Here is a 115,343-nt window from a genome sequence, read left to right as displayed (position 1 = left end):
CCAAACCGAGAAATCAAAAGCGTATGAATGGAACATCGTCCAAACATCGTTTCCGTCAAACTGGAACCAATGATCAGTTGCTCCTAAAAGTCTTACTACATTTTGATGAGGTATCATAACGCCTTTCGGTCTACCCGTTGAGCCTGACGTATAAATAACGTAAGCAATATGTGATGGAGATAATGGCTTAATTCGTTCCACTTCATCAATATTTTCTTCACTATATTTCTCAACTTCTGCTAGTACTTTCACATCATCAACTAAAACTTTTAGTGCCTCATCACATTCAATTTCCACTTCTGAATTCGTTAAAACACGTGATGGTTTCGCATCGTGTAGCATAAATGAAATACGGTCTGCTGGGTAATCTGGATCTAACGGAAGGTATCCAGCACCAGCTTTAAGAACAGCTAATAAGCTTACAACCATGTTTAATGATCTTGGCATCGCTAAAGCAACGAGTTGATCAGGACCAATCCCTTTTGCTATTAGGAATCGAGCTATTTTATTTGCTTTTCTATTTAACTCTTCATAAGTTAATTTCTTATCTTCAAAGACAACAGCAATAGAATTTGGATTTATATGAACCTGCTTTTCAAACAATTGTGGCAATGTCATTTCTGGTGCAATTTGAAAACCACCATTCCACTTTTCTAACACTGTATTTTTCTCTGCTACAGCTAATATTTCTAATGTGCCAATTGATCGATCCGGATTTGTAGCTGCATCATCTAATAACAAAATGAATCGTTCTATTAGTTTTTGAACCGTTTCACGTTTATATAAATCGGTACTAAACTCTAGTAATCCATGTAAACCGTTCGGAGTACCATCAACTCCGTTATTCTCACTAATTTCAAATGTTAAATCAAATTTTGCAGAACCGACGCTTTGAATTTCAAGGCTCGCTTCTAAATCTGGTACATGAAACGTTGCTTCTGGTGTATTTTGAAAAGCTAACATAACTTGAAACAACGGGTGGCTGTTTCGAGTACGTACTGGATTTAATACTTCAACAAGCCTTTCAAATGGAACATCTTGATTTTCATAAGCTGCAAGGTTTACCTGCTTCACTCTATTTAATAATTCTTTAAAACTTGGATCTCCTGAAGTATTTGTACGTAACACTAATGTATTTACAAATAAACCAACAATATCTGAAAGTACATCATCATTTCTTCCAGCAATCGGACTTCCAATGGGTATATCAGTGCCTGCACCTAATCTTGTAAATAGTGCACTAAGCCCTGCTTGCAATACCATAAACAAACTAACTCCATTCTCACGTGCAAGCTCTACTAACCTACTATGCATACCTTCATCTATATGAAAATGAATTGTTTCCCCGCGGTAACTCGTCTCAATTGGACGCTGGAAATCTGTAGGTAACTCCATTTGGTCTGGTAAACCTTTAAGTTCTTCTTTCCAAAAATCTAATTGTGTTGAAATAAGACTCTCTGGTGTCGTTTCATCACCTAGCAATTGCTGTTGCCAAAGTGCATAATCTGCGTATTGAACTGGAAGTGACTCCAGCTGAATTCTGTCCCCTTGACATCGCGCTTTATACGCCGCTGTAAAATCTCTCGTTAACGGCTGTAATGACCAGCCATCACCTACAATATGATGTAATAGAATTAATAATACATGTTCGTTTTCACTCACTGTAAAAAGTTGTAAACGAACTGCCGGCTCAAAATCGAGGTTAAAGCTATATCTTACCGCCTCTGAAAGTACACTTTCTAATTCATCTTTACATGTATTAGTTATAACCATTTCTAGATTTAAGTTTTCCATATCTAAAATTTTCTGATAGGAACTACCTAATACGTTAGGGAAAATTGTTCTAAGTGTTTCATGTTTCTCAACTACATCATAAAAAGCACCTTGTAATGCTTCCCGATTCAATATTCCATTCATACGAATGACTAGCGGAATATTATAAGTAGGACTTGGACCTTCTAAACAATTTAAGAACCATAACCTGCGCTGTGCAAATGAAAGTGGAACTTCATTTGGCCTACTTGCTTTCTGAATAGCTGGTCTTGCGCTTTTTGCATGGTTTAATTGTTTCGCCAGTTCGGCAACAGTTGGTGATTCAAATAGTTTCCCAATTCCTAATTCCACACTTAACGTTTCACGAATTCTAGCCATTAAACGAGATGCGAGAAGTGAATGTCCACCCATTTCAAAGAAATTATCATCAATGCTAATTCGAGAGACACCAAGTACTTCTGCAAATAAATCACATAATATTTCTTCTTTCGGATTTCTAGCAACTCTCTCATTGTTCATTCCATTAAAATCAGGAGCAGGTAATTTCTTTCTATCCACCTTACCATTTGGCGTTAATGGTAATTCTTCTAGCACAACAAATGCTGATGGTATCATGTAATTCGCTAAACTTTCTGAAACATAAGAACGAATTTCTGAAAGATTAATCGGTTCCTTTTCTTCTGCAACGATATACGCAATGATGCGTTTATCATTTGCATGATCTTCTCGTACCATTACTACCGCTTGTTGAATATTTTTATGTCGTTGTAATACCGTTTCAATTTCAGCTAATTCAATTCGGAATCCACGAATTTTAATTTGATGATCTGCGCGACTAATGTACTCTAACGCACCATCACTACGCCATTTCACAAGATCTCCTGTACGGTACATGCGCTTCCCTGATTCTCCATAAGGATTTGCAACAAACCGTTCAGCTGTTAACTCAGGTTTTCCTAAATATCCGCTTGCAAGTCCTTCCCCTGCAATATATAATTCACCAATAGCTCCAGGTGGAACTGGTTGTAACCCTGCATCCAATACATACACTTCTGTATTGCAAATTGGTTTTCCAATAGGAGGTATACCCTTTTCACCTTCATCAATGTTCATGAAAGTAGACCAAATCGTCGTTTCAGTTGGTCCATATAAATTAGTTATTGAGCAACCTAATTCTCGTAATTTATTTGCTAAATGCGCTGGAAGAGCTTCACCACCAACAAGTATGCTTAGCCCTTGTAGCTTCTCTGGATAATCAGTTACTAACGCCTGCCAAAGCGTCGGTGTAGCCTGCATAATGGTCACTCTTTCTTCATGTAAAAGTGTCGTTAATGCAGAAGGCTCTTGTATGTCTTCTTTTTGCGCAATTGTTAAACTTGCACCACTAATAAGAGGTAAATAAATTTCTAGTGCAGAAATATCAAATGCAAACGTTGTAACTGCTAATAAATGATCATTTTCATTTAATGAAAACTTTTGTTGCATAGCCATTAAAAAGTTACTTAAACCTCTCATAGGAACAATTACACCTTTTGGGTTTCCTGTTGAGCCTGAAGTATATATTGTATAGGCTGGGTTTAACAGTGATACATCATTCTTACATGCTATATTCATACGAGAATATGTATGTAACGCTAGTTTCGTTTCTTCGTCATCTAATACAATTTTTTTCATATCCTTTTCTATAACTAACTTAGATGAAACAGATGAATGTGTTATGATACAAACTGGTTTTGCATCATTTACTATATAAGTAACTCTATCTGCTGGGTATTCTGGATCTATTGGTAAATACGCTGCACCAGCCTTTAAGACTGCTAGCATACTAACTACCATTTCTATTGATCTAGGGAATACTAAAGCTACAAACTGGTTTGGTCGTATTCCTTCTTCTACTAAATAATGTGCTAGTTCATTCGCTCGTTCATTTAGCTCTTTATACGTAAGGTTTACACCGTCACAAGTAATCGCTAGTTTATTGGGATTTTTTTGCACTTGTTTTTCAAATGATATAGGCAGACTGATTAACTCATCGTCTTCCTTCGTTTCATTCCATTCCAATAAAACTTTATGATTTTCTTCAGGCAGAGTAATGTTTATTTTTCCAATCGACTCGTTTTTCTCATAATTATTTACTACTAATTCAAATAGATTCATAAATCTTTCTTTATGCAATGCTAGCTCCGCGCCATTATATACTTCGGGATTCGCATCAAAATGAATCATTAGCTCATTTTGATCAAAACGTTTATATACATTTATTGATAAATCATCGACAGGTCCTGCTGATAAGTTATGCGTAATACCACGATTTCCAGCAAAGTTAAGCCCGTAATCAAAAGGCATAACATTCACTAACGGTCCAAACAACCTTTGATTTTCACCTAGTAACTTTAAGTCTCTTCTTAATTCCTCATGACGGTATTTATAATGGCGACGTACATCTCGGATTTCTTTAGAAACTTGTTGCAATAATTCTGCAAGAGTTATATTTGGAGTTACTGTAATACGAAGTGGAACTAAATTCATTACCATACTTGGTGTATGAATAGATACAGAACCTAGACGTCCCATCATCGGTAAACCTAAAACAATATCATTTTCACCTGTTAATTTATGCATATAAATACTTGTTATAGCGACAATGAATTCCGGCCAACTTGTTAACGAAATATTGATATCTTCTAGTAAAGTTTTCGTGCTAGAACTAGATAAATAAGCTGTTTCTCGTGAAAATCCATTTGATGTTCTCGGTGCTCGTTCTGCCAAACTTACAACTTCTGGTTCATCTGCATACTTTTCTAACCAAAAAATACGATCTTCCTGAAATTGTTTAGACTCACGATACTCAATATCTTCTTGCACGACTTTTGCAAGAGAACCAAATGGTTTTTCATTCTTGTTTGTTTCTTCTATAAGTGATGTATACTCATTCGCTACCTTTTGGCTAAGAAGTGAAAATCCATAGCCATCCATCACAATGTGATGGATGCGCTGATACCAAAAGAAACGATTATTTTCAACTTGAATAAGTGCTTCAGTAAATAATGTATCTTTTTTCAAATTGACTGGTATAGATAAATCATTTTTCATCCATACTTTAGCAGCTTCTTCAGGATTTTCTTCTTTACGAACGTCAATAAAATGCATATGAAACTGTGATTCTTCAATAACTTGCCATGGGCCAATTTCATCCTCTTCGAAGCGAACATGAAGTGCTTCTGTTTCCATTACAACTTTACGTACAGCTAATTCAAAAATGTCTTGATGAATATTTCCGTTTATTTCTACATATTCCCCAGTATTATAAATTGGATTAAGCGGATCTAATTGTTGCGCAAACCACATACCAGACTGCGCAGATGATAACGAATGACGAATCTTTTGACTGTTAGGCATTCTTTACTACCCCTTTATTATGTAGTCTATTTGTTACAGCACCTGTGCTGTTTGTGAAGATAGTAAACTGTACCAACCTGCAACAGTTGGATGTTCTGCTAAATCTGCAAAAGTGATTTCTTTCCCTTCACGACGCCACTTCTCTACTAAACTCATAATTCTGACCGAATCAAGCCCTCTATTTAATAAGTCCTCATCAATATCAATACTCTCTACTGGCTCACGAAGTAGTTGTGCAACTAGTTCATGCACTTCCTGTATAGTGATTCCTTCACTCTCATCATCTTTTACACTTTGTAAATCGTTTAACAGTAGGTTTGTTGATGTCGTTACTGCACATCTATTAGATGCATACTCCAATGCTTGTTTATGATGCTCTAGTGAAAAATCAGCAACTGCATCTGCTACAAAGAACGGCTCTATACCATCCATAAATGCTTCACAAGCTGTTAAAAGACAGCCAATATGCGCATAAATACCGCAAATAATGAGTTGATCTCTTCCTTGTTCATTTAAAATTTCTAATAGATTTGTCTTTTTAAATGCACTATATCTCCATTTTGTTATGAATATATCATCCTCATCAGGAGTAAGTTCATCAACAATTTTCTTTTTATCTGGTCCAGCAGGTATACCGTCACCCCAAAAGTCTTGTAATAAACCTCGTTGTTCTAACGTTTGCCCACCAGGTTGTGCTGTATAAACAACTGGTATACCAAGTTCCTTACATTTTTCTCTTATCATTTTAATATTTGAAATAAGTTCTACTTTTGGTGATTCTTTATCGCTATATGCATCAAGAAAGTATTCTTGCATGTCATGAATTAAAAGTACTGCACGTTTCGGATCTGGTGTCCAATTCACTTTATTTTTTGGTAGTTCTGATTCAATTGGCATTTTATATACTGAAATAGATGGGATAGCCATCTAATCACTTCCTTCCGATTTTTATTATTGTTTTACTGTAATAAGCTTTTCAGCAATGACTTTACGTAGTTCTTTTTTGCTGACTTTTCCGACTCCTGTTTGCGGGAATGCTTCAATAAATTCAATTCGATCTGGAATTTTATAAGCCGCTATACCACGTTCTCTTAAAAACATTTTTAATTCACTTACTGCCGGAACTTGTCCGCGAACTATAACAAAAGCACAGGTGCGTTCACCTAAATAATCGTCAGGCATAGATACGATTGCTACGTCATGGATCGCATCGTGTGCTAATAGATGATTTTCAACTTCTTCCGCAGCAACTTTCTCACCACCACGGTTAATTTGATCTTTATCTCTTCCTTCTACAATGATGTATCCTTGTTCATTTACTTTTACAAGATCACCTGTGCGATAAAACCCATCCTTTGTAAATGATCGTGCATTATGCTCTTCGGCTTTATAGTAACCACGAATTGTATATGGACCTCGTGTTAATAAACTACCTACTTCGCCCGGTTGTACATCGTTGTCATTTTCATCAACAACTCGTACTTCATCGAGTGCAGACATTGGTCTACCTTGTGTATGAATAATAATTTCTTCCGGATCGTCTAATCTTGTATAGTTCACTAATCCTTCCGCCATACCGAATACTTGCTGTAACGTACATCCAAATGTAGGGCGTATACGTCTTGCAACCTCAGCGCTAAACTTAGCACCACCTACTTGAATAACCTCTAAGCTCGATAAATCGGCATTACGAGAAGATGCAGCATCAAGCCAAATCATTGCTAATGGCGGAACGAGCGCTGTAATTGTAACTTTTTCTTTTTCAATAAGAGCAAAGGCCTCATCTGGACTACCACCAGTTGCCAATACCACTTTTCCACCCGCATAGAAAGTTCCAAATGTCCCTGGAGAACTCATCGGGTAATTGTGTGCTACTGGAAGAACTGCCATATAGACGCTTTCTGCATTCAAATTACAAATTTCAGCGCTAACACGTAAACTATAAATATAGTCATCATGTGTTCTAGGAATTAATTTAGAAAGACCTGTTGTGCCTCCTGATAATTGGAGAAACGCAACATCACTTGGCTGAACTTCTGGTAATGAGACGGGATCCATATACAGATCATTTATGTTCACAAACTCTTCTTCTTCTCCCACTACAATTACATGTTGTAAAGTTGGCACTTTCTCTTTCACTTCTCTTGCTAGTTTTCGATAATCAAAACCGAGAGCCTTATCTGAAATAACGTAAGCGCTCGCCTCGCCAAAATCACAAAAATAACTAATTTCACTGCTTCGATGTGACGGCAGTGCAAAGACAGGAAGCGCTCCAATTCGAAATAGTGCAAAACATATTTCGAAAAACTCGATAATGTTAGGTAACTGGATTACAACTCTGTCCTCTTTCTTTATTCCTAAATTTAGTAAACCTGCTGCTAAACGATCTACCTTTTTATTAAGTTCACTATATGTTATATGCTTCTTACCACTTACAACCGCGATTTGATCTCCATATTTCTCAGCCCGCTCTCTTAACACTCCTCCAAATGTTTCACCAAGCCAACATCCTTCTTCTCGGTAACGATCGGCAAATTCTTTTGGCCATTCTGTATAACCTACTAGCATTCTTTCTTCCCCCTATTTTTCATTAAGTGAACTATCTCTTAGCCCTAAAGCTTTTAGCATTGTTTGGAACTTAGCTGATGTTTCTGCTAACTCATCTTCTGGTTTTGACTCAGCAACAACTCCAGCTCCTGCATATAAACGCAGTGTATTTTCTTGTACTTCAGCACAACGAATTGTAACAATCCATTCTCCATCTCCATTTAAATCGCTCCATCCTAGCATTCCTGTAAAGAACTCGCGGTCAAATGGCTCAATATGCTGTATAGCCTCTCTTGCTTTTTCCATCGGAGTTCCGCAAACTGCTGGCGTAGGATGAAGGGCAATTGCTAATTGTAAAGAAGAAGTATTTGGATCCTTCAGTTCACCTTTCACTTCTGTAGACAAATGCCACATCGCTTCACTATGAATAACTGATGGCTTTTCTGGAACATGTAATGTATGACAATACGGACGAAGTGCAGCGGCAACCGCTTCAACTACTACCGCATGTTCATGTAAATCTTTTGGAGAAGAAAGTAATTCCTCTGCTCTTCTTTTATCTTCTACTGGGTCCTCACTACGTGGCCTTGAACCAGCTAACGGATTAGAAATAACTTGCATACCATTACGTGAAACAAGTAATTCAGGACTTGCTCCAATTAGCGTCTTACTGTTCTCTTTTTTATCTTTCGGTAAATTCACAGCAAATGTATAACCATGCTTATTATGTTCTGCTAATTCTCGCAGAAGTTTTTGCTTATCAATCTTTTCGGAAGATTTAACATCTAACGATCTGGATAGAACGATTTTCTTTAAATCACCGTCCTGTATTTTTTTAATTCCTTGCTTCACACCATTCATATAAACTTCAGGGTCTGGCATTGGCGTCATTTCAAATGTTACGTTCTCATTTATTTCAAGCTGATTTGTTGTATCCAATTGTAAACGCTCAGAAATTCTACTATATTCTGGTACGATAAGTTGGACTTCTTTTCTACGATCAAATGGCAAAGCACCCACAACGATAGGATTTGGATTTCCAGCTTGTTTCGCATTACTTAATGTCGCTTGCACAAGCTCTGGGAAATTTTCAATTTCACGATGCTTTACTGTAGTAAACTCTCCTTCTGCTAATATCGTTCGAGTTGGTGAAGCGAAAAAGAATGAAGATTCAGTCTTATAATCTTCTAAAAGTTTTTCTGACAATTCCTTTACAGCTATATGTTCATTCATAATATAATAACCTCCTGAATTTTTATTAAACTCCTAACGTAGCACCGCCATCGACACATAAATTGTGCATTGTAATATGACTTGCTCTATCTGAGGCTAAAAATAACACGGCTTCAGCAACTTCTGAAGGTTGTGCAATTTTTTGTAATGGAATTCCGAGTCTATATGTATTTTGAGAACCAGCAATTATATTTTTAGCTCCATTCTCATCAGCCCATAGTAATCTTTGCATCTCAGTTTCAGTAGAACCTGGAGAAACTAAGTTGCAGCGTATATTGTATGCCGCAAGCTCTAGTCCTAAACATTTCATAAACATCGTCGTTGCAGCCTTTGACGCAGCATACGCAGCCATCTCCATTCTTGGCGTATTTGCCGCATTTGAACCGACTGTAACAATTGCCCCCGATTTTCTTAACATCATATTTTTACTTACCGCTCGGGACATATTGAAAACCCCTGTAGTATTTACAGAGAATGTTTTATTCCAATCTTCATCACTTAACGAATGAATTGGTCCCATACGTAAAACCCCTGCAACGTTTATTAAAATATCTATTGGCGCTATTTCATTTGCAATATGATTTACCATGTCTTCAACAGCGGCGCTATGACTCACATCTAAACGAAACGTTTTCATACGTGTATTATTTAATTCATTTTGATTTAAGAGTACATTTAATCCCTCTTCATTTTGATCAACCGCAATAACTGTGGCTCCTCTTTCTAAAAACATTTTGGCCACGACACTGCCTATGCCTTGTGCTGCACCTGTTACTAAAACTGTTTTCCCATCAAATTCCCCTAAGTTCATTTTCTCTATCCTTTCACATAAACATTAATTTCATTAAGTGACACAAATGATATTGATTTTCATTATCAGTTGTGTTGTAAAAAATAATACACTTACTAAACTAATTGGTCAAGTGCGCATTACTTTAAAATCCATTTTATTGATAATGTTTTTCATTTACTATCTTACACCGAAATGATAATGTTTCTCAATAAACTTGTCAATCTTTTTTTATTTTTCAGATAAAGTATTTTAATGCTTCTTAATAAAATCATATGTAAACACATTAAAAGTACTTATATTATAAATAAAATTCAAAGTCCTCTTTTTAAAATTGAAGAAGCTAAACTAGAGATACGTTCATTTACAATGCTTTATGAAAAACTCAAGTATATATTTTCTCAATATTTTTCTGAAAATATATCTTACAAATACTAATGAATGTCTTTTTTGTCATTTAAGATTTAATATATATTTCGAATACGATGTATCGATTTATTATATTTCAATATAATCCAAATCGGCATTTCACTCACTTTTACATCTATGAAAATCACAAAAGTAATTTAATCTTGTTAAAATAACTCATAAAAAAGCATCCTAATTAATAGAATAGGATGCTTTTTCGTAATCATATTGTTATAGAAGATTTATATACTTATGCTACGCTGCGATACTCTTCTTCTTTTTCTTTTTTCTGTTTAGGTGCTTGAATTAAAATTGCGATAATGAATGACACGACACATAATACACCGATCACCATGAACGTTGGTTTGAATCCACCTAGAAGTGCACCGATAAAGGAACCTGCAAGCGCCCCAAATCCAAATCCTTGATACACAATTCCGTAGTTCTTACTATGGTTTTTCATACCGAAGAAATCACCAACAATAGCTGGGAAAATAGTGATATTTCCACCAAAGCAAAACGCTACACTTGCTACACATACGAAGTAAATACCATAATTTAAATCTACAAAACTTAGAACTAAGACTGAACTCGCCATAACAACAAAAGTACCAGTAACGATTTTTAAACGCCCAATTTTATCCGATAATGGTCCTAAAATGATACGGCCTAATGTATTGAAGATTGCAACCATAGCCACCGCATTAGCTGCTGTTGCTGCGCTAAGTCCTACAAGTTGAACACCAATGTCTTTTACCATACCAATTAAGTATAAGCCACTCATACATGATGTAAATAACATGATAAATAATAAGTATACTTGTTTTGTGCCTAACATTTCTTTCGTTGTGTATTCCTTAGTTTTTGTTTCATGAACTGCTCCTTGATCTGCAGCTTGATGGATTAAACAAGCACCAATTACAATCATAGCTGTAACAATTAAACCCCAGTATATAAATGCTTGCGATACACCAACTGATTCAATCAACTGTGCGTTAACGTATTTAAAGATTAAGCTACCTGAACCATATGCAGAGACAGAAATACCAGCAATTAAACCTTTACGCTCTGGAAACCACTTTATTAAATTTGATAGTGAAGTGATATATGCTGTACCATCTGCATAACCTACAACAACTCCCGCTAGTACATAAAGTAATATTAATGAGGAGGCTTGTGAACTAAGTATTAATCCTAGTCCTAATGCTAATCCAGCTATCATAATAAGTTTACGAAGTCCCCATTTTTCTTGCAATTTACTCGCAAATAAAGTTGAAAATGCTAAAGAAAGACTAGTAATTGAGAAAGTTATCGCAACAGCGTTAAGACTCCAACCGTATTTACTAACTAAAGGCTGATTGAATAAACTCCATGTATATATCGTCCCAAGCCCCATTTGTACTATAACTGTGCCAAGGACAACAAGCCATGGATTAACAGTTGATTTTTTCATACCTTTCCGCCTCCTCTTTCTATTTCAATGCTATTCGCTAAATTTACTTTTTTTATGTTCATTTTGGTCACCTCTTTTGATTTGACACCTTCATTGTATAAGATGTTTTCGCTTATGTAAGCACTTACAAGATAGAGCGTCAAAAACGTAGAATCAGTTACAAAAAACGAAGGATGAAATACAAAAACTACTTATTAAATACGTAACAGTTATTTAATAAGTAGTTTTTGTATAAGCTCGATTTACATTTATTTTTGAACTCTTTTTTAAAAAGTGAAACAATAAAACCGTCTCTTTACTATTTATTAAAGAGACGGTTTTATTGGGTCAATTCATAAGCCTGACTTTCTTTATACGTTTATAATTGTTTCTTCAAATGTAACAATTGGCTCTACAAATTCCATCATAATAAAAGCATTTTTAATACGTCTTGTTAAAACTTCTTTTAATTCTGCACACATTTGTTCTGTAAGTGATTTTACAAATACAAAGTTGTGATAATAAATCACACTCTTCTCTTTACTTAATGGGTTTAAAAACATCCCCTCTTTTGTAACGAGAGCATTAGAATGTCCCGATAAAGTTGAAAGAAACGTCTCTAAAATTTTTATTTCTCTTTTTGAAAACGATTCTTCACAAACTACTTTAATATTCATTTCTGTTATCATTTATATATTCCCCCAACCATTTTTTCACAAGGGGATACTATAATACTATTAAATTTTCACAAGACTCCCCTTGTCGTTCATAAAATTCACCAGAAAACTAAGTTGACTAACTTGTTTTTTCCCTTTAGACATATAAATCTTTCCTTTCGTATATATTACTTCTACATTTGTAATTGATTACCTTTTTATATTAAAGTTTTCCTATGTTTTTAATTGGAATTTTACCAATTAGAGATCTTATTAATAAACGTATATTTTTCTTATACTCCTGAAAAAAACTTTACTTATCTACTTTACGTTTTGTGCTACATAGTGTCTGTCTTTTGAATAATTTGTTTCTCTGCAGTATTTAGTTTCGCTAATGCTGAAAACAATTTACTTTGCTTATAATACAGTGAAACTTTAATCAGCCCTCGCCTAACTTCTTTGCTTCCACTGAATTTTGAGGCGGGGGTCTTACTGCCCAGCAAATAGCGGGATAAACTTAAATAAAATATAACTTTTAACACAGGAGTACTTTATACTCTTCAATTAGAGAACAAATTTTTTTCCAATAAATAAAACTAAATATTCACTAATATATCTATCCGTGGTTTAATATATATAATAAAAAAATATTTCTGTCTTTAATGAGGAGGTACTATGAAAGCAAACGTAGGGGATACTATACTTTTTCAACGAAATAATTTAAAGATTACAGGATCTGTATTAAAACTTTATACTGAATCGGTCTTAGTTGAAATTACAAATGTAAGCGGTGGTACTTTTGAATTTGATCGAACAATTGTAAATCATAAAAACTATAAAGTTTTAAATACAAATACATAAAACAACACAAAATAGCCCCTGCTCAACAGCAGGGGCTATTTTATATAAAAATATTTCACTAGTTTATATACCCTAAAACATTAACAATCTTACTCGCTTTTAAATTGTTAATATGATAATAAATTTCTAAACCTCTTCTCTCTGCTCGTAACACTTTACCCTTCATTTTTGATAGATGTTGTGAAACAGTAGATTGCGGAATATTCAGTAACTCTGTTAATTGTGTTACATTACAAGTTTTTCTCGTACTTAATTCATTTACAATTTGCAGTCGGATTGGATGCGCCATAATTTTTAAAATATCTACATCTTCTTCTGAAACTAAAGTTTTTCTCATTTCACTCGTATATGTTGTCATAAGACATTCCCCTTTTATATGAATTCCATATTCATAAGATCTATTTCCAAATTTTTTAAAACCCTTGATTAAAACTTTCATATAGAAATAAAAGGATTTTAAATTTTTGAAAACAGAACTTACATTTACTTTATTTATTTATTTGGTACATATACATAATACAATGTTAATATGTGCTCTATGTGAAGTTCACATAAATTTGTGATGAAGATTTACTTAGCCACTCGCATCCTACTCATCTAATTACCCACTGCATAAAATCATCAGTTATTTTAACACATTTTAGGCGTTTGTATATACTATTTATAAAACAACTTTTATAAAGGGAGGATTCATATGCCTACAGCGTTACAAGAAGAAGTCGAAGAAGCACGGGAAACATATGTCAGTCGTATCATCTTAGTTGGAGGATCGACTTTATTTTTAGTAGGCGGGGTTATCTCAGCAATTTCAGCTTTTAAAGCTTATAATCGTTTGGAGAATACGCCGCCTTCTACAGATAATTCATAGATATTTTATAAAATAAAACGTCGCCTCCAATATGAAGAGACGACGTTTTATTATTCATACATATGACACTAAAAGTATCGGTAGATTCCCTACTCCATTTTTTAAGCTTACTTCACCACAAACCGCGTCTGACTACACCCATCCTTCTGCTTCGTTACTTCTAATACAGCTGGCATTGCGTTTTTCAGCTCTTGAACGTGTGAAATGACACCGATAAATCGTCCTGATTTTTGTAAGTCAATTAAAGCATCTACTGCTTTCGTTAATGATTCTTCATCTAATGAACCGAACCCTTCATCGATGAACATCGTTTCGATGGAAATACCACCTTCATATGCTTGAATGACATCTGCCATTCCTAGAGCTAAGCAAAGTGATGCGTTAAATTTCTCTCCGCCGGATAGTGTTTTTACATCGCGTGTTTGACCAGTGTATGCATCGTACACATCTAAACCTAATCCACTTTGACGGTTTCTTTTTTCAACTCGCTCACTTCGTTTTAAATAAAATTGTCCATTTGATAATTTACGTAGTCGTTCGTTTGCGATTTGAACGATTTGTTCTAAATACTCAATTAAGATGTAACGTTCAAATGATATACGACTTTCGTTATCACCTTTCATTACTTCATATAAATCAACAAGTTCTTGGAAGGCTTTTTCTTCCTCGTGAATTTGTTCGTCAATACGTCTAATGTTTTCATGTAAATCAGAAATATATGTTACCGCATTTTGCGCACGTTGACGTTTTTCTTTAATGATATCAAGATTAATTTCTAGATTTTTTATGTGTTCACCTAAAGATGTAATATCCATATACTCTTTATCTTTTAATTCTGAGTTTAACTCTTCAATTTGTTTTGCAAGTACTTCAAGCGATGAATAATAACCTTGAATTTCTTTTTGTAACATCTCCATCTCAGCATCGCTTAATTTGGCTTCTTTATACGTGAATTGATCTGTAAACCCACTTTCTTCTAGCTCTTTCATAAAGCGTGCGAAAGTCTCTTCTTTCTTTAATTTTGCATTTTCAAATTGATTAGAAGCACCTTTTTGTTCAGCTTGAATACGTATATTTTCATTTTGCCAATGCTGATACGCTTCCTGCACTTTCTTCCATTCGTCCTCCATTAACCTAAGTTCCTGCATAGCTTGGTCAAACTGTGCTTTCCAAGCTTGTACTGTTTGTAAGTTTTCTGGAATATTTCGTTTATCATGTTCATATGACGTACGAAGTTGCATACACTCCATTTCTGTACGGTGCTGCATTGTTTCCACTTCTCGTTTTTGTTTCTGAAGTTCTTCTATTTTTTCTTCTACGCTTTTCATGTTCGCAGCAATCTGCTTACGTGTTTCTTCACTTGCTTTTAACGTATTCACGTCTGCAGCTAATTGTTTTCCTTTTTGAACAAGTGCACTATATGTTTCAGCTAATTTTTCCGAATTGTAGCCGCGCTTCACAACTTCTTCTATCACTTGTTCATATTGTAGTCGATAGAAATTCCATTTCTCCTCTACTTGCACATGTAATTTTTCAGCAATGTTCTTCTTATCTCTTAAATCGTTTAACTCTCTTTCATCGATCGCATTACTTTGCTCTGTAGCTTTTTGTGGATGATTCGTACTACCACATACCGGACAAGATTCACCGTCATGTAAATGAAGAGCTAATATACCAGCTTGTTCACTTAACCAGCGGCGCTCCATGTTTTCATATGCACGAACTGCCACTTGCATTTTATTAGTTGCCGCTTCTTTTTCTTGCTCGAATTTTTGTTTTTCTTGCCAAACATCATATGCTTGCTTTAAAACTTTTGCATCTTCTCGCATATTCGTTAGTTCTTCTACTTTAGCTACATATTGCTCAAGTGCTTGTTCTAATTGCTGCAATTCATCAGACATTCTCTGTTTTTGGTTTGTATGCTCTTCTAGTTGTTGATCTAACTTTTGCATACTTTCTTTTAATTTCCCTATTTGAATTTCGGCATTTTGTAAATTCAGCTTTCTCTCAGCTAATGATTCAATGATTGCTTGTAACTCTTCTAATCTTTGAACAAGTTTTTTAGCCTCTTCTCGTTCAGCTTCTTTATTCTTTACTACTTCATACTTCTCCTTAGCAAGTTCAAAGCTGTTCATTATCTGTTCTTGTTTGACAATTATCTGTTTTAACAAACTTTCAACTTTCTGCTCATTTTCCATCGCTTCTTCATACCATTGTTCAAATGGTAATAAGCGCTTTGCTTGTTCCGCACGTTTAAAGGATTTTTCTTTCCTTTCAATTGCTGCACGGTTCTCTTGTAAAGTGTTATATTTCTCATTCTTTTGTTGTAAATCTATAAATTTCTCATTTATAGATTTTGCTGCATGAAAACGTGTTTCTGCATCCTTTAATTGCTTCGTTTGAACATCTTGTTCTACTTGTAATTGCTCAACCTCTGCTTTATACACGGTTGTTTCTTGTTCTAACGCTTCTACTACTTGATGCGTATTTACATGTTCTTGTGCCACTAATGTCTCTAATAATGCTCCATCACGGATTGGTAATTTAAAAACATTACGGAAATAGAGCTCTCTCTCTTTTTGTTTTTCTTGCAAGACATCTTTCCATTGTTTTCTCTTTTGATCAAGTAACTCACGCATTAATTTATAACGATCCGTTTTAAAAATACGACGTAAAATCTCTTCTTTGTTTTCCGTCTCAGATGTTAATAGTTTTCGGAATTCCCCTTGGGGTAACATAACAATTTGGCTAAATTGATGTTTACTTAACCCAATTAAATCTTCCACTTTTTTGTTTACGTCTGTTACATGAAAACGATCGACGGCTGGAACGTTTTCTCCATCAATAACTTCATATAATTCTACTGCATGTCCTGTAATGGTCTTATTCCCTTGTTTTTTATGTCCAAGTTGTCGTTTTATTTCATAGCGTTTCCCTTTTAACTGAAAGGTTAATTCAACACTTGTATAAACATTATCATCAGCAAATTGACTTCGAAGCATGCTCGTATCACTACGTTCTTCTCCACTAGCCTCACCATATAACACATAACAAATCGCATCAAAAATCGTTGTTTTTCCAGCTCCCGTATTCCCAGAAATAGCGAAAATACGATGTTCTCCAAGATCTTCAAAATCGATTACTTCTTTCTGTTTATATGGCCCGAATGCTGTCATAATAAGCTGAATCGGTCTCATCCTCGTTCACCTTCCCGTTCTTGCACTGTTTGTAATACATCTATAAATAGGCGTTCTTTCTCTTCTGATAAATCTAACCCTTTCATTTCTTTATAGAAAGCCTTTAAAAGAGATAAATCATCCGTTTTATGTCTTGAAACCGTTACTTCATTTGTATCTGTGAGTTCTCGCCTTTGCATCGCTCTTTCAACGTGCATTGCATTTGGATATACAGATCGTATTTTCTCCATTGGCTGTAAGACAGGGTTTTCGTCTAATAATTTTACAAATACGTAATCTTCACTTACTGGGTGCTGTAATAATTCATCTATTTTCGCTTCTACTGTTCGCATTTTACGACGTGGTGAAAGTAACCTTTTTTCAATTGCTACTTCACCAGTTTCATTCAGTTCTACAATGTAATAACCTTTTTTATGTTTCTCTTCAGAAATTGAATAGGCAAGTGGTGAACCTGAATATCTAATGGTCTCATTACGTACGAAATGCGCTTGATGTAAATGTCCAAGCGCTGTGTAATGAAACTTATCAAAATAATGACTATTTACATATTCAGCACCACCAATTGAAAGTGGTCGTTCTGCATCACTTGTATTCTCCTCCGCTTCTCCTGAAGAAGTTACAAATGCATGTCCAACAAATACATGTCTAGCTTCTTTATCCATCGTTTCAGAGAGCTCATTCATAAAAATGCGCATCGCATCATCATGAGAACGTACGTCTTCATTTTTCAGCACGTGCCTCACTATGCTTGGGTCTGCATACGGTATTAGATGGAAGTGAACCTCTCCATATTCATCATTTAGTACAACAGGTTCGTACGGGAATTGAAATTGACCTGCAATATGTAATCCTTGTTTTTTCATTAAACTACTTCCAAAATGGATACGATCCGGACTATCATGATTACCAGCTACTGCAATAACTGGTGTTTGTAAATCAATAACTATTTTTTGCAGCACATCATTTAATAAGTCTACTGCTTCTGTAGGTGGAATTGCTCGGTCATATAAATCCCCTGCAATAATTACAGCATCTGGTTTTTCTTCTTCAACAGCCTGTACAAACTGATCTAATACAATCTTTTGGTCTTCAGTCATATACACGCCATGAACAAGCTTTCCTAAATGCCAATCCGCTGTATGAAATAACTTCATATTTTTCTACTCCTTTTAATTTACTGATTTTAGTGAAACGAGTTGATAGTTTATTGTAGTTTTTCCGTTCTCCCACTCTAGCTTCAATATCGTTGCACTTCCAATTCTTTCTTCATTTGATTTATATAAAGGCAATATTTCTTGAACTGTAAATAAGTGATAACCATCCAATATTAATTGAAATATATTTTCTTCAATATGTAATCTTACTTCTTTTTCATTTGAAATAATTTTTGTGTGCATCTCAAATTTCATGATAGATACAACCCCTTTTTATAATCTCTACATTTTAATAGTATAGTGGCTATGCAAGATTGACAAGTACATACACAGCAAAGTACACACTTTTCTATTGTTATATGCTTTATGTATTTTATATAAAATACGGTATGTGAAATTTTATATTTTCCCCAAAATAAAAATGCCTATTGTGACATCTTTATTTTTGTATAAAGTCTTTCATTACATAATATAAAACGGTAATTAAGACGATTGCGACGAAAAATGAGAACACTGCGACAATGTAGCCATCTTTATTTAATAAAATACAGAATGAAATAGATATTATAAAAATCGGAAATACGAGACGTACTTTATCCTTCACTTCTTCTGTCGTATCTGTATGATGAAAATACTGCGTTATTCCTATCATTAAAAAAGACAAAATAATAACCGACAATAGTAAAGGTCCTGGCATTCCGATTTCTCCTTTCTCTATTTCTAATTCAGTGTAAAATTTTTTATTACAATTGTACGATTTATTTTTTCTTCAAACACACTTTTAAAATTGATAATGAACATTTCACACCTATATAATAGCGCTTTTATCATTATAACTTCAAATAATTACACTTACAGTAATGTTGTAATATTCCCCCTCAGTCTCTGAAATCCTGCAAAGATAACTCGTCAAAATATGCAGTGACCAAATTAATATTTACCGTCAACTTTTGACAAAATTTATAAAGGACATTTCAGTACATATCAAGAATTAAGAATAAGAAGATATGTAAGGGAGGATGCATTATGACTGAACAAGTTTTATTTTCTGTTAGTGAAAACGGCGTTGCGACAATTACTTTAAACCGTCCAAAAGCACTTAATTCTTTATCTTATGACATGTTACAACCTATCGGACAAAAACTTAAAGAGTGGGAACACGATGAGCGTATTGCACTTATCGTGTTAAAAGGAGCTGGCACAAAAGGTTTTTGTGCAGGCGGCGACATTAAAACTCTTTATGAAGCGCGTTCCAATGAAGTGGCATTGCAACATGCAGAACGTTTTTTTGAAGAAGAGTATGAAATTGATACATATATTTATCAATATACAAAACCGATTATTGCTTGTTTAGATGGAATTGTAATGGGCGGTGGTGTCGGTCTTACAAATGGTGCGAAGTATCGCATTGTAACTGAGCGTACGAAATGGGCAATGCCAGAGATGAATATCGGCTTCTTCCCAGACGTCGGAGCTGCATATTTCTTAAATAAAGCGCCTGGATATACAGGACGATTCGTTGCTTTAACAGCATCTATTTTAAAAGCTTCTGACGTATTATTTATTAATGCTGCTGATTACTTTATGACATCTGATTCATTACCAGAGTTTCTTACTGAACTTGAAAGTGTAAATTGGCATAAAGAAGATGATGTACATACTAATTTAAAAGAAGTTATTCGTACATTTGCAACTGCTCCAAACTTAGAAAGCGAGCTTGCTCCTTCATTAGAAGTAATCAATTCACATTTTGCTTTCGATACAATTGAAGAAATCATCCATTCATTGGAGAAAGATGAAAGTTCCTTTGCTCTAAAAACGAAAGAAACACTGTTATCAAAATCCCCTATTTCACTAAAAGTAACATTAAAACAGTTTATTGATGGAAAAGATAAATCCGTTGAAGAATGTTTCGCTACGGACCTTATACTTGCTAAAAATTTCATGAGACATGAAGATTTCTTCGAGGGAGTACGCTCCGTTGTCGTTGATAAAGATCAAAATCCGAATTATAAATATAAACAGTTAAGTGACGTTTCAGAAGAAGATGTGAATCGTTTCTTTAACTTACTTAATGCATAAAATGAAATTGTCATGAGGGGAGGTTTTGTTCATCCCCCACCTAACTTCTTTTCTTCAGCTAAATCTTGTGCGGTGAAAATCTTACTACCCGCAAATAGCGGTATAAAATCGAGGCTATATAGTAGTGTAATTAGAGCTACTATATAGTCTTTTCTATTTAATTATTTTTAATAAAATTTAATTTTATTAAATCCATTTTTGTGCTACACTGATTTTAATCAAATATTCTAAAAATAAAAAGGAGGGACGGCTATGATAGAAAATTATCTTCTTTTCATCATTATGTCTATTTGCCTCATCATTTTACCTGGTCCAGATACAGCAATGGCTACGAAAAATACATTGGTTGCTGGTAAAGTCGGTGGAGTGAAAACAGTGTTTGGTACATGTATTGCACTATTAATTCATACTTTAGCTGCTGTAATTGGTCTTTCTGCACTTATTGTAAAGTCAGCTCTTTTATTTTCTATTTTCAAGTACGTTGGGGCTCTCTATTTAATATATATCGGTATTAAAGCCCTTTTAGCAGTAAGAAACAAAGAAAACTTAGATACAAATGATCTATCTTTGAATAATGAAAACGAACATACTTCTTGCTTTCGCCAAGGATTTCTTACAAATTTATTAAATCCTAAAGTAGCAGTCTTCTTTTTAACTTTTTTACCACAATTTTTAAATCCAAATCATAATACATTTATCCAACTTCTTGTAATGGGCCTTACTTACCTCGTTTTAACAGTCATTTGGTTTGCATTTTATATATTTTTAATTGATAAAATTAGTGCTTTTATGAAAAAACCGAAGACGCAACGTTATATTCAAGGGCTAACAGGAGTCGTCCTAATTGGATTTGGTATTAAACTAGCTTTTGAAAAAAATAATTAACAAGACGAAAACCACCACTATTAATAGTGGTGGTTTTCATCTAATAACTGATTTGGTTGTTTACTCTATATTAAAACCAGCGCTCAGTTACAACTTTTTTACGTGTATAGAATTGAACGCCATCTGTACCATTTGTACCTAAATCACCAAAGAATGAAGCTTTATTTCCTGCAAATGCGAAGAATGCCATTGGTGCTGGAACGTTTACGTTTACACCAATCATACCAGCATCGATGTTATCACGGAATGTTTGTGCATGTTTACCATTTGACGTATAAATAACCGCACCATTTGCAAATTTAGATTGATTTGTTAGTTTAATACCTTCTTCTAAATCTTTAACACGTACAATACTTAATACTGGAGCAAAAATTTCATCTTGCCAAATTTTCATTTCTTGATTCACGCCATCAAAGATTGTCGCACCTACAAAGTAACCTTCTCCAACTTCTTCATTAATTTTACGGCCATCTACTAATAAAGTTGCCCCATCTGCTACACCGCTATTAATATAGCCTAAAACGCGCTCTTTATGAGATTCACGGATTAATGGTCCAACATAGTTATCTTCGTTAAAGCCATCGCCTACTTTTAATTTTTTCGTTTCTGCTACTAATACATCAATAAATTCATCAGCAATTTCATCCACTACTGCTACTACTGAGCATGCCATGCAGCGCTCTCCACTACTTGCAAATGCAGATCCAATTACACCTTGTACTGTTTTCTCAAGATTGCAATCTGGCATTACAATCGCATGGTTTTTCGCACCTGCTAACGCTTGTACACGTTTTCCGTGTTTCGTACCTGTTTCATATACGTAACGAGCTACCGGCTCAGAGCCAACGAACGAAACAGCCTGAATATCTTTATTTTCTAAAATGCTATTTACAACATCTTTTCCGCCTTGCACTAAATTTAATACGCCTTTTGGGAAACCTGCTTCATAGAATAATTCTACAAGTCGCTCCGCTAAAAGTGGCGTTCTTTCAGATGTTTTTAATACGAATGTATTACCGCAAGCAATTGCAAGTGGGAACATCCATAACGGAATCATCATCGGGAAGTTAAACGGTGTAATGCCAGCAACAACTCCGATTGGGTAGCGCCAAATCGATCCATCAATTCCGCTAGCGATATTCGGAAGTGCTTGACCCATCATTAAATTTGGCGTAGATGTTGCAAGTTCTACCGCTTCAATACCACGCTGTACTTCACCTGTTGCATCCGTTAGCGTCTTACCATTTTCTAGCGTAATGATTTTTGCAAGCTCATCTTTGTTTTCTTGTAATAGCTGTAAATATTTATATAAATTTCTTGAACGATTTGGAACTGGTACTTTAGACCATGTTTCGAATGCTGCTTTTGCCGCTTCAACAGCTTTTTCAACATCTTCTTTTGGAGATAATGGAACGTAAGCGATAATTTTTCCAGTCGCTGGATTTGGAACTGCTTCTACTTCCGTACCTGTCGATTCAACCCACTCACCGTTAATGTGATTTTTTACTCGTTTAATTTCAGTTGTAATCATTGTATTCTCTCCTTTGTATAATTTATTTTTGATTAGAAATTAATTGCTCGCTAACTTTCTTATATAAAGCAGCCATATCATTTTCACCATATCCAGCTTGACTCGCTTCGTCATATACGTTTAATAACATTTCGCTTACCGGTAAATGGAGTTCGCTTTCCTTAGCTAAGTCAACTGCAAATCCTAAATCTTTCTTCAATAAGTTCACAGTAAATCCTGGCTCGTAGTTTTCAGGTGCTATAAAACTTTTATAATTACGTTCATAAATTCTACTTTGACCGTAACTTACATTTAAAATATCAAACATTTTATCTAAATCCATATTGTTCTTTTTCGCTAATGTTAAAGCTTCACTCACACCAGCTGTATAAAAACCAATTAATAAGTTATTAATTAACTTAACAGTTGTACCACTATCAATCTGCTCACTAACGTGGAAAATGTTCGCGCCTAGTACGCCCATGATAGATTCCGTTTTCTCATATACGTCTTTTGATCCACCAACCATAAACGTTAATGTACGGTTTTCGGCTCCGATTACACCACCGCTCACAGGTGCTGCTAAAAAGTCTACTTTCTTTTCCTTTGCAGCTTCCTCTAACTGTTTATTTAACTGCGGCGATACCGTACTTGTATCAATGAAAACTACATTCGAGTGACCATTTTCAAATAATCCTTCTGCTCCAAAATATACCGCTTCAACAGCGCGAGGTGAAGGTAAACTTGTAAAAACTACATCACATGTTTCTGCTAGTTTTGAGATTGATAGACCGATAATTCCGCCTTCTTTTTCAAAGGACGCTTCCGCCTCTTTATTTAAGTCCACGCCATATACTGTGTAACCTGATTTAACTAGATTTTTTGACATTGGAAGGCCCATGTTACCTAAACCGATAAAACCAATCTTTTTCATATCGCTTTCCTCCTATTTACACAATATATTTCCCGCGATTTATAATAGCTTTCGCAATTTCTCTCTTCTTCGTAAATACGTTCGTGTATAAAGGCACTAATAATTGACGGATTTCAGCTAAAATCACATGTCTATCTTGTTCTTCTGTGACAGCTGCTGAAAGTACAGAAATCGTCGCTTCTTCTACTTTACGGTATCCTTCTTCACAAATAACATCCGTTATTAATTGCTTCGTACGTTCTTTTTCCTCACCATTTTTACGTACCGCTTTTCTCGTACGTAAAAATGCTGATTCCATGACGTACACGTCCGTCAACATATTTGAAATTACACGTGAATATTCTTGTTCTTGGTCAATTTTTAGGCCTGGAGTTTTAGAGAGCGTTTTCAAAGATTGTTTCAACAATTTTTTCGCTAATAAAATGTAACGATGGTTTCTTTCTACATTTGCTACATCACTTTCTACTTCAGTATCTTCTAATTGTTCGATTTGCTTCATTAGCATTTTAGCAACTGTTAATCTATTAATTTCGTTCGTTCCTTCAAAAATACGACTAATTCTAGCATCACGATATAATCGTTCTACCTCATACTCTTGCATATAACCGTAACCACCATGAATTTGTACAGCTTCATCTACGATATAAGCAAGTGTTTCAGAAGCATTTACTTTATTTAGTGCACATTCAATTGCAAATTGGGACATTTTCTTCATAAGATCTTCATCGCTCTCATGAATTGCTTCATCGATTACACCTGCCGTACGATAAGCTGCACTTTCGGCTCCATATGTAGCAATGATCATATTTGCAATTTTCTCTTGAATCATCGTAAAGTCTACTAATTCCGTTTGGAACTGTTTTCGCTCTTTTCCATATTGAACCGACAAACCAATTGCTTGTTTTGCTGTTCCAATATTTCCAAAAGCAAGTTTAAGTCTAGCAAAGTTAAGAATATTAAGGGCTACGTGATGCCCTTTCCCAACTTCCCCTAAAACATTTTCAGCAGGGATGACAACATCTTCTAAAATAAGAGTCGCTGTTGAAGAACCTTTAATCCCCATTTTCTTTTCTTCTAATCCAATAGATACACCTTCACATGTTCTTTCGACAATAAACGCTGTCATTCCTTTATTTGTCTTCGCAAAAACAACGTATACATCTGCCATATGAGCATTTGTAATCCATTGCTTCTCACCATTTAACTTCCAAGCTGTTCCCTCTTCATTCAATACGGCGCTTGTTTTTGCACTTAATGCATCCGAACCAGCATTTGGCTCTGTTAAAGCATAAGCCCCAATCCATTCTCCCGATGCGATTTTCGGTAAATATTTTTCTTTTTGCTCTTTCGTTCCATAATATATGTAAGGCAATGTACCGACACCAGCGTGTATATTAAAAGAAACGCTAAACGCACCAGCGTAACCCATTTTCTCTGCTACAAGACCTGAGACAGCCTTTCCTAACTCGAACCCGCCATAATCTTCTGGTACCTCAATGCCTAATAATCCAAGTTCCCCAGCTTTCTCAAATAATTGACGAGAAACTTTATAGTTATGTTGTTCAATATTCTCCATTTGTGGAACAATTTCTTGTTTAACGAATTGTTCTGTCGTTTTTGCGATTAAATCTTCATCACCTGAAAAATCTTCTGGTGTAAAGTAAGTATGATTTATATCTTTATTAAGTGAAAAAAATTCATCCCATGGTAACTTCGTTTTCTCCATATGTATCCCCCTATCATTCGGCTTTCATAGCTTTTTGCTTATGCTCGTCTACGATGAGTGGAATATCTTTTTTGAAAATAGAAGGCGATGATTTTTCACATCAAGCATTTTATTTTGCCAAAGATGTATTTTCATCGCCTTCGCTGCTTTATCTATTGATCTTCTGATAATACTGTTTTTGCAATACCAGTATCTAACTCTTCAAAGTCATGATATGAAATTGTTTCGTATAATTCACTTCTCGTTTGCATATTAGAAAGTGCATCTTTTTGAGAACCTGTTTCTTTAATTAAAGCAAACACATTTTCATACGCTTTCGCTGCAACGCGAAGTGAAGTTACAGGATAAATAACCATTTGGAAACCCATATTCGCAAATTCCTCTGCACTATAATATGGAGTTTTTCCGAATTCAGTCATATTCGCAAGCAAAGGTGCATTTACCTTACTATTGAATAGACGGAATTCTTCCTCTGATTGAAGCGCTTCAGGGAAAATTGCGTCTGCACCTGCTTTTACATATGCATTTGCTCTTTCAATTGCTTCATCTAATCCTTCAACGCCACGAGCATCAGTACGTGCTACAATGTATAAGCTCGGTGCAACTTCTTTAATCGCTTTAATTTTTTGAACCAATTCTTCTGTAGTAACAAGTTTCTTACCATTTAAATGTCCACATTTTTTGGGTAATTGCTGATCTTCAATTTGGACAGCTGCTACTTTCGATTCCACCATTTCTACAGCTGTTCTCGCCACATTTAGTACACCACCAAATCCTGTATCAATGTCAACAAGAACAGGTAAGTCTGTAGCTCTTACTAAATCTCTTGCTCTCTCAGCCACTTCAGTAGACGTCACGATACCTAAATCTGGTAAGCCTTTACTTGCAGTATAAGCAGCTCCTGATAAATAAAGAGCTGAAAAACCTGTATTTTTCGCAACAAGAGCTGCCATTGCATCATGAGCACCTGGAATTTGCAAAATTTCATTTGCTTCTACTAAAGCTCGGAATCGATTCGCAAGCTCCTCTTGTGTTGACTGCTTTTTCACAACCCAAGCCATTCTAAATTCCCCCCTATTATTAAATTAAGAATAGATCTACAAATTCGTTTACATTCATATTTTCTAGTTTTTCTTCATTTAAACAAACTTCATGAATTTGTTCTTGTTGCTTACTAGAATAATGACCTGCCATATTTGCAGTGAATTTTTGAACAACTTTTGGAATTGCTTCGTCTCTACGGAAGCGGTGACCAAGCGGATATTCACATTCCACATTTTCTGTTACTGTGCCATCTTTAAAGTGAACTTGAACAGCGTTGGCGATTGAGCGCTTGTTCGGGTCAAGGTAATCTAAACTGTACTGTTTGTTTTCAACAACAACCATCTTATTACGTAATTCATCTACACGTGGATCGTTTGCTACTGCATCTTCATAATCGTCTGCAACGATATCTCCTTTTAATAAACCAATTGCCGTAATGTATTGTAAGCAATGATCACGATCAGCTGGGTTATTTAATGGACCTTCTTTATCAATAATACGAATTGCTGATTCATGAGTTGTAATTGTAATACGGTCAATTTCATCTAATCTCTCTTTAATTTCCGGATGCAACTTCACTGCACATTCTGCAGCCGTTTGTGCATGGAATTCTGCTGGATATGACACTTTAAATAATACATTTTCCATTACATATGACTCTAGTGGTCTTGCTAATTTTAATTCTTGTTTATTGAATAATACATCTTGGAATCCCCATCCTGGCGCAGATAATGCTGTTGGATAACCCATTTCACCTTTTAGAGCAGTCATTGCAAGATGAACACCGCGGCTCGTTGCGTCACCTGCAGCCCATGATTTACGTGAGCCCGTATTTGGAGCATGACGATATGTACGAAGACTAGAATTATCAATCCACGCATGTGATAATGCATTAAAGATTTCTTCACGTGTTCCGCCAAGCATTTTCGCAACTACTGCAGTTGTTGCTACTTTTACATATAATACATGGTCAAGACCAACTCTGTTTAAGCTGTTTTCTAAAGCAAGCACGCCTTGAATTTCATGTGCTTTAATCATCATTTCTAATACTTCACGTACTTTTAAAGCTTCTTTTCCTTCTGAAATACGAACACGGCTAATATAATCTGCAACTGCTAAAATTCCGCCTAGGTTATCAGATGGATGTCCCCACTCTGCTGCAAGCCAAGTATCGTTATAGTCTAACCAACGGATCATACATCCGATATTAAATGCACCTTTTACTGGATCTAGTACATAAGACGTACCTGGTACACGTGTACCATTTGGCACGATTGTTCCTGGCACAACTGGTCCTAGTAATTTCGTACATTCTGGATATTGCAGTGCTAAAATTCCACATCCAAGTGTATCAAGTAATACGTAACGAGCTGTACTGAATGCTTCTGCACTAGTAACCTCTTTATTTAATACATAATCGGTAATCTCTTCTAATAATGCATCTTTTTGCTTAATTTCATTTGTTTTAATCATGCTATTCTTCCCTTTCTGTCGAAAATTCGTTATTATTAATGATGGGTGTCGGTCAAACACCCATCTGGCGGGCGGCGCTAACAACTCCCCAGTTGTTCTTATTTACTAAGTACATGTCGCTCGCCAATATAATTTACACGAGGACGGAACAAACGATTATTTGCATGTTGCTCAATAACGTGCGCACATAACCCCACTGTTCTAGAGCTAAAGAAGATTGGTGTGTAAAGTTGAATTGGAATACCTAGCATCCAATATACTGGAGCTGCATAATAATCAAGATTTGGATAAATTCCTTTTTCTTTTTCCATAATCTTTTCTCCAGCTTCACACATTTCATATAGTGTATAATCACCTTTTACATCACATAACTGTTTTAAAGCTTCCTTCATCATAAGTGCTCTTGGATCCATCTTCTTCATATAAACACGGTGTCCAAAGCCCATAATTTTTTCTTTGTTATATAGTTTCTTCTGTAATAACTCTTCAAATTTCTCAACATTACCAGCTTCTAAAAGCATGTACATAACCGCTTCATTTGCACCGCCATGTAAACTTCCTTTTAAAGATGCAACTGCACCTGTTAAAGCACCGTATAAATCTGATTGTGTTGATGCAATAACGCGAGCTGTAAATGTAGAGTTTGGCATTTCATGCTCACTATATAAAACAAGGGAACGATCAAAGATCTTTTCCTCAAGTTCAGTTGGTTTTTTACCAGTTAACATATAGAAGAAATTCGCACTATAAGATAATTCTTTAAGAGGTTCAATTGGCTCCTCATTATTTAAAATATGATAGCTATTCGCTACAATGTTTGGCACTTTACTTAACAGCTTGTACCCTCGGCTTTTATTCACTTCTAACGAGCGGTTTTCGATATCATTATCGTAACCAGCTAACGCTGACACACCTGTACGTAATCCATCCATGGGATGCGTCTCTTTAGGCAATGCCTTTAGTACGTTGAATACACCTTCTGGTACTGCATATTCTTCTTTTAATTTCTTTTCAAGTGTTACTTTTTCATCTTCATTCGGTAGGTGTTCCTCCAATAAAAGGTGCACAATGTCTAAATACTCTTTTGTTTTTGAGAGTTCGATTAAGTCATACCCTTGAATTACAATTTCACCTTTTACTGTGTCAAGAAACGAGATTTTCGTCTCCGCTGCCACTATACCATCTAATCCCGGGGAAAATTTCTCTTCAGCTTTCATCATTATTTCCTCCAATCCTAATAGATCTTCGTGCACATAACTGTAAGCCTTTACAATACTGTGAAACTACATTTCTATTTCAATGTATCAGAGTTTTTAGAAGATTTCAATTTATTTTATAATGATAAGTTTCCTACACTTTTCTTACTGTAACAATACAATTTTTTGAAAATAATTCTTATATTTTATAAAGAAAGGATAGACTTCTTTGCGTATTTTCAAAAACAAGATATAAAGATTTTTCATATAACACCGCCAAATATACAATTATTCTAATTTTATTTGAGAAATAGAAAAAACGAGCTGTACATAAATACAGCTCGTTACTATATGATATTTATTTCACTATCTCTTAAATATAATTTTTATATAAAACTTATTCATTTTTAATAAAGTTATTATTTTACATAATTAAATTGAATTTCTTCCATTTCCTCATGATAACTTACAAATAAATCATAGTTTTGAAAATACCAAAGATCATCAGAATCTACAAAAAATATAATACCTTCCTTCTCAACTGACACTATTTCGCCATCGGGTTTCTCAGCAACAACCCCTAAAGAATATCCGGGCTGAATTGAACTATCCCCTCCGTACCTTACAGTAAAACGTACAGATTCACCGTGCTTTATACGTAATTCTTCCTGGAACCATTGCAGAGCTTTACGATCAATTGAAATTCTCATCTTTATTCCTCCAGTTTACGCAAACTCTTTTTTTCCTAATCGTTGTTTTACAAAGAAGACGAAAATAATTAAGGCTATCAATGCTGAAATTGCACTCCCTGAAAATAAAATACGATAACCAAACATTTGTGAAACAACTCCAAGTAAAATAGCACCTAACCCGATTCCTAAATCAAACGCTGTAAAAAATGAAGCATTTGCAACTCCTCTTTTACTCGGATCGACAATTGTAAGCATTGCCGCTTGCAAAGCTGGCTGCGCTGAACCAAATCCAATACCGTATAATGTTGCTGCGATAATTACACCTATCAAACCATTTGAGATAGTTAAAACAACTATAGCTAAAATAGTAATACATAATGCTGGAAGTATGATGAATACTTCTCCATACTTATCTAATAGTTTCCCTGAAATTGGTCTTACAATTGTTAATGCAATTGCATATACAAGAAAGAAAGTTCCCGGGTTTACATGAATTGATGATGCAAATAACGGTAAAAAGGTTGTTATTCCTCCATATGCAAACGATAAAAAGAATACTACAATCGTGATTGTTAATACGGATTTCTCAAATAGCTGAATTTTCCCTTTTTCTTTTTGTGGCGTAAATGGGATCTTCGTTATTAATGATAATACAACTGCCATAAAAGATAACAACGTCGCTAATAAAAATAGACCATCAAATGAATAATTTTGCACAACCCATAATCCAATCATAGGTCCAATCGCCATTGCAATTGTCATCGCCATCCCATACCAACCCATACCTTCACCGCGGCGTGAATCTGGAATAATATCCGTTATTGCTGTTCCAACAGCTGTTGTAGAAACAGCCCATGTTACTCCGTGAATAACACGTAAAACAGCTAAAAGGACAATAGTCGATGCTATATTATAGGAGTACATCGTTAAGCCAAAAAAGATGAGTCCGAAAATAATAAAGGATCTTCTACCATATTGATCTAACATTCCTCCAATAATCGGTCGTATTACAACAGCAGCTATTGTAAACATCCCCATCATAAGTCCAACTTGCGATTCATTGCCACCTATCTCTTTAATAAAGAGCGGGAGCGTTGGAACAAGTAAATAAAATCCTGTAAATAAAAATAACATTGCGAAAGTCATTTGAATAAATGATTTCGTCCATAATCGTTCCATAAAAATACCTCCATACACTCGTAAAATATTACGATTAACACCCTCATTGTACATTTTATTGATCTCTTTTCCCTCCGCAAATAGACGTATCTTTTCATATTAAATAGTCCACCATCAGCTTACATTAGTCTTAAGACTTTGTACGCATATTTTAAACGAAAGTCCTATATATGTACCTTTATACGTGTGAAAAGAATATACTAATTTATTATCACAACTTAGGAGTGATTATTTTATGTGGGTATTATCATCAAGAGTAACTGTCGCGGTTCCTTCGATACCCGAAATACATGCCCCCGCCGTTCATACAGCAAGTTCCGATGTCGGCATTGAACTTCCAGCAATTTGGCAACAATACCAATCACCAGGTCAAGCTACCCCTTCATTTTGGCATCATGGTGCCCATCCAAGTAGCACTACCTTTTATCATCCTAGCCACGCTCCACTACCTCAGGCTCAAGTCTTTTATCATTTCCCATCAATTTATTTTCAAAATTTTTATGGTACGTTTAACATTTAAAACACATCATTTCATAGCTACTACATTTAAACGAAAAAAGCACTTAAGATTGTAATTTTCACAAATCTTAAGTGCTTTTTAATATTTTTTATAAATTTTTCTTATTGCCCATTATTAGCAGGGGGCTCTCCTGCATTACCGCCAGTCTCTGGTTGTGTGGTCGCTGGTGGAGTTGTATTTCCTTGACCTCCTCCATTATTTGCCGGAGGTGTCGTATTTCCTTGACCTCCTCCGTTATTTGCTGGAGGTGTCGTATTTCCTTGACCTCCTCCATTATTTGCTGGAGGTGTCGTATTTCCTTGACCTCCTCCATTATTTGCTGGAGGTGTCGTATTTCCTTGACCTCCTCCGTTATTTGCTGGAGGTGTCGTTCCTTGGCCATTTCCATTATTTTGTTCTTCTTGTTTCTTTTGCTCTTCTAGTTTCTTTTGTTCTTCTTGCTTCTTAAGTTCCTCTTGTTTCTTTTGTTCTTCTTGTTTTTTCAGTTCTTCTTGTTTCTTTAATTCTTCTTGCTTTTTCTCTTCTTCAGTTTTTTGCTGTTGATCTTGTTTTGGTTGCTCCGTTGTATCCGGTACGCTAGTATTTGGCGATGAATCACGTTTTTCACCTTTTATACGTAGCTCACTACCTTCTTGAATAACACTACTTGGCATTTTAAAGCGTGATTTATCTGTAGCCATTTCGCTCATCATTTCTTTAAAGATCAACTGTGCAATTTTCGTATTCTTACTACTAATATACTCGTCTTTACCATCTTTCATATACCCAGTCCATACTGCCATCGTATATTGCGGTGTATATCCAGCGAACCAACTATCACGAGTTGCACTTTCTGGAATTTTATATTGAGCTAATTGCTTTGATGAATAGTTTGTCGTACCCGTTTTACCAGCTACATCTAAGGAGCCTACATTTGCCGATGTACCAGTACCAGATGTAACTACAGAACGAAGCATATCAGTAATCATGTATGCGGTAGAATCTGTCATAACTTGTTTTGGTTTTTGTCCAAAACTTTGTGACTTACCGTCTGGATAAACGACTTTCTTAACAAAATGCGGTTTCGTATATTTACCTTCATTACCAAATGCCGCATAAGCACCCGCTATTTCAGTTGGCGATACTTCATTTGTACCAATCGCTGTCGATTCTGTCGGTGCTGTATTAAATGTAATACCTAGTTTCTCAGAGAATTCTTTCGATTTACTAATCCCTACTTCTTTTGCAGTTTTAATTGCAGGAATATTACGCGACATTTTTAATGCTTCACGCATTGTAATTGGACCCATATGACTTCTATCTGCATTTCGTACTTCTTGTCCCGTTGAATACTTAAATGGAGAGTCATCAATTTGATGGTACGTAGCCCATTTTAAATATTCAATTGCAGGAGCGTAGTCGAAAATCGGCTTCATCGTTGAACCAGCTGCACGATCTAATTCAATTGCCATATTATGCCCTTTAAATACAGCTTTATTTTCTCCACGGCCACTACCTATAGCACGAACTTCTCCTGTTTTCGTATCCATAAATGTGAATGCACCTTGGAATTTATCGTTCGGATAATCAATGATATTATTATTTAAAATATTATCAGCAAGTTTCTGTGCTTTCGGATCTAACGTTGTATAAATTTCTAAACCGTCAGAACCGATATTAGCATCTGGTAATTCTTTTTCTACTTCTTTCACAACTGCATCCATAAATGCAGGGTATGGCATTGTTTGTAGTTGAGTTGCAGGCTTGAGTCCCTTTTCTACGTCAACTTTTATTGCTTCTTCCATTTCCTGTTTTGTTATATATCCATGTCGGTTCATTAAACTTAGAACAACATTTCTTCTTTCTGTTGCTTTTTGAACATTTTCTTTTTTCGTTGGATCATAGTTATTCGGTGCTTTCGGTAAACCTGCAAGCATCGCAACTTCTGGTAATGTTAAGTCCTTCAATTCTTTACCATAGTAGTTTTGTGCTGCTGTTGCGATCCCATATGAACGGTTTCCTAAGTTAATTTTATTTAAGTACATCTCTAATATTTCATGTTTTGAATACTGTTGTTCTAGCTTATAAGCTAAATATATTTCTTGCGCCTTACGCTTTGGTGTTTTGTCCATTGATAAGAAGTAGTTTTTAATAACTTGCTGTGTTATCGTACTTCCACCTTGAGAACCATAATCCCCTTTAAGACTTACTAGAACAGCACGGGCAGTACCTTTAAAATCTACTCCGCTATGCTCATAAAAACGTGAATCTTCTGTCGCTAAAAATGCATTTTCTACTAATTTAGGTATTTGCTCATACGTAACATTCGTCCTTTTTTCTTTTCCATATTCATATACCAAATCCCCGTTTTTATCATAAATTTTTGAGGATAACGGATTAACAAGTTTTGCTTTCTCAAGTTTTGGTGCATCCTTAATCATTACGAAAAAGGTAGCAACCCCCGCCACTAAACCAACAATACCAAGTAATAAACAAGTAATTAAAAACTTGCGAAAGAATGATGTTTTACCTTTTGGTTTTTGTGTTTTAGAAGCTGGCTGTTTTTTCTTTTTAACTTGTCGTCGTTCCTCTCGAGAACGATAATTTTCTGACATGTTACTTTCTCCTGCCTTTCAATTCTCCCGTTGATTTACTTAAAAATATTGAGGTCACTTTCTAAAATGAATTTGATTAAGAAAGTATATTGACCTGGAGCATTCAATATTTTCCTAATTCACAGATTATAAATTTTAGAATACTTCTTATACAAACTATTTTCACTTCTATTTTTCCTAATAACGCTGCCCCTTTAAGCATAGAATGTAGAAAGTGAATTTTTAATACCTCGTATAAATAATATACCTTTTTTTCAAATGGTCAATATTTTCTTATTTATAAATCAAAGGTGAAATAAAAATAGCACAACGATATGTACTTCGTGTGAACTTCCTTATAATTACGTATAACAAACATTTAATATATTGCATATAAGTATAATACCTCTTAAATTATAAGGATTTCAACATCACAACCTCAACATCTACAAGAAATTATTAAAAATGAAAAGTGAGGAGTTGTGTAATGATGAAGCTATCTCCCGTAATTTCAAAAAATATAGTTGCTGTTGGCTACAATCCTTTTTCTATGATTTTGCGAATCCAATTAAAGAATGGTATGTACGATTTCTTTAATGTACCAGAAAGTATTTATACTGGCCTATTACATGCACAATCTAAAAGTTATTATCATAATACTTACATTAAAAATTCTTTCCGCCACACAAAAATCTAAACTTAACACCCACTAAAAAAGAAAGGAGGTTAATCCTCCTTCCTTTTAAAAACATTTTGCAGATGAATTATCTTCGATTCCTCTTATTAATTTCATCATATGCTTGAATTTGTTTTTTCAAACGCCGATCAGCTTTTTTATCATGCACTACAAGAATTGCATGTATAACCCCTGGAACCCAAAATATTAATGTTAATATAAAATTTATGATTGCCTGAATTGGTTTTCCACAAAATAATACAGCAACAGGTGGAAGAAGAATTGCTAATAAATACATCATCCCTTGAAAACTCCTTATTTTTTATTTTATATATCACTTTTCAAAATATACGCAAAGAAATCTTATGATGTTGGCATTACATAAATTTTCATTAAGTATATATAACATCTCTTACTTTATATATTCTATCTATACGCAAAAAAACCTACTACCATTTTATTCTTAACCTACCTCTAAAATCAATGTATCTCCTTCTATTTAAATAAGTATTTCAGACTTTTTATTGTTTTCTAGCCTATTTTCTTCCTCTATTGCAGTTACTCCAATTGCAGAAATTAACGTTCCTATCGCTTGTATCCAAATACCAATGAGTGCAATGATTCTCTCATCCTTCTTATCAAAAATACTATCTTCATTTTCTCTCTCATCTTTCAATACATTTGAAACACCTTGATACGCTTGTAATCCAGCCCCTAAACTTTGCATGGAGTTACCCAGTATAATAATTTTCTGTAATACATTTATATCCAACAAAGCTGCTTCTACTCCTAAAAAAGCACCGATCGATTGTAAACTGTTCCCTGTAATGATAAGATAATCATTTTCTTTCAATTGTTCATTTATATTAAAATATGTTCCTATTACATTTGATATATTGCCTAATGCTAATAACTCAATTCCTATTTGATCAAGTAATTTACTTTGATTCTCTAAGCCTATATTTTGATTTTCTCTTTTTTCTTCCCCATCATCATAATTGCTCGCAATGATTTGTAATATATATCCGAGGGCTTGTAATGAGCTTCCTACAATAACAAGATCCGATTCAACTTTCTCTTCTCCAATAAATCCTCTTGTCGTTCCAATAGCAGCTGTAAGATTCCCTCCCACTTGAAACCATGCCCCTGTCACTTTTAAACTGCTTGGATTCATTTTTATCACCTATTTAAATATTTTCTAAAGCTTTCAAAACAAACAAATCTCACCCTTAATCTTTTATTTTATTTTTTAGATGTAATTTTGTGAATGATATAATGTGCTACTAATATAAAAGCACCTTAAAGGTGCTTTTTATATGCATGCTGGGCATGTCAATGAATCTCCATTTTTATCTATTGTTATATTCAATATATATTCAATTGCTTTTTGTGACCAAGTTGCAGGTGTAGGCGATTCATTTATATATTGTGGCGCACATGACTTCAGCATTGGAGTACTAATACTCCCTCCAGGATCTAAAGCAACTACAGCCATGCCATGGGGTAATTCCAGGGCCATAGATTTAGTGATACCTTCAATAGCAAATTTCGAGGCACAATATGGCGCAAGCTCAGCCTCACCTTCTCTCCCCCAACTAGAACTCATATTAATGATAATTCCTTCTTTCCTAGCTACCATCGCTGGAACAAATGCTCTTATTACATTTACTACACCATTCACGTTTACATTCATTACATTTTCGAATTCTTGAGCCGTAATTTTCCAAAGTTGTGCATTTTGATTTACAATCGATGCATTATTTATTATCATATCGGGAGCTGTATGTGTATTAAGTATATAATTTGCCCAATTGTTAACTTGCTGAGAATCTGAAACATCAATTACTTGGAAATCATGTATTTTACTGTACTGCTTTTTTAGTTCTTCAATTTTATCTTTTGAACGTCCACAACCATATATGTTCCACCCTAATTCATGAAATCGATCAACCATCGCACGCCCTAACCCTTGTGTCACGCCTGTAATAATTACAGATTTACTAATTTCTTTTCGCTTCATTTCTCTCATCCTCCTTCCCTATATCTTACTCTCTTCATTTTTATTCAGCGATTTACTATAGTATCAACTCAACTCATACTTTAGTAATGGTTTTGATATTGTATACATAAACCAAAAAAGTAACCATCATGGTTACTTTTTGCTATATATCTAAAAATTCATTGTTTATTTCATTATTGTTTTTACATTTCAACTTCTCTTTTCCACATTTCTCACACTGGTAAATATAAACTACACCTAATGTCCCTTTTTTAAAATTCTCATTATCCTGCATCTTAATAAAAATATATTTATGTTTACAATGCGATTCACCCAAATAATTTTTAAACCACTTTTTCAACACAACACATTCCACCTTTATGATAGAACCTTTATTTAGCTGCTTTATTACATACTTTTATTTAAATGTTCAATCTCATCTTGCAACTTTTTAAATTGCTCAAAATGCATGGTAATAGATTGGCTACTACCATAATCAACATTTTGTTTCACTAATATAACACCCGTATCATGAAAAAGCGCTTCAAGTTCTTTCCTAATAGACACTTTCGCAATATAAGCTGTTTTAATTGCAGATAAAATTGCAATTTCATTAAACTTTAATTTTATTTCATTTGGACAAAATGCGTCTTCAACTAATATAACTTCATTACTATAAATTAGTGCAACAAGATTACTTGATTTGGCATCTGTTAAATCAACTTTTTTCATAATATCTTTCATTACATTTTGCCTCCTTTATTTTCATATATATCAATTATACAAATTTTTTTAAAAAATTACTCAACTTTATTATATTAATTTTAACACACTTTTATTGAAATCCATGCTCCAAACGTTTTACTATTCCACAATTTTTATTATATGAACCATCTGGACTATAACTCCATATAGTAATGTTAACAACTTATTATAAAGCAGGTGAAAATTATGCCATCAGTTGTAGGAAATTTAGTTGTACAAAATAGTAATGGATCATTTAACTTAGGTGATTTCTACAACGTTTCTCCGAAAGAAAATACGAAAGCTTATAATGGTTCCGGCGCATCAAACGTTGGTTTTGTTGTTAATACTTTTAGCGGTGTTAGCGCGACCAATACATTTGATTCTGACCTTGCAGATCAAAACCAAGTGGGTACAGCCTAATCTTATGTTCAACTTTTTGTATAGAAAATTTTAATTTGTCTATACTATAATCAGGCTGTTTGACAGCTCTTATCGATTTTGGAGTACCCTATCTTTTTCTCCCTTTCCCTGGGGCTCAGCAGCTAGCACAAAGCTAGCTGCTTTTTCTTATATTATTTGTCTCATAAATCAGAAATAAAAAAAGCTGCCATTTAATATTCAGCTTCTTTTACATTATTTCAATAATATCCATAGCGTTAAATACGTAAGTTTTATAAAAGGCGTCTGTACAAATTACAATTTGTTTTACCGGATTGATATGTACAACAGTCATGTAGCTTGTTAATATGTAACCATCTTCAAAATATGTTACCAATATTTCTTTCTCAGACAGTAATGACGTTAATAATTTATCAGAAATCCTCTCTTTTGCTTCATTTGTTAAAAGCGGTTTTTGTACTTTTAATTTCTCTCCAATAATCTTTCTCATATTTAAAAGTTGTTCGGACATTACTGTAAACGGAACCCACTCTCTTTCTTCTTTTTGTATCTTTACATCGTTCATTTTTTATCTCCTTGATCATTTATACATTTATTTATTCATGCTATCCCTTAGTTATTTTTAATACTTACTAAACTCGAATTTACTTCTAAACTATAATTAGGTTACCTCTTAAAAGAACATTCGTTCTTATTATACACGAACTTACGTTCCTTTGAGAAGAGCTATACTTATTATTTCTTAACAAAAAACATAATTTTATTTATCTCCATATTTTTTCCTTTATCAAATAAACTTTTCATTTCTTATATAACATGCATATAAAAACTAAAAGGCGACTTCACACAAAGTGAAATCGCCTTTTTCTAAAAAATATTCAAAGCTTATTTTTCTATCCTAACTAATGTTCTTTCTGGAATACATAATTCATCTATATTAAAATGATTTATTTTTAATTTCAATTCCCCTACTCGTTCCTTATCTTCATCACCAACCCAACAACTGAATAATTCAAAATAGTCTCCATCTTCCAAATAACCTTCCATAATCTTGCATAAAGTTAAAAGTTTTTCTTTCGCTTCTTTTTTTTCCTTTACGTTTTGCCACTCGACAAGTTCAATTCCCCAACTAGTTGAAACCTCATATATGTAATTTTTTTGGAATTGATACTCTTGTACAATTTCAAGCATACTTTCATCTGCAAAACATGGTCCAAAAACAATTACATCATTAGAATCGGGCTCCGTTAACGGAATTTCTACATTACAGCCTATGTAACTTGCTAAACTCATTTTATACTCCTCCAATATTCGTATAAAAAATACTTCATAGTATATTTATTTACTCAAATATAAAATCCCTGCCTAAACAAAAAAGTTTTAAATTTTTTCGTTTATTAACCATCTATAACTGAACACATATACTATGATGAACGAACTCACAAAGCATAAGAAAAGAGAGCATTTACAACACTCTCTTTTCTTACATACTCTATGGAACTTTACAAAACTGAATCAGTGATTTTTATTATTATATTTCATTACATATACTTAGGTTGTACTATTATATGTAACTCTCTCTCTGTATCCGCTTTTTTCGGATGACGAAAATAATTAAGTTCGTACTTTAACACTTTATACTCAACAATTCCGATTTTAATCCCTTTCGTTTCTTTTAATATAGCTAATAAATCACTTATATTTTCATCATATGACTCAAAAATTTTCGCTCCGCCCTCTCCTTGAAAGATTACTTTCATATATTCTCCCCACCTTAATTTATTGATGTGGTAAATGATGCGTTTAAAACGATTCATTCTTTATCCTAAAATTTTCACAACAAAAAGAGCATCCTTTCCAATCGAATGCTCAGCTTTTTACTAATTATCCATGTTAAATATTTATTCAAAAACATTATATGTATTATTTTTTAAATTATGTTCGATATTCATTATTAAAGAGTAAATATATGTAATAAACTTGCATAATGAAAACCGTAGAATATCCACTTTCGTTGAAATAATTATAAACCATAATTTTCCATTGTAATTCTTAATATTTAAATGTAATATTGTATTGTCTTACTATCTATTTATAACTCACACACTAATTAGAAAAGGGAACTCTATATGAGTTCCCTTTTCTAATTATGATTACAGTCATTATTTCTTTTCTAGAAATTTAAATGTATCTTTAAATTCTTTATTATTCACTTTAATATCAGCATCTTTCAATAAATCATTGACTACTTGTTGTTTCCATTTACCTGTCGTATCTTGTAGTCTTTGTTGTTCTATATCTTTACGAATTTTATCCTTTACTTCATCAAATGGCTTCAATTCTTTTTTATCCGTCACTTTAATAATATGGTAACCGTAAGTTGTTTTAACCGGATCACTTACTTGGCCTGCATCTAATTTATACGCAGCTTCCTCAAATTCTTTCACTGTTTGCCCAGGAGCAAAACCAGATATTTCCCCGCCCTGTTCCTTTGAACCAGTATCCTCTGAATACTGTTTTGCTAAGGCAGCAAAATCTTCACCATTATTTACTTTCTCCTTTATTTCTTTAGCCGTTTTTTCATCTTTCACTAAAATGTGACTTACTTTCATTTCTGGTTTATAGTTATTTTTCACATCTTTATCTGTAACTGTTGCTTTAATCGCTTTCTCAAATGCAATTTCTGGCTTCATTTTTTCTTTTAATTCATCTTCGTTTTTCAACCCAAGTTGTTCTAAAGTCGATTTAAAGTTCTCACCCATTTTATCTTTTGCTTCTTCTACTTTCTTTTTTGCTTCCTCATCTGAAACTTTATATTTATCTAACAATGCCTTACTTAACATCATTTGATATAAAGTACTTTCTCCATATTGTTGTCGTAATTCTTTACTTAATTCTTTCTCTGTAACATTCCCTACTTTTGATGTTACTACGTTGTCTGAGGAACCACATGCAGATAATGCTAGCATCACGCATGAAATAATTGTTCCAATAAATATTTTTTTCTTTTTCAATTCAAATACCTCACTTTTATCATTATGCAAATTAACTATACACAGTCATTGTGAAAACAGTGTGTTTTCTACATGTAATTCATTTCATATGAGTAGACTATGTATCATGTATTTTCATTTTTAAACGTAAAGAGTCTTCTTACTATTATGTATAGTAAGAAGACTCTTTACATACTCCTTAAAAACAATACTGCCGCTATAGTTACTTAATAATTACATGTTTTTCAGGTATCCAACTATTCTGCCCGATATCTATCGCATTTCCCACTCTACCCCACACTCGAAAAGATGTCGATCCATCTATATTCCCTTTATAATTCATACATTCAGGCTCTTCATAATAATTTACTCCGTAACCGACAGGATATTTCGAAGTTGCATAAAACCATTTCACATTAAAATGTTTTAAATATGCCCACTGCTTATCGTTCCCTAAACAAATCATATCTTGCTCACCGCCTCCCCAATAACTTGTTAAGATTAAATATGGAATTTTCTGAGTGAGTGCACCTGTAAATTGAGGGGTCATGGGAGTTTCATATAAATTTATTCCGTATCCATCAGGATATTTCGAAACTGCAATACCAATGCCATTCGGTTGCTGTGTATACACTATGTTAGATTGATTTGCTTTGTTGGAATCTATAAACCAAGAAAGTGACTTATTTCCTACTAATCGATTCAGATCACATTTCCCAATACCAGGAACATTCCCTGAATCCGTATATTGCCACATATCGCATGGATATGCTGGCTTATTCCCTCCATAACGAGGGATCCATATGAAATCAGCTTCAATATTACATGTTCCAAATGATAAATACGTGTGATGCCCTACGTATAATCCTACTTTTTCCGCACCTAAACGGCGTAATTCATCAATAAATGCCTGTGTCCCGCCTTGCATATCTACCATCGTTTGAACTTCTATGTCCGCTACCCAAAACTTAGCAGATTGATCACCACGATTCCAAAAATCTTGTGCCTCTTTCTTTGCATCAGCAATAGATATAAAACGGCAAAAAGCATAATTACCGAATGGGATACTATGCTTTTTCATTTCACTAACATAATTTTGATACATAAAATCCACCGTATTAGAGCCATCTTGAACTCTAGCAATCACTAAATCTAGCTGAGATGCTGCAATATCCCAATTAATAGTTCCATTCCATTTTGAAATATCTACAATATACCCCATACATTCCAGCTCCTTTTGAATGTCTTATTCATAGCTTGTTTTATTGTAAGCCTCCTCTCTCTAAAACTAGCTATCTATAATATAAATAAAAAGAATCTTTACTGTTTTTCAAAATATATTCTCTTTCAGAAATATTTCTATCAACTTTAACATGTATGCCACATAAAACATTCGAAATATACCCTACTATTCATTTATTATGTAATCTCGTCCTATCAATCATTTTTACAGATATTAAAAAAAATTCCCTGTATTATTAAATTATAACTTTCAGTATCGATTTCCTTTCAACTAAAAAATTTCATCCCTCATTTTCTATATACTCTTAAGTCAAAATTACTACCTCTACATGAAATTTGAGATTTAGAAAAATTTTAATTAATTGAAGTTTACTCCTATTAAATTGCTATTTTCCAACCTGAACACTATTGGTGCATAAAAAAGACATTTTCTATTACTGAAAATGTCTTTTTACAGTTTAATAAAACAACTTTGGTGCTAAATCTGTATTTTGTAATTGTGAGTTTTCACTGCTCATAACACAACTTGTGGAAAATAGAATTGGGATACCACAAACCTCATCATTCATTACATCACGAAACACATTGGCAGCAACACCTGTAAACGTTTGACATAAGTTAGAAATATCGTCATTGAAAAACTGAATGACTTCCGCAGCGAAAACCGGAAAAACAACATTCGGTCCGCCAGGGAACTGAGGCTGTACCACAACTTGTTCAAAATAAGGATTATTTTCTAGTGCTACTTGAAATAAATGAGCTATTTCAAATGCATCTAGTGGACAAGGAAATGGATTTACAATTTCATTCTCATTATTCGTTACAATAACTGTCACACTTACATTCCCAAATTGTACAAAAGATTTTAAAAGCGTTGCTAATGCTCTTGCTTTTTCGTTGCTTAACGCATGCACTAAAATAATATAATTACCACCCACAGGAATAAGCGGCCCAACTGTAACAGTTGGATCAGCACCTATTGAATTTTTTAATTCATTAAAATATGTGATCCACGGTGGCGAAAGCTGAGCTTGTACATTTTCTTCCACTATTTTATACTACCTCCTTATACCATTCTTACTAACATAATATGTAACAAACAAAAAAATGCATTAGTTATATTAACCATTTGCGTATTTATTGATTATATTAATTAAACATTTTATTTCCCATTCTCAATTTCCCCTTTACATCTTTAAGCACTTTTACTACTATAAAATTCTTTATTATAAGCAAATCCACTGAAATTTCATATTATACTAATACGACTCTATATCCATTAAATTATAATACTCAATATTAGGAGCTGATTTCATGGAAAAAAAACCTATCGTGTTCAAAATCCCACCAAATTCAAAGCTAAAAATTACATTTTTCGGTCCTTGTAACGAAGTAATTACAAATGTGTCTATAATTAATCAACTATGCACCCCTAAATGTCAAACTATCACGCAATACCCAGACTTTAAGAAATATGTAACGGAAGTACGATCGCTATCCCGCTGTTAGTCCGCATAATGCACGATTTTCACAACTTTATTACCTAAAATAACCGAGAAAGAAAATAACTGCATTCCTAGACTAAAATTACTCATGTTATGATATTCCATTGATAATTCATTGATTTTTTACACGTTTTTATGAAAAGAACATATATTATCGTATGGAGATTATCCACTCATAAAACCTATCTTTCTTTGGAGCGTACTTTTTATGTATGCTCTTTTTTTATGTAACCGTCCCCCTTCTAAATTGATCAACAATATATTAAAATTCTTTATATACTCAAGGAGGTCAAATATGTTCAAGTTGCATCCAATACTACTCATCTTAGGATTGATTTTGTTTTTATATAGTGTAATCGCCTTTATGCTATTCTTTTCAGTGTATTAGCATTCCCTACACAAATCTATGTTCAATATATAATTTCTATATAGTAAAGAAAAAACATAATGATACGATTTTTTATGTATTCCGTCTTTCTTGTTCTATAAGAAAACTAGTAAACTTACTAACAATGCGTTTTTACAAGCATGTTACTTATTATTCTGTTTATTATCTGAAGAAGGTTGAAGCCCCTACAAATTAAACTACGCTTTACCTATTTACTTATATATTTTAGAAAAACAATAATAATCCCCTACCATTTGGTAAGGGGATTAACTAAACCTACTAAAAAACATTTAATGATCAGTTTTATTTAGTTGGAGAAGGAAATCTTGCTGCTTCAAAATGTGCACCATCTTCTAAAGGACTTAAAACTCCATCTATACTACTTTGTGCATAAATCTCAACTTCATCCCCTGCATTCAATTGAACAATCGTCGAAACACTTACGACATTTCCAAAACTTATTGGACCAAAAAAGTCATTATCTATAGCTATCGCTGCGTTTCCATTCACACGAATTTCTACACGCGCTCTATAATTTAAAGTTGGATCGTTTGGAAAGAAACCAATCGTTCCAATAATAGAATATACACCTTTAGTCTTCGGCATAAAAATAGATGTTGCTGGATTATACTCATTCGCTAAATCAAATTGTTCATTTTGAAATAACACTTTCACAAAAGTATTAGCAGGAACATTTTGATTCACAGTATTTCTAGCTCTAAATGCCGATGCTCTAACAAGATTGTCCTTGTTATCATGACACTTACTAGTGTTCTTACAACAATCATGATGCTTATTTTTATACTCCTTACAATACTTACAGTAGTAATAACAAGACATACTGATTCCCCTTTCAAACTTATTACTATATATTATGTAAGATTGATTTATAAGGTTTGGACTAGCTATTTTTATTATTCATAAGGGCGCTATTAATCTGCACCCTTATTTATATACACCACTTCATTCCTTACTAGTTATAAGTTGTATATAGTTCCATATGGAATAGTAAGAAAAGAACTTCCGTACGGTGTAACATGATGTACTGGGTAAAAATACTCTACGGATGAGTAATATGGTTGTACTCCTTGCTGCTGCATTTGCATTTGTTGTTGCATTTGCAATGCTTGTTGAATAGCTTGGACTGTACTTTGTGCTCCACTATACGTTATAGATGTACCATATGCTGGTCGCATACCAGTTTCAGAATTAAAATATGAATAAAACATGATTCTCAGCTCCCTTCCCGTATAATTTATTACAAATTATATTATGATTCTTTATTTCAGTGGGTACTATAAAGCTAGTCCGCTCGCTTATATTCAAATGACAAAATAAAAAAGTAGTTGCTAGACTACTTTGACTCCTTCTTATCACCAAATGAAATGATATACATATTCTCCTGTTACACGCTCATTAATTCCCGCAACCCTAACGAACCTCAGTAAATCCGCTCCTTGAAGGAAATATACCGAAATCGTAACCGGTACTTGCGACCACATGAATTGATAAAGCTCATTCACTCTCTGATTCGTCGTAACGATTAAATCATTTACAGGTCCATGATTCCATGCAGAGGTTTGAACTGAAGTGAAAGAAAGGTCTTTCCCATTAACCACTATTCTTGATACACTTTGAGTTATGTCCACAATAATCCCCTCCAACATTACAAAAATTGGACCTTTTTTAGTTCATATTATTATAAATATTCTTGACTGTAATAAATGTTTAAGGCAAATCCCTAATAAAGTGAAACTTTATTCAGCTCTCACCAATCGGGCTTTTACTGGCAGCCCGACCCCACCTAACTTCTTTGCTTCCGCTGAATTTTGAGGTGGGGGTATTACTGCCCGACAAATAGCGGGATAAAATTTTTTTATTCATATCCCTCAATTCCCATTACAACCATATAATTTCTAACCTTATTCAATTTTTGTAATTAAAATAAAAAATAGCTAATTCACTACTTAAAAAGTAAAAAAAGCATCAGATTGACTAGTATGTAGATGGTTAAATGAATGTAAAATGTTTTTAAATTATCTACTCTTTTTTTAGTTTGGAAGTAACTCTCATCTCTTCCCATCTTTATACACCACTTTCTTAATCACACTGAACGCAATATTCAATTGATGAGTTTGTCATTTCGTTACCTCCAATTAACGCCTTTGTTCAATGTAGTAATTTTCTTGTATAATAAAAGTTAATTAATCTAGAAGGGATTCTGAGAAAGAGCGAAAAATCAGCTGGAAAGCTTATCGATTTAAATATCTATTCGAAATTAATAAGCGATTAATTTTAGTCACTCTGCCCATACTCAATCAAAGTGTGGGCTTCTTTAATTTCTGTATAAAATTCAAAAGTTTGACACAATCCTGGAAAAAGCTTATAAAGAAAAGTGAGGTTCCATTATTTTCACACTTAGTAGCGCAGTCATGTTACATATAATTTTATAAGTGTGAACGAACTACAAAACTAAAAAACAAATAATAAGTTTGCAACATGTTTGCAAATACGAATTTTGCATATAAATTCGTGTGATATTGAAAGGAGTTTTACTTATGAAAGAAATTAAAACAGAACAAGAATTCAAAGACATCATCGCAAGCGAGGAGCCTGTAGTTGTTAAGTTCTTTACTACATGGTGCCCAGATTGCGTACGTATGGACAACTTTATCGGAGATGTAATGGAAGAGTTCAATAAATTTGAATGGTACTCTATCAATAAAGATGAGTTTCCAAGTATCGCTGAAGAGTATCAAGTAATGGGTATTCCAAGTTTACTTGTATACCAAAACGGTGAGAAGCTAGGCCACTTACATAGTGCTAATGCAAAAACAGAAGAGCAAGTTACTGAGTTTTTAGAAGCATACTAAAATGAAAACCCTCTGGAAAATATTTTTCAGAGGGTTTTCATCTATTTTCACAATTATCTTTTGAAGTTTTTCATCGTTTAATGAATTACACCTTGTCATGATAAGAATAATACGTAGTAAGAAAAGTATTCGTTTCCTCATCCATCTACCCTCCTATCTCTTTAGTAAATAAACTCCAATTAGGTTCACACCTTGACTTTGTACTTTTCAACATATTTTTCCTTTACGAAACTTTGTTATCCCCTTCTTAAAAAGCTATAAAACGTCAACAATGTTTGTATAGACCCACACGACTTTCGTTTGATACTCTATTTATAGAAAGAAATTCCTTTAAAGAAAGGTGAGTGATTAAAATGGATACTCTTTCTCATAAAGAAGCTGATAAAGGTGCTATTGTCAGCATTATGGCCTACATATTTTTATCCTCTATGAAAATCATCATCAGTTATATTACCCTCTCTAGCGCATTACGCGCTGACGGTTTAAATAACTTAACGGATATCGGTGCTTCTTTAGCGATATTAATTGGTCTAAAAATATCTCGTAAACCTCGTGACCCAGATCATCCGTATGGGCATTCGCGTGCCGAACAAATCGCATCACTTGTTGCGTCCTTCATTATGGCAACAGTCGGATTAGAAGTTGTTATTAGTGCCATTCAATCTTTCTTAAATCCGAAACAAGCAGCGCCTAATGTACTCGCTGCATGGGTTGCTTTATTTTCTGCTGTCGTTATGTACTGCGTGTATTTGTATACGAAAAAAATTGCAGCACGAACAAAAAGTAAATCATTAGAAGCCGCTGCAAAGGATAATTTATCAGATGCACTCGTAAGTATTGGTACCGTAGTAGGTATTGTCGGTGCTCAGTTCCAAATGCCTATTTTAGACCCTATTGCCGCTTTAATTGTCGGTCTTATTATTTGTAAAACTGCATGGGAGATTTTCGTAGAATCTTCTCATATGCTAACAGATGGAATTGATCCTGATAAAATGGAAGAATACGCTGATGCTATTGAGCATATTGGCGGTGTGGAAAACATTGTAGATATTCGAGCACGTATGTATGGGAATCAAACGTACGTTGATATTACAATTGAAGTAGATGCTCGCATGGATGTTGGAGAAAGTCACTGTATTACCGACAACATCGAAGCTATGCTGCGCAAAAAGTTTGGAATTTACCATGCACACATTCATGTTGAGCCAATGAAAAAAGAACCTATTATGACATAGGTTCTTTTTTTATGAACGTTTTATGGAATATAACACATAAAACGAGCCAGCTACCGCCAGCTGCCCATCCTGCTAATATGTCAGATGGATAGTGCACGCCAAGATATATTCGGCTAACTGAAATAGATAATACAACAAAGCTTGCTATAAGAATAATTAACAATTTTTTATGCAACGAAATACGCTCTTCAGTAATTGTGACGTATGCAATAAATCCTAAAAAAGCAGTAGCATTCATCGTATGACCGCTCGGAAAACTATATCCAGTTGCAGTAACAAGCTGCGTAACATCAGGTCTTGCTCGTTCATACCATAGTTTAAGCATACTGTTTAAATAACGAGATCCGTAGTAATTAATTGTTAGAAGTAACGCACTAAGCAACTTTTTTCTAACGAGAAAATACATTACAAGAATAATGAGTAATGGAAAATATATTCTTTTGGAACCGATAAAAGACACCCAAGTAAAATAGGTCGTCAAATAATCGTTTCGAAAGCTTTGAATAAAATGTGCGACTATATTGTCAAAGTTCTCAATACAAGCGGTATGATACGAAAGTGATAATACGACAAAACAAATGAGTAACGTAAAACTTAGCAAGTATAAATGTCGATATCGTTTCACATACATAACCTCACTATGCAAAAAAATGGAGCGGTTGTTTTAGTTTTCCTCTCCATTTCTTTTTTATGCATAGTTTATTAAAAAATATAATTATTAATTTTCCGCTTCATCTCAGGGATATCTTCTCTTGTTACGGTAAAACGAATCACCTTCTCATCAAGATCAAGCGCCTCAGCGAATAAACCAGCTAAACCACGGGATTTTCTATCTACTTCCATAATAATTTCTAGTCGGTCGTATGCACGTGGCAAGATTAATAATTCTAATTCATCTAATTTCCCATAGTGCTCTCCAGAAACCGGAATAAACTCAAATTCTTGTGCGAATGGAACTTGCTTACGTAATCGGTGCGGTAATTCTTCACATTCTATATGACGTGCTTTAAACCCTAATTCATTTACACTATCTAAAACACTACTTAATAATGCATTGGGTAACACTTGAACGTAGTCGCGGTCACTTGGGTCTATACTACGTTTAATATCAAGACCTGTATGAATCCAAACCGTTTTCATACCAAGTGTAAGTGGTGCTTCAATTGGCATTGGAAAAGAAAATGGAATTTCAACTTTTTCATTCGGTTCTACAGAAAAAGGTTCTGTTAAGCGTACTCGCTCTAAATCATACGTTGCTGTTACTTTTTTATCATCCACTTCTCGTACATAAGACGTCGATAATGTTAAGTAAATGCTTTCAATTTGTTGGCTAACTGAACCTCCAGTTATATGAACCTTTCCAACTATTTCTTCCCCAACAATATACTCATCTTTTTCAAGAACAGTATCTACCTTTGCACTTCCAATACCAACGCTTGCTAAAAACTTTTGAAACATGGAGTCTCCATCCTTTCTAAAGCAGAAGCTACATCTTGTTTTAAATCTTGTACATTCTCATAGTACGGCGTTTTTATTTGTAACATTCGCATAAGAATTTCGCGATTATAATGTTCCAAAGTTAATTCTTCGTACCATGGTTTTTCCTGTTTTTCATTAGATTCATATCCTGCATATAATAAAAATAATGAGAAATGACCGAGCGCATAAAAGTCGCTACGAAAGTGAACTTCTCGCATCAAAGCTTGTTCACCTTCGTAAGTTGTAGCTCGCTCATCATCCTCACCTTTCCATTTAGCCAATCCAAAATCAATAATACTAATTTGATTTTCTTTCATTAGTATGTTTGGAATGCGTAAATCTCGATGAATAATGCCTTCACTATGAAACACCGATACAATTTCTAATATTTCATATAAAATCTTAAAAACTTCACGTTCTGTATATACATACCCATCTATGAAAATATAATCTTCAAAATTTTCACCAGGCATGTACTCCATCACAAAGAAGCTCTTTTTCTCCCATATGAAATGATCATATAGACTAGGAATTGCATAATGATTTAATGTTTGTAAAATCATTTTCTCTTGTTCAAATGATTTTCTACCAGACTCATATCTTTGTTTACTTTGTCTTAATTGTTTTAAGACTTTATATCTATTTGTTTGTAAATCATTAACGACGTATGTAACCCCATAACTGCCCATTCCAATTACTGATTCAATTTTATAACGTTCTGCAACAATTGTATTTTTTCGCAGTGGTCTATCAAATAATGCTAGTACACGACACCATTTCATCAGCTACTTGAAAAGAAGCTACGGCTTTTATGTTTTCTTTTATAATGTTGATGTCCATAACCAGATGAACGTCGTTTATAGTCGCTACTTGAATACGAGCGCCCTCTACGACGATAATCACTACTTGAATACGAACGATATTTTTTCTTTCCTAATAAAGAATCAATAATTTTTTTGAACATTCCTTCACCTCTTGAGTAAAATTTCCTTTTCATTATACCAATAATTATTGACTATATTTGTGACAGGTTTGTAAAGAGTAAAAAACGACGAGTTATGCCCGTCGTTACTTTCATTCATCCTCTTCATCAAAAACTTCATCAATCATACATTTCTCTAATAAATACTCAAATGTAATATCTGCGAGATCTTCAATTTCTTCTCGTTTTGGGACGTACCCTCTTTCAATTAGTTGCTCATAAAAAAACTCCGCAATCTCTTCCGTATCAATCACGACTTCAATTTCCTTCATGAGCATCACTCCTTTATTTCTGTTTTATGAAAAAATCTCAAAATTATGTATATGAGATTAGAAAAATAGATTTTATTTTTTTATAGGTCATAAGCTTTGGACGAGATGCATACGATTGTAGTACAAGCTATTCAAAGGGGGAAATAATAATGGAAAATCAATATGAAGTAGGACAAACAAAAGAAGAGTTCATGCATGAAGATCAATGGGCAGACTCTCTTATAAAGTGGCTTTTTATTTTTTTAATAGTTGTAGGCATACCTTATACTGCATATGTTGTTGTTCAATTTATTCTCTCTTTCTAGTTAACTATTTTTTCTCTGTCAATTTAACTAAATAATTATGAACAACATCCATTACAATTTTATATTCTTCATCTTTAAATGTATCGAACAATAATTGATAATCGTTATAAATATCAAGTAATCCATCAATGATTTCTTGACGATTCGTCTTAACACTCACTTTTTTCGAGTTGTTAATTGACTTTAACTTTCCTAAATCTAATTTATTCATACCGGCTTTATCTTGTTTCATTTTCTTCAAAATTGCATTTGCCGTTTGAGCATTGGCGAGTAACGTTAAATCTGATTCATCCGCTTCTAACCATTCACCATCCGTAATCCGTGACAATTCATAAATTGTATCTTCCCATGCGTCATTCTTATATCTCCATACTTCTGTACGAAAACCAACAATACGGAAAACATCTTTATCATATCCAGTTACTTGCACAAGATCACCAAACGTGAAATTATAATTTAATTCAATCCACTCCGTATCGCCCTTTTTCATATCTTGCTCTGTAACGTGCTGCAATGTTTGCTCTACGTAAAATCCATCATGATTATTGACTTCGTATACATAAACTCCATCTAAAACCTTCATATTTGTGATTTTCCCAACGGTTCCATATAGCGTAATCACGACTATGTCCCCTACGTTGTATTTAGGTTGTTTTTTTCTTGCCATCTCTATCTCTCCTTTTTTTGACGTCGTGATTTTGATATCAGTATATGCAACCTACATAAAAACGCTTATCACAGAAGCTTATATTCATAAATTTTTTCAATAAAAAATATAATCTTATAAAATTTACATTGCACTCAAAAAAAAGCTAGTAACTAGACTAGCTTCAAATCAACAAATTTCATAATAAAAAACATACAGAATACTTCACTTTAAATAAAGTAATGTATTCTGTATGTTTTCAAATAGTTTTTATCTATCTTGTATGTATAAATCCCAGGCTTCATCAAATATAGACATACTTTCTAGCATTCCGCTCAACTCTAAGTATGAACTAATTTCATCATAGTCTTCAGATTGCTTCGGAAAACTTAAATCATCATACATCGCCTCTGCTAAATCTGAAATTTCATTTCTAAATAAAGCTGCACGATGCTTCATCATATAATGGTAAAATGTCTTTTTCAAAAATATTCCCTACCTTTCTAACTTGGGTACATTATACAAGGCAAAAAAGAAAAAAACCAGCATAAAAGCTGGTTAAAAGTCGAAATAATTTCTTTTTAATAGACGCGGTCTTCCCATTAATTCTTCATATGTTAGTTGTTTTGGTAAATCTTTCGTGTAAATTAAGAATAATTGATCTTCAATTTCTTTTACTGTATGGTCTGATTGATAGTCCATCCCGCACGAGGAACAAGAAATACATGGTGTCTCTTGGATTTCAATGGCTTTCGTACCATCTGGTAATTCCCAATATACAGTATTCAAGCTTTCTTTCGCTTCTGTACTGTCACACCACATACAATTCATACTGCATCACCCTCAGTTTTTTTGTCGTTTTCTTCTAACTTAGCCATTTGTGCTTGATATTTTTTATCTTTTAATTGATCGCGCTTATCACGTTTATCTTTTAAAGATGCATGAGTATCATTATCTTCGTAGTCTTTACGACGGTTCATACGCTGTAAGTCGTCTGGAACGAGGTTAAATTTCTTATCGCTCATAAGACCTGCGATACCAACATCTGAACGTTTTTCTTCGTAGTTCGGATAAATCTCTTTAAAGTATCCTTCCGCTCTTCCTGGAATATAGCTCTCTGGCTCTGGATACGTCGTAATAACACCTTCAAAGTTACGAAGTACAACTTTATCTGCACTTTGTGAGATTAAATAGTTTGGCTGAAGTGCAATTTTACCGCCTCCACCTGGCGCATCAACAACGAATGTCGGAACAGCATAACCAGATGTGTGTCCACGTAAACCTTCAATAATTTCAAGACCTTTAGATACTGGTGCACGGAAGTGACCGATACCTTCAGATAAGTCACATTGATAAATGTAGTATGGACGTACACGGATTTTTACTAAGTCATGCATAAGTTTTTTCATAATTGGAACGCTGTCGTTAATACCAGCTAAAATTACTGCTTGGTTTCCGACTGGAACACCAGCATTCGCTAACATTTCACATGCCTTTTTCGATTCTTCAGTAATTTCAATAGATGTATTGAAATGTGTATTTAACCATACTGGATGGTATTTTTTAATAATGTTACATAAGTTTTCTGTAATACGTTGTGGGAATACTACTGGTGCTCTCGTTCCGATACGAATAATCTCAACATGCGGAATCTCTCGTAAATTTTTTAATACATATTCTAAAATTTTATCGTTAATTAGAAGTCCGTCACCACCGGAGATTAATACATCTCGTACTTGTGGCGTTTCACGAATATAAGCAATTGCATCATCTAATTGTTTCTTCGGTACACCCATTCCAATTTGTCCACTAAAACGACGACGTGTACAGTAACGACAATACATAGAACATTGATTTGTTACTAAGAATAGTACACGGTCCGGATAACGATGTGTTAGCCCTGGAACTGGTGAATCTTCGTCTTCGTGAAGTGGGTCTTCTAAATCATATTTTGTTTTATATAACTCTTCCGAAATCGGTACTGATTGCATCCGAATCGGACAGCGTGGATCATCAGGATTCATTAGCCAAGCATAGTACGGTGTAATGTTTAACGGGATCGTTTTCGTTGAAATTTTAACGCCCTCTTCTTCTTCAGGTGTTAAGTTAATCACTTTTCTTAAGTCATCTAACGTTTTGATCGTATTCGTTAATTGCCAAACCCAATCATTCCATTGCTCTTCAGTAACATCTTTCCATAATTCGATATCCTTCCAGTGACGATTTGGTTTGTATACATCATGTAACATTGCTATTCCCCCTTTTTATACGCTCATTCTTTATATAAGCAATAGTTATGCCAACTTTACATTGTTGATAAGTAAATGTGCGGAGAACCCTATTACATAAGCGAAAAAATATTTTTAAGCGTTGTATGAAATCAATACTTAACATCATATTCATTACTTTTTATATATGTAAACGCTCTTTTATTGGTGCAAACACACAAAAACCGCCGATTATTCGGCGGTTTTGTCGTACTTGCTCAGTTTATATTGAAGCGTTTGACGAGGGATACCCAACATTTTTGCGGCTTGTAATATATTCCCTTCCGTTTCAATCAACGCTTGATCTATTAATTCTTTTTCTGTTTGATGAAGTGCTTCTCTAAGTGGCATTATACCCTTCTTCTTCGAAAACTTCTCTTTCCGAAATGTACGTGGTAAACAATTGGCTGTTAATGTATTCCCTTCTGCAATAATAACAGCATGTTCAATCGTATGTTTTAACTCCCGTACATTTCCAGGCCACTGATAAGCTTGCAGTCTATCTTTCGCTTCCTCATCAATTTGAAGTACACCTTTTTTATAACTTTTATTATATTCTTTCAAAAAATAAGATGCTAATAATAGTACATCCTCAGTTCTTTCACGAAGCGGTGGGATATATAATGAAAATACGTTTAAGCGATAATATAAATCAGTGCGAATTTTATTCTCTCGTAAACATATTTCTGGAGGCTGGTTCATCGCGGTAATAACACGAACATCTACTTTTCTCGTCTTATTATCACCAATTCTTCTAATGACTCCATCTTCTAACACTCGTAACATTTTTGCCTGCAAATCAAGAGGCATTGAATTCAGTTCATCTAAAAATAATGTACCACCATCAACAAGTTCAAATAGCCCAGCTCTTTCAATCGCTCCCGTATAGCTTCCTTTTGTCGTTCCAAACAATAAACTTTCTAATAGCGACTCTGGTAAAGCTGCACAGTTTTGTGCAATAAATGGCTTGTTTTTTCTTTTAGAAGCTTCATGAATTGCTTGTACGAACAGTTCTTTTCCCGTTCCTGTTTCACCATATATTAAAACATTCGCGTCTGTTGGTGCTACTTTTTGTGCTAACTCTTTCGTCTGTTTAAACCGCGTATCATTTGTCACTATCGTCTCAAATGCAGCGTGCTTTTTAATCACTTTTTTTCTAGATGATCGCTTTATTTTCGACTGTAAGTCAACAATTGTGTCAGTAAGCTTTTGAATTGTAGAGTAATCCTTTGCAATTTCAACAGCCCCAGCAATATTCCCATCTATAAAAATAGGTAACGTCGTATTTACTGTACAAACATCTTCACCATTTAAATTTTGATAATGTTGTACCTGATGTACGATAGGTTTTTTTGTATCTAGTACTTTCATCAATGTACTCGTTTCCCTTGATAAAGACGGGAACGCTTCTAACAGATGTTTCCCTAACACTTTTTCAATCTTCGATCCATCGTGTTTTGCAGCTACAGAATTATAAAATATTGTAATTCCATTTTCATCTACAGCGTGTATAGCCTCATCAATACTGCCCAAAATCGCTTCAATGACTTCTTGTGTCGAAACTGCTAGCAATGTCATCCCCCCTCTTGCCGAAAATCCAGCAATTACATGCCGAATTTTCGGCACACCTATGTGCGATTGTAAGCATGACGATTCCGTTCTATAATTTTAATCAATTTTATATTTTCATTAGATAACTCGAAACTCTAATTAGTACGGCTTTTTCAAACACCCAGCTCCACCTAACTGTTTTGCTTTACAGCCAAATTTTGAGGCGGAAGTTTTACTGCTTTCGAATAGCTAGATAGATCTTTCACCCATATATTCATATCTTCCAACTTATCGAAAATGTAGCAATTATTCGCCAGTCTTCCTGTATACGTATAGCCTAATTGATGAAAGGCAGCATTCATTCCGAAAGAAAGCGATCGAGCAATTGTATAGGAGCAGAAAATAGATCTTTCTTGAAGTTCTTCCTCTAATTTAATTAGTAAACTTTTCATAAATCCATGTTTACGGTATTCAGGTAAAGTAGCACAATTCGTTAATTCTGCATTCCCTTCCTTTATGTTCATTTCTGCAGATGCTGTACTAATAATTTTCCCCTCAAATTCATACACGTAGTAAATTGTATCGTCTTCTTTCATCGTCTGTAATACATAACTCGCTTCATTTAAAGGTGTCGGATACACTTCAAATACTTTTCCGAATACAGTTGCTAATTCTTCTGCATCTTCTTCAGTCGCTTTTCTCAGCAAAAATTTCTCTGGAACTACTTTTTCTTTTATTTCTTTTCCTTTTACACCGCTTAATATAGTATCTTCCTCAATCCAATGCATACTATTTCGTCTTTCATCATTATTATATTTCACAAAAAAGTATGCATCGTTTCCTTGAAAATAATGAGGTATCGTTGCTTCCAACAAAAAACCGAAAGAGAGCCATGTTGAAACATGCTCTCCCTTTCCTTTAATAATACATTTAGTGAAAGAATGTTTCTCTGCTAGTTCGTCAATTGTCTGTATAATACTTTCAACATTTCCTGTATAGTGATCTACCCGAATACGCTTATTAAAATAATCTAAAACACCTTCTACTGTATAACAATTCGTCTGTTCTCTAAAAGATTCATAGTATTTCATTTTTTCACCTCACACCAATCTAGTAATGTACATGCAATAATTTTTGCGGCAGCTATCATTTTATCAACTTCTATATATTCGTTTGGATAGTGTGCTACTTTCGTCTCTCCTGGACCAAATACTATTGTTGGTACGTTTGCAATTTGTGTAAATAAACCTCCATCAGTCCCCCACGGAGATGCTTCAATAATTGGTTCGTTCCCTTCGATTTCAACAAAGTTGTGATGAAGTGTCGTAATGAGTTCATGATTCTCTTCTAGTTCACCAGGAACCCATCTCGCTCCAAACCATTCTACTTCTACTGGATTTTCAACAAACCAATTGTCCACATCATTTAATTCAGCAATCCAATTCTCAAACTCTTCTTTTGCCGCCTCTATAGTCTCATTCGGCGCAACACCGCATCTTCCTTCTAAAATTAATTCATCGGGAACAGAACTTGGCCAACTCCCTCCTTCAATTTTCCCAATGTTAATTGGAATTGGAATCGGAATTTCTTTAAATAACGGATCTGTAATTCGACTATTTCTTTTCTCCTCTAGCTTTCTTACATGTTCTATAACAAACATACTTTTTTCAATTGCACTAACCCCTTCATAGCGCGTTCCACCGTGTGCAGCTTTCCCTTTTACACGTAGACGAAACCACATGGAACCTTGTTGTTTCGGGAAAAACTTCATATTAGTAGGCTCCGGAATAATGACACCATCTGCCTTATATCCTCGTAATATAGTTGCCAATGTCCCTGCTCCGCCACTTTCCTCTTCTATTACACTTTGAAAATAGATGTCTCCTTTTAATTCAATGTTAGATTCAATAATCGCTTCCATCGCAAGCATAAGTGCGACATTTCCGCCCTTCATATCCGTCGTTCCACGGCCATATATACGATTTCCGATTTTCTCACCGCTATAAGGATGATGTTCCCACTGATTCACATCCCCTTCTGGAACTACATCAATATGCCCATTCAATATCATAGATTTCCCGTCGCCACTTCCTTTTAAAGTTGCTACAATATTTGGGCTATCTGAAAAACTTGTACGGGGTGATACAAAATAAGGATGATCTTTCATTTTAGAAAAAGAAGGCTCCCATATATCGAGCTCTAAACCTAATTCACGTAATTTTTCAATCACAATTGCCTGCGCACCGCTTTCATCACCAGATACGCTCTTTTCTTGAATTAATCGTTTTAAAAATTTCACACTTTCCTCTTCATGGCTCTCAATATAATCACAAACTTGCTTTTTTAATTGCTCCATATATTACATCTCCCTTCATTCAATTACTAGTAAGTTAGAACTAATTTGAAAATCAGCTTCTGTATGTCGTTTTATATCTTCTACTGTGTATGGGCTCATTAATTCTTGTAATATAAGTCCACTCGGAGTTACCTCCATGACTGCCATATCAGTAATGATTAAATCTACACATTTCTTTGAAGTTAATGGCAATGTACACTCTGAAACAATTTTTGCATTTCCGTACTTATCAACATGATTCATTACAACAACGACCCGCTTCGCTTTTTGTGCTAAATCCATTGCTCCACCAATACCTGGAACACGTTTTCCAGGTACAATCCAGTTTGCTAAATCACCATTTTCACTTACTTGTAATGAACCAAGAATCGTTATGTCTAGCAAACCTTTTCGAATCATCCCAAACGCTGTGCAGCTATCGAAATAACTCGCTCCTGTTATAAGAGAAGTTGGTAAACCTGCTGCATTACACAAATTTTCATCTTCATTCCCTTTACTTGGCGTTGGTCCCATGCCGACGATTCCATTTTCCGCATGAAACATAACATTTATGTCGTCAGGCAAATGATTTGGTACAAGCGATGGTATGCCAATACCTAAATTTACAATCATACCATTTTGTATTTCTTTCGCCGCACGCCTAGCAATCTTATCCCTCACTTCTACGCCCATACCCATTTCCAGTTCACTCCTTCCGACGGTACAATATAATTTACGAAAACACCTGGAACGACAATTTCCTCTGGATCTAAACTTCCAAGCGGGACTATTTCTTCTGCTTCTACAATTGTTATATCCCCAGCCATAGCTACATGGGGATTCATATTTCGTGCACTTTTGTCAAATACAAGATTACCAAACGGATCTGCCTTTTTCGCATATACAATTGAAACTTCAGCAGTTAATGCTGTTTCAACTAAGTAGGTCTTACCATTCATTTCAACTGTTCGTTTTCCCTCTTCCACAATCGTATCAACACCAACATCAACTAAAACACCACCAAGACCAACGCCACCAGCGCGAATACGCTCTGCTAATGTTCCCTGCGGAGAAAACTCAATTTGTAATCTTCCCTCGTTTAGTTGCCTTCCTGCATTTGGATTGGAGCCAATGTGAGAAGTAATTATTGATTTAACTCTTTCATTTGTAACAAGACGACCGATACCTACATCAGGAAATCCAGTGTCATTTCCAATTAAATTTAAATTTGTAACGCCTTTTTCTAAAATTGCCTGTATTAAAGATGGAGGGGATCCAATCCCTCCAAATCCCCCAAACATCAATGTCATATCATCATGGAACAAAGAAATTACTTCCTCAATTTCTTTTAATTTACCGAATGTATTTGTAATAGTTGTCATGCGATACTATGCCCTCCTTTTTGCATCATCTCTTCCACACTTTTAGAGAAAATTGAAAGTAATTCATCTAACTCGGAATATGTAGTTGTCATTGGCGGTGCTACAAGCAGTGCACTATCTTCTTTTCCTGCTTGCCCTGAAACTGCTTGGTATAAAAGCAGACCATTTTTAGCTGCAACTGAAATAAGCTCTGACGCTTTTGTAAACGGTTGCAATTCTACTCCGATTAGCAACCCTTTTCCGCGCACATCAGCAATGATTGTCGATTGTTGCTGAACTTTCTGTAAGCCTTTTATTAAATACTCTCCCTTTTCTGCTGTTTTTTCAGGAAGATTATGTTTCTCCATATATTCAATAACAGCTAAAGCCGTTGCTGCAGACAATGGATTTGCACTTAACGTATGACCGCTCATTACTGAACGTGATCCACGTAATATTGGTTCCATAACACGATCACTTACAACTGTCGCTGCCATCGGTGTATATCCCGCTCCTAACCCTTTACCAAGTGTCATAATATCCGGCTCTACGCCCCAATGCTCCATCGCAAACCATGCTCCAGTACGACCGAGCCCAGTCATTACTTCATCCGCAATAAATAAAATATCGTAATGGTCGCAAATCTCTTTAATGACTTTATAATAGTCTTTCGGCGGAACAACCGCGCCTCCAGCTGCTCCGATAATCGGCTCAGCAATAAAAGCAGCAATATGCTCTGCACCAATTCTTTCAATTGATCTTTCTAGTTCAGTCGCACATGCCAGCTGACAAGTTGGATATACCTTTTGAACAGGACATCTGAAACAATATGGAGCTGGTATAGTCGGATAATCTTCCAAAATAGATACGAAACGTTGTCTACGTAGTGGATGCCCAGACATCGATAAAGCACCCATCGTAATACCGTGATAACTCATCCATCTTGATAAAATTTTATGTTTCCCTTGAATACCTCGCTCTTGAAAATGCTGAATTGCAATTTTCATAGCTGTTTCATTCGCTTCCGTACCACTATTTACAAAAAAACTCCAGTTCAAATCTCCTACACTTAAATCACTTAACTTCTTCGCTAATTTTTCAGCTGGTTCACTCGTAAACTGTGATCTATAAACGAAAGCAATCTCCTCAGCTTGCTTTTTAATAACGTCTGCAATCTCCTTTACGCCATGCCCAATACCTGCCGTAATTGCTCCTGACGAACCATCAAAATATTTATTGCCATTTTGATCATACAAATAAACACCTTTTCCATGTGAAATCATTGGATACGGCTGACCAACAAGTGGTTTAATTAAGTAATCGCGCATAGCGCTCCCCCATTTCTCCAATTTGTATATATATATGAAGAAAATTGACGTTTCTTTCATAAAAAAGAATCCTCTGCAAAAGCAGTGAATTTATCAAAAAACTATTATAAAATATACAAATGAGTGCTTAAAAATTTTTATAAAACAGAAAATTCAGAACTAAAAAAAACGAAGACCAACCCTTTTCTATACGCCCAAATAACCCTCCTTTTTATATGAAATGACTACATCACCAAATGTTTTTATAGCATAATGCCAGCTGTCCTTAAATGCCGACATTCTGTACACTTCGACGGAACTCCCGTTAAACTCCTTCCTATTATCCTACTTTAAATTGCATATTTTAAAACAAATTTCGACACCCACCTTACTAATCAATTCAGATTCCTATTCATTATGTAAACTTTTCAGTTTTAAACTATAAAAAAAGAACCGATTAACCACACTAATCAGTTCGTCATGACGCTCTCTTATGGGTTAATACTGTCAATTGCTAAAATAAATAGAAAAATGAAGTTTACAAATTCATCCTACAGCCTATAACACAAAACCTTTTCATAACTTCATTCACAATTACTATCGGGATATCCCTATCCCGAAGTGGCACTCCTTTCCTCAGATTCAAAGTATCTTTCCTTTATAATTTATGTAGGACAATTATCACTTTGTATGTGTATTTGCCTATAATTTAAAAAATCCCTAGTTTTCTAGCGATTTTTGGACATGTATTCAATATGTTAATTGAAATGCACTTTCAATTTGGCATTTATTTTACTTTCGTACAGTCATATGTACTGCCTTACTCTGCGAAATTCTCGTAAGCACCAGCACCTCTTTATGAAAACATATTTGTTGTCAATTTTTAATTTTCCCTTTATAAAATCATTTTTTTGCATAACCGCTTTCTTGCTTCGCATATAGTTTTAATGATGACAAAGGAGGAATGTTCATGTCTCAATCTGAAATCGAAAAATATGGACAAGAAGTTACACAATACGAACAACTCGCACGTTACTATCAGTTTCGTAATCCTAAAAAATATATAGAATTATATATGAAATATTACGATGCACTATCAAAACTTGTACAGGCGTATGAAACAAGAGACTCACAAGAAGCTGCTTTACCGTCACATATAAGAATTTTTCATGCCGATCCAAATATACCAGCGGTTGACATTTTAGTAAACGGACAAACGGTTATTAAAAATATTTCATTTAAGCAATTCAGCCCTTATTTATCATTAGTGCAAGGTAAATACCGTATAGATATTGTTCCTGTCGGAAATGAAACTCCAATCTTTTCAGCGTTGGTACCAATAATGGGAAATCATACTTATACTCTCGCTGCAATAAATAGTGATAATCACCTACAATTACAGCCTATACTTGATAATACACATTTACCAGCTGGTCAAGCCAAAATACGGTTTGCACATTTCTCTCCAGATACCCCTGTTGTAAACGTAGATTTAAAAGATGGGGATCATTTATTTGAAAATGTACTCTTTAAACAAATAACAGATTTTTTGCAAGTTAGCCCTGGTACAGCAGATATTGAAATTTCACTCGCAGATAATAAAAACGTTTTATTGACTATACCGAAATTCAATGTTGAACCAAATGTTATTTATACAATTTCAATAGTAGGTTATTCAACTAAAGATCCTAAATTAGAAGCCCTTATACTCACAAATTAAAACAGTCTACACCATTCATTTGGTGTAGACTGTTTATTTTTGAAATGCAATTTGAAATTCTGTCCAATCGTTATCTGATCGACACATAATGGATCCATTATGTTTTTCCACAATTTGTTTACATACAAATAATCCAATACCAGTTCCTAACTTTTTAGTAGTTACAAATGGTTCAAAAATCGTTTCTACATTTTCAGCTGGAATCATTGGTCCATTATTTTTTATCACAATTCGAATAGCTTGATCTTCTTCAAATACATCAATGATAATTTTTCGTTCTTCTTTCATTGATTCAAGAGCATCAATTGAATTCATTAATATGTTTAAAAATACTTGCCTCACTTCACTCCGATAACCAACAAGCGGAATTGGATACGGTAAATTCTTTTCAATCAAAACATTCGCATTGACCAAACTCGGATATAAGAATTGTATAATGTCTTGAAACAAGTCATTAAGCCAAAACCGTTCCGATTCATTCCACATTTCTTTTTTCGATACGAGTAAAAATTGCGAAATACGAAAATTTAATTGATCTAATTCATGCGAAATAATATCTAAATACGATAAACTCGGATGATCCGCCTTTAATAATTTAACAAACCCCATAATGGAAGTAAGCGGATTACGAAATTCATGTACAAAACTAGCTGACATTTGCCCTAAAATCGTCAGCCTTTCTTTATGTGTTTCGTTAATATATTGCTGTTTTTCCTCTAAATTCTTCGATATAATTTCCGAGTATTTTAAAACGGTATAATAAATTAATTTGTCAAAACAAGTATGTATTTTTGCCATAATTGGTTTCAATTCACGAGCGCTAACATCTAATTCACACATCGCTTCGAAAAGTTCATTTCTTCCCACGTTTGCGTTATAAACAAAATCTCCAATATTCGCATCTGCTCCAGCACGTTCAATAGCAATTTTCTCACATAACGGTTGAAGATAATTTATATCTTTATCTTCCATAGTAAGTTCGATAATTAACTCTAGTAAATCCTCTCCATTTTGAACTACTTCTAGTTTAAATGGATCTTTTTCGGAAATTATCATTTTGTTTTTCCAGTTCTCTACGAATTGGTGCCTATTGTTTTTCAAGTGTGAACAAAATATTTCTTTAATATCCTTATCGATTGGAAAAACCTCCATTCCCTCCATTTCCATACGACGAATACCCTTTATATTTTGAATATTAACACAAAAAATACGATTCGTTAATAGATTTTTGTCACATTTTGTTAATTTCTGTTGATAAAATTATTTTTTCTTTCTTATTTAACTAATTGTATACAAATCCCCTTTTTCCTTCACATATTTTCATTATTTCCGTAATCAAAACGACTTTTTTTGCATCATTTTTAATTCTTGCGTACAATAGAAAATGAAAGGTGTGAAAAATATGGTAAATAAAAATGTGGAAGATTATCTCCAAGAAGGCATTTACGGCCAAAAGCAAAACAAACCAGAAGAACGTAATATGTATTTAACTACATTACGTGAGCGTGTGGAAATCGCTTTAACAATCGGTCAAGTAATGCAAAGTAATGTATACTCTGAAGTAGCGGGTAGCATGCGCTCTTCTCAATCATTACAACTCCTCCTAAATGGTGGCATTGCTTACCCACATTTATCAAAATACATTAAATTAGCAAACGAAAAAAATGTTCCTTTTACAATTGTTCAAAATAAAGATACAAAAACACCAATCGGTTTAGTATTAACTCATGCTACTGCTATAGATAAAGAACAAATTTATGTAGAAGATACTATTTTCAAACAAGAAATGAAGTAAAAGTTACACTTAATTAAATAGTTACTAGAAGCGTAAAAAACGAGTATGGAATCGTAAACATTTCCTACTCGTTTTTTAGTGCAAGTTTTAAGTTTTTCCACTTTATTTTTTAATACATACTAATTTCATTTCTGTCATTTCTTCTATTGCATATTTAATTCCTTCGCGTCCCGTGCCACTTTCTTTCACACCACCATAAGGCATATGATCTACTCTGAACGTTGGAATATCATTAATCATGACACCACCAACCTCTAGCTCATCAATTGCACGCATTGCTTTAAATAAATTATTTGTAAATACTCCTGCCTGTAAGCCGTAACGCGAATTATTTACTTGCCCAATCGCTTCATCAAATTCTTTAAATGTATTTACTGTCATGAGTGGACCGAATACTTCTTGGCACTGCACAGATACATGATCTGGAACATTTGTTAATACAGTCGGTTCAAAAATTCTTGCATCCCGCTTCTTACCACCGCATAAAACAGTTGCTCCTTCCTTAATTGCTTCTTGAACCCACATATCAATTCGCTCTACATCTCTTTTTGAAATTAAAGCTGATACATCCGTTTCCTCAAGCAGTGGATCACCAACAACAACTGATTCCATCGCTTTCTTTAGCTTCGAAAGAAATTCATGCATTTTCGTTTCATGTACAAAAACACGTTGTACTGAAATACAAACTTGCCCATTATTAACAAATGCTCCCCATTTTACACGTTCAATTATTTCATCTGTTAACTCTACATCTTCATCAATGATAACAGCAGCATTTGAGCCTAGTTCTAACGTAACTCGTTTTAGCCCAGCCTTTTGTTTTATTCCGATTCCAACTTTTGGACTTCCGGTAAAAGTAATAGAAGCAACGTAATCATTTTTGACGATTGCCTCACCAACCGTGGAGCCAGGGCCAGAAATGATATTTAAAGCTCCATTTGGCAATCCTGCCTCTTCAAATAACTCAACTAATGCATAAGATGATAATGGCGTTTGATCAGCTGGCTTTAATACAACTGTATTTCCGGCAGCGATTGCTGGTCCAACTTTATGCGCTACTAAATTTAATGGGAAATTAAATGGTGTAATAGCCCCTATAACCCCAATCGGCTTTCGGATTGTATATGCAATACGCCCATCTGCACCAGGTGCGGCGTCTAATGGCAATGTCTCACCATATATACGCTTCGCTTCTTCAGCTGCAAATTTGTATGTTTGAACAGTACGATCTACTTCTCCCCTTGCAGCACGTATTGGTTTTGCAGCTTCTTTTGCAATAATCTCTGCAAATTCTTCTCTTCTTTCATCCATTTTTTGTGCAACTTTCTCTAAAATAGTCGCACGATCATATGCAGATAATGTATTCATTTTTGTCATTGCATTTTTTGCAGCGGTAACAGCCTCTTTTACATCTTCTTCCGTGCCTTGTGCAATTTCCGCTAATGTTTCTTCAGAATATGGTGCGTATAATGGTTTATACGTGTTTACAGATTTCCAATCTCCATTTATATATAAATGCTTTTTCATACTTCTGCTCCTTCCAAATATATGTATACAACAATACTTCACCTAGTGAAAGGTTTGACTTATGTCATTGTATCATAGCCCTTATCCCTCAAAAAACATTATGCTCAAAAAAACTCTGCTATATAGCAGAGTTTACGAGCTAATTTGCTCTTGTAACGAAATTTGTTTTTCATCTTCTAAAATAACAATCGATTCTACTATCTTTGTAACTTCTAATCTTTTTATATAATGTCCATCTAATTCTTTCACACAAAACTTATAATTTTCAATTTCAATGGAATCCTCTTCAGCAATCTCTATATTCTTCGTTAAAATCCAACCACCGATTGTATCAACACCATCATCATCAATCCCTAAACCAAATAACGTATTCACTTCACTAACAAGTACTTTTCCCTCTAGTATCGTCTTCGTTTCACTAACTTGTTGAATTTCTGGCTGCTCATCCGTATCAAACTCATCCTGAATATCTCCAACAATTTCTTCCAGAATATCTTCAACAGTAACAAGTCCAGATGTTCCACCATATTCATCTATCAATATAGCAATATGTGTTCTTTCTTTTTGCATTTTCAAAAACAAATCATGAATTGGAATAGAATCGATAACTAAAATAATTGGTCTCATATATTGCTCTACTGTCTTCTTATTAACAGCTTTATGTTGTACAAATTCAGTAAAAATATCTTTAAAATTCACAAAACCTATTACGTGGTCTTTGTCGCCATCAACAACTGGATACCTTGTATATTTTTCACGAGACATTTTTTGCAAAGCTTCTTCAGCAGGCATCTCTTTACTTATAATATTCATTTCAGTTCGAGGTACCATTATTTCTTTTGCAATCCGATCATCAAATTCAAAAATTTTATTCACATATTTATATTCAGATTGATTAATCTCACCATTTCTATAACTTTCTGAAACTAACAACCGTAATTCTTCTTCTGAATGAACCTCATCATGCCCCTTCGGCGGTTTCAGCCCTAGCAGCTTCGTAATGATTCGAGCTGAACCATTTAATAGCCAAATGAATGGGAATGCAATACGATAAAAGAAAATTAACGGTTTAGAAACAAGCAAACTCACTTGTTCAGATTTTTGAATTGCAAATGTTTTTGGGGCCAATTCCCCTATTACAACATGTAAAAAAGTAATTAACAAAAATACTAAAATTACAGCAAAAATGTCTGCTAGTTGAGTAGAGATATTCCAATTTGCAAAAAGCGTATCAAACATTTGCTTTAACGCAGGTTTACCAAACCACCCAATTCCTAAAGCTGTAACAGTAATTCCTAGCTGACAAGCAGATAAATATTCGTCTAAGTTTGTAATGACTGTTTTGACCGATGTTGCACGATTATTTCCTTCTGCAATTAAATAGTCAATTCGTGAACTTCTCACTTTAACAATTGCAAATTCTGCTGCAACGAAAAATGCCGTTAAGGCAATTAAAACAATCACTATACTTATACTATATATGTCCAAATACTTTTCCTTACTTACTTTGTAAGCAAGGAAGCCACCTCCTACTTAATTTTATTCAAGTGAAGTAAGCATTCTAATACTCTAACAAAATTCTACATTAGCAACCACCTTTTTATATATTATATGCATACATAAAAAAGATATTTATCATTATGATAATCTAATTCATTTACACTCGTCAAATTATTCTAAATGTTACGATAAGACATTTTTATTTAAAAGAACTATTCTCCTCAACTCAATTTCGTGAAAAAACACTTTCTTTGCCGATTCCACACTTCTTTTGTCGCACTAGAAGGGAACTTACTTCATAGCTCGAAATCATTCAACAGGATATATATAGGAGGGATTATTTTGGAATATAAAACACCATTTATCGCAAAGAAATTAGGTGTTAGCCCAAAGGCTGTTGTCCGGATCGCGCAACAATTAAATCTTACGATAGAGAAAAACAAATATGGCCACTTTATATTCACACAAGAGGATGTCGATCAAATGTTAGAACACCATCGATTTCAAATAGAGCAATCTCAAAATTCTCAATCTACTCAAAAGGCTTCCTCAAATGAAGTTGAGGAATTAAAAACTCAAGTTAATACAATTGTTCAAAACATATCATCGAATGATTTTGAGCAATTAGCTAATCAATTAAACACTATTACGAGAAGACTTGATCGAATGGAAGAACAAATGCAAGATAAGGCAAATGATGTCGTCACGTACCAACTTTTACAACACCGTCGTGAAATGGAGGAAATGTTAGAGCGAATTCAAAAGTTAGAAGCTGCCCTAACGAAAGAAGAACCCATTTATATTACTCCGGATTCAAAACCAACATATGAACGAGAAAAGAAACCGAAGCGCCGCAAAATGATTTTTAGTATATTTGGATTATAATTTTTAGACCCTTATTAAAATAATAAGGGTCTTTTTTAATGAAGAGTTATATCCTATACAAATGTTATTCTCTTTATTATACATATTCACTTCGCTTTATTTCGTTAACATAATATTTTTACTGTATTCTGTAATTAATGCCTGTGCATGAGCATTCCCTTGAATCACATCACGAAATTCTTTTAAAGAATACAAATGCGTAACCCCTTTTCGAGCATGAATTCTTACTGGTACACCTTGTAAAGTATCATGAAACTGAAAAGGATTATCTATTGGTTCAATTGGAAAACCAAGTGTAAGTAAATACATATACATTCTTTTTGTTACTGCTGCAATGTACCATTCAGCTTTTGTTTCTAACGCATGTATAAATAAAATAGCTGTTAGCCTTTTGAAATGTCCTCTTCCACGAGACGTTTTCGAAATACTTAACTTGCCTATTTCATATACATTCTTCAAATCTTTTACTAAATCATTTTTAGAAAACGGATAGAAAAACTCAGAATTTGATTGTTCAGGTACCGTATACTTAATACATTCTACTGTACCAATAGGATGTTCATCTTCTATTAATAAAAATCGTGATGGATTTAAATTACGTTCTACGAACATTAAGTTTCTTTCTTCACAAAAATCTCCCCATAGTTGCTCGAACCCAAAATGTTCTTCCTTTGTTTGAACACGCTGGAACATATTTAACCGCCTTTCCCATCGCCGCTCTGTTTTTTGATAACGCTTTCACTATCTATCATATAAGAACAAATCTTCGTATGCAACTAAAAATATTTATGACTTATTATATTCTGCAAAATGAATTAGATTCCAATTTAATCGACTTTTATCCCGCGCTCACATTCCTTTTAATAACACATTTGTAGCACTTTTCAAATCTCAATTACACTACGTTTCTTTCCATACAGCATATAATTCTTCTTAATCTAAAGAAATCCTTTATGAAAAAGGATTTCTTTTACTTCTTAATGCTTTTTAGCCATTTTTCAAAAATTTGTACCATCCCATGTTTTCCAGCTAATTTCTCTTCCCCTTGTTTCGTCTTATATGGATATAACTGCAAGAAAACACCGCATCCAGACTCAATTTTTTTACTATGCATATGGCTTCCTGGATATACACAAATGACTTCATAAATTGACCTTCGATAATAGACTCGCTTTCCATCCTGTTCTTCTACATACTTTATAGACCAGTACTTATACATTTGCTCAGTTGCTTTCGTATTTCCGACGTGCTGAAAAATATTGTACATTGGACTATACTTCACTTCAATAATAATAGAAGATTTATATACGTATTTCCCATCTTCTTTTACATAACAGTCTAAGCGAATATCTGGCTTCTTCGTATCCTCACCATTGTAAAAATTACTACCTTTACTTAATGCAATAAGAGGATGTGTTTCAATTAAGTCATTAAATGCGACATGCACCTTTATATCATCTCGTTCTAAAACTACTGTCGTTCCATCTTGTAATCCATCTACATAAAAATGTTCTTGTATTTGTTCACGGATGGAGTTTCTAGCCTCAAAACCAATTTGCTCTAAAAGTGAAATAACGATAAAAAAAGCGTAATATTCATACACTAAAAACGTTGGCTTATAAACAAATAATAATGATGGAGATTGATCCGTATATTGCGGGAGTACTTCTAAATGATGTAGTAATTGTTGATGTGGTATCGGTAAATCATGTAAGTTCATGTTACTTGTTTCAGTAACTTCCCTCCAAAATGAAGAGTGCATTAACATTTGAAAGTATTGTACATTTTCATGCACAATATGCGCCAATATTTTATATTCTTGTATTTTCATTGAGCTCTTTCGTAAATCGGCTTCTTTTAGTAAATGTATATTTTTATATTTTTGCTTCTCTCTATCGGTTACTGATCCATTACGCTCAATTGTTTGTATAATCGTTTTTACAGCTTGAAACTCTTCTGATTTTTTCTTTTTTTCTCTTTCTAAGATTTCAATTGTTTGACGTAAAAAACTTTTAGCTTCAATTAAATAATGATAAAATTGCATCGCTTTATATTTAAGAAATGCATTTTCCTTACTATTTTTTTGTTCCATAAACTTACGATTATAATGTTTGGCATAAGGTTTTCGTTCTGCCACTATAGTTCCTTTTCTTGTTGGCTTTCGCTCTTTTCCTTCCCATTTATATTCATTTATAAAAGTTGATCTTGATTCTATTTTCTTAAAGATTTGCTTTATCATTTTCATTTTTTGCGGTAACTTTCTAAGTAACACTAAATAAGAAGAATCCTCAATATCGCTAAGTGCAGAGAAGGTCTTTTTATAGTAACCTCTATCCAAAATCAACTCATTTAAAATTGACTTCACATAGTCTTGAATCATTTCAAATTGATCATCAAAAAAGTTTTTCGGTACGATTTGAAATGCGCCATAATACGTTGTATCTTCTATACGCACTTCAAAATGGTATAGACCACAGCGCCATGGATAAAAGAATTCTGTTTTCCCATGTTCATATATTAATACTCTTTGTTTTTTTTCATTTATTTCATATTGAGCCTCTTTTATATTTTTCTGTCCCTCATATACTTTATTCCATATAAAAGTAATATTCATTGGGATTTCATAATTGTACTGTAATCTTATTGGTTTTAATTCTTGTACTTTATAAATACATTGAACTAATGCTGTAGTAGATGTACAAAGACGATTTAATAAAATATAATCTCCTTTCCCTTCATTTCCAATGATTAACTTTAATACAAAAGGGAGCGTTTCATTCGTATCAACGATTTTTGTTTCATAACGCCCTTCATTTTGCATATCCATACAACTCCAGTTCTCTACGTTTTTCTCGTATATATGCTAAAGAGTGTTCAAATGTAGATACTCTGTTTGCAAGTGTAGATTGCAAAAGAGGTACTAAGGTCGCCCCCCTTTTTGCTTCTTCAGAAAGTAAAGGCCCAACCATCATTTCGGTCCCTCTGATTTTCGTCAATACACGCTGCTTTATTTGTAAATCAAACCCCTCTTCTCTACTAATCATATAGGTATGGTTATTTTGAAACGGTATGTTTTGCAAATAAGTCGCAATTGCATTTGCACATCGGAAAGAAATTCCCTTAGACGCGTCATGTGATGACAATACGACATGCAACTTATCTAATAGCTCTAATTCTTCTTCAGAAAACACTTCAATCATCGCTTTATTTCTCATCCAATTTATCCGAAATTCTCCCGCCGTTACTTTCAAAGGTGGATGTAATACGACTTTCCCCTGTTCCATGCCCATCTCACAAAACGGAATTTTCTGTAACGTTATTAGGTTCGTTCGGTCTAATAATCGATCAGAGAGCTCTTTCGTTGTTTCATCAAAATTTACAGTACCTACAAATATAATATTTTCTCCAATTTCAATTGTTGATGGAATTGAATTCTCTATGTCCTGTACACCCTCATACAAGTTTAAAATACGATTTTTTGTTTCAAGTTCAAGAACAGATAGAAACGGAGTAAACCAATGCTCAATATGAGACATGTTCATTTCATCAAAAACGATTATATACAGTTGATTTGGATTTTCTTTCGCCTTCATTAACGTCCTAACTAACTTCGCTTCAGATTCAATAAAAGTACCATTTGGATGAAGGTAACCAAGTAAATCATGTGGTTCTTGATACGATGGCGAAATTGGAATCCAAACCAACTCTTCCCCATACTGTAACCCTAATGCTTCTGCATAAGTTTGCACAAAACGTGATTTTCCAACGCCCGGTATACCACCAAGAATCGTTAACATATTTGTTTTTACACTTATATGGAAATTATAAATATCCGTTTCATCCAAATATAACCCTTTATTATGCACCATACTTTGTACATACTGTAAAAAGGACGATTCACGCTCATCCCATTCCCATTCATCTTTTTGTATTTTTATATCCTCTACTTCAACTAGCTTACCTTCTTCATGCATTCGTTTTTTTAATTGCTCATACACATAATCACTTACAAAATATAATTGATCTTCTACCGCTATTTCTACATACTTCGTCCAGTCACTGCAGTTTATATATTTACATTCACGTTTCTGTTCAAAATAGGCGATTGAGCTAATTGATGACTTTAGGGATATGTTTCCGTACAGTCTTCCATCGTGCCACAATAATTCAGGAGGCTCAAAGTCTTTCGGAAATTTTGGCATAAGAAATGATAAATAACCGTTGCTAAGTTTTCGCTCTAAAGATTCTCTTTTTTTATGATTTGTAACTTTAGGTGCCGGAATCATTTTATAGCTGCTTGCTATTTCTTTCGGTTCTTCTGTACATATTAACTCCACGTATACATTTCCTCTTTCATAATAAAGACGAAACATTACTAATTGCTTTTCTAATTTCCTCTTCTTTAATTCCGAAAAGATTTTTTCATTCTTTTTATTGCTACATAACCCTTCAAATACATATGGTTCATTTATAAATTGTTCCTGTAAAGTGAATGGTATTGGCGATAAGCATTGCACAAAAAAATTCTCTCCACTCTTCTCTTTCTCAGCTTTTGTAAATTTCCCTAAAAATCTCATATAGTACATTCGTTTTATAAAACTTGGCTGAAGAGCTTTATGTAATTTCACCTTAGTCACCTTCTTTTTTCATACTATTCTTAGTGTATGAAAGAAACGAAAAACTAGAAATAAAAAACCTGACGTTATCCGCCAGGTTCAAAATAAAAACTTATATTAATGAGAAGGAAATGCTTTTTTCTCTTGTAAAATTGCATTATGAGCAATTTTCATTTTCGCAAGTACGTAACGTAATCGATCTTCAGCGTTTTCATCTTTACTTATTTGTAATTCCGCCAAATTTTCAACAGAACTTGCTAAATTTTCAATGACTCCTCTTAGTTCAGGATGATGATTAAAAAAAGATTCTTGCACTAATACTTTCCTTAACTCACTAGCTAAATCAATTATTCTAGACAACTGTTCTTTTTCTTCCATTCTCATCCCTCCTGAATATCTTATGTAGTAAATATTCTCTAAACAAAGAAAAAAGCCCTTTAAATGAAAAGGACTTTTTACATTTTTATATTTCCAGTTAATAACATATACATGGATGTGATAGCCGCAACAATAATTGCCCACATCACATACTTCTCTGCACCTACAAAGCAACGGTTCCCTTGTTCTTTTCTTGCAAACGTGTAAACAATAATTCCAATTCCATACACAATTGAAACGAGTAGTAAATTCTTTAAACCAGCTGCATAAAGAAGCCATACAGAGTAAATAGAAGCAATTAAAGCTAACGCTCCGTTTTTTAATTTAGCGTCTTTTAACTCGTTTGTAATGACTAATTTAAATTGGAATAACGCTGATAATAAATATGGTAATAAAATTGATGTTGATGCAATGAAATACATAATTTGATATGTTGATTCCGAAAACAAAACGATGATAAATATAATTTGGGCAACACCATTTGAAATCCATAATGCCATGTGCGGTGTTTGCTTCTTATTTGTTTTCGTAAAGACTTTCGGAAATACGCCATCTTTTCCTGCTACATGAGAAATTTCAGAAACAAGTAAAAACCAGCCAATTAATGTACCGACAAGTGAAGCAACTAATCCGATGTTAATCGCAACTGCACCCCATGGACCAACAACGTGCTCTAATACATGTCCCATTGACGGAGTTTCTAACACAGAAAGTTCGCCTCTTGTCATAGCTCCCATTGACAGGACAGAAATTAAAATATAAATGGACATTACTAAAATAAGTCCCAATACTGTTGCCTTACCAACATCTCGACTATTCTTCGCTCTTCCAGATAATACAACCGCTCCTTCAACTCCAATGAAAACCCAAAGTGTTACAAGCATTGTATTTTTCACTTGACCAAGTATAGCGGAAAGTGAAATCGTTCCTTCTCCCCAAAAATCATGTGTAAATGTGTCCCAGCGAAAGGCTGTTACCATTACAACAATAAATAAAACGATTGGAACTAACTTCCCTATTGTTGCGATCACATTCATAATAGAAGCTTCACGGATTCCAAATAAAATTAAAAAATGAAGTGTCCATAATAAAAGTGATGCCCCAACGATAGACGCAACATTATTTCCTCCTTTGAAAATTGGAAAGAAATAACCTAATGTACTAAACAGTAACATAATTGTTGCGACATTACCTAAGATTCCTGCTAGCCAATATCCCCAAGCACTATTAAATCCAATGTATTCACCGAAACCAGCACGTGCATAACTATAAATTCCACCTTCAAGTTCCGGTTTTTGTCTTGCTAACGTTTGATATACGAGCGCAAGTGGAATCATTCCCATCGCTGTAATACACCAGCCAATTATTATTGCACCACTGTTTGCTCCTACTGCTAAATCATGCGGTAAACTAAAAACACCGCCACCAACCATTGTTCCAACTACTAATGCGATTAATGGAAAAAATCCTAACTTCTTTTCTATTTGTACCACCCCATCTGTCATTCTAGGTGTTATGTTCGTTCAACTATTAAAGTCACCTTTTTCTCTAATAGACGTTTCTCTTATATTTTTTCAGGAAAACATTACTTATTCTAAAAGAAAATGAGCAAAAATGGAATACTTTTTTGAAAAAATGTATAAGTATGCACAAAAAAACCGCTCATTTTGTAATGAACGGTCATTTCAAACATATAAATTTGTATATTTCTTGTAAATTTAACGAAGTAACTTCTCTTTTTGTAAAAATTGTTTTGCGACTTCTTCACTACTTTTACCATTTACGTTAACTTCATAATTCATTTTTCGCATTTCTTCATCTGTAATCTTTCCAGATAATTTATTTAATACCTTTTCAAGTTCAGGATATTTCTGTAACGTTTCTTTTCTTAATAATGGTGCTCCTTGATAAGGTGGGAATAACCCTTTATCATCTTTCAGCACTTTCAGTCCGTATTGCTCCAATTCACTATCTGTTGAATATGCATCAATTACGTTAACATCTCCAGATTCAATTGCGCTATAACGCAGCTTCGGCTCCATCGTTTTAACATTCGAGAACTTATAGTTATATAATTTTTGCATTCCTTTATAACCATCTTCACGATCAGCAAATTCCAATGTAAATCCTACTTTGGCTTCCTGCGCAACATTCCCTAAATCAGAAATTGTATTTATATTCTTTTGATCTGCTATTTTTTTCGGCATAGCTAGTGCATATGTATTGTTATACTCCATTGGCTTCAACATAATCATATTATATTTCTTTTCCATTCCAATGCGAGCCTGCTCATATACTTCATCACGATTTGTACTCTTTGGTTCTTCTTTCACGAAAGTAGATAAAGCTGTTCCTGAAAATTCTGGGTATATATCTACTTCCCCTGATTTCAACGCTTCAAATACAAATGCTGTTTTTCCAAGACCTGGTTTTAATTGTACGTGTAAATCTGTATCTTGTTCAATAAGCTGCTTATACATTTGAATTAAAATTTCAGGTTCTGATCCAAGTTTGCCCGCAATAACAATATCTTTCTTTTCTGTACTCCAAAGAAATGGAGAAGCAATCATTATACAAACAATACATATCGTCAATATAACACGCTTAGAAGAGCGTTTCGGTCGTTCAAGTATGCGAAGTACTATATCAAAGAATAAAGCGAGTAACGCGGCTGGTACGGCCCCTAAAATGATAAGTGCATGATCATTTCGATCTATACCTAATAGTATAAGCTTACCGAGCCCACCAGCACCAATGAGAGCTGCTAATGTAGCCGTTCCAACAATTAATACCATCGCTGTACGAATACCAGCCATAATGATAGGCAATGCAAGAGGAAGTTCTACCTTCCACAATCTTCTCCAACTATTCATCCCCATAGCTTTCGCGGCTTCTATTAGAGATTCATCTAATTCCCTTATTCCTGTATATGTATTTCGTAAAATAGGTAATAGTGCATACACAACTAATGCGATAATCGCTGGAAGTTTTCCGATTCCTACTAATGGAATTAATAGTCCGAGTAATGCAAGTGATGGCACTGTCTGCATTACTGCAGAAGTTCCTATTATAAATTCAGCCATTCGTTCTTTTCTTGTTAATAAGATGCCAAGTGGCACCGCTATAATTACTGCAAAAAATAATGAAATAAGCGATATTTGTAAATGCTCACTTAATGCAGTTAGTAATTCTATTTTTCGTTCTTGGAACGTTTGTATAAAATTAGTCACTGTTTAGCCTCTTTCCTTCATTTGTTCAACAATGTAATTGACAATATGACGACTTGTTAACGTTCCAATATATTGACCGTTTTTTTCAACTGGAACGACCTCCTCATCACGCACACGAACTAACGCTTCTTGTAAAGAAGAATGTAATGATAGCGCCTGCCCTTCTAATTGCACACTTTGATCGAGCGGCAATACATCTGCTATACTTTTCCCCTCATACCAAGTTCGCCCACGATTTCCAATGAATTCCTCTACAAATTCATTTTTCGGATTATGTATAATTCCTTCTGGTGTATCTAGTTGAACAACTTTTCCTTCTTTCATAATACAAATGCGATCTCCAAGTGATAATGCTTCTTGCATATCATGTGTTACGAATACGATTGTTTTTTGAATCTTTTTTTGCAACTGTACAATATCCTTCTGAAGCTGTTCCCTACTTAATGGATCTAACGCACTAAATGGTTCATCCATAAGAACGATTTTCGGGTTTGCAGCTAATGCTCGCACGACACCGACACGTTGTTTTTGTCCTCCTGACAATTCATCAGGCATACGATTTCGATAAATATCCGGATCTAATCCAACCATATGTAACAATTCATCGACGCGTGCTTTAATTTCTTTTTTGCTCCATTGCCTCATTTCAGGAACAACTGCAATATTTTCAGCAATTGTCATATGAGGAAACAAAGCAATCTGTTGCAACACGTATCCTATATCCCAACGTAATTCGTTTATATTATATTGTTGAATATCTTTTCCATCGATTAAAATCGATCCTTCAGTCGTTTCGATTAAACGATTAATCATCTTCATTGTCGTTGTTTTCCCGCATCCACTCGGACCGATGAGAACAAAAAATTCTCCCTTTTTAATTTCTAAATGCAATGAATCCACTGCTTTCGTGCCATCTTCATACGATTTTGACACATGATTAAATTGAATCACAAATACAACTCCTTTAATGTTGTTTCCTTTATTTTGATGGAATATGGCATTCATTTCAAATGATACGCTTTTAAATTAAAAAAGAGCTCACATTTGAGCTCTAACGGTCGAACAATATTGTTTTCATAATAGCAGCATATTCGCGAACATACATTTTTCTCTTAGAACGAATTGGTGTTTCAGCAGCTAGTGCCTCCATCTTCATGCCTAAACGCTTTGCAATTATTTTCGTTCGATATAAATGATACGTATTACTTACAACTACCGCATGTTTCACATTATATAAATCCATACTAAACTTTAAGTTTTCATACGTATTTGTAGATTGATCTTCTATTAAAATACGACTCTCATCTATACCGTGTACCATTAAATAGTTTCTCATGCTGTGAGCTTCCGGTATATCTTCATCTTCTCCTTGACCACCTGAAACAATTACTTTCGCTTCAGGATGTGAAAATAAATACTCCAACGCTACATCCAAACGATTTTGAAGAGATAAAGACGGTCTATCTCCAAATAACTTTGCACCCAGTATAAGAACGTACGGAGAGTGATAGCTCAACTTTTCACGAGCAACTTTGTTCATTCTAAACGTCATATAAATGATGTATAGTGGCGGTAATAATAAAATGATAAGAAAGATCCATTTGTTCATAAATAAGTTTGCACTCCCTTTCTTTTTATTATACAGAAAAAGAAAGGGCGGCAGAAGTGTTTTTTTAAACGATTGATTTATTAGAAATATTCGCCGCTACTTTACGTTGTGATAGTACATAATAAATAGCGATTCCTAATGAGAAGATCAATATGCAGCTTAATACGTAAAACGGAAGCATTACTCCGGCTTTAGATACACCCGCTGTAAACAGCATTAATAATACAATTCGTATTCCAGTACCAATTAGGCGAAATAAGCTGTCTACACGTCCCATTACTTCGTTTGGAATTTCCTCCATCATCAATACATTTCTCGCCACTCTTGTACCCGCATTTCCAACTGCATGAAAAATTGCAAGTCCATATAAGAAAATTACGGAAGGTTCAATAATCATTGCGGTAATTGAAATTACATAAATGAACATCGTCATAACGATTGAAACTTCTGTTTTGATATATTTCATTATGAGTGGAATACAGATTCCTGCAACAACCGCTCCAACCCCGTACATCATCCCCTCTATTGCGTATACAGAGGCATTGGCTTTAAGTATATCCGAAATATAAACTGGTATTAAATAATTTGCCATCATAACACCTATAAACGGCATATAAGTGGCCAGTAAGAACCAAAAGAGCTTAGGACGTTTTTTCATAAAGTGAATTCCTTCAAACAATTGCTTCTTAAATGTTATTTTTCTTTTCACTTCTTTTTTCTTTACGTACGGTATACATAAGAAAAGAAAAAATGCTCCAGCAAAAGTTAACATGTCTACTAACAAAATCCACTTCAAAGATACAATTTCAATTAAGAAGCTCGCGGCCGCTCCAGAAATAACTTGTGTTAACTGTCCTTGTATTTCCATCGTTCCACTTAAACTTTTATAATGTTCTGCTTGAAATATCTCTTGGTTGAACGCAAATATTGTAGGATAAAATAATAAATAGTAGAATGATCCGGCTATATAAATAAGAATATAGTGAATAGAATGATAAGGTTGCCCAGCAAATCCCCATATAACCATTATTCCGATTACGGCTATTCCGATTCCTTCGTTACATAGCAATAAAGATTTTCTTGAAAAACGATCAATACTTTGCCCAATGAATGGTGTTAATAAAAACATAATGAGGGTTGCAATGATAGAAACATAACCAAATGTTGTCTCTCCTCCACTCTCTTTAATTAACAGCCAAGGAATCGTTATCATAACAATTCCGGAACCAATAGCAGATAGACTATTGGCTCCTAGAATGTAATACAAGCGAGAATCATGATAAAGTGAGGACATATCACTCCACTCCTAGTTGTTTTTTCACCTCTTTATATACGCTCATATATGCTTTCAATTCTTTAACTACATCATGAATTAATGGTTTTGCATCTTCCCCAAGTTCACCATCTTGCACATGTAATCCATCAAGCACAACTTGTTTTGGAATTGCATTTGCATAAACACCTCTAGCGACCGTTCGCATGCTGTTTAATGCATTTATTCCACCTTTACCGCCACCAGCAACCGCTAACAACGCAACTGGTTTATGAATAAATTCACTACTACTTAAGTAATCTAAAGAGTTTTTCAGCGCACCGCTCATCGCATTATGATATTCTGGTGTACATAATACAACCCCATCCGCAGCTTTCACTAACGTTTTTAATTTTTTTACTGCCTCTAAATCACGTTGCGACTCTTCTCCATTGTATAAAGGTAACTCCTCAATTGCTAAATCATATAATTCCCCTTCAAATTGATCCGCAATATATTTTGCCACCACGCGAGTTCTACCAAATTTTCTTGGTGTACCGTTAATAACGACTAGTTTCATGATTATTTCTCCCCTTTGTTTTCAAGTTCTACTTATATATTATCAGAAATTTCTATACAAAACACAATATAAAGAGTTAACTTGTTTCATAAAATAGTATGATAAACAAAAAAGAACTCATACTTTCGTATGAGTTTCGTACAATTACTTTGATTCATCTCTCATGCTCAATGTACCTAAACTTTCATTTGCTTCAAAATGATTATATGCTTTTTCCGCTAATCTTTTCCGTTCTTCTGGTAATTCTATATATTTCATTACGTTTTCAATTATTTTTTCGTACGGAGTAAATACAATTCCTGGCCACTCTACCTCATCTTCTGGATTACTATTTTCGGAAATAATAAATTTCTTATTTGCGACTGCATAAGATACGCGAGGTGTTTCAAGAATTCCTGATAAGTAAAAATGAATATTTAATATAATTTTAGCTCTAGCAATCAATTCATTTCGAACAATTCCCCACGCATTATTTTTAAAAACTATATTTAAATTCGGGGCAATCGCTTTTAGATGATCAAAAATAGCTTGTCGCCTCGGATTAAGAGCACCTATAAACAGAATATCAATATCTTCAATAATCTTATCTTCAAACGCATCTTTTTTTATTTCCAAAGTTGGAGCATAGTTCATTTCTACATGTTTTATTTCTTTTCCTACCCCTTTTTGTTTAAGCCATTCTATATTTTGTTTACTATAATCCCAAATCACTCTATCTTTTAATAATATTAAATAAAGGGGATGCGCATATGGACTTCCTTCGTATAGCTGTTCTAAATTATAAATAATTGCATCTTTCGGAAGAAGGTTCGGGTTATATGCGTATGTATGGGCTCCAAAAACAACTGTATTCTTTACATTTTCCAGTATTGTTTCTGATATAATTACTGTATTTCCCTCCTGCTCCAACCGCCACTTTAAAGCTCGCGCAACATCTATGAAACTACCGTATGTCTTTGGGCATATAAAAAGACAATAATCATATTCTTTATTCAAATAAACTTCCATTAATCTTAAATTATTTTTATATAGATCTACATCCGGATGTTTAAGTACCAACTCATTTGCATGTTTTCTTGCTACTTTATATAATCCAGCATAATAAGCAGCAATGCATCTTCTTAATTCGATTCTTTCCCGATCTTCATCTAATACATCCATGTTTAAAAGAAGATTTGCGATACAGTACGCTTTTAAATGATCACGATCATAATAATAGTCTAGTAGTGGCATCAATTCTTCATACGTATTTCCATGCACCGATTCTCCTAGTTCAATCGCCCATCGCATTAATTCCATGATTACTCCACTACTCCTTTAATCGAAAATGTATTTAATAAAATTTCGCATTATTCTCTACTATATTTGCTATATGAAATGGAATCTTTTCTTTTATCGATTCCAAATACTTTTGCGACACCGCCCCTAAATGTTTTTTATGAGGTATATAGAAAGCACTAATAGAAATTTCATAGTCAAATAAGTAATCATACACATGATAATCTACAAATAGTAGATCATCCTTTGGAAAAGGAATTTCCTTCCCTTGCAGAGCATACATCAAAGCAATATTGTTTTGAGATCGTAATCGATACAATCTTGCAAGTTGGTATAATGGTTCAGCCCGGGTTGGTCTATATTCCCACGCTTTTTGAAAATAAAAAACAGCTAACGCTAAATATTGCTCTTCTTGCCCTTTAACAGTTTCTTTTTCATCAGCATCTGTCACTTCATTTTGTTTATTTGCTGAACGATTTGCTAACTGCTCATAACAAAATCCTATTCGCAATAACGAATAGAATACCTCTTCAACCCAACCCCCTGCTTCCACTCGTTTTTTATACCATTTAATCGAATCTTCAAATTGACTTAAATGAAAATAAGTCTGAGCTAAATAAAATAAATATCTTATATGCAAATCTGGCGTTGTTTCTGGGTCGTTTATTCCTTGTAACAACAACCTCTCATCTCTTTCAAATTTATCAGCTTTACTCCCGCCATCTCCGGGATCATTCACGACAAGAGTCTCTAACCGATCTAACTTCGTATTGTAATTCGCTCCAACTTTTGAGCGATCTATATCCCAATACTCATGAGTAACACCGACAGATTTCCATGGTAAAGAAGCTTTCAAAAGACGTGTAAGCCAATATTTAATATGAACATCATATTGCAATGTAAGATAATGATCTTCCGTTAAGCTCGTTTTATCGAAATTCGGATCAACCTCTAAAATCATATCCGCATCTAATATTAATAAATAATCTGCTTCTGGATATGTTTTTTGCGCTAATGAAACAGCTAAACTTCTGTTATAACCAAAGTTTTTAAACGGCTCATGATGAACCGTCCCAGGTATCTCATTTTCCTTACACCAATTTTCAATAATTTCAGGCGTATTATCCGTCGATCCAGTATCACAAATAGAAACATAATCTACAATTGATTTTGTTGCATTTAAACATCTTTCCATAATTCTAGACTCATTTTTGACAATCATACAAAGACATAACTTTTTTTCTTCCTTTACAGACTTCACTTGCTCATTTCCCATTTAACCACCTCATATTTTATTAACACGCTCTTCTCATATGTAACAACATTTTTTAGCTATACTGATGACATAAGCACCCTTTTACTATTTATGAAAACTTCATTTTATTTATTCTTACTTTTATGTTGGGACATATTTCATGCTTCGCTCTATATTTGATACAATCAATACAAAAAAACATAATACGGGAATCCGTACCTTTCAAAGTCTAAGAGGAGGTTATATTTTGTTGGATTACATTTGGCTAGATGATAAATCACCAATTTTAGAACAACTACCAAGTAATTTTAAATCTGCAGCTATATTGCTACATCCATTTGTCCAAATGCCTTTAGGATGGGAAAAGTCTGTGAGAAAAAGACCATATGAGCACATCTATCCTAGCGCTGAAGAAATCATTCACAATGGGAAATCCGTTTCTTGGAAGGAAATGATGTCTTGTAGTGGATTACATTCATACGCAGACCTAGCAATGGCCATGTTGACTTCCATTAGTGCCTTTTCAGAAGAATATAAAAGAGAGGATTTAGCTGAAAAGCTACATTCAAACTTTAAAAAAAATCTTTATTATCCAACAGAAGATTATACGTCTATATTTTTATTACACAAATTACTTAAACTCCTCGGTTCTAAAGGTGCAAAAAATCTATATTTCTCTGAACCAATTCTTGATACAAACGGATTATTACAGGTAAATAATACTACTCCATTAGATATTTGGGACATTAGCAATAATGAGTTAATTATTACTGGAGAAGACAATGAGTATGCGTTTATGAGTATATACGATTCCTTTACAACCTTATTATTAGCTAAAGAAGAAAATATAGAATATATTGTTCAATCAATGAATGTTGAAGCTGTCATTTGTGACAAAAAAACGATGATTGATTGGTATTTTTAAATTAGTAATTTCTTTTCAAAAACATCCTTATTTTTTTACAACTTCATGTCCACCGAACTGATTACGTAGTGCTGAAACTACTTTTCCATGGAATGTATCATCTTCCTGAGAACGATAGCGCATAAATAATGACATCGCGATTACTGGTGCCGCTGCTTGTAACTCAAGCGCAGTTTCAACAGTCCATTTCCCTTCTCCTGAAGAGTTCATTACACCTTTAATGCCATCAAGTTTAGGATCATCTGCAAATGCTTTTTCAGTTAAGTCCATTAACCAACCGCGGATTACTGATCCGTTCGCCCATACTTTTGCAACATCTTCATAATTGAAATCAAAGTCACTCTTATCTAGTACTTCAAATCCTTCAGCAATTGCTTGCATCATGCCGTATTCAATACCGTTATGAACCATTTTTAAGAAATGACCACTACCAACGCGGCCAGCATAAGAATAGCCATTTTCTACTGCTAAATCTTTAAATAAAGGTTCTAATTGGTCGTAAATTTCTTTTTCTCCACCAACCATTAAACAAGCACCGTATCTAGCTCCTTCTACACCGCCAGATGTACCGATATCTACATAATGTAATCCGAAGCTTTTTGCTTCTTCAGCACGGCGTAACGTATCTTTATAGAATGAATTTCCACCTTCAATAACGATATCACCTTCATCTAATAACGGATACACATCTTTTAATACTGACTCTACAACTTCTCCTGCAGGCACCATTACCCAGATCGTACGAGGAGCTTCTAATTCAGCGATCATTTCTTTTAATGTATGACGTGCAGTAATTCCTAGTTTTCCTGCCTTTTCTACAAGCTCTTTATTTACATCGTATACAACTACTTCATGCTTGTCTTCATGTAAGTGTTCAGCTAATGGGAATCCCATTTTTCCTAATCCAATTAATCCTAGTTTCATATTAATCAATCTCCTATTCTATACAAATATATTTAATATCGAAATTAGCCCAAGTGCTACTACAGATAATATAGTCTCCATTGCAGTCCATGTTAATAATGTTTCTTTCACAGTCATTCCGAAATACTCTTTAATCATCCAAAATCCTGAATCATTCACGTGTGATAAAATTAATGACCCTGCACCAGTTGCAAGTGCTAATAATTCAACATTTACACCTGGTGTGCTTGCTGCAATCGGCGCAACAATACCAGCTGCTGTCATCATAGAAACAGTTGCCGATCCAGTTGCAATTCGGATTAGTGCCGCAATTCCCCACCCTAATAATATCGGTGAAATATGTGATTCTTTCGCCATATCTGCAATTGTCGTTCCAATTCCAGAATCTAATAATACTTTATTAAATGCGCCGCCTGCACCAATCACTAACAATATGTTTGCAATAGGTCCAAGGCAATCATTTGTAAATTGTAACACTTTATCTTTTGAGAAACCTTTTGCATATCCAAGACTAAAGAAAGAGTAAATGGTTGCAATTAATAAAGCCACAATCGGATCTCCAATAAAGTGTAATACTTGTGCTAGTTGACTCGTTTTATTTAATGCAACTTCTGCTATTGATGCACCAAGCATAAGAAATACTGGAAGTAAAATTGTAAACAATGTATTCCAAAAGCTAGGAAGCTCTTTTTTATTATCTTTTTCAACAAATTGCTCCGCTATATCTAATGGTACTTCCTTATGTATACGAGCACCAATCCATTTCCCGTAAAGTGGACCTGAAATAATTGCAGTTGGAAGTCCGACAATTAACGCATATAAAATTGTCTTCCCTACATCTGCTTTAAAAATACCAACTGCCGCCATTGCCGCTGGATGCGGTGGAACAAGTCCGTGTACGACTGACAGTCCTGCTACTAGCGGAATACCAATTGTAATAAGTGATACCCCAGTTTCTAACGCAATTGTAAATACTAACGGAATTAATAGTACAAATCCAACTTGGAAAAATACCGGAATCCCTACTAAAAATGCAACGAACATCATCGCCCAGTGAACTCGTTTCTTCCCAAAACGATTAATTAATGTGTTAGCGATACGTTCAGCACCACCAGATTCGGCCATCATTTTTCCAAGCATCGTTCCTAGTGCTAAAACTATCGCTAAAAACCCTAACGTATTACCAAGCCCTAGTTTAATAGAATCAATAATCCCTGGATCTTTTGGTGAAGTTCCAATTAAAGGCATTCCCATTGCTAATCCTACACCAATTGCTGTTAAAATTAATGCGACAAATGGATGCCATTTTACTACCGTAATAAGTAAAAGTAGTATGACAACTGCCGCTAGTACGATCCCAACTACCATTTCTCCCAATCCCCCTATTGTTTACGTTGGAAAGCAGCTATACAATCAAATTCTTCTTTCAAGCGATTGTAAAGTCGTTCATACATATAAAACATTTCTAAATATATAGCCGTATTTTCTTTATTCGGTACATGGTGATGGACAATATCAATCCAATCCTTTACCTCTTCAAGAGAATCAATTTTTCCTACAGCATATAAAGCAACTGCCGCTGCCCCAAGCGCAGATGCTTCATGACTTTCAGGTACAAGCAATTCTTTTCCCATCATATCGGACAACATTTGTCTCCAAAATGCAGATTTTGCAAACCCTCCTGAAACTCGTATTTCAGTAAGTGGCCCTGTACAATCCCTGATTGCGAGTGCTACTGAATATACACTCATACAAACACCTTCCATCACTGCACGTATAAAATGTTCTCGCTTATGTTGAAGATTGATTCCAAAGAATGTACCACGAGCATTTGCATTCCAGTAAGGTGCGCGTTCTCCAGATAAGAAAGGTAAGAACAATAGCCCATCCGCTCCAGCTGGTACGCTTTCTGCATATTTAATTAATAAATCATAAGGATCAATGCCGAGCTTTCTTGCTACTTCTTGCTCTGGACTACCAAATTCATCACGTAACCATCTCAGTAATATTCCGCCGTTATTCGTTGGACCACCGATTACCCAGTGCTCATCTGTTAATGCGTAACAAAACGTTCTCCCTTTCTCATCTGTATTTATATTTGATGAGATTGTTCGAACCGCACCACTCGTTCCAATCGTAATTGCAGCCGCACCCGGTGATATCGCACCAACTCCTACATTTGCAAGAACCCCATCACTTGCTCCGATGACAATTGGTGTTTCTGCACTTATCCCCATCTTCTGTGCTAATTCTGGCTTCATACCTGATAAAATATATGTAGTTGGTACAGGGGTTGATAATTGTTCTGGTGACATATGTAACATAGTTAAAACATCTTCATCCCAGTTTAATGTTTCTAAATTAAATAACCCCGTAGCAGAAGCAATCGAATAATCAACTACGTAGCGTGAAAATAATTGGTAAATCACATACTCTTTAATGGAAATGAATTTATAGGCACTTGTATATAACTCTGGTTCCTCTTCTTTCATCCATAACAATTTAGAAAGTGGTGACATTGGATGAATCGGTGTACCTGTACGTCTATAAATCTCATGCCCATTCATTTGTTGTAATAATTTTTCTGATTGCTTCGTACTTCGATTATCTGCCCAAATGATAGAACGCGTTAATGGCGCACCATTTTCATCTACTGCAATTAATGCGTGCATAGCTGTACTAATACCGATTGAAGAAATATCTTCTGGTAATACATTACCTTTTTCAATGGCAACGCTTACACTTTTGTATACAGCGGCACATATTACATCAGGATCTTGCTCAGCCCATCCTACATTCGGTTGAATAATTGGGTAATCGATTGCATGTGATGCAATGACTTTTCCTTTTTCTGTGAACACAACCGTTTTTGTACTTGTGGTACCGATATCAATCCCGATTACTCTCCCCCTTGTTTCCATGCGAATCTTCCCTTCATTTCTAGCAAAATACGATTTAGTAAACCGTTTACATGAATTAGTATATAAAATATTTTTTCGTTTATCAAGTTATAAAAAGAAAATTTTTTTCATATCAAAAAATAAATCCCCTCATTCCATTTCACTTATATACTAAATTTAGCTTTTCCATGCGGTAAAATTACGTTATATTCGTTACGCAATACACTCTTTTCTCTCATTAACAACACATACATAGTCCTCCATACGTTCTACTTATTTGCTTGAAGAAAGAGTTGAAAAGCAATATTTATTTTTAGCGGTCACGTAACATCACCATCAAACCAAGAAAAGTAACTAACCGCAGAATGAGAATTCTGTGCATTTTACTCTTATTTATTGTTTTAGGTTCACTAGTCTTTTATCTTGATAAACATAGAGCGTGACCCCCTATTATCACTTTTTTATCTTGTAAATATATCTTGCATACTATAAAATCGAAAAGTATTTTTATTTTTCAGAAAAATAAAAACAATAACACGAAATTTATTGTATAATGTTGTAAAAAGATGTCGGAGGGATTTAATGTTAAATAAAATATCTCAATTCACAATTAAGCTTTCATCAATTCTTTTATCACTCTTACTATTATTAAATTTACCTTATTTATTTATTACTCAACAAGGATTTACCTTTCAACCAATTTATTTTTTTAATCAGACCGTTACTATGTTAAAACAGGTTTTTTCCCCTGAATCATTAGTGATTATAGGATCAGACCCGAAGTTTGGCCATTTCAAAAAAACACCATTATTTCCAACTGTTTTAGAACCTTACCTATATTCATTTACTATATTATTTTTAGCCTTTTTTCTTGCTCTCTTTTTATCATCTAGCATGGCATTTTTTTATTTTTTAGCAAAAGATTATATAAAAAAATGGATAAACCGAATTGTGTTCATATTAGAAGCTGTCCCTGATATGATGATGATGATTTGTTTGCAAATTTTTTTCATATGGGTACTTCAGAAATTTGGGGAATCTCCTGTCACTATTATTTCCTTTAATGAAAATCGAGCTTATTTACTCCCTATTTTATCATTAGCTGTCTTACCTACATTACAAATGTTTCGGATGATGGTGTTATACATAAAAGAAGAGCAAGGAAAACATTACGTAGAGGTTGCATATGGAAAAGGCCTTTCATCAAGTTATATACTATGCATTCATTTATTCAAAAATATATCTATCCACTTCTTCCACCATTTAAAAACGATTTTTGTTTTCTTACTTTCTAATTTATTCATTTTAGAATTTGTTTTTAATATGGAAGGCATTATTCAATTTTTATTTAATAAGGCGTTTGTTTCACCTCCAGCTGCATTTATCATACTTGTTATGATTATTTTACCATTTTATGCTATTTTCCAAATAGTCTCATTCATGATGAATAGATGGAAAAAGCAATTGAAAGGAGTATCATTATGAAATCTATTTGGAAATCAAAACGCTTTTTAATCGGCTTTACTTATCTATTCATACTTATTTCAGCTAGTTTTATTTATAGTTGGTTCTTTAAAGATAACATCCCAAAACCTCCTCAGTTACTTTACAATGACAATAACGAATTACTTGGAAAGGCCCCCTTTCCGCCATCGTTAATTCCACCTTTTGGATCTGATCGTTTTGGAGAGTCTGTTTTCTTACAAATTGTAGAAGGAGCAAAATTCACTATTTTATTAGCCATGGCAATTAGCTTCTTTCGAATTTTATGCGGAACATGTATAGGAATCCTCTTAAGTTTATTTGCTCCAAAACTCAAAAGATTTTTCCAGTCATGCTCAGAAGTTTTTTATTATATTCCAACTCTATTTATCGCATTCATACTCATCACGCCCGTTAATATTATAATCACATCAAATGCTGATGGGGTAGATCCAAATATTTCATTTACGTTTTATCAAGTACTCGTACTTATTTTCGTCGCTCTGCCTACACTTTCTTTATACATATCCTCAGAGGTTGATGAATTTATGAAACAAGATTACATCTTAAGTTCACAATTACTGGGGGCTAGTCGTTTTCATATTATTAAAAAACACTTACGAGTCTTATTACTTGACCGCTTATTTGTATTATTTATGGAACATATCGTCCAAACACTCATACTCGTTATCCATTTAGCGCTGCTTAACATTGTAATTGGCGGCATACAAATGCGTGAACTCTATGACGGAGTGCTCAAACCTGTTTCTCTATCTAATGATTGGGCAGGTCTTATTGGATTAAATCGTAATGAAATGAATCTTTCATGGTGGATTATTTTTTATACTCTCGCTTCATTCTTTATTACGATTCTATTTATTAAGCTTATGACCATCGGGATTCAAGATGCACTGAAAGCAAGAGATTCGCAAATTGTAGCAATTCAAAACGTTCCAGATCATAAAAAATTTGTTAAACATAAAGATTCCTTTTCGTTTGCCAATAAAGTAAACCTTTAATCATTTCTCATTAATCAAGTATTAATTGGCATCGATATTAGTAGAAAATAAAGAAGATGATCCCTATTAAATACAGGGATCATCTTCTTATGCTGTCTAGCTTTTTTACATGTCCTTTGCTAGACTCATGCTTTTTATATTTAAAGTGAATTATTTGCAATCACAATTATGTTTTTTAAAATCAATTACCATACGCCCTTGAATTCTACCTTGTTCCATTTCTTCGAATACATTTTGTACTTTATCTAGAGAACAAGTTTGAACAACTGGCACTACTTTTCCTTCTGCCCCGAACATAAACGCCTCTTCCAAATCTTTACGAGTACCAACTAGAGAACCAACTACTTCAATTCCATCCAGTACAAGTCGTGGGATGTTTAAATCCATTGTTTCTACTGGTAGCCCTACTGCAACTACTTTACCGCAAGCACGTACTGCATCAACTGCTGAGTTAAAGGCTACTTTAGAGACTGCTGTTACTACCGCAGCATAAGCGCCACCAAACTCCTCTTGCACAATTTTATCAGCAGGACCTTGAGAAATTGGATTGATAGTCATATCAGCACCAACTTCTTTCGCTAAGGCTAATTTGTCGTCATTAATGTCTACTGCGATTACCTTTGCACCAAATACATTTTTAGCATATTGGATAGCTAAGTTACCTAATCCACCGCAGCCATAGATTACAATAGGTTGACTAGGTTTAATATCTGATACTTTAATAGCTTTATATGTAGTTACACCAGCACAAGTAATTGATGATGCTTGAGCAGGATCTAATCCTTCTGGTACTTTTACCGCATAATCAGCTGTAACGATACATTGTTCAGCCATACCACCATCCACTGAATAACCAGCGTTTTTAACTTCACGGCAAAATGTTTCTCTACCAGTTACGCAATATTCACAACGTCCACAAGATTGGAACATCCATGCAATACTTACACGGTCACCTATCTTTAGTGAAGTAACATCATCAGCTATTTTCGTAACAATACCTACACCCTCATGACCAAGAATACGGCCATCAGTGTTACCAAAATCATGATTCGCAACGTGTAAATCAGTGTGGCACACTCCACAATACTCTACATCTACTAACGCTTCACCTGAGTGTAACGGACGTAATTCTTTTTCAATCACTTCGATGTTTGCTTTGCTGTTTTTATTAACCACTACTGCTTTCATATGTGATCTCCCCTTTAGTGTTTTAGCATTTTAATGAGTTTATCTCACAACTACTTTCTTCACTACTTTGGCTAGTTATTGTACCAAATTTAAGTGTTCAATCATCATTACATCTTCATCATAACATGACACTTCATAAACAATTTGTGAAATTATGAACAATATTTGAATTATTACATAAATCGGTCTTTATTTTAAATTTTTAAAAATGAGAGTTTATCACTGACTATAAGTAAGTCATACATTTCTAAAAGAAAATAAAGTAACAAACTTCTCATCGATAAAAAAGCTCTTCACTCAATATTTTCTATATGTAAACACTTAGTTTCACAGTAATAGCCTTTGCCACCAACATAAACTTTTTCTATTTTATTCTTGCTATTGGTTGCTAATTTAACTAATATTTCAGAAGGCGAGTGTAAAGAATAACCTTGTTCAAATACATAGACTTCTTTTTGCAAATAGTGCTGTTCATAAAGATAGCAAGCTAATGCACCGTTTGAAGTTCCAGTCGCTGCTTCTTCATTAATGTCGTATAGTGGAGCAAAATTTCTGCATATAATTCGATTGTCATTAAAAGTATATAAATGCATCCCGACAACATTATAATACTTGCTGATTTCTTTAATTTTTTCAAAATTAGGTTGCAGTGCATGTAATTGTATTTCGCTTTTTATAGGAATTAAAATATCTTTTAAGCCCGTGGAGACAATTTGAATTGGGTATTTATTGTCTATATCTTTACTATCAAAACAGTCGGTGAACTCATTTGGAGATACAACATCATAGAATATCGGTTTATTTTGTTCCATGAATATGATGTCATCTGTTATGGTAATAGTAAGAACACCGCTGTTCGTTTCAATCGTATAGCGATTCCTGAAAAGTTTATTTAAATGCATCAGTATCGCGAAAGAGCCAATTGTGGCATGACCACATAAATCAACTTCTTCTTTTGGAGTAAAATACTCAAATTTATAATCAGCAATTTCAGATTCTGATATAAATGCGGTTTCCGCATAACCCAGTTGTTTGGCTATTTCCATTTTTTGAGTAGTGGTCAATGTATTTGTATTCTCAATAAATACCACTCCTGCTTTATTTCCGCCTTTATGCTCCTTGCTAAATGCACTTGCAACATAAACAGATATTTTCATAAGACATCTTCCTCACTTATAGTAAATTATAGTATAGAAAGCACTACATATAAATTCCATTGGATAAATTATCCCTAAAATAAGAAACAAACTATTTTTAGCATTTGAACTCTCCAAAAATAGTTTGTCTACAGTCTGAAAGCTCTTCATTTGAAGAGCTTTTTTTATATTCGCTTCATCGAAATCGTTTCACGTATACTTTGTAAATTTTTTAGAGTTTCCTCTTGTCGCTGCAACGACAACCCTACATACAAAGTATCTAATAAGCTTAACTGTGCTAATCGTGATGAACTTGCTTCTGTGCGGAATTCAGTCTCACGTGTTGATGTATATAACGTTATATCAGCAAGTTGACTTAATGCTGATTTCTTATAGCTCGTAATCGCAATAATTTTGGCCCCTCTTGCTTTCGCTACTTCTAACGCTTCAAGTAATCCTTTATTGCTACCAGAATGAGAAATACCAATAACAACTGAATTTTCCGAGAGTAAACCTGCTCCCATAATTTGAAAATGCGAATCAGTATGAGCGATACAAGAAATACCCGTTCTCATAAACTTATGATACGCATCCATTGCAATAATACCAGAGCCACCATTTCCATAAAACTCAATTCGACTTGCTTCTTGTAAGGCTCGTACAGCCTGCTCAAGTGCCGTTTCATTAAGCAAATGTAAAGTATCTTGCAGTCCTGTAATATGCGAATGAAAAACTTTTTTAGCAACAGTTACCATACTATCTTCTGCTGATACCTCTTCATGGATATTTTGCATCGGTGTATGTACAATTTCACGAGCTAATGTAATCTTTAAATCTTGAAAACCTTGCAAACCAAGGTTTTTACATAAGCGGAATATCGTAGCTTCGGAACTATTCGTAACTTCAGCTAATTCTGTAATAGATTTATGTACAACATCTTGTGGATGTTTCAAAATATGTTCAGCAATACTTCGCAATTTCGGTGATAAACCATTTAACGAAGCCTGAATCTTTCCAATCCCACTTCTTGTACCAGGCATAGCATATCCTCCCCTTCCATCGTAGCTTTATCCTGTAAAAACCGATTAGTTAAACTAATCATCAGTGGGGATGGTCCCCCACTGATTAGAGTTTCACTTTATTGTACCTAATTATCGAAAGAAGAAAAACCTATATTAGGGATTACTATAAATTTTAATTGCTCCTATGTATTCTGTCATACGATATAACAGAATTATTCATGCTTATGAATAATTCTCTCCATGTTTCACTGCGTATAATGCAGCTTGCGTACGATCATCCACTTCCAATTTAGCTAAAACGTTTGAAACGTGTGTTTTCACAGTTTGTTCTGTAATATGAAGTTCTGCTGCAATCTCCTTGTTGCTTCTTCCTTTCGCAATTTCGCGAAGTACCTCTTGCTCTCTTTTCGTTAACATTGAAAAAGGATTTTCTATTTCCTTCTTTACTGCGGTACGCCCCATTAATGCAGGTGTTACTTTCGGGTGAAAATTCGCATTTCCTTGATGTACTGCAATAATAGAAGCGACAAGTTGCTCAGGTTGTACTTCTTTTAATTGATAACCATCTGCTCCAGCTTCAAGTGCTGGTATAACATAATCTTGCTCTGAAAAACTACTTAATATAAGTACCTTTATCGTCTCATCGTATTGCTTTAGACGTTTTGTTGCCTCAATTCCATCCATTTTCGGCATCGATACATCCATTAGCACGACATCCGGTCTTTCTTTTTGCACGAAATGTAATGCCTCTTCGCCATTTTCTGCTTCCCCAATAATTTCAAATTCTTCTCTCGTTTTCAAAAAGAATACAAGTCCTCTTCGAACGATATGATGATCCTCAACTAGTAGCAATTTAATCTTCAATCTTATTCTCCCCTTCAAATCGGCAATTGAATTTCTATTTTTGTACCCTTTCTCAGCTCTGTTATAATTTGAAACGACCCCTTCATTAACTGAATACGTTCCTTCATACTTTTCAGGCCAAGTGCTGACTCCCTTACTTGCTCGTGTATAAATCCTATTCCATTATCTTCTATGTAAAAATGTAACTGGTTATTTTCTATTTTCAAAAGAACATGTACCTTTTCACACGAAGCATGCTTTTTACAATTATGTAGCGCCTCTTGGCTAATACGCCATAAAACTTCTTCTATTTCATCCCCAATTGAAACCATCCCATCAATTCGAACTTCCACTTGAACTCCTAATAACTTCCCGTAATTTTGAATTGCTTCTGCTAACCCTTTCTCTAATCCTTCAGGTCTTAATTGCCAAATTAATAGAGTCATCTCTTGTAATGCTTCTTGTGATAATTCTCCAATATAACTTAACATCTCTTGCAATTCTCTATCTTGCGTCATATTCAGAGTACCTTTCGCTGTTAGCATAATAGAAAATAACAATTGTTTTACTGAATCATGTAAATCACGTGCAAGTCGATTTCTTTCCGCTACCACTACATATTTACGTTCTTTCTCAACTAACTGAATACGTTGTATTGTCGTTCCAATTTGAAATGCAATTGATTCTAATAACGCTAACTCTTCCTCTGAAAAATGAGTCTTATGAGGCGCAGCCACATTTAGTAGACCAAATTTTTCTGATCCAGACCTAAGCGGAATTGTCGCATGATGTGTAACATCTTCTGTCTCTCCCCAATTACATTCAATTGCATCTTCTATTCGCTTACATTCAATAATATTAGTCGCTTTTTCTAATCTCCCATTCACAAAACGTTCTACACACCAACAGTTTCCTTCACACATTGGCTTCTTCTCTTGCCACGTAAGAGCCTCTGGTAAATTTTCGTCTACAAGCATGCTGTGCTTTCCACTTTCATCAATAAAGAATATCCATCCTGTTTGTAAATTCATTACTTGTAACAATGTATGCAACACTTTTTCTAACATATCCTGTAAGTTTGTCGCTTCATTTAATAATTCAGCAATTTCTTTTAATGCTTCTAAACGATGCATCTCTTTTTCTTCAAAGTTCATTCTCATCACCAACTACAATTATAACATTAAGAAATTTCTAAATTCTATAAATAAAAAAAGAACCGAATTCCTTCAGCCCTTTCTTTATATCAATCATTTTATTATTGTTATTCCATCCAATGTTGGAATCAGAATTTTTGTTAACAAACGATTCTACTTTAGCTGTCCGATAAAGATTGTCCACCATGGATATGCTGTAAACTTTCAGTAGTAACAACCATATTCGCTGCTGGCATTTGCACTTGATTCTTATGAAACATAGACATTAATTCAAATCTTACTTGTCTAGATGTTTCAAAATAATCTTCTGGCTTTATTAAACCTGTAATACAAAATTCATAGCCAACATATTTCAAGTTAGGATTTAAGTCTGTAACACCGACGTATTTAAATGGTTCAATAGCGTCATCCTCTACTCTATAAAGAGTTTGATCCAATTTTTCATTGCATATAACACATACTTCTTCTAACAATTCCTTCACTCTTGTTGGATCTTCCTGATAACTTACCGTGATGCGTTCAATTACACGCATCCATCCTTTATTAAAATTTTGTATCGTTCTAATCTCTCCGTGCGGGATGGTAAGTAGTTTTCCTGACCATTCACGTATTTGCATAAAACGAATACTAATCTCTTCAATAGTTCCTGAATTTGTTCCGTTAAAAGTTACAAAATCACCAACTCGAAACTCTTTGTCCGCTAATCTTGCAAAGCCTAATATAACATCTTTTAGCATCTGTTGTGCTGCAAAACCGATGACAACTCCAGCTATCCCTGCACCTGCAATAATACTTTTTATATCTACAAATTGGCTAATTAAATATATGATAAGACTGATGATAATGATATATCTAAAAATAGATCGAATTACACTTTGAATCGTCTGCTCTACCTCTTCATCAAAAAAGCTTGATTTCCTAAAAAACCAATCAATAATACGGTTTATTACAAACGAAATAATGATTAAAACTAAAGCAAATAGTAAAAATCTTAAAAGTAAAAACTCTCTTACATAATTAAAAAATTCTTCCGTATACGTTAATAAACTCATCTAACCACTTCCTTACTAATTAAAAAATTCATAATCGCCTAAGCTTGTTCCAGAAAAATCTATTATCCTAATCTAAAATGCCACTACCCTTACTATGTATTTTGACTCTATTACTAATTCACCTTAAACAGTATGTCTAGCTGTTCTTTTTCCTTTCCCTTTAAATATACCCTTTTTAATAATCTAAAGGGAGCAAATCGTGAAATTTTTTAAACGTTAAAACTTTATTCATGTCATTACGATTTCAACTCATTTATTCATTAACTACGTAAAAAAAGAGCTGAATTTATCAGCTCTTTTATTCGATATTAATTGTTGTCTTACTGCTCTTTTCTTCTTTCAATTTTGGTAATTCAATTGTCAATACGCCATCTTTATAATTTGCTCTAACATTTTCTTCCTCAACTTGTTTAAAACTAAAGCGTCGAGTTACAGAACCTATAGAACGTTCTTTACGAATATATGTGCCATTCTCATTTTTTTCTTCTACTTCATTATGGTTAGTTGCTTGAATCGTTAATACATCTTGTTCAAAATCAACTTGAATGTTTTCTTTTTGAAAACCTGGTAAATCTGCTTTCACAGTATATTTATCAGATTGCTCATGAACATCTACTTTAAAAGTATCCATGTTCAGTGGCTTAAAGAAAGCATCTGTCATCCCTTCTAATAAAGAAGGCCCAAAATCAAAAATGCCATTTTGACGTTTTGTTATCTCTGGAAATAAATTACGCATATTTTTTCCTCCTTATTATTTATGAATGAAAGATTATCTCTTTCTGCCTTTATTATAACATTTGGTCAAAAAAGGTCAAAGTTTTTGTTTGACCTTTTTTGATGTATATTTTACCAAATAAAACAAATAAGTTATATGTCATCTCTCCCCTTATAAAGAGGAATATATCTACATAATAACGAATAGTTTATTTGCTCTTATTTTTTCTTACGGAGGTTACATACAATGGGATATATTGAAGAACTTAGAAAAGTTGTCGGATCAAGACCACTCAATCTAGCAGGAGTTGCTGTAGCTGTTTTCAATGAACAAGGACAAATAAAAGAGACCTTTTTTAAAGGCCTCTTTTTTCACTTCACTTCTGCATGTAAGCATGACTTAAAATGTCCAAGTGCATATTCATGCCCTTGTGCATTAAAAGATGCAACCGCCTTTTCATAAACAACAATTTTAAACCCTTTATTATAAGCATCTACTGCTGTATGAAGAACACAAATATCGGTACAAACACCTACAAGATGAACTTCTTCTATTCCTCTTTCTCTTAGCTTCATATCTAAATCCGTTCCAGCAAATGCACTATACCGTGTTTTATCCATATAATATACATTCTCTGCATTTTTATATATTTCGTACACATCTTGTAATTCACCAAACAAATCTCTTCCACTTGTACCAGCTATATTATGGGGCGGGAATAACTTTGATTCTGGATGATATACATCATTTTCTTCATGTTTATCAATAGCAAAGACAACGTAATCTCCATTTTCAATATATTGCTTCGTTATATGTACAATTTCCTTCTCAATTTCCTGTCCTGGTTTCCCGCAAGTTAAAGCCCCCTTTTCCGCTACAAAATCATATGTATAATCAATATTGATAAGAGCTCGTTTCATAACCACTATCTCTCCTTCTTCTGTTTCACAGTAAACAATAGAAAATTTGTTATTACGACATCGTATGTACTATTCGACATTTCAAATGAAATACCTACATTTTTCTTCTGAAACTTACCTTAGTCCGAGTTTATCATATAATAGATAAACAATGGTAAAACAAATAACTCCTATTAACAAGTCATGAATTTGATAATTGAGCGTTATTTGCATAAACTCTTGTATCGTAAACCAAATTACTGCCATCATTAGGCTAATCAAAATGATACGAATACACCAATTCACGTATTCAACCTCTTTCTCTGTCATAGTAGTAACAAGTGATTACTTCCTATTTAATCGTATTAGAAAATGAAATAAGTTATTCACTCTTGCACACTCTAGTCCAAACAAAAAAGCACACTACTTTTTGAGTAATGTACTTTTTATTCTTATTAAGACGCAGGTTTTGTCTCAAATGTTGCTTGATTAAAACTAATAACCTTTCCTTTCGGATCATTGTTTTCATACTGAACTGCAGTAATTGTATGACTACCTGTTTCCAGCGTTTTTTCTTTTAACTGCACTGTTGTCTGCGTTGTACTAGTTACTTGATGTTTATCTGTATACATTTGATCTACAAATACGAATGTTTCTTTATCACTTTGAAAATTAGAAAGTTCTAATTCAACTTGCTGAATTAACGTATCCTTTTTGATGAATACAGTCGGTATATTGCCGTTTTCAGAAGTACCATCTGGAGTAATAACTTTTACTTTCCCTTCTCCAATTGACATTGCTCCTTCAGGAAATACAACCATATTCTCATCACTTGCGTTTACAACTTGTTCTTCCTGTTTTGATTGCGCGTCCTCTTTTTCCTGTGGAGCACCGCAACCAACTAATAACAATACAGACAATCCAGTGATTATGAATTTTTTCAAAATTCATCCCCCCTGTAACTTCATTATAATTTATTATACAAAAATAACTTTTAAATTTTGAGACTACATTCAACACTTTCATGAACAAATAGAATCCTGCTCACGATTAATGTATCATACTTTCCTTAATAGAACATTAATTTTTTTTATGAAATAAATAGTAATTCCCTCTTATCTATCATTTTAGCCCAACATATGAATTACATACCCTCAAAAATAAAAAGACATTGTTAATTCAATGTCTTTTCTATACAGCAATTAAAAAACAAACGTTGTAATCTCATCTACTTCTTTTCTTGGAAGTTTCTTCGGTTTATCTTTCGGAAATCCGAGTGAAATAACCATATTTATTTGTTTTTCAGGCTCAATTTGTAAATATTGGCGCAGTTCATCTTGAGCTAGCAATACTGGCCCTGTCATTGGACAAGTACCAAGTCCCTTTGCATGTGCAGCTAACATTAAGTTTTGTGCCGCTAAACAGCTACTCTTAATGCCTTCTTCTTCCCAAACTGAATCTGGAACAAAAGCAATTGGATCAAATATCTTTTCACGGAACTTTGATTCATATGGTGTTGCCAAACATACGATTAATACTGGTGCCTCCGAGAAAGCTGTTGCATATGGTCCGAAAGAACGTGTAAGTAATTTCCCTGCTTTCTCTTCTCCATTTTCTGCTGCTTTTGCCGCAAGTTTATGTAATGCATCCCATGTCATTTGTTCAATTTCTTTAATCTTCTCTCGATTCATGATAACTAAGAATTCCCACGTTTGTGAATTCGTATCACTTGGTGCGTAACGAGCACAATCAATTATTTCTTTTATATCATTAGTAGATACTTCTTGATCTGTAAACTTTCTAACACTTCGTCTTCCGTGAATTACTTCTTTAAAATCTTCATAATTCATATATTAAATCCCCTTTTTACAGCGTTTTCAAAACTTGTCCTATGCTTGAATTATATCATGAAAAAAAGCTGGAAGAATACCAGCTTTTTTCTTCATGATTAATTTATCACTTTCAACAAACGAATCCTCTCTTCGTATGCAGCTTGTAGTTTTTTCGTAATTGTTCCTCTTTCACCAGCCCCGAACTGTTCATCACCAATTTGAACGACTGGGAATATTTCAAGTGGCGTCGCTGTAAAGAAGCACTCCTCAGCCTCATATACTTCTTGTAATGAAAACTCTCGCTCCTCTACATCGATATGTAACTCTTTCGCTAATGTAATTACATAGTGACGTGTAATACCATGTAAAATGAAATGATCCGCTGGATGTGTAATCAACTTATTATTCTTCACGATAAAGAAATTGGAATGACACCCTTCAGTCACAATACCATCTCGTACTAATATTGCTTCTTGATACCCTTGTTCATTTATTTTGTTTTTGATCATGATATTAGGAAGCAAATTTAAAGATTTTATATGGCAAAACTTCCACCTGATGTCCTCTTCTACTGTCACCTTAATCCCTGCCTCCATTGAAGCAACTGGTCTTGGGAACGAAACAAGATTTGCAAAATATGTCGGTTGTAAATCTGATTCATATAAATGATTGCGCGGTTGTGCACCTCTTGATATTTGTAAATATACATTCCCATCTTCTTGAAATTGATTTTTTTCAATCATTTGATATAACTCTTCTACTAATTCTTCCTTCGTAAATGGTGGAATTAGTTTTATTTCTGCCATAGAGTTAAAGAATCGTTCCAAATGTAAATCTAATAAATGAGGCTTGCCATCGTATAGTCTAAATACTTCATAAATCCCATCACCAAATTGGAAGCCTCGCTCTTCTAATGCTACCATCGGCTGTTCTTCTTTCGTATTAATCATTCTCCCATTAAACAAGATCCAATCTTTATGAATAGCTTTCATTCTTCCCCACTCCTTTATCACATGATTGATTTTATTGTACAACTTATGACACCCTGAAAGAAGGAATTTTCTGTATTTTTACAAACTAAAAATACATCACTTCGTAAAAGTGATGTATTTTATCATTTATTTAAGGAAATATTTTTCAATATCATCTAACATAAGGTTCGCAGCTTTAATACCGCCTGCTGTATTCCAAATTACCTCATCTACTTGGAATACTTTATTATTTTTAGAAGCCTGTAGTTGCTTAAAGAGTGGATCTTCTGTCCATTCCTTCGCTAACGAATTTCCTTCATTATTCTTATCTGCATCTTTATCAGACGTGAAATAGAATAAGTAGTCTCCGTCCATATTTGGAATCTGCTCTTTTGTAATTCCTTTTATCGCAAAATCATCTTTATCTTGTAATGGTGGTCGTTTAAATCCAATATCATTTAAAACAACGCCCGAGAATGAGTTTTTTTGATAAATACGAACATCACCTGGCACGAAACGAATAATAGAAACTTTAGAATTCAATTTATCGCCTAACTTCTCTTTCATTCCTTCAATGCGTTTTTTATAATCATCAAGAGCTTTTTGCCCTTCTTTTTCTTTATTTACAGCTTTTGTATAAAGTGTAAAGTTTTCTTTCCAATCACCGCGTAATGTTTCTGCATAAACAGTTGGTGCGATTTCTTTTAGCTGATCATATATTTTTTCATGACGCATTTTATTTCCGATAATTAAATCTGGCTTAAGCTTCATTACAGCCTCTAAATTAATATCACGTTCAGTTCCTACAACTTCCGTGTTTTTTAACTCTTTCGCTAAATGAGGATACCATTCATCACCAGCACGTGGTTTCGTAGTCCCCACTGGCGTTACGCCCACAGCTAGGAGAGCCTCTGCGCCTTCATTTGTTAAAACAACAACTTTTTTAGGTGTACCATTTACTGTCGTTTCACCCATTGCATGCTTTACCGTATATGAATCTTTTGCTTTCGCTGATATATTATTTTCTTTTTCCTCTTCTTTACCACATCCTGCAATTACAACCATGAGTATCATAATGCAGAACATAATTAGTTTTTTAGTATGTATCATATGTCCTCCCTAGATGAAATCGATTATCATTAACATTTAAAGATTAATGTATCTTACATACATTGTCAATGTATATCAGAAAACTTTTTTAATATATACTATTTAGATTCTATCCGCTTTTCTAATGTTTCTTTTTAAAACATAGTGCATAAGTATGAAAAAAATGTTGTTATTAAAATGCGTATCCTTGTTATACATAACAAGGATACGCATCCATATTGCACTATCATTTCAATTCCTAATATTGAGTATACTTAATATACGCTGGGTCATTATATACCCACTGATTTCCACCAAGGTTTAACCAACCATTTTCATTTATATATACTAAATAAGATTCTGGAGAATTTAATTGGCGGATAACTGCAGATGTAGTTGATGGACCACTTCTTAAATTTACATTCATCCCTTGTATATATGCAACCCCAATCGGGCTTCCATCACTATTGCTTGTCTTTACAAAATTAATGTAAGAAAAATCATTATACACCCATTGTCCATTCCCCAAATCTAGCCATCCGTTACTTTCTTGATATACAACGTAAGATTCTGGAGAATTTAATTGACGAATAACTGAGGAAGAAGTTGATGGACCATTTCTTAAATTTACATTTTTCCCAAGAACATAAGCGATTCCCTTCGTTTGAGGTACCGGTTGTGGGTTAGGAGGTTGTGGATTTGGAGTTACTCCAAAAATAGCTGCTATTCCATTTGCATACGCTTGACTTAGATCTTCAATAAATTGTGGATTTTTTAATAAATTTGCATCAAAAGCTGTATCAATAAAAGCAGTCTCAGTTAAAATTGCATCCATTGCGGTTTCTCTTAATACCGCATAATTTTCTTTTTTTGCTCCTCGATCACGAAGACCATATTTTGTTAATACAGGATTGACAGCTGTATGCATTTTTTGTTGCTTTGCATATGCAGTGCTGCTATTGGATAACGCATTATAAATATAACTTTCAAAACCTGTACCCCCGCCGCTATTAATATGAAATGAAATAAAATAATCCGCACTGAAAGCATTAGCAATATTAGCACGTTCAGATAAAGAAATAAACACATCACTATCACGTGTCATTTTAATTGTAATTGGGTAATTTACCGTTAAAATGTCTCGAACGCGTCTAGCAATTTGAAGTGTTAAGTTTTTTTCTACTAAACCATTACCAACAGCACCAGAATCATATCCACCGTGCCCTGCGTCTATAACAAGTTTCATTTTATTGCCCCGCCCCTTTCTTGTAATATGTTTGCATTTCTACTCGTCCTATTTTATGTGAAATGTACAAGTTCTGTTACAATTGCAAATAAAAAAACCGCCTTATGTAAGGCGGTTTCTATCATCTTGCTTTAACCAATTTAAAATAAATATATACGATTGATAGTGAACATAACGTATGCAAAATAAAATAAATAAAAGTGCTATTCCAACACCACTATAAAGTAAACCGAACTTTAAAAAAACATTTATAAGTGGTGGAAAGTTTGTTAGATTTTGTAATGTACTAAGCATACAAAACATAATGAAAAAGACAGGGACGTATTGTAATTCATACGGCTTTTTTTTCTTAATCATTCTTTTCCGAATGATTATATGACATAATTCTGCTACTATAAAGCACCCTCCAATTAATACAAGACCAGAAGTCATCGTCATACATCCACCTGCCTTATATTTATTGTATCGCATAAATAATCATCGTTATATTTTCTTTACATACTCTTCATCTTCTGAAGTAAAACCAAAACTCTCTATGAAAGACTTCGCCTTTTCTGTTAATTTCTCTTGTAGCACTTTTATTTCTTTCACATTTCTTTGTTTCATCATTTCTTCAAATGTAAAATACGTATTTGTACCATAACCGTAACCTTGGTAATCAAAATGAATAATTAGCTGTGATAAAACAGCCCGTTCCTCTTGTACACTATAATCTATTACACCAATATATGTATCATCAACTTTCACACAGTACTGTACCTTTTTCTCACCTAAACTATGCGATTTAAACATTTCTTTAACAACGCTTTCATTTTCTACAGTAACTTTCTCAAACGTAATCATATGTTGTCCATCCTTTTACTATTATTGTATCAATAATACTTCCTATTTATGAAAAAAACCTTAAGACCGTATGCGATCTTAAGGTTTTTCTAATTAAACTAAGCTATACGCACGTTTTGTTTCTTCATGGAACTTATTCGTATCGTATTTATGCTCAACATAAATTTGGTGCCATACCATAAACGCAAGTACAGTCCAAATTTTACGGCTATAATCGCCTTTATCTGCACAATGTGCTTCCAGTAAGTTTAATACATACTGTTTGTCGATTAAATGCTCTGTCTTACTTTCGTTTATAATATTTATAGCCCAATCATGCATTTCGTCTTTTAACCAGTGACGAATTGGTACTGGGAATCCAAGTTTTTTACGATCTAATACGTGATCTGGAACGATTCCGCGTGCTGCTTCACGTAAAATAGCTTTCGTAGTTCCGTTAGCAATCTTAAATTCAGTTGGAATTTTAGATGCAACATCGAATACTTCTTTATCTAAGAACGGTACACGAAGTTCTAATGAGTTTGCCATTGTCATTTTATCAGCTTTTAATAAAATGTCACCGCGTAACCATGTGAACATGTCAATGTACTGCATTTTACTTACATCATCATAATCTTTAATCTCGTTATACAATGGTTTCGTGATATCCATATAGTTAACACTTTCATTGTAATACTTCATTAATTCAGCTTTTTCTTCTTCACGGAAGATTTTAGCATTTCCATAGTAACGCTCTTCAATTGGTGTACATCCACGCTCTAGGAAGCTCTTACCTTTAAATCCTTCTTTAAGAGCACCACTTAATGCTTTTAGAACGCTCTTACCTGGGCTAGGAATGTAAGAGAACATTTTTAGTGAATTTGGCTCACGGTAAATGTTATAACCACCAAATAGCTCGTCTGCGCCTTCACCAGAAAGAACAACTGTTACATGTTTACGTGCTTCTTTCGCAACGAAGTACAATGGTACAGCTGCTGGATCAGCTAAAGGATCATCCATATGCCAAATGATTTTTGGGAACTCATCCATAAATTCTTTCGCTGAAATGAATACGTTATGGTTTTTAACGCCTAATTTCTCAGCAGTTTCTTTCGCAACATCAACTTCACTGAAACCACGTTGCTCAAAACCAACAGAGAATGTTAAAAGATTTGGATTCATTTCTCTTGCGATAGAAGCGATGATAGATGAATCGATACCACCAGATAAGAATGAACCTACTGGTACATCACTACGCATATGCACTTTTACTGAATCATATAACACATCACGAATTGCTTGGATATGCTCCTCTTTCGTTGCACTTGAAGCGTTGAAATAAGGTTTCCAGTAGCGATGGATTTCCATCTCTTTACCGATTTCTTTTACGAAATAATGACCAGGCTCGATTTTATTAACATCAATTGTTAAAGTTTCTGGCTCTGGACCATATTGGTACGTAAAGTAATGTTGTAGTGACGTTGGATTAACGCCTTTATCTTCCATCACATGCATAATACTTTTCTTCTCAGATGCGAAGAATGTAGTATCACCTTGTTGTGCGATGTATAAAGGTTTAATACCGAAGTGGTCACGTGCACCGAAAAGTTTCTTTTCTTCACGATCCCAAATCATAAATGCAAACATACCACGAAGGTAATCTACACATTTTTCTTTCATATGTGCATACAATGCAATGATAACTTCTGTATCAGATTGCGTTGCAAACGTTGCACCTTTTTCAAGTAACATTTCACGTAATTCTACATAGTTGTAAATTTCACCATTAAAAATAATTACATATCGATCATTTTCATAAGTTAGCGGCTGATGTCCTGCCTCTAAGTCAATGATGCTTAAACGGCGGAAGCCAAATTGTACATGTTCATCACGAAAATATCCTTCGTCATCTGGACCACGGTGGAAAATCATCGTGTTCATATTTTCAAATTGATGTTTTTCTGTTTCTGAAAACTCTCTAGGGTTTTCACATAAACATCCTACAAAACCACACATACTTCTTACCCTCTTTCAGTTTTCATTCTGTCTCTATACTACTATATCAACCCTATTTATACTAGCATAATCAACTGAATAAGGCGACCAAAAACTATAAAAAAATCACTCCATTTCACATTTTTAACAATTTTTTATGAAAACATGAAAACTAGGCACTCACCTTTCTCCGCTTTTGTCATATGATATTGCAAATTGATTTCTAGGAGGGAATACCATGAGTGAAGAAAAAAAAGATTCTTCTCGCCCACCGGTTCGTAATTACTTAAAGCAAATTGATGATTTCTTCGAGCAAACACCTCTTCGCAATGTAATCGCTGATTTAAATCATTTTTTCCAAAAAGGAAACCGTTTATTAACATTCCCTGTAGATTTATATGAAGTTGGTGAAGAACTCGTTGTTACAGCTGAACTACCAGGTATACAAAAAGAACAAATCCAAATTGAAATACAAAGTGAATACTTAAAAGTCTCTGTAAAAGAAGAGATACTTGAAGAGGAAGAAGAACAAACATCCCATAACTATTATCGCCGAGAACGTTCCATTTCAGAAGCATCAAGATTGATTAAATTGCCGTATTCAATTAATAAAAAAGCGGCAAAAGCTTCTTATCAAAACGGCGTATTAGAAATTCGGGCGCCGAAACTTCCCCAGCAACATGACATTTTATCGATAGACTAATGCAAAAAAATAAGGGTGCTATGCACCCTTATTTTTAACCCACTAATCGCTTCATATCACGTATAATGTCTTCGTATGGCGTATTACTAATGCCACTATACTTTTTCATTACTTTTCCGTTTTGATCAATTAAATAAAATGATGTACCATGCATGACCTGACCGTTCTCCGGCTTATCTACAAGTGATTGGAAATTATCTTTTGAAAACTTTGTAATATCTTCTAACGAATACCCCGTTAATAAATTCCAGTTACTAGTATCCTCTGTAAACTTTTGAATAAAAGCTTTCAGATTTTCTGGCTTATCGAGGTCTGGATCTACACTAAATGAAACAAACTGAACGTCTAATTTCTCTTCTTTTGCCATCTTTTGAAGCTTGGCCATATTTGCAGTCATTGGTGGACAAACTGTCTGACAATTTGTGAACATAAAATCTGCAACCCAAACTTTCCCTTTTAAATCTTTTGTACCAAATTGCTTTCCATCTTGATTTGTAAATTGGAAGGTTTCTAAATCCCAATTTAATGGTTTACGAAGCTTTGAACCTGATTCACTACATCCAGCAAGTACAAAGAGACAAAATACAACCATAAGACCAATTATTTTTTGATAACGCTTCATTTATAAACCTCTTTTCTCTATCCTAAATTTAAATAGGTTATGTTTATAATAACAAAAGTTAACACTACGAGAAAATTGTTTACTACATTTGTTCACGAAATCGTACGAATTTACGTATGTTACTTCTTTATTTCAAGCGAATTACTAGACAAAATATATTTTTTTACTATTATTTCTATAAATAAAAGTGATAAAACTAATTTTATTGTTACTTTTGTAAATACCTCTCCCTATTTTTTAACAATTCCTTAAACATTAATCCATGTTTTACACTGTATTCCTTAACAACATTTCGGTACAATACAAATACAACGATTTTAAATGAGGTGATGTTCATGGCAAAGCGCTATGAAAATATGGATAATGTTAGTACAAAAAAATCAATTCGCTCTTTTTTACGCTGGCGTAAAGAACGAAAGCAAAACAAAAAAGATTTTTCTTTCTTAGTAGAACAATCACCCGTTAAACAAAGTGCATTTTTGCAAAGTAATGTTGAAAAAACGACTATCACATGGATTGGGCATTCCACTTTTCTTATCCAAACGAATGGACTTAATATATTAACAGATCCAGTATGGGCTAATAAATTAAAGCTAGTTCCAAGACTTACAGAACCTGGACTCTCTATAGAAGCACTACCTAAAATTGATATTGTCCTTATTTCACATGGTCATTATGATCATTTAGATTTTTCAACTCTTCGTCAGTTGAATGATGATGTTCTATATCTTGTACCTATTGGATTAAAAAAATTATTTACTCGTAAGAAATTTAAACATGTAGAAGAGTATAAATGGTGGGAAAGTACGATAATTAACGAAGTTTCTTTTCACTTCGTACCTGCTCAGCACTGGACGAGAAGATTCTTATTTGATATGAATACGTCTCACTGGGGTGGATGGATTATTGATAATGAAACGACTATGGAAACCATATATTTTTGTGGTGACAGTGGCTATTTCCAAGGTTTCAAAGAAATTGGTGAACGCTTTTTAATTGATATTGCTCTTATGCCCATTGGCGCTTATGAACCAGAATGGTTTATGAAAGTATCTCATGTTTCACCTGAAGAGGCCGTGCAAGCTTATTTAGACTTAAACGCTACGCATTTTATACCAATGCATTACGGAGCTTTTGCACTCGCCGATGAAACACCTCGTGAAGCAATAACTAGACTTCGAAATAATTGGAATTTGCGCATGTTACCGTGGGAACAACTGCATGTACTCTTTTTAGGTCAAACTTTTATTTATAGTAACGCAACAAATAATAAGCAAATAAACGAAAAAATTGAAACTTTACATGTGTAACGTAATGACTGATTTTCTATATCCAACATATAATATAGAAAATCCTATAGTGAAAATTTAATTAGTGGGTTTTCTTCATCCCCACTGATTATTTGCCTTCACCAATCAAGCTTTTACGGGCAGCCCGCTACCTAACCTCTTTGCTCCAGCTAAATTTGAGGTAGAGAGTTTTACTGTCCGCAAATAGCGGGATAAAGGGTGTTTTCTATGAATGAATATTTACAGACTCGCTATATCATTAGCGGTAGTGCCTGTGTAGCTCTTCTTATTTCTTACTTTCTATTTACATAAAAAAGCTACTTGAAATATATTTTCAAGTAGCTTTTTTATTACTCTGCTAAATACATAAATCCGATTGCGCCCGGACCTGTATGAGTACTAATAATAGGCGTTGTATAGAAAATTTCTGATTGAGCAAATCCACTCACTTTTTCAACCGCCGCTTTCATACTTTCAGCTAAAGGAATTGCTTTCGCATGCGGAATTGCAACAGCTTTTACGACTTTTCCAGCCGTATCTTGCTCAAATAACTTAGCTAATGTTTTTACAATTTGGCCTTGGCTACGAACTTTCGTTACAGGATTATAAACACCGTCTTCAAGACTAGCAATTGGCTTTATATTAAGTAGCGAACCGATAAACGCTTTTCCTTTACCGATACGTCCACCCTTCACTAAGTTTTCTAATGTATCCACCACTACATATAAACGAGTATTCTTTCTTACTTCATCTACACGTTTTAAAATTTCTTCTAGTGAGCGTCCGTCATTTGCCATTTTTGCAGCTTCAATTACTTGATATGCTAAAGCATGTGTAATAAATTGAGAATCAACAACTGTTACTTTTGTATCAGTCATTGATGCAGCGCTATTTGCAGTTGCTACAGTACCGCTCATTCCACTTGTCATATGGATAGAAAGGACTTCGCTTCCATCTTCCCCTAGCTTGTCATACATTTCTACAAATGTACCCATAGCTGGTTGTGATGTTTTTGGTAATTCCTCTGATTTAATCATTTCTTCAATAAATTCGTCAGGTTGTAAATCAACGCGATCTAAATATGTTTGTCCATTTACAGAGATTGATAATGGTAAAACATGAATGTCATACTTTTCGATTACGTCTTGTGATAAATCTGCCGTTGAATCTGTTACAATTTTAATTTTTTGCATACTATACTTCTTCCCTTTCCAATACGCTCTCCTTGTTATTATACTAGTATTCCCATTGCTTTCAACAATTTGGAACGAAATTTCATCAAATTAATTATATTTTCATATCTAAAATGAAAAAGACAGAGTTTACTAACCCTGTCCGTACTTCGTATCATGCATTTTTTTCAAGGGTATTTGTTTTATATACATTTAAATAATCATTCCACTTCAAACAATTTTGTAAATATTCACGGAAAGAATACGAAAATCTTGGGTGTTTTTGTTTTTGAATTTTTGCAATAAATAATTGAAGACGAGACTGAATTAGAAACGATAATGGATGCTGTGCCTGTAGGACAGGGATTTCAAATATTTTAATGCAATCCCCTGTTGAATGAGTGAAATAAAAACTTTTCGTAATCACAATATCAATCCTCTTTTTCATTGGATTTTTGAACTTCCTCTACTTTGCGCTGTAACACGTTGTTTAAAGTGGAGTAAAATCAGACTTATATGATTTCTGTAGTCCTTATGGCTAGAAGATTTATACTCTATTCATCTCCACCTAATTCACCTTCCCGTTCTAAATATCTCTGAGACGGGAATCTCATTATCCATCAATTGTTTAATACATTTAGTATAAGCTTATAAAAGCGCAAAGTTTGTCTAAATTTTGGAGATTCTATAATTTTTTTCTTCTATATATTGTATACGTTTATAGCTATAGTATAACAAATAAATAAAAAAGTGCCTTTATAACGAGGCACTTTTCGACTGCATTTCTTCTCTTTTCTTTTTCCTCTTACTAACAACCTTTGATAACGCAATACTTACTTCATAAATACAAATAAGCGGCACTGCAACTAAACTATGAGATAAAAAGTCTGGCGGTGATATACAAGATGCAATGATAATTAATGCTACGTAAGCATACCTTCTTATTTTTATTAAAAATTCCGCCGTAAGTATTCCAATACTAGTTAAAAACATTACAACGACTGGCAATTCAAAAATCACAGCAAATGGAACTGTTAAATTAAGTACAAAATGAAAATACTTTTCTGTCGTAAACATCGTATTAAACATTTCATTACCTATCGTAGTTAAAAAGTGAAATAGAAACGGCATTACAATAAAGTATCCAAAACATAAACCTGCGATAAATAATATAGACAATACCGGTATATACATTATTGTCATCTTTTGTTCATTTGGATGTAAACCCGGTTTTACAAATAACCAAATTTGTATAGCAGCAAAAGGAATTGTACAAACGATAGCAAATACTGTAGCAATCGAGAAAAAAATCCACAATACATCACTTGGACCGAGAACAGTTAATTTCATTGGTAAATCTTTTACAAGCCAAAAATAAATATCCTTTGTAAAAGTAAATCCAATAATTAAAAATAGTACAAAGGATAACACCGTATATATTACTCTTTTTCGAAGCTCAACAATATGTTCTACTACGCTCATTTCCCGATTTTCCATCTCGTTCACCACACTTTATTTATCCATTACAAGGAAAATACACTACATTTTTTCTTTCTTTTCCTTTTCTTGAAATGCGTCATCTGTCAATTCTTTCGTTGATTTTTTAAACTCTTTTAACGTTTCCCCTAAAGCCTTCCCGATTTCCGGCAATTTTTTAGGTCCAAATAAAATGAGTACTGCTACTAAAATTAAAATTAACCCTGGAAAGCCAATATTTGAAAACATTTCCCCATCCCCTTTATTAGTAGTTTCCTTGTCCTACTATTACATAATTTTATTTTGTCAAAAAAGTTTGAAAACGTCAACAAATCCATTGTCTTTTGTCAAAAAAATTCAAAAATATAATCAATTATACAAATTTCATTTTCTATTGCTCTTGTGTATGATATGGTAAGGGAAATGACATATTATTTTATGATAGTAGAAAGGATTTGCATTATGACTGAAAAAATGACACGAATGACCCAATTTGTAAAAGAAGAAATTGCAAATGCAATTACACATGGTATCGGTGCCATTTTAAGCATCCCTGCCTTAATCATATTGATTATTCATGCTTCTAAGCACGGTACCGCATCAGCCGTAGTTGCATTTACTGTTTATGGTGTAAGTATGTTCTTACTGTACTTGTTTTCAACATTGCTACATAGCATTCATCATCCTAAAGTAGAAAAAATATTTACTATTTTAGATCATTCAGCCATTTACTTATTGATTGCTGGCACGTATACTCCTTTTCTACTTATTACACTTCGTGGCCCATTAGGATGGACGTTGCTTGCTATAATATGGACACTAGCAATCGGAGGTATCGTCTTCAAAATTTTCTTTGTACGTCGCTTTATAAAGGCTTCAACTTTATGTTACATCATTATGGGATGGCTCATAATCGTTGCTATTAAACCACTTTATGAAAATCTAACTGGACATGGTTTTTCACTACTTTTAGCAGGTGGAATTTTATATTCTGTTGGAGCTATATTCTTCCTTTGGGAAAAGCTACCTTTCAACCATGCCATATGGCACCTGTTCGTTTTAGGTGGTAGTGCGATGATGTTCTTCTGTGTACTCTTTTATGTCTTACCTACAGCATAATAAAAAAGGATTCAGCTTACGATAAGCTGAATCCTTTTTTATTACTTATGTAATTGTGAGGCAATAACTTCCTGTGTATGCTTCGTTAATTCTTTAATATCCATATTCGCATAATCTTCAGGTGTAATCGGCTTAGAAATTGTTACTGTTGCATGAGCTGGCTTCATACGATTTCCATTCGCTTCAAACATCTTATATGTACCATCTAATGTTACAGGTAAAATTGCTACACCTGACTTTACTGCCAGATGAAAACTACCAGCCTTAAACTCTCCAACTTCGCCACCCTTACTTCTCGTTCCTTCAGGGAAAATTACGATAGAATGTCCATTCTTTAATAGTTCAATTCCATCTTTAATCGCTTGAAGAGATTGACGACGATCGCTACGATCCATAAATACACAATTCATCAGTTCCATCCAAGTTGGTACAACTGGGAACTTTTTAATCTCTGCTTTTGAAACGAATCCAATTGGTTTATTTAAGTAACCTAGTAAAACAGGGATATCCATATTACTTTGGTGATTACTTACAACTAGTACTGGCTTGTCTTTCGGAACATTTTCAAGTCCTTTCACTTCTACTGCCCCTCCAGCTACACGTACCATTTTCTTACCAAACCAATTTGTCGTTTTATACACAGCATTGTCTTTTTCTTTTGGCGCCATCGTATTTACTTGTCTTTTAAGACGCCACATTCTCGGTGTAATCGCAATTACGATTAAAATTAAATAAAAGATTTTAAAAAACGTTTGAATCATACAGAACCCCCACCTATTATCATTCCGACCTTCATTATACTAGACAAACGAAGGAAAAAGAAGAAAAAAAGTCCAAACAGCAAGTGTTCGGACTTTTTAAGCATTCTATATTAGAAACGTTTTGCTAATTCACGAGCATTAGCAATTGCTGCTTCTTTAATTTCTTGTGCTTTTTCAGGGTTTGCATTCATACCTTCAACTGCAATATATTCAGTATCATTTACACCGACAAATCCTAATACAGTCTTTAAGTGATTGCGACCGAAGTCTACAGCTGCGTATGCTCCTTCAGAATATACGCCACCTGTTGCTTGAATGTGAAGCGCTTTTTTACCTTCTAATAAGCCGACTGGACCATTTTCAGTATATTTGAATGTTTTACCTGCGATTGCTACGTTATCTAAGTATGCTTTTACTACTGGTGGATAGCTAAAGTTCCACATTGGAGTTACGAATACATAACGATCTGCATTCATAAATGTTTCTAAGTTTGTGTTCATTGCTGCTACTTTTTGTTGTTGAACTTCAGTTAAAGCTTCAAAGCCTTCACCTGCTGCAAATTTACCCCAAGCAGCAAATACATCTGCATCAATTGCTGGTACTGTAGTGTTGAATAAATCAATTGTTACAACTTCGTCTTGTGGATGTTCGTTTTTATAAGCTTCGATGAAAGCTTCCCCTACTGCCATTCCGAAAGAACCTTCTGCTGAATTTGGATTTGCTGTGATAAATAGTACTTTTGTCATTGTATTCTCTCCCTTTTTTCTCTTTATCTTTAATTCAAGATTTATTTTTCAAAAGTTAATAACTTACCTTATGTAAGTATAATACAAAAAGTTTTAATCAATGTCAATAAAAAATAGCTACTTTTTTTTCGTAAGTTAATGATTTACTTTGTTTCCTTAAAATTTAGTATACGGATATTACAAACTCTTTCATATAAATAGGCTACCTCTACAACTTATAGAGATAGCCTACTATTACATATTATTTTTGAAATACATGTTTTACTTTTTCAGCTGGAATATTACTTCCGCCTCTACCTTTTACATCTTCAATCATCATTGTAATGACCATATCTGGGGAATTTAAATCAAATGCAGCGAACCAACCTAGTTCTTTTCCTTCGGCCTCTTTTGATACTTTTAATTCCGCTGTACCTGTTTTTCCAGCAAGAGTCATGCCATCAATTTTAGCAATTTTCCCTGTACCATCTGGATCATTAATTACTTTCGTCATTGCAGTTTTTAATATATCCTGATTTCCTTTAGAAATTACATTTTCTTTCCAAGCTTTTGGTTGTTTATCTGTTTTAATAATATACGGTGACGGAATCGTTCCATCATTTACAATTGGCGCATACGTTAAAGCTAAATGAAGAGGAGTCATTAATACTTGTCCTTGTCCATATCCCGTATCTGCCATTTGAATATCATTTTTAATGCCGTCATTTGCAATTTTAGAAGCAGGGAATCCATATTCAATTGGTAGTTTCTCATCGAATCCGAATTTTTTTGCTTCACTCATAAACTTGTCTTTTCCGATTTTCAAAGCTTCTTGTGCGAAGTAAATATTATCCGAGTATTTCATCGCCTTATCAAGATCAATCGGATTTGCATCTTTCACACGCGTTACATAGTAATTACCCCAAGAAGAATCTTTTGTCCATTTTAATCCTTCAATTTTCAACTCTTCTTTTGGATCAATCGTTTTCGTTTCAAGACCAATTGCAGCTGTAATAGGTTTAAATACAGAACCTGGTACCGACAATTGTGTAAAGCGATTTGTCATTGGTTTTTTCGGATCATTATTCCAAGCTTCGCGTTGTGCCTTCGATGTCCCTCGTGCAATTATATTAGGATCATATGCTGGACTACTTACTAGTGCAATTGTTTCTCCACTTTTCGGATTAATTGCTGCACTTGAACCAGCTTCACCCTTCATTTCATTATACGTTTTTTCTTGAACAGCACTATCAATAGTTAAAGTTACATTTTCTCCATCAACAGCATCTGTTTTTGCCAAGTTTTTAATTTCTTTTCCTTGCGCATCTTCTACAAAGACACGGCCACCTTTTTTACCGCGTAACTTTTCCTCTAATACTTGCTCTAAACCAGCTTTACCAACTGGGTCATCAGCTTGATAGCCTTTCTTTTGTAGCGTTTTTAAATCTTCAGCATTTACCTTTCCAATATAACCAGTCAGATGAGCTGCCGCTTCCCCTAACGGATATGTACGAACATTTACAGGTTTTGTTGAAACACCTGGTAAATCAATGTACGTATTTTGTGTTGCCCCTTCAGGCAAAATTCCAATTGGTACGAGATACCCTGGTTTTACCCATTTAGCAGCTAATTTTTGATCAATTTCTTCTACAGACATATTTAATAACTTCGCTACTGTTTCTTTCGTTTGCGGAGCAGTATCGCCTAACTTTTCAGGAATCAATCCGATTTCAGAAGCTTTCCCATTCGTTGCAAGACCTTTTCCATTACGATCGTATATTTCACCACGTTTTGGCTGTGTTGTCTGCATACGCACTTTACTATCTTTCGTCATGCCTGGGAAAATAAAATCAGGAGTCCAATCTATTTTCCAAGATTCTTTATCTCCATCTTTTTCTTTCACCATTTTTGCTTCATGACCAAATGTAATTTTACCACCAACT

General features: G+C 34.1%; 113 protein-coding genes and 2 pseudogenes (2 of these 115 cut by a window edge). 21 read left to right on the top strand and 94 right to left on the bottom strand.

Annotation, left to right across the window (positions count from 1 at the left end):
* The 7 genes from ACTFRU_RS22580 to ACTFRU_RS22550 form a co-directional block, all read right to left on the bottom strand.
* Nucleotides 1–5,172, bottom strand: the 5' portion of a protein-coding gene (locus tag ACTFRU_RS22580; RefSeq protein WP_440037875.1) for an amino acid adenylation domain-containing protein. 1,986 nt of this gene lie to the left of the window's left edge; only the first 5,172 of its 7,158 coding nucleotides appear in the window; it begins with the start codon at nucleotides 5,170–5,172; the stop codon falls past the left edge of the window.
* 33 nt (nucleotides 5,173–5,205) lie between these two features.
* Nucleotides 5,206–6,099: an isochorismatase family protein gene (locus ACTFRU_RS22575; protein WP_006918577.1), complete on the bottom strand. Its 894-nt coding sequence runs from the start codon at nucleotides 6,097–6,099 to the stop codon at nucleotides 5,206–5,208.
* Nucleotides 6,100–6,123: 24 nt separating this feature from the next.
* Nucleotides 6,124–7,740, bottom strand: a complete 1,617-nt coding sequence (locus tag ACTFRU_RS22570; RefSeq protein ID WP_006918568.1) for a (2,3-dihydroxybenzoyl)adenylate synthase — start codon at nucleotides 7,738–7,740, stop codon at nucleotides 6,124–6,126.
* 12 nt (nucleotides 7,741–7,752) lie between these two features.
* Nucleotides 7,753–8,952: an isochorismate synthase DhbC gene (gene dhbC, locus ACTFRU_RS22565; protein ID WP_440037874.1), complete on the bottom strand. Its 1,200-nt coding sequence runs from the start codon at nucleotides 8,950–8,952 to the stop codon at nucleotides 7,753–7,755.
* A 25-nt stretch (nucleotides 8,953–8,977) separates the two neighbouring features.
* Nucleotides 8,978–9,763, bottom strand: a complete 786-nt coding sequence (gene dhbA / locus ACTFRU_RS22560) for a 2,3-dihydro-2,3-dihydroxybenzoate dehydrogenase (RefSeq protein WP_088362678.1) — start codon at nucleotides 9,761–9,763, stop codon at nucleotides 8,978–8,980.
* Between the two features lie 637 nt (nucleotides 9,764–10,400).
* The gene (locus ACTFRU_RS22555; protein WP_006918566.1) at nucleotides 10,401–11,603 is read right to left on the bottom strand and encodes an L-lactate MFS transporter; all 1,203 of its coding nucleotides are present in this window, start codon (nucleotides 11,601–11,603) and stop codon (nucleotides 10,401–10,403) included.
* A gap of 350 nt (nucleotides 11,604–11,953) precedes the next feature.
* Nucleotides 11,954–12,271 (bottom strand): hypothetical protein, encoded by a 318-nt coding sequence (locus ACTFRU_RS22550; protein ID WP_000627304.1) that lies wholly within the window; start codon nucleotides 12,269–12,271, stop codon nucleotides 11,954–11,956.
* A gap of 642 nt (nucleotides 12,272–12,913) precedes the next feature.
* Here ACTFRU_RS22550 and ACTFRU_RS22545 point away from each other — a divergent pair.
* Entirely contained in the window at nucleotides 12,914–13,099 is a 186-nt protein-coding gene (locus ACTFRU_RS22545; RefSeq protein WP_000646793.1) for a YkvS family protein, read from the top strand.
* Nucleotides 13,100–13,157: 58 nt separating this feature from the next.
* Here the strand turns inward: ACTFRU_RS22545 and ACTFRU_RS22540 are convergent, their stop codons facing one another.
* Nucleotides 13,158–13,457, bottom strand: a complete 300-nt coding sequence (locus ACTFRU_RS22540; RefSeq protein WP_000214801.1) for an ArsR/SmtB family transcription factor — start codon at nucleotides 13,455–13,457, stop codon at nucleotides 13,158–13,160.
* Between the two features lie 336 nt (nucleotides 13,458–13,793).
* Between ACTFRU_RS22540 and ACTFRU_RS22535 the strand changes: the two genes are divergently transcribed.
* The gene (locus tag ACTFRU_RS22535) at nucleotides 13,794–13,967 is read left to right on the top strand and encodes a hypothetical protein (RefSeq protein ID WP_001141668.1); all 174 of its coding nucleotides are present in this window, start codon (nucleotides 13,794–13,796) and stop codon (nucleotides 13,965–13,967) included.
* Between the two features lie 107 nt (nucleotides 13,968–14,074).
* Here the strand turns inward: ACTFRU_RS22535 and ACTFRU_RS22530 are convergent, their stop codons facing one another.
* The 4 genes from ACTFRU_RS22530 to ACTFRU_RS22515 form a co-directional block, all read right to left on the bottom strand.
* On the bottom strand, nucleotides 14,075–17,164 hold the full coding sequence (locus ACTFRU_RS22530; protein WP_266002475.1) for an SMC family ATPase: 3,090 nt from the start codon (nucleotides 17,162–17,164) through the stop codon (nucleotides 14,075–14,077).
* A complete protein-coding gene (locus tag ACTFRU_RS22525; RefSeq protein WP_000765150.1) occupies nucleotides 17,161–18,318 on the bottom strand; it encodes an exonuclease SbcCD subunit D in 1,158 nt (385 codons plus the stop codon). Before ACTFRU_RS22525 ends, ACTFRU_RS22530 begins: the two co-directional genes overlap by 4 nt.
* A gap of 15 nt (nucleotides 18,319–18,333) precedes the next feature.
* Nucleotides 18,334–18,573, bottom strand: a complete 240-nt coding sequence (locus ACTFRU_RS22520) for a DUF2584 family protein (RefSeq protein ID WP_000667346.1) — start codon at nucleotides 18,571–18,573, stop codon at nucleotides 18,334–18,336.
* A gap of 184 nt (nucleotides 18,574–18,757) precedes the next feature.
* Nucleotides 18,758–19,015 carry a hypothetical protein gene (locus tag ACTFRU_RS22515; RefSeq protein ID WP_001119404.1) on the bottom strand — a complete coding sequence of 86 codons (258 nt, stop codon included), beginning with the start codon at nucleotides 19,013–19,015 and terminating at the stop codon, nucleotides 18,758–18,760.
* A 329-nt stretch (nucleotides 19,016–19,344) separates the two neighbouring features.
* Between ACTFRU_RS22515 and ACTFRU_RS22510 the strand changes: the two genes are divergently transcribed.
* Together ACTFRU_RS22510 and ACTFRU_RS22505 are read left to right on the top strand one after the other, a co-directional pair.
* Nucleotides 19,345–20,400, top strand: coding sequence for an enoyl-CoA hydratase/isomerase family protein (locus tag ACTFRU_RS22510; RefSeq protein ID WP_000139776.1), 1,056 nt, complete (start codon nucleotides 19,345–19,347; stop codon nucleotides 20,398–20,400).
* A gap of 252 nt (nucleotides 20,401–20,652) precedes the next feature.
* Nucleotides 20,653–21,285, top strand: a complete 633-nt coding sequence (locus ACTFRU_RS22505; protein ID WP_000572360.1) for a LysE family translocator — start codon at nucleotides 20,653–20,655, stop codon at nucleotides 21,283–21,285.
* A 70-nt stretch (nucleotides 21,286–21,355) separates the two neighbouring features.
* Here ACTFRU_RS22505 and ACTFRU_RS22500 read toward each other — a convergent pair whose 3' ends face one another.
* From ACTFRU_RS22500 to ACTFRU_RS22465, 8 genes are all read right to left on the bottom strand, one after another.
* Nucleotides 21,356–22,816, bottom strand: coding sequence for a CoA-acylating methylmalonate-semialdehyde dehydrogenase (locus ACTFRU_RS22500; protein ID WP_000633344.1), 1,461 nt, complete (start codon nucleotides 22,814–22,816; stop codon nucleotides 21,356–21,358).
* 22 nt (nucleotides 22,817–22,838) lie between these two features.
* Entirely contained in the window at nucleotides 22,839–23,729 is an 891-nt protein-coding gene (locus ACTFRU_RS22495; protein ID WP_000719409.1) for an NAD(P)-dependent oxidoreductase, read from the bottom strand.
* A gap of 16 nt (nucleotides 23,730–23,745) precedes the next feature.
* On the bottom strand, nucleotides 23,746–25,455 hold the full coding sequence (locus tag ACTFRU_RS22490) for an acyl-CoA dehydrogenase family protein (RefSeq protein WP_000415992.1): 1,710 nt from the start codon (nucleotides 25,453–25,455) through the stop codon (nucleotides 23,746–23,748).
* 152 nt (nucleotides 25,456–25,607) lie between these two features.
* Nucleotides 25,608–26,516 carry a methylisocitrate lyase gene (prpB, locus tag ACTFRU_RS22485; RefSeq protein WP_440037873.1) on the bottom strand — a complete coding sequence of 303 codons (909 nt, stop codon included), beginning with the start codon at nucleotides 26,514–26,516 and terminating at the stop codon, nucleotides 25,608–25,610.
* Between the two features lie 19 nt (nucleotides 26,517–26,535).
* Nucleotides 26,536–27,972, bottom strand: coding sequence for a 2-methylcitrate dehydratase (gene prpD, locus ACTFRU_RS22480; protein ID WP_000598123.1), 1,437 nt, complete (start codon nucleotides 27,970–27,972; stop codon nucleotides 26,536–26,538).
* A gap of 98 nt (nucleotides 27,973–28,070) precedes the next feature.
* On the bottom strand, nucleotides 28,071–29,192 hold the full coding sequence (gene mmgD / locus ACTFRU_RS22475) for a citrate synthase (protein ID WP_002041090.1): 1,122 nt from the start codon (nucleotides 29,190–29,192) through the stop codon (nucleotides 28,071–28,073).
* A 395-nt stretch (nucleotides 29,193–29,587) separates the two neighbouring features.
* Complete coding sequence (locus tag ACTFRU_RS22470; protein ID WP_001222842.1) at nucleotides 29,588–29,878, bottom strand: HesB/YadR/YfhF family protein; 291 nt, start codon at nucleotides 29,876–29,878, stop codon at nucleotides 29,588–29,590.
* A 15-nt stretch (nucleotides 29,879–29,893) separates the two neighbouring features.
* On the bottom strand, nucleotides 29,894–31,039 hold the full coding sequence (locus ACTFRU_RS22465) for an MFS transporter (protein WP_000440662.1): 1,146 nt from the start codon (nucleotides 31,037–31,039) through the stop codon (nucleotides 29,894–29,896).
* Nucleotides 31,040–31,274: 235 nt separating this feature from the next.
* Between ACTFRU_RS22465 and ACTFRU_RS22460 the strand changes: the two genes are divergently transcribed.
* Nucleotides 31,275–31,559, top strand: a complete 285-nt coding sequence (locus tag ACTFRU_RS22460) for a hypothetical protein (protein WP_000270101.1) — start codon at nucleotides 31,275–31,277, stop codon at nucleotides 31,557–31,559.
* Between the two features lie 101 nt (nucleotides 31,560–31,660).
* On the opposite strand, the gene ACTFRU_RS22455 is transcribed toward ACTFRU_RS22460, so the two are convergent.
* Nucleotides 31,661–34,153, bottom strand: coding sequence for a PBP1A family penicillin-binding protein (locus ACTFRU_RS22455; protein WP_046392670.1), 2,493 nt, complete (start codon nucleotides 34,151–34,153; stop codon nucleotides 31,661–31,663).
* Between the two features lie 466 nt (nucleotides 34,154–34,619).
* On the opposite strand from ACTFRU_RS22455, the gene ACTFRU_RS22450 reads away from it, so the two are divergent.
* Nucleotides 34,620–34,829 carry a KTSC domain-containing protein gene (locus ACTFRU_RS22450; RefSeq protein ID WP_000977081.1) on the top strand — a complete coding sequence of 70 codons (210 nt, stop codon included), beginning with the start codon at nucleotides 34,620–34,622 and terminating at the stop codon, nucleotides 34,827–34,829.
* 67 nt (nucleotides 34,830–34,896) lie between these two features.
* On the opposite strand, the gene ACTFRU_RS22445 is transcribed toward ACTFRU_RS22450, so the two are convergent.
* The 5 genes from ACTFRU_RS22445 to ACTFRU_RS22425 form a co-directional block, all read right to left on the bottom strand.
* Nucleotides 34,897–35,109 carry a YqaE/Pmp3 family membrane protein gene (locus ACTFRU_RS22445; RefSeq protein ID WP_000990233.1) on the bottom strand — a complete coding sequence of 71 codons (213 nt, stop codon included), beginning with the start codon at nucleotides 35,107–35,109 and terminating at the stop codon, nucleotides 34,897–34,899.
* A 198-nt stretch (nucleotides 35,110–35,307) separates the two neighbouring features.
* Nucleotides 35,308–35,982 (bottom strand): DUF6944 family repetitive protein, encoded by a 675-nt coding sequence (locus tag ACTFRU_RS22440; protein WP_001070038.1) that lies wholly within the window; start codon nucleotides 35,980–35,982, stop codon nucleotides 35,308–35,310.
* Nucleotides 35,983–36,120: 138 nt separating this feature from the next.
* A complete protein-coding gene (locus ACTFRU_RS22435) occupies nucleotides 36,121–36,828 on the bottom strand; it encodes an SDR family oxidoreductase (protein ID WP_440037872.1) in 708 nt (235 codons plus the stop codon).
* Nucleotides 36,829–36,970: 142 nt separating this feature from the next.
* Nucleotides 36,971–37,171, bottom strand: a complete 201-nt coding sequence (locus ACTFRU_RS22430; RefSeq protein WP_000915146.1) for a hypothetical protein — start codon at nucleotides 37,169–37,171, stop codon at nucleotides 36,971–36,973.
* Nucleotides 37,172–37,215: 44 nt separating this feature from the next.
* Nucleotides 37,216–37,551: a hypothetical protein gene (locus ACTFRU_RS22425; protein WP_440037871.1), complete on the bottom strand. Its 336-nt coding sequence runs from the start codon at nucleotides 37,549–37,551 to the stop codon at nucleotides 37,216–37,218.
* A gap of 207 nt (nucleotides 37,552–37,758) precedes the next feature.
* On the opposite strand from ACTFRU_RS22425, the gene gerPF reads away from it, so the two are divergent.
* Nucleotides 37,759–37,974 carry a spore germination protein GerPF gene (gene gerPF, locus ACTFRU_RS22420; RefSeq protein ID WP_001141569.1) on the top strand — a complete coding sequence of 72 codons (216 nt, stop codon included), beginning with the start codon at nucleotides 37,759–37,761 and terminating at the stop codon, nucleotides 37,972–37,974.
* Nucleotides 37,975–38,182: 208 nt separating this feature from the next.
* Here the strand turns inward: gerPF and ACTFRU_RS22415 are convergent, their stop codons facing one another.
* From ACTFRU_RS22415 to ACTFRU_RS22390, 6 genes are all read right to left on the bottom strand, one after another.
* Entirely contained in the window at nucleotides 38,183–38,518 is a 336-nt protein-coding gene (locus ACTFRU_RS22415) for a YolD-like family protein (RefSeq protein ID WP_002024004.1), read from the bottom strand.
* A 320-nt stretch (nucleotides 38,519–38,838) separates the two neighbouring features.
* Complete coding sequence (locus tag ACTFRU_RS22410) at nucleotides 38,839–39,246, bottom strand: hypothetical protein (RefSeq protein ID WP_006925988.1); 408 nt, start codon at nucleotides 39,244–39,246, stop codon at nucleotides 38,839–38,841.
* Between the two features lie 248 nt (nucleotides 39,247–39,494).
* The gene (locus tag ACTFRU_RS22405) at nucleotides 39,495–39,713 is read right to left on the bottom strand and encodes a hypothetical protein (protein ID WP_000864271.1); all 219 of its coding nucleotides are present in this window, start codon (nucleotides 39,711–39,713) and stop codon (nucleotides 39,495–39,497) included.
* A 402-nt stretch (nucleotides 39,714–40,115) separates the two neighbouring features.
* Nucleotides 40,116–40,967 carry a peptidylprolyl isomerase PrsA gene (locus ACTFRU_RS22400; RefSeq protein WP_000727348.1) on the bottom strand — a complete coding sequence of 284 codons (852 nt, stop codon included), beginning with the start codon at nucleotides 40,965–40,967 and terminating at the stop codon, nucleotides 40,116–40,118.
* Between the two features lie 202 nt (nucleotides 40,968–41,169).
* Entirely contained in the window at nucleotides 41,170–42,168 is a 999-nt protein-coding gene (locus ACTFRU_RS22395) for a glycoside hydrolase family 25 protein (RefSeq protein ID WP_440037870.1), read from the bottom strand.
* 478 nt (nucleotides 42,169–42,646) lie between these two features.
* Nucleotides 42,647–43,237 (bottom strand): hypothetical protein, encoded by a 591-nt coding sequence (locus tag ACTFRU_RS22390; RefSeq protein WP_000392281.1) that lies wholly within the window; start codon nucleotides 43,235–43,237, stop codon nucleotides 42,647–42,649.
* A gap of 265 nt (nucleotides 43,238–43,502) precedes the next feature.
* On the opposite strand from ACTFRU_RS22390, the gene ACTFRU_RS22385 reads away from it, so the two are divergent.
* On the top strand, nucleotides 43,503–43,697 hold the full coding sequence (locus ACTFRU_RS22385; RefSeq protein WP_000412555.1) for a hypothetical protein: 195 nt from the start codon (nucleotides 43,503–43,505) through the stop codon (nucleotides 43,695–43,697).
* A 687-nt stretch (nucleotides 43,698–44,384) separates the two neighbouring features.
* Here ACTFRU_RS22385 and ACTFRU_RS22380 read toward each other — a convergent pair.
* The 4 genes and pseudogenes from ACTFRU_RS22380 to ACTFRU_RS22365 all read right to left on the bottom strand — a co-directional run.
* On the bottom strand, nucleotides 44,385–44,921 hold the full coding sequence (locus tag ACTFRU_RS22380; RefSeq protein ID WP_016122449.1) for a C1q-like domain-containing protein: 537 nt from the start codon (nucleotides 44,919–44,921) through the stop codon (nucleotides 44,385–44,387).
* Between the two features lie 137 nt (nucleotides 44,922–45,058).
* Nucleotides 45,059–45,310 carry a DUF3947 family protein gene (locus ACTFRU_RS22375; protein WP_000500100.1) on the bottom strand — a complete coding sequence of 84 codons (252 nt, stop codon included), beginning with the start codon at nucleotides 45,308–45,310 and terminating at the stop codon, nucleotides 45,059–45,061.
* A 144-nt stretch (nucleotides 45,311–45,454) separates the two neighbouring features.
* On the bottom strand, nucleotides 45,455–45,730 hold the full coding sequence (locus tag ACTFRU_RS22370) for a hypothetical protein (protein WP_000355695.1): 276 nt from the start codon (nucleotides 45,728–45,730) through the stop codon (nucleotides 45,455–45,457).
* Nucleotides 45,731–46,053: 323 nt separating this feature from the next.
* Nucleotides 46,054–46,164, bottom strand: a pseudogene (locus ACTFRU_RS22365) (2TM domain-containing protein); the annotation flags it as partial.
* Between the two features lie 475 nt (nucleotides 46,165–46,639).
* Here ACTFRU_RS22365 and ACTFRU_RS22360 point away from each other — a divergent pair.
* Entirely contained in the window at nucleotides 46,640–46,954 is a 315-nt protein-coding gene (locus ACTFRU_RS22360) for a thioredoxin family protein (RefSeq protein WP_000658787.1), read from the top strand.
* Between the two features lie 353 nt (nucleotides 46,955–47,307).
* The gene (locus ACTFRU_RS22355) at nucleotides 47,308–48,189 is read left to right on the top strand and encodes a cation diffusion facilitator family transporter (RefSeq protein WP_440037869.1); all 882 of its coding nucleotides are present in this window, start codon (nucleotides 47,308–47,310) and stop codon (nucleotides 48,187–48,189) included.
* On the opposite strand, the gene ACTFRU_RS22350 is transcribed toward ACTFRU_RS22355, so the two are convergent.
* From ACTFRU_RS22350 to ACTFRU_RS22330, 5 genes are all read right to left on the bottom strand, one after another.
* Complete coding sequence (locus tag ACTFRU_RS22350; RefSeq protein ID WP_000833370.1) at nucleotides 48,179–48,814, bottom strand: phosphatase PAP2 family protein; 636 nt, start codon at nucleotides 48,812–48,814, stop codon at nucleotides 48,179–48,181. The two genes, ACTFRU_RS22355 and ACTFRU_RS22350, sit on opposite strands and share 11 nt — an antisense overlap.
* A gap of 77 nt (nucleotides 48,815–48,891) precedes the next feature.
* The gene (locus ACTFRU_RS22345; protein ID WP_000486626.1) at nucleotides 48,892–49,647 is read right to left on the bottom strand and encodes a sporulation protein; all 756 of its coding nucleotides are present in this window, start codon (nucleotides 49,645–49,647) and stop codon (nucleotides 48,892–48,894) included.
* Nucleotides 49,629–50,450 (bottom strand): serine/threonine protein kinase, encoded by an 822-nt coding sequence (locus ACTFRU_RS22340; RefSeq protein WP_006927693.1) that lies wholly within the window; start codon nucleotides 50,448–50,450, stop codon nucleotides 49,629–49,631. Before ACTFRU_RS22340 ends, ACTFRU_RS22345 begins: the two co-directional genes overlap by 19 nt.
* Nucleotides 50,450–50,632: a hypothetical protein gene (locus tag ACTFRU_RS22335; protein ID WP_016122446.1), complete on the bottom strand. Its 183-nt coding sequence runs from the start codon at nucleotides 50,630–50,632 to the stop codon at nucleotides 50,450–50,452. Before ACTFRU_RS22335 ends, ACTFRU_RS22340 begins: the two co-directional genes overlap by 1 nt.
* A 110-nt stretch (nucleotides 50,633–50,742) precedes the next feature.
* Nucleotides 50,743–50,922, bottom strand: a complete 180-nt coding sequence (locus ACTFRU_RS22330) for a YozD family protein (protein WP_000658451.1) — start codon at nucleotides 50,920–50,922, stop codon at nucleotides 50,743–50,745.
* Between the two features lie 149 nt (nucleotides 50,923–51,071).
* Here ACTFRU_RS22330 and ACTFRU_RS22325 point away from each other — a divergent pair, with 149 nt between their 5' ends.
* Nucleotides 51,072–51,227, top strand: coding sequence for a DUF3930 family protein (locus ACTFRU_RS22325; RefSeq protein ID WP_000431486.1), 156 nt, complete (start codon nucleotides 51,072–51,074; stop codon nucleotides 51,225–51,227).
* Between the two features lie 4 nt (nucleotides 51,228–51,231).
* Here ACTFRU_RS22325 and ACTFRU_RS22320 read toward each other — a convergent pair whose 3' ends face one another.
* The 10 genes from ACTFRU_RS22320 to ACTFRU_RS22275 all read right to left on the bottom strand — a co-directional run bounded on the left by ACTFRU_RS22320 (nucleotide 51,232) and on the right by ACTFRU_RS22275 (nucleotide 60,715).
* Nucleotides 51,232–51,894 carry a hypothetical protein gene (locus ACTFRU_RS22320; RefSeq protein ID WP_000101499.1) on the bottom strand — a complete coding sequence of 221 codons (663 nt, stop codon included), beginning with the start codon at nucleotides 51,892–51,894 and terminating at the stop codon, nucleotides 51,232–51,234.
* Between the two features lie 249 nt (nucleotides 51,895–52,143).
* Nucleotides 52,144–52,359, bottom strand: coding sequence for a YozE family protein (locus ACTFRU_RS22315; protein WP_000750717.1), 216 nt, complete (start codon nucleotides 52,357–52,359; stop codon nucleotides 52,144–52,146).
* 72 nt (nucleotides 52,360–52,431) lie between these two features.
* Complete coding sequence (locus ACTFRU_RS22310; RefSeq protein WP_000995763.1) at nucleotides 52,432–52,704, bottom strand: YokU family protein; 273 nt, start codon at nucleotides 52,702–52,704, stop codon at nucleotides 52,432–52,434.
* On the bottom strand, nucleotides 52,701–54,122 hold the full coding sequence (gene ablA, locus ACTFRU_RS22305; RefSeq protein WP_000902142.1) for a lysine 2,3-aminomutase: 1,422 nt from the start codon (nucleotides 54,120–54,122) through the stop codon (nucleotides 52,701–52,703). Before ablA ends, ACTFRU_RS22310 begins: the two co-directional genes overlap by 4 nt.
* Before the next feature lie 210 nt (nucleotides 54,123–54,332).
* A complete protein-coding gene (gene rocR, locus ACTFRU_RS22300) occupies nucleotides 54,333–55,718 on the bottom strand; it encodes an arginine utilization transcriptional regulator RocR (protein ID WP_011110073.1) in 1,386 nt (461 codons plus the stop codon).
* A 164-nt stretch (nucleotides 55,719–55,882) separates the two neighbouring features.
* Nucleotides 55,883–56,782 (bottom strand): putative beta-lysine N-acetyltransferase, encoded by a 900-nt coding sequence (ablB, locus tag ACTFRU_RS22295; protein ID WP_061113374.1) that lies wholly within the window; start codon nucleotides 56,780–56,782, stop codon nucleotides 55,883–55,885.
* On the bottom strand, nucleotides 56,779–58,047 hold the full coding sequence (locus tag ACTFRU_RS22290; RefSeq protein WP_000436698.1) for a peptidase: 1,269 nt from the start codon (nucleotides 58,045–58,047) through the stop codon (nucleotides 56,779–56,781). Before ACTFRU_RS22290 ends, ablB begins: the two co-directional genes overlap by 4 nt.
* Nucleotides 58,048–58,062: 15 nt before the next feature.
* The gene (locus ACTFRU_RS22285) at nucleotides 58,063–58,725 is read right to left on the bottom strand and encodes a CoA transferase subunit B (protein WP_000525277.1); all 663 of its coding nucleotides are present in this window, start codon (nucleotides 58,723–58,725) and stop codon (nucleotides 58,063–58,065) included.
* A complete protein-coding gene (atoD, locus tag ACTFRU_RS22280; protein WP_000208102.1) occupies nucleotides 58,710–59,408 on the bottom strand; it encodes an acetate CoA-transferase subunit alpha in 699 nt (232 codons plus the stop codon). Before atoD ends, ACTFRU_RS22285 begins: the two co-directional genes overlap by 16 nt.
* Nucleotides 59,405–60,715, bottom strand: a complete 1,311-nt coding sequence (locus ACTFRU_RS22275; RefSeq protein WP_001205882.1) for an aspartate aminotransferase family protein — start codon at nucleotides 60,713–60,715, stop codon at nucleotides 59,405–59,407. The genes atoD and ACTFRU_RS22275 overlap by 4 nt, the downstream gene beginning before the upstream one ends.
* A 949-nt stretch (nucleotides 60,716–61,664) precedes the next feature.
* Between ACTFRU_RS22275 and ACTFRU_RS22270 the strand changes: the two genes are divergently transcribed.
* Nucleotides 61,665–62,414 carry a DUF4397 domain-containing protein gene (locus ACTFRU_RS22270; protein WP_000083285.1) on the top strand — a complete coding sequence of 250 codons (750 nt, stop codon included), beginning with the start codon at nucleotides 61,665–61,667 and terminating at the stop codon, nucleotides 62,412–62,414.
* A gap of 33 nt (nucleotides 62,415–62,447) precedes the next feature.
* On the opposite strand, the gene ACTFRU_RS22265 is transcribed toward ACTFRU_RS22270, so the two are convergent.
* Entirely contained in the window at nucleotides 62,448–63,581 is a 1,134-nt protein-coding gene (locus ACTFRU_RS22265; RefSeq protein WP_000425086.1) for a BA2291 family sporulation histidine kinase, read from the bottom strand.
* A 235-nt stretch (nucleotides 63,582–63,816) separates the two neighbouring features.
* Here ACTFRU_RS22265 and ACTFRU_RS22260 point away from each other — a divergent pair, with 235 nt between their 5' ends.
* The gene (locus ACTFRU_RS22260; protein WP_000247558.1) at nucleotides 63,817–64,209 is read left to right on the top strand and encodes a YueI family protein; all 393 of its coding nucleotides are present in this window, start codon (nucleotides 63,817–63,819) and stop codon (nucleotides 64,207–64,209) included.
* A 102-nt stretch (nucleotides 64,210–64,311) separates the two neighbouring features.
* On the opposite strand, the gene ACTFRU_RS22255 is transcribed toward ACTFRU_RS22260, so the two are convergent.
* A complete protein-coding gene (locus ACTFRU_RS22255; RefSeq protein ID WP_000716460.1) occupies nucleotides 64,312–65,736 on the bottom strand; it encodes an aldehyde dehydrogenase family protein in 1,425 nt (474 codons plus the stop codon).
* A 132-nt stretch (nucleotides 65,737–65,868) separates the two neighbouring features.
* On the bottom strand, nucleotides 65,869–67,224 hold the full coding sequence (locus tag ACTFRU_RS22250; RefSeq protein ID WP_000356250.1) for a hemolysin family protein: 1,356 nt from the start codon (nucleotides 67,222–67,224) through the stop codon (nucleotides 65,869–65,871).
* Between the two features lie 354 nt (nucleotides 67,225–67,578).
* Here ACTFRU_RS22250 and racA point away from each other — a divergent pair, with 354 nt between their 5' ends.
* Entirely contained in the window at nucleotides 67,579–68,121 is a 543-nt protein-coding gene (gene racA / locus ACTFRU_RS22245) for a chromosome-anchoring protein RacA (protein WP_000456023.1), read from the top strand.
* 96 nt (nucleotides 68,122–68,217) lie between these two features.
* Here the strand turns inward: racA and ACTFRU_RS22240 are convergent, their stop codons facing one another.
* From ACTFRU_RS22240 to ACTFRU_RS22185, 12 genes are all read right to left on the bottom strand, one after another.
* Complete coding sequence (locus ACTFRU_RS22240) at nucleotides 68,218–68,814, bottom strand: hypothetical protein (protein WP_000487796.1); 597 nt, start codon at nucleotides 68,812–68,814, stop codon at nucleotides 68,218–68,220.
* A 277-nt stretch (nucleotides 68,815–69,091) separates the two neighbouring features.
* Entirely contained in the window at nucleotides 69,092–70,942 is a 1,851-nt protein-coding gene (locus ACTFRU_RS22235; protein WP_139849492.1) for a hypothetical protein, read from the bottom strand.
* Nucleotides 70,932–72,749 carry an AAA family ATPase gene (locus tag ACTFRU_RS22230; RefSeq protein WP_000766194.1) on the bottom strand — a complete coding sequence of 606 codons (1,818 nt, stop codon included), beginning with the start codon at nucleotides 72,747–72,749 and terminating at the stop codon, nucleotides 70,932–70,934. The genes ACTFRU_RS22235 and ACTFRU_RS22230 overlap by 11 nt, the downstream gene beginning before the upstream one ends.
* Nucleotides 72,750–72,854: 105 nt before the next feature.
* Nucleotides 72,855–73,115, bottom strand: coding sequence for a hypothetical protein (locus ACTFRU_RS22225; protein WP_000391445.1), 261 nt, complete (start codon nucleotides 73,113–73,115; stop codon nucleotides 72,855–72,857).
* 77 nt (nucleotides 73,116–73,192) lie between these two features.
* Nucleotides 73,193–74,620 (bottom strand): basic amino acid/polyamine antiporter, encoded by a 1,428-nt coding sequence (locus tag ACTFRU_RS22220; protein ID WP_440037868.1) that lies wholly within the window; start codon nucleotides 74,618–74,620, stop codon nucleotides 73,193–73,195.
* Nucleotides 74,621–74,833: 213 nt separating this feature from the next.
* Nucleotides 74,834–76,345 carry an ABC transporter permease/substrate-binding protein gene (locus ACTFRU_RS22215; protein WP_000181014.1) on the bottom strand — a complete coding sequence of 504 codons (1,512 nt, stop codon included), beginning with the start codon at nucleotides 76,343–76,345 and terminating at the stop codon, nucleotides 74,834–74,836.
* Between the two features lie 3 nt (nucleotides 76,346–76,348).
* Nucleotides 76,349–77,296 carry an ABC transporter ATP-binding protein gene (locus tag ACTFRU_RS22210; RefSeq protein WP_000614085.1) on the bottom strand — a complete coding sequence of 316 codons (948 nt, stop codon included), beginning with the start codon at nucleotides 77,294–77,296 and terminating at the stop codon, nucleotides 76,349–76,351.
* Nucleotides 77,297–77,396: 100 nt separating this feature from the next.
* On the bottom strand, nucleotides 77,397–77,954 hold the full coding sequence (locus ACTFRU_RS22205) for a YdcF family protein (protein ID WP_001045713.1): 558 nt from the start codon (nucleotides 77,952–77,954) through the stop codon (nucleotides 77,397–77,399).
* A 64-nt stretch (nucleotides 77,955–78,018) separates the two neighbouring features.
* A complete protein-coding gene (locus ACTFRU_RS22200; RefSeq protein ID WP_139849491.1) occupies nucleotides 78,019–79,248 on the bottom strand; it encodes an MFS transporter in 1,230 nt (409 codons plus the stop codon).
* Between the two features lies 1 nt (nucleotide 79,249).
* Complete coding sequence (locus ACTFRU_RS22195) at nucleotides 79,250–79,786, bottom strand: NADPH-dependent FMN reductase (RefSeq protein ID WP_000780355.1); 537 nt, start codon at nucleotides 79,784–79,786, stop codon at nucleotides 79,250–79,252.
* A gap of 144 nt (nucleotides 79,787–79,930) precedes the next feature.
* Nucleotides 79,931–81,085 carry a DNA-binding protein gene (locus ACTFRU_RS22190; protein ID WP_088362953.1) on the bottom strand — a complete coding sequence of 385 codons (1,155 nt, stop codon included), beginning with the start codon at nucleotides 81,083–81,085 and terminating at the stop codon, nucleotides 79,931–79,933.
* Between the two features lie 34 nt (nucleotides 81,086–81,119).
* Complete coding sequence (locus ACTFRU_RS22185) at nucleotides 81,120–82,340, bottom strand: glycosyltransferase (protein WP_440037867.1); 1,221 nt, start codon at nucleotides 82,338–82,340, stop codon at nucleotides 81,120–81,122.
* Between the two features lie 139 nt (nucleotides 82,341–82,479).
* On the opposite strand from ACTFRU_RS22185, the gene ACTFRU_RS22180 reads away from it, so the two are divergent.
* Nucleotides 82,480–83,244, top strand: coding sequence for a DUF2711 family protein (locus tag ACTFRU_RS22180; protein WP_139849490.1), 765 nt, complete (start codon nucleotides 82,480–82,482; stop codon nucleotides 83,242–83,244).
* A gap of 27 nt (nucleotides 83,245–83,271) precedes the next feature.
* Here ACTFRU_RS22180 and gnd read toward each other — a convergent pair whose 3' ends face one another.
* Genes gnd through gntK form a run of 3 tightly spaced genes read right to left on the bottom strand, consistent with a single transcriptional unit; the run spans nucleotide 83,272 to nucleotide 87,089 of the window.
* A complete protein-coding gene (gene gnd, locus ACTFRU_RS22175) occupies nucleotides 83,272–84,168 on the bottom strand; it encodes a phosphogluconate dehydrogenase (NAD(+)-dependent, decarboxylating) (RefSeq protein WP_000765981.1) in 897 nt (298 codons plus the stop codon).
* An 18-nt stretch (nucleotides 84,169–84,186) separates the two neighbouring features.
* Nucleotides 84,187–85,536: a GntP family permease gene (locus ACTFRU_RS22170; RefSeq protein WP_000260208.1), complete on the bottom strand. Its 1,350-nt coding sequence runs from the start codon at nucleotides 85,534–85,536 to the stop codon at nucleotides 84,187–84,189.
* Nucleotides 85,537–85,550: 14 nt separating this feature from the next.
* Entirely contained in the window at nucleotides 85,551–87,089 is a 1,539-nt protein-coding gene (gene gntK / locus ACTFRU_RS22165; protein WP_000449999.1) for a gluconokinase, read from the bottom strand.
* A 561-nt stretch (nucleotides 87,090–87,650) separates the two neighbouring features.
* Between gntK and ACTFRU_RS22160 the strand changes: the two genes are divergently transcribed.
* Entirely contained in the window at nucleotides 87,651–88,553 is a 903-nt protein-coding gene (locus tag ACTFRU_RS22160; RefSeq protein WP_000932683.1) for an ABC transporter permease subunit, read from the top strand.
* Complete coding sequence (locus tag ACTFRU_RS22155) at nucleotides 88,550–89,569, top strand: ABC transporter permease (protein WP_000836565.1); 1,020 nt, start codon at nucleotides 88,550–88,552, stop codon at nucleotides 89,567–89,569. The genes ACTFRU_RS22160 and ACTFRU_RS22155 overlap by 4 nt, the downstream gene beginning before the upstream one ends.
* 150 nt (nucleotides 89,570–89,719) lie before the next feature.
* Here the strand turns inward: ACTFRU_RS22155 and adhP are convergent, their stop codons facing one another.
* The 7 genes from adhP to ACTFRU_RS22120 form a co-directional block, all read right to left on the bottom strand.
* Nucleotides 89,720–90,757, bottom strand: coding sequence for an alcohol dehydrogenase AdhP (gene adhP / locus ACTFRU_RS22150; RefSeq protein ID WP_000649119.1), 1,038 nt, complete (start codon nucleotides 90,755–90,757; stop codon nucleotides 89,720–89,722).
* 293 nt (nucleotides 90,758–91,050) lie between these two features.
* Nucleotides 91,051–91,914, bottom strand: a complete 864-nt coding sequence (locus ACTFRU_RS22145) for a PhzF family phenazine biosynthesis protein (RefSeq protein ID WP_290102408.1) — start codon at nucleotides 91,912–91,914, stop codon at nucleotides 91,051–91,053.
* Nucleotides 91,915–92,078: 164 nt separating this feature from the next.
* Nucleotides 92,079–92,933 carry a MurR/RpiR family transcriptional regulator gene (locus tag ACTFRU_RS22140; RefSeq protein ID WP_001119646.1) on the bottom strand — a complete coding sequence of 285 codons (855 nt, stop codon included), beginning with the start codon at nucleotides 92,931–92,933 and terminating at the stop codon, nucleotides 92,079–92,081.
* A gap of 204 nt (nucleotides 92,934–93,137) precedes the next feature.
* Nucleotides 93,138–93,779, bottom strand: coding sequence for a two-component system response regulator CasR (gene casR, locus ACTFRU_RS22135; protein ID WP_088362949.1), 642 nt, complete (start codon nucleotides 93,777–93,779; stop codon nucleotides 93,138–93,140).
* Nucleotides 93,780–93,793: 14 nt separating this feature from the next.
* Complete coding sequence (casK, locus tag ACTFRU_RS22130) at nucleotides 93,794–94,891, bottom strand: two-component system sensor histidine kinase CasK (protein WP_440037884.1); 1,098 nt, start codon at nucleotides 94,889–94,891, stop codon at nucleotides 93,794–93,796.
* A 179-nt stretch (nucleotides 94,892–95,070) separates the two neighbouring features.
* Complete coding sequence (locus ACTFRU_RS22125) at nucleotides 95,071–95,964, bottom strand: mechanosensitive ion channel family protein (RefSeq protein WP_049107732.1); 894 nt, start codon at nucleotides 95,962–95,964, stop codon at nucleotides 95,071–95,073.
* 298 nt (nucleotides 95,965–96,262) lie between these two features.
* Nucleotides 96,263–96,700: an Hsp20/alpha crystallin family protein gene (locus ACTFRU_RS22120; RefSeq protein ID WP_001245053.1), complete on the bottom strand. Its 438-nt coding sequence runs from the start codon at nucleotides 96,698–96,700 to the stop codon at nucleotides 96,263–96,265.
* Between the two features lie 225 nt (nucleotides 96,701–96,925).
* Here ACTFRU_RS22120 and ACTFRU_RS22115 point away from each other — a divergent pair.
* A pseudogene (locus tag ACTFRU_RS22115) lies at nucleotides 96,926–97,021 on the top strand (NUDIX hydrolase); the annotation flags it as partial.
* A gap of 29 nt (nucleotides 97,022–97,050) precedes the next feature.
* Here ACTFRU_RS22115 and ACTFRU_RS22110 read toward each other — a convergent pair.
* From ACTFRU_RS22110 to asnB, 10 genes are all read right to left on the bottom strand, one after another.
* A complete protein-coding gene (locus ACTFRU_RS22110) occupies nucleotides 97,051–97,599 on the bottom strand; it encodes a cysteine hydrolase family protein (protein WP_061113273.1) in 549 nt (182 codons plus the stop codon).
* A gap of 114 nt (nucleotides 97,600–97,713) precedes the next feature.
* Nucleotides 97,714–97,908: a hypothetical protein gene (locus ACTFRU_RS22105; protein ID WP_033686798.1), complete on the bottom strand. Its 195-nt coding sequence runs from the start codon at nucleotides 97,906–97,908 to the stop codon at nucleotides 97,714–97,716.
* Nucleotides 97,909–98,033: 125 nt separating this feature from the next.
* Nucleotides 98,034–98,522, bottom strand: a complete 489-nt coding sequence (locus ACTFRU_RS22100) for a hypothetical protein (RefSeq protein WP_000713496.1) — start codon at nucleotides 98,520–98,522, stop codon at nucleotides 98,034–98,036.
* 258 nt (nucleotides 98,523–98,780) lie between these two features.
* A complete protein-coding gene (locus tag ACTFRU_RS22095) occupies nucleotides 98,781–99,428 on the bottom strand; it encodes a nitroreductase family protein (protein ID WP_001105284.1) in 648 nt (215 codons plus the stop codon).
* Between the two features lie 98 nt (nucleotides 99,429–99,526).
* The gene (gene dat / locus ACTFRU_RS22090) at nucleotides 99,527–100,402 is read right to left on the bottom strand and encodes a D-amino-acid transaminase (protein ID WP_440037866.1); all 876 of its coding nucleotides are present in this window, start codon (nucleotides 100,400–100,402) and stop codon (nucleotides 99,527–99,529) included.
* A gap of 126 nt (nucleotides 100,403–100,528) precedes the next feature.
* Nucleotides 100,529–101,491, bottom strand: a complete 963-nt coding sequence (locus ACTFRU_RS22085; protein ID WP_016122427.1) for an ABC transporter substrate-binding protein — start codon at nucleotides 101,489–101,491, stop codon at nucleotides 100,529–100,531.
* A 238-nt stretch (nucleotides 101,492–101,729) separates the two neighbouring features.
* A complete protein-coding gene (locus ACTFRU_RS22080) occupies nucleotides 101,730–102,716 on the bottom strand; it encodes an N-acetylmuramoyl-L-alanine amidase (protein ID WP_016122426.1) in 987 nt (328 codons plus the stop codon).
* Nucleotides 102,717–102,818: 102 nt separating this feature from the next.
* Entirely contained in the window at nucleotides 102,819–103,148 is a 330-nt protein-coding gene (locus ACTFRU_RS22075; protein ID WP_440037883.1) for a hypothetical protein, read from the bottom strand.
* A 51-nt stretch (nucleotides 103,149–103,199) separates the two neighbouring features.
* Nucleotides 103,200–103,559, bottom strand: a complete 360-nt coding sequence (locus tag ACTFRU_RS22070; protein WP_000627523.1) for a GNAT family N-acetyltransferase — start codon at nucleotides 103,557–103,559, stop codon at nucleotides 103,200–103,202.
* A gap of 93 nt (nucleotides 103,560–103,652) precedes the next feature.
* Complete coding sequence (asnB, locus tag ACTFRU_RS22065; RefSeq protein WP_000333816.1) at nucleotides 103,653–105,554, bottom strand: asparagine synthase (glutamine-hydrolyzing); 1,902 nt, start codon at nucleotides 105,552–105,554, stop codon at nucleotides 103,653–103,655.
* Between the two features lie 217 nt (nucleotides 105,555–105,771).
* Between asnB and ACTFRU_RS22060 the strand changes: the two genes are divergently transcribed.
* Nucleotides 105,772–106,236 (top strand): Hsp20/alpha crystallin family protein, encoded by a 465-nt coding sequence (locus ACTFRU_RS22060; RefSeq protein WP_001288085.1) that lies wholly within the window; start codon nucleotides 105,772–105,774, stop codon nucleotides 106,234–106,236.
* A 34-nt stretch (nucleotides 106,237–106,270) separates the two neighbouring features.
* Here ACTFRU_RS22060 and ACTFRU_RS22055 read toward each other — a convergent pair whose 3' ends face one another.
* Entirely contained in the window at nucleotides 106,271–106,858 is a 588-nt protein-coding gene (locus ACTFRU_RS22055) for an SCO family protein (protein WP_000833335.1), read from the bottom strand.
* Between the two features lie 335 nt (nucleotides 106,859–107,193).
* Here ACTFRU_RS22055 and ACTFRU_RS22050 point away from each other — a divergent pair, with 335 nt between their 5' ends.
* Nucleotides 107,194–108,168 carry an MBL fold metallo-hydrolase gene (locus tag ACTFRU_RS22050; protein WP_001129630.1) on the top strand — a complete coding sequence of 325 codons (975 nt, stop codon included), beginning with the start codon at nucleotides 107,194–107,196 and terminating at the stop codon, nucleotides 108,166–108,168.
* 329 nt (nucleotides 108,169–108,497) lie between these two features.
* Here ACTFRU_RS22050 and ACTFRU_RS22045 read toward each other — a convergent pair whose 3' ends face one another.
* The 4 genes from ACTFRU_RS22045 to ACTFRU_RS22030 all read right to left on the bottom strand — a co-directional run bounded on the left by ACTFRU_RS22045 (nucleotide 108,498) and on the right by ACTFRU_RS22030 (nucleotide 111,044).
* Nucleotides 108,498–109,340, bottom strand: coding sequence for a DegV family protein (locus ACTFRU_RS22045; RefSeq protein WP_001169470.1), 843 nt, complete (start codon nucleotides 109,338–109,340; stop codon nucleotides 108,498–108,500).
* A 154-nt stretch (nucleotides 109,341–109,494) separates the two neighbouring features.
* Entirely contained in the window at nucleotides 109,495–109,746 is a 252-nt protein-coding gene (locus ACTFRU_RS22040; RefSeq protein WP_000629012.1) for a DUF2535 family protein, read from the bottom strand.
* A gap of 329 nt (nucleotides 109,747–110,075) precedes the next feature.
* Nucleotides 110,076–110,816 (bottom strand): twin-arginine translocase subunit TatC, encoded by a 741-nt coding sequence (gene tatC, locus ACTFRU_RS22035; RefSeq protein WP_000431523.1) that lies wholly within the window; start codon nucleotides 110,814–110,816, stop codon nucleotides 110,076–110,078.
* A 42-nt stretch (nucleotides 110,817–110,858) separates the two neighbouring features.
* Nucleotides 110,859–111,044: a twin-arginine translocase TatA/TatE family subunit gene (locus ACTFRU_RS22030; RefSeq protein WP_000492443.1), complete on the bottom strand. Its 186-nt coding sequence runs from the start codon at nucleotides 111,042–111,044 to the stop codon at nucleotides 110,859–110,861.
* Nucleotides 111,045–111,257: 213 nt separating this feature from the next.
* Here ACTFRU_RS22030 and trhA point away from each other — a divergent pair, with 213 nt between their 5' ends.
* Nucleotides 111,258–111,914, top strand: coding sequence for a PAQR family membrane homeostasis protein TrhA (gene trhA, locus ACTFRU_RS22025; RefSeq protein ID WP_000136889.1), 657 nt, complete (start codon nucleotides 111,258–111,260; stop codon nucleotides 111,912–111,914).
* Nucleotides 111,915–111,955: 41 nt separating this feature from the next.
* Here trhA and ACTFRU_RS22020 read toward each other — a convergent pair whose 3' ends face one another.
* The 3 genes from ACTFRU_RS22020 to pbpC form a co-directional block, all read right to left on the bottom strand.
* Complete coding sequence (locus tag ACTFRU_RS22020) at nucleotides 111,956–112,675, bottom strand: lysophospholipid acyltransferase family protein (RefSeq protein ID WP_000616577.1); 720 nt, start codon at nucleotides 112,673–112,675, stop codon at nucleotides 111,956–111,958.
* Between the two features lie 110 nt (nucleotides 112,676–112,785).
* The gene (locus ACTFRU_RS22015) at nucleotides 112,786–113,421 is read right to left on the bottom strand and encodes an FMN-dependent NADH-azoreductase (protein ID WP_000170025.1); all 636 of its coding nucleotides are present in this window, start codon (nucleotides 113,419–113,421) and stop codon (nucleotides 112,786–112,788) included.
* Nucleotides 113,422–113,662: 241 nt separating this feature from the next.
* Nucleotides 113,663–115,343, bottom strand: the 3' portion of a protein-coding gene (gene pbpC / locus ACTFRU_RS22010; protein ID WP_086389039.1) for a penicillin-binding protein 3. It continues 305 nt past the right edge of the window; 1,681 of the gene's 1,986 nt are visible here — the last part of the coding sequence; its start codon lies beyond the right edge, outside the window — the gene reads right to left on this strand; its stop codon occupies nucleotides 113,663–113,665.

The sequence above is a fragment of the Bacillus cereus group sp. MYBK220-1 genome (genome assembly GCF_051916445.1).
Lineage (GTDB): Bacteria > Bacillota > Bacilli > Bacillales > Bacillaceae_G > Bacillus_A > Bacillus_A cereus.
This window is presented reverse-complemented; position numbering and strand designations above follow the sequence as displayed.

Excerpts from the sequence above, each read along its gene's own strand:
- prpB (WP_440037873.1), bottom strand. The coding sequence starts at position 26,516 with ATGGCTTGGGTTGTGAAAAAGCAGTCAACACAAGAGGAGCTTGCGAAT.
- ACTFRU_RS22435 (WP_440037872.1), bottom strand. The coding sequence starts at position 36,828 with ATGAAGCGAAAAGAAATTAGTAAATCTGTAATTATTACAGGCGTGACA.
- ACTFRU_RS22385 (WP_000412555.1), top strand. The coding sequence starts at position 43,503 with ATGGAAAAAAAACCTATCGTGTTCAAAATCCCACCAAATTCAAAGCTA.
- dhbA (WP_088362678.1), bottom strand. The coding sequence starts at position 9,763 with ATGAACTTAGGGGAATTTGATGGGAAAACAGTTTTAGTAACAGGTGCA.
- ACTFRU_RS22530 (WP_266002475.1), bottom strand. The coding sequence starts at position 17,164 with ATGAGACCGATTCAGCTTATTATGACAGCATTCGGGCCATATAAACAG.
- ACTFRU_RS22405 (WP_000864271.1), bottom strand. The coding sequence starts at position 39,713 with ATGAAAGTAATCTTTCAAGGAGAGGGCGGAGCGAAAATTTTTGAGTCA.
- ACTFRU_RS22310 (WP_000995763.1), bottom strand. The coding sequence starts at position 52,704 with ATGAATTGTATGTGGTGTGACAGTACAGAAGCGAAAGAAAGCTTGAAT.
- ACTFRU_RS22380 (WP_016122449.1), bottom strand. The coding sequence starts at position 44,921 with ATGTCTTGTTATTACTACTGTAAGTATTGTAAGGAGTATAAAAATAAG.
- ACTFRU_RS22275 (WP_001205882.1), bottom strand. The coding sequence starts at position 60,715 with ATGCGCGATTACTTAATTAAACCACTTGTTGGTCAGCCGTATCCAATG.
- ACTFRU_RS22045 (WP_001169470.1), bottom strand. The coding sequence starts at position 109,340 with ATGCAAAAAATTAAAATTGTAACAGATTCAACGGCAGATTTATCACAA.
- ACTFRU_RS22085 (WP_016122427.1), bottom strand. The coding sequence starts at position 101,491 with ATGATACATACTAAAAAACTAATTATGTTCTGCATTATGATACTCATG.
- ACTFRU_RS22540 (WP_000214801.1), bottom strand. The coding sequence starts at position 13,457 with ATGACAACATATACGAGTGAAATGAGAAAAACTTTAGTTTCAGAAGAA.
- ACTFRU_RS22525 (WP_000765150.1), bottom strand. The coding sequence starts at position 18,318 with ATGAAGTTATTTCATACAGCGGATTGGCATTTAGGAAAGCTTGTTCAT.
- ablB (WP_061113374.1), bottom strand. The coding sequence starts at position 56,782 with ATGAAATACTATGAATCTTTTAGAGAACAGACGAATTGTTATACAGTA.
- ACTFRU_RS22145 (WP_290102408.1), bottom strand. The coding sequence starts at position 91,914 with ATGAAAATATCTGTTTATGTTGCAAGTGCATTTAGCAAGGAGCATAAA.
- ACTFRU_RS22570 (WP_006918568.1), bottom strand. The coding sequence starts at position 7,740 with ATGCTAGTAGGTTATACAGAATGGCCAAAAGAATTTGCCGATCGTTAC.
- gntK (WP_000449999.1), bottom strand. The coding sequence starts at position 87,089 with ATGGAAACAAGGGGGAGAGTAATCGGGATTGATATCGGTACCACAAGT.
- ACTFRU_RS22270 (WP_000083285.1), top strand. The coding sequence starts at position 61,665 with ATGTCTCAATCTGAAATCGAAAAATATGGACAAGAAGTTACACAATAC.
- ACTFRU_RS22360 (WP_000658787.1), top strand. The coding sequence starts at position 46,640 with ATGAAAGAAATTAAAACAGAACAAGAATTCAAAGACATCATCGCAAGC.
- ACTFRU_RS22460 (WP_000270101.1), top strand. The coding sequence starts at position 31,275 with ATGTGGGTATTATCATCAAGAGTAACTGTCGCGGTTCCTTCGATACCC.
- ACTFRU_RS22110 (WP_061113273.1), bottom strand. The coding sequence starts at position 97,599 with ATGAAACGAGCTCTTATCAATATTGATTATACATATGATTTTGTAGCG.
- ACTFRU_RS22240 (WP_000487796.1), bottom strand. The coding sequence starts at position 68,814 with ATGTTCCAGCGTGTTCAAACAAAGGAAGAACATTTTGGGTTCGAGCAA.
- tatC (WP_000431523.1), bottom strand. The coding sequence starts at position 110,816 with ATGGAAAATCGGGAAATGAGCGTAGTAGAACATATTGTTGAGCTTCGA.
- dhbC (WP_440037874.1), bottom strand. The coding sequence starts at position 8,952 with ATGAATGAACATATAGCTGTAAAGGAATTGTCAGAAAAACTTTTAGAA.
- ACTFRU_RS22180 (WP_139849490.1), top strand. The coding sequence starts at position 82,480 with ATGCTTCGCTCTATATTTGATACAATCAATACAAAAAAACATAATACG.
- ACTFRU_RS22415 (WP_002024004.1), bottom strand. The coding sequence starts at position 38,518 with ATGAACGATGTAAAGATACAAAAAGAAGAAAGAGAGTGGGTTCCGTTT.
- ACTFRU_RS22515 (WP_001119404.1), bottom strand. The coding sequence starts at position 19,015 with ATGCCAGGACCTTTACTATTGTCGGTTATTATTTTGTCTTTTTTAATG.
- ACTFRU_RS22465 (WP_000440662.1), bottom strand. The coding sequence starts at position 31,039 with ATGGAACGATTATGGACGAAATCATTTATTCAAATGACTTTCGCAATG.
- ACTFRU_RS22335 (WP_016122446.1), bottom strand. The coding sequence starts at position 50,632 with ATGTTCAAAAAAATTATTGATTCTTTATTAGGAAAGAAAAAATATCGT.
- ACTFRU_RS22120 (WP_001245053.1), bottom strand. The coding sequence starts at position 96,700 with ATGCGTAATTTATTTCCAGAGATAACAAAACGTCAAAATGGCATTTTT.
- ACTFRU_RS22330 (WP_000658451.1), bottom strand. The coding sequence starts at position 50,922 with ATGAAGGAAATTGAAGTCGTGATTGATACGGAAGAGATTGCGGAGTTT.
- ACTFRU_RS22325 (WP_000431486.1), top strand. The coding sequence starts at position 51,072 with ATGGAAAATCAATATGAAGTAGGACAAACAAAAGAAGAGTTCATGCAT.
- ACTFRU_RS22510 (WP_000139776.1), top strand. The coding sequence starts at position 19,345 with ATGACTGAACAAGTTTTATTTTCTGTTAGTGAAAACGGCGTTGCGACA.
- ACTFRU_RS22320 (WP_000101499.1), bottom strand. The coding sequence starts at position 51,894 with ATGGCAAGAAAAAAACAACCTAAATACAACGTAGGGGACATAGTCGTG.
- ACTFRU_RS22555 (WP_006918566.1), bottom strand. The coding sequence starts at position 11,603 with ATGAAAAAATCAACTGTTAATCCATGGCTTGTTGTCCTTGGCACAGTT.
- ACTFRU_RS22170 (WP_000260208.1), bottom strand. The coding sequence starts at position 85,536 with ATGGTAGTTGGGATCGTACTAGCGGCAGTTGTCATACTACTTTTACTT.
- ACTFRU_RS22425 (WP_440037871.1), bottom strand. The coding sequence starts at position 37,551 with ATGAAAGATATTATGAAAAAAGTTGATTTAACAGATGCCAAATCAAGT.
- ACTFRU_RS22290 (WP_000436698.1), bottom strand. The coding sequence starts at position 58,047 with ATGGAGCAATTAAAAAAGCAAGTTTGTGATTATATTGAGAGCCATGAA.
- prpD (WP_000598123.1), bottom strand. The coding sequence starts at position 27,972 with ATGATTAAAACAAATGAAATTAAGCAAAAAGATGCATTATTAGAAGAG.
- ACTFRU_RS22395 (WP_440037870.1), bottom strand. The coding sequence starts at position 42,168 with ATGGGGTATATTGTAGATATTTCAAAATGGAATGGAACTATTAATTGG.
- rocR (WP_011110073.1), bottom strand. The coding sequence starts at position 55,718 with ATGACATTGCTAGCAGTTTCGACACAAGAAGTCATTGAAGCGATTTTG.
- ACTFRU_RS22450 (WP_000977081.1), top strand. The coding sequence starts at position 34,620 with ATGATGAAGCTATCTCCCGTAATTTCAAAAAATATAGTTGCTGTTGGC.
- ACTFRU_RS22225 (WP_000391445.1), bottom strand. The coding sequence starts at position 73,115 with ATGGAAGAAAAAGAACAGTTGTCTAGAATAATTGATTTAGCTAGTGAG.
- atoD (WP_000208102.1), bottom strand. The coding sequence starts at position 59,408 with ATGACAACTATTACAAATACATTCGGTAAATTAAAAGAAATTGAGGAA.
- ACTFRU_RS22030 (WP_000492443.1), bottom strand. The coding sequence starts at position 111,044 with ATGTTTTCAAATATTGGCTTTCCAGGGTTAATTTTAATTTTAGTAGCA.
- ACTFRU_RS22545 (WP_000646793.1), top strand. The coding sequence starts at position 12,914 with ATGAAAGCAAACGTAGGGGATACTATACTTTTTCAACGAAATAATTTA.
- dat (WP_440037866.1), bottom strand. The coding sequence starts at position 100,402 with ATGAAAGCTATTCATAAAGATTGGATCTTGTTTAATGGGAGAATGATT.
- ACTFRU_RS22020 (WP_000616577.1), bottom strand. The coding sequence starts at position 112,675 with ATGATTCAAACGTTTTTTAAAATCTTTTATTTAATTTTAATCGTAATT.
- ACTFRU_RS22260 (WP_000247558.1), top strand. The coding sequence starts at position 63,817 with ATGGTAAATAAAAATGTGGAAGATTATCTCCAAGAAGGCATTTACGGC.
- ACTFRU_RS22185 (WP_440037867.1), bottom strand. The coding sequence starts at position 82,340 with ATGGGAAATGAGCAAGTGAAGTCTGTAAAGGAAGAAAAAAAGTTATGT.
- ACTFRU_RS22575 (WP_006918577.1), bottom strand. The coding sequence starts at position 6,099 with ATGGCTATCCCATCTATTTCAGTATATAAAATGCCAATTGAATCAGAA.
- ACTFRU_RS22220 (WP_440037868.1), bottom strand. The coding sequence starts at position 74,620 with ATGACAGATGGGGTGGTACAAATAGAAAAGAAGTTAGGATTTTTTCCA.
- gnd (WP_000765981.1), bottom strand. The coding sequence starts at position 84,168 with ATGAAACTAGGATTAATTGGATTAGGAAAAATGGGATTCCCATTAGCT.
- ACTFRU_RS22070 (WP_000627523.1), bottom strand. The coding sequence starts at position 103,559 with ATGATTACGTTTGAGAAAGTTACTGTAGAAAATGAAAGCGTTGTTAAA.
- ACTFRU_RS22125 (WP_049107732.1), bottom strand. The coding sequence starts at position 95,964 with ATGAGTTTATTAACGTATACGGAAGAATTTTTTAATTATGTAAGAGAG.
- ACTFRU_RS22235 (WP_139849492.1), bottom strand. The coding sequence starts at position 70,942 with ATGCAAAATGAAGGGCGTTATGAAACAAAAATCGTTGATACGAATGAA.
- ACTFRU_RS22550 (WP_000627304.1), bottom strand. The coding sequence starts at position 12,271 with ATGATAACAGAAATGAATATTAAAGTAGTTTGTGAAGAATCGTTTTCA.
- ACTFRU_RS22410 (WP_006925988.1), bottom strand. The coding sequence starts at position 39,246 with ATGAGTTTAGCAAGTTACATAGGCTGTAATGTAGAAATTCCGTTAACG.
- ACTFRU_RS22265 (WP_000425086.1), bottom strand. The coding sequence starts at position 63,581 with ATGGAAATGGAGGGAATGGAGGTTTTTCCAATCGATAAGGATATTAAA.
- ACTFRU_RS22285 (WP_000525277.1), bottom strand. The coding sequence starts at position 58,725 with ATGGGTATGGGCGTAGAAGTGAGGGATAAGATTGCTAGGCGTGCGGCG.
- ACTFRU_RS22155 (WP_000836565.1), top strand. The coding sequence starts at position 88,550 with ATGAAATCTATTTGGAAATCAAAACGCTTTTTAATCGGCTTTACTTAT.
- ACTFRU_RS22195 (WP_000780355.1), bottom strand. The coding sequence starts at position 79,786 with ATGAAACTAGTCGTTATTAACGGTACACCAAGAAAATTTGGTAGAACT.
- ACTFRU_RS22445 (WP_000990233.1), bottom strand. The coding sequence starts at position 35,109 with ATGATGTATTTATTAGCAATTCTTCTTCCACCTGTTGCTGTATTATTT.
- ACTFRU_RS22500 (WP_000633344.1), bottom strand. The coding sequence starts at position 22,816 with ATGATTACAACTGAAATTAAACGAGTAAAAAATCACATTAACGGTGAG.
- gerPF (WP_001141569.1), top strand. The coding sequence starts at position 37,759 with ATGCCATCAGTTGTAGGAAATTTAGTTGTACAAAATAGTAATGGATCA.
- ACTFRU_RS22535 (WP_001141668.1), top strand. The coding sequence starts at position 13,794 with ATGCCTACAGCGTTACAAGAAGAAGTCGAAGAAGCACGGGAAACATAT.
- ACTFRU_RS22470 (WP_001222842.1), bottom strand. The coding sequence starts at position 29,878 with ATGAGAATTTCAATTGATCGTAAAGCTCTGCAATGGTTCCAGGAAGAA.
- ACTFRU_RS22505 (WP_000572360.1), top strand. The coding sequence starts at position 20,653 with ATGATAGAAAATTATCTTCTTTTCATCATTATGTCTATTTGCCTCATC.
- ACTFRU_RS22160 (WP_000932683.1), top strand. The coding sequence starts at position 87,651 with ATGTTAAATAAAATATCTCAATTCACAATTAAGCTTTCATCAATTCTT.
- ablA (WP_000902142.1), bottom strand. The coding sequence starts at position 54,122 with ATGTTACATGATGTATACAAACCAAATCGTCACTGGAAGGATATCGAA.
- ACTFRU_RS22490 (WP_000415992.1), bottom strand. The coding sequence starts at position 25,455 with ATGGAGAAAACGAAGTTACCATGGGATGAATTTTTTTCACTTAATAAA.
- casK (WP_440037884.1), bottom strand. The coding sequence starts at position 94,891 with ATGCATCGTTTAGAAGCATTAAAAGAAATTGCTGAATTATTAAATGAA.
- mmgD (WP_002041090.1), bottom strand. The coding sequence starts at position 29,192 with ATGATGAAAGCTGAAGAGAAATTTTCCCCGGGATTAGATGGTATAGTG.
- ACTFRU_RS22015 (WP_000170025.1), bottom strand. The coding sequence starts at position 113,421 with ATGACAAAAGTACTATTTATCACAGCAAATCCAAATTCAGCAGAAGGT.
- ACTFRU_RS22050 (WP_001129630.1), top strand. The coding sequence starts at position 107,194 with ATGGCAAAGCGCTATGAAAATATGGATAATGTTAGTACAAAAAAATCA.
- ACTFRU_RS22200 (WP_139849491.1), bottom strand. The coding sequence starts at position 79,248 with ATGTCCTCACTTTATCATGATTCTCGCTTGTATTACATTCTAGGAGCC.
- ACTFRU_RS22140 (WP_001119646.1), bottom strand. The coding sequence starts at position 92,933 with ATGCCTGGTACAAGAAGTGGGATTGGAAAGATTCAGGCTTCGTTAAAT.
- ACTFRU_RS22080 (WP_016122426.1), bottom strand. The coding sequence starts at position 102,716 with ATGAAACTTGTTATAGACGCAGGGCACGGTGGATATGATTCTGGTGCT.
- ACTFRU_RS22440 (WP_001070038.1), bottom strand. The coding sequence starts at position 35,982 with ATGAATCCAAGCAGTTTAAAAGTGACAGGGGCATGGTTTCAAGTGGGA.
- ACTFRU_RS22520 (WP_000667346.1), bottom strand. The coding sequence starts at position 18,573 with ATGAAATTTGAGATGCACACAAAAATTATTTCAAATGAAAAAGAAGTA.
- ACTFRU_RS22205 (WP_001045713.1), bottom strand. The coding sequence starts at position 77,954 with ATGAACAAATGGATCTTTCTTATCATTTTATTATTACCGCCACTATAC.
- ACTFRU_RS22075 (WP_440037883.1), bottom strand. The coding sequence starts at position 103,148 with ATGACTTCTGGTCTTGTATTAATTGGAGGGTGCTTTATAGTAGCAGAA.
- ACTFRU_RS22340 (WP_006927693.1), bottom strand. The coding sequence starts at position 50,450 with ATGAAATGGTGTCGTGTACTAGCATTATTTGATAGACCACTGCGAAAA.
- adhP (WP_000649119.1), bottom strand. The coding sequence starts at position 90,757 with ATGAAAGCAGTAGTGGTTAATAAAAACAGCAAAGCAAACATCGAAGTG.
- ACTFRU_RS22095 (WP_001105284.1), bottom strand. The coding sequence starts at position 99,428 with ATGAATTATGAAGATTTTAAAGAAGTAATTCACGGAAGACGAAGTGTT.
- ACTFRU_RS22455 (WP_046392670.1), bottom strand. The coding sequence starts at position 34,153 with ATGTCAGAAAATTATCGTTCTCGAGAGGAACGACGACAAGTTAAAAAG.
- ACTFRU_RS22060 (WP_001288085.1), top strand. The coding sequence starts at position 105,772 with ATGAGTGAAGAAAAAAAAGATTCTTCTCGCCCACCGGTTCGTAATTAC.
- ACTFRU_RS22375 (WP_000500100.1), bottom strand. The coding sequence starts at position 45,310 with ATGTTTTATTCATATTTTAATTCTGAAACTGGTATGCGACCAGCATAT.
- ACTFRU_RS22255 (WP_000716460.1), bottom strand. The coding sequence starts at position 65,736 with ATGAAAAAGCATTTATATATAAATGGAGATTGGAAATCTGTAAACACG.
- ACTFRU_RS22190 (WP_088362953.1), bottom strand. The coding sequence starts at position 81,085 with ATGGAATTAATGCGATGGGCGATTGAACTAGGAGAATCGGTGCATGGA.
- ACTFRU_RS22345 (WP_000486626.1), bottom strand. The coding sequence starts at position 49,647 with ATGTTTCAAAAGTTTTTAGCAAGCGTTGGTATTGGAAGTGCAAAGGTA.
- ACTFRU_RS22105 (WP_033686798.1), bottom strand. The coding sequence starts at position 97,908 with ATGACAGAGAAAGAGGTTGAATACGTGAATTGGTGTATTCGTATCATT.
- ACTFRU_RS22355 (WP_440037869.1), top strand. The coding sequence starts at position 47,308 with ATGGATACTCTTTCTCATAAAGAAGCTGATAAAGGTGCTATTGTCAGC.
- asnB (WP_000333816.1), bottom strand. The coding sequence starts at position 105,554 with ATGTGTGGTTTTGTAGGATGTTTATGTGAAAACCCTAGAGAGTTTTCA.
- ACTFRU_RS22055 (WP_000833335.1), bottom strand. The coding sequence starts at position 106,858 with ATGAAGCGTTATCAAAAAATAATTGGTCTTATGGTTGTATTTTGTCTC.
- ACTFRU_RS22495 (WP_000719409.1), bottom strand. The coding sequence starts at position 23,729 with ATGAAAAAGATTGGTTTTATCGGTTTAGGTAACATGGGCCTTCCAATG.
- trhA (WP_000136889.1), top strand. The coding sequence starts at position 111,258 with ATGACTGAAAAAATGACACGAATGACCCAATTTGTAAAAGAAGAAATT.